Genomic DNA, 114,205 nt, shown 5'->3' with positions numbered 1-114,205 from the left:
GTGCTGCGCAGCAGCCTGCCGGTGCCCTGGGCGAGCAGCAGCGCGGCGTGCGTGGCCGCCACCGACAGGAAACCGTTGCCGCCCCGGGCTTCCACCGCGCGCTGGCGTGCCGACGCGAGGGGGTCGTCCGGGCGGGGGAACGGGATGCGGTCGACGATCACCAGCTGCAGCGACGGGCCCGGCACGTCGACGCCCTGCCACAGGGACAGCGTGCCGAACAGGCAGCTGACCTCGTCCTCGGCGAACTTCCTGACCAGCAGCGCCGTCGAGTCCTCGCCCTGGCACAGGATCGGCAGGTCCGTGCGTTTGCGGAGCTCCTCGGTCGCCTGCTTCGCCGCCCGCATCGACGAGAACAGCCCGAGCGTGCGGCCGCCCGCCGCGGTCATCAGGTCGTTGATCTCGTCCAGGTAGGACGGTGGCAGGCCGTCGCGTCCCGGCGGCGGCATGTGCTTGGCCAGGTACAGGATCCCGCGCCGCGCGTGGTCGAACGGGGAGCCGACGTCCAGTGCCGTCCAGCGCGGGCCCTCGACCGACTTCTCCGTCGCCGCGCCCTCGGTCGGCGTGCTCGCACCCTCCTTCTCGGGCGGCAGGCCCCACGAGCGCGCCATCGAGTCGAAGTTCCCGCCCAGCGTGAGCGTCGCCGACGTCAGCACCGTGGTCGTCTGGCCGAACAGCCGCTCCCGCAGCAACCCGGCCACGCCGAGGGGCGCGACGCTGATCGTCGGCGGGCGGTTGCCGTTCGGGTCCGTGCGCCACACGACGTCGCGGCGGTGCGCGTCGTCGGCGTCCCACGCACCCAGCAGCCGCACCGCCGTGTCGTGGACCTCCTCCAGCTGCGACAGCGCGAGCTTGCGTGCCGTCTGGACGTCCACGTCCCCGGACTTCTCCGACCCGAGGCCCGTGATGCACGCGTGCGCGGCGTCGCGGATCGCGGTGAGCGTGCCGCCGAGCGGCTTGGGCATCTCGTCGAGCCTGCCGGTCGGCAGGTCCTCCATGACCAGCGCGAGCCCGTCCCCGGCCTCCAGCAGCTGGTCGGCCACCTCCTGGTCGACGACCCGGCCCGCGCGCCTGGCGGCCATGGTGATCATCCCGGACGTCAGCTCGGACGTCGCAACCGACGTCACGCGGTCGACCAGGTCGTGTGCCTCGTCGACGATCACCAGGTCGTGCTCCGGCAGCACCTGGTAGCCCTGCATGGCGTCGATGGCCAGCAGCGCGTGGTTGGTGACCACGAGGTCCGCGCGGCCCGCCTCCTCGCGTGCCTTCTCGGCGAAGCAGTCCGAACCCACCGGGCAGCGGGCCTTGCCGAGGCACTCCCGCGCCGACACCGACACCTGCCGCCACGCCTGCTCGCTGACGCCGGGCACGACCTCGTCCCGGTCACCCGTCTCGGTGTCCGACACCCACTCGCGCAGCCGCGTCACCTCGCGGCCGATCCTGGAGACGGCGAACGGGTCGAACAGCGCGGCGTCCTCCGGCTCGTCCTCGAAGCCGCTGTCGATCTTGTGCAGGCACAGGTAGTTGCGGCGGCCCTTGAGGATCGCGAACGTCGGCTTGCGGCCCAGCGGCTTCGCGAGCGCCTTCTCCAGCCGGGGCAGGTCGCGGTCGATGAGCTGGCGCTGCAGCGCGATCGTCGCCGTCGACACCACCACCGTGGCCTCTCTGGCGACCGCGTGCCGCAGGGCAGGCACGAGGTAGGCGAGCGACTTGCCGGTGCCGGTGCCCGCCTGCACCGCGAGGTGGTCGCCGGTGCGGACGGCACGCGCGACAGCCTCCGCCATGGCCACCTGACCAGGGCGTTCCGCGCCACCGACCGCGTCGACGGCGGTCGTCAGCAGCTCGTTGACGCCAGGGAGGTCGGAGGAGGACGGCACAGGCAGACGGTACCTCCGACCACCGACACAGCCCGACGGGGCTCGCCGCCGCCACGGTGTCCCATCCCGACTGTCCAGGTGTGCCGCCCAGGCACACGGACGGTGGAACACCCGGCGTGGGGCCGGTCGTGCGGCCGCGGGTAGCCGGTAGTGTCCGCCCGCATGCAGGTGGTGTACGCGCCGGAACGTGACGGCGACCCGGACCCGGGTGAAGTGGTGTGGGGCTGGGTGCCCTACGAGGATGACCCATCCCAGGGCAAGGACCGGCCGGTCCTGGTCATCGGCTACGCGGACAGCGACGGCTCCCGGCTGCTCGCGGTGCCGCTGAGCAGCAAGAACCCCGAGCACAAGCGGGACGCCGACGAGTGGGTCGCGGTGGGCACCGGCGACTGGGACCGCGACGAGCGCGAGAGCTACGCCAACGCCGACCGCCTCCTGCGCTACGACCCGGCCGACGTCCGCCGCGAGGGCGCCGCGCTGCCCCGCCACCGCTTCGACGCGGTGGTGGCCAAGGCCCGAGAGCTGGGCAACCTGCCCTGAATGCTCTGAAGGACGCCTTCCTGACGCTCGGTGTCAGGAAGGCGTCCTTCAGGGCATCGGTCAGTGGTCCAGGGCCAGCCGGGTCTCGGCGTTCCTGCGGGTCTTGGTCCAACCGTTCCGCTTGCGGATCAGGCGGTACAGCGCTCGCCACGACGTGATGTAGAAGGTGTAGATGTACACCGCGTAGGCGAAGCCGTACATGACTCCCCGGAACGCGCTCACCGTCGGCTCGCACCGTGACCGGTAGACCGGGCCCCACACGAGGAACGGCAGCAGCCCGAACGCGCCGTACACCGCGAACAGCACCCAGGCGCCGTCGGCGAACCACGCCCACACCTGTGTCGGGTCGGCCGAGGCGCGAAATCCCAGCAGCAGGAACGGAATCGGGTACACCAGCGTGCCGAGCAGCTGCATCCACGGCTGGGCAAGGTAGTACAGCATCTCCGCGGCGCCCAGGGTGCTGAGGTGCCCTGAGGACCAGATCTGCCGCATGTACCGCGCGCACTGCATCGTCCCCTGACCCCAGCGCGTGCGTTGCGACAGGAACCGCCGCAGGCTGTACAGGCCCTCCTGCGCGACGTGCGTGTCGCGCGTGAACCCGGTTCGCCAGCCCGACGTCAGCAGGTGCACGCCAAGCTCGAAGTCCTCGAGCAGCGCGCCACGCCACGGCCCGGACTCGTCCGAGATCGACTCCAGTGCGGCCACGCGGGTGAACTGTCCGTTGCCGCCCATCGAGATCGTGCCGGTGATGCCGCGTGAGGTCTGGATCGCGGCAATGGCCGTGCGGAACTCCAGGTCCTGCATGCGCACGAGCCCCGCGCCGAACCGGCGGCCGAACCACCTGCCCTCGGCGGGCAGCGCGCCCCGGTTGCTCATCCACACGTCGACCTGTACGGCGCCGACGGTCTCGTCGCCGAAGAGGTGGTCGGCCACGCAGGCCGCGAAGCAGTCCGGCGCGGGCCGCCCGTCCGCGTCCACGACGACCACGATCGTCCGCATCAGATCGGCGTCGGGCCGCAACGACGCCACCAGCTCCAGGTAGGCGGCGTTGAGTGCGTTCCCCTTGCCGGTGCGGGCGTCCGGCCGCTGCCTGCGTACCAGGTGGACACGCGTGTCGGTGAAGGACGAGACGACCGCGGCGGTGTCGTCGTCCGAGGCGTCGTCGATGACCCACACGTTCGCCGACGCGAACGTGTCGAGCAGGTACCGGATCGTGCTCCCGACCACGGCCTCCTCGTCCCGGCACGGCACGAGGAAGTGCCAGTCGAACCCCGACGGGTCGCCGGGCTCCGCCGGACGGTGTCGCAGGTACGGCACGACGATCAGGCAGACGTAGGTCAGGAACGCGACGCTCATCGTCAGGGCGAGTGCCTGGGTGAGCCCCAGGATGACCGGCAGGCTCATGCGGCGACCTTGCGGCGGGACCTGGTGGCGAGCCACACGAACAGCACGAGCGCGGCGGCGCCACCGAAGACGGAGACGAACGAGCCGAACAGGGTGTGCCCGAGGTAGTAGCCCTGGTCGGTGCCGAGCCAGTTGATCAGGCCGACCAGCATCAGCAGCCGCAGCTGGTTCACCACGATCAGCACCACCGTCGCGATGCCGAGTGCGCCGAGGACCTGCTTGGCGATGTGCGGTCGCAGCAGGATCATCACGGCACCGATCAGCAACAGCGGCAACAGAAGGAACGCCGACGTGCACTCAGGGGACATCCGCAGTCCGAAAGGATGTTCTCCGATCAGTCCGAAGTAGACTGTCTGGCGCGCCGCGGCGACGTACACACCGTCCGAGGTGAACAGCTTGATGAGCCCGCCGGCCAGCTGCATCTCGACTGTGCGGTACACGCGGTGCCACGCCACCAGCGCGCCCGCGGCCAGCAACAGCAGCGCGGCCAGCGGGTAGTGCCACCGCAGTGGTGGGGAAAGTGCCACCGTCACGCCGAATCTCCTCTCCGTTGGCCAACGCTTGATCTTGCATCCAAGTACCGGGTGAGGGACATCCCTTGATCAGGTAGTCGTCGACGGTCGGAAGTAGCGGAGCGTTGATCACTTTGGGTCCGAACTGGATACCGGGGGGTGGATGTGCCCCACTATCCGGTCGATGCGCGCGAAAGATCTTCCCTGACGGCACCGGTTCTGCGATGAGTAGTCGAACGGCGCAGCAGTGCCGGCATTCACCAATCGGAGGAACGAATATGCGCGAACGAATTGTGCGCCGCGGTGCCGTCGCGGGGGTGGTCGTCGCGGCGTCGCTCGTGTTCGGAGCGATGCCGGCATCGGCGGACCCCGGCGATGGCTCGGCGTACGTGGCCATGGTCGCCGTGACGATGCGCGGCGAGCACGCCGTGGACACCGGCGTGCTCGCACCGTCCAGCACCGCGGGACCCAACACGGCCGACGTCGCGAGCGTCGAGGCGGCGAAGCTCGTGACCGCGGGAACGTCGAGCAGCTCCGCGAACCTCGACCAGGAGACGGGCCTCGTCAGCTCGGCGGCGGACGTCTCAGACGTCGGCCTCGGTCTCGCCTCGCTGAACGGCAGGATCGGTGCCGTCAAGGGCCACTGCGAGGGTGACCAGGGCGGCGTCAAGGGTGCCACCACGCTCTCGGACGTGCAGATCCCCGGTGCGAACGTCCCGGCGAACCCCGAGCCGAACACCGCGGTCGACACGCTGGCCGCGCGGCTCGTCTTCAACGAGCAGGTCAGGGCCGACGACGGCAGCCTCACCGTCAACGCCCTCCACGTCTACATGAACCCGACGGCCGGCTCCGGTGACGTCGTGCTGGCGCAGGCGAAGTGCGGTCCGCCATCGCCGCCGGTGCCGCTGGCCTCCGGCCTCGGCCTGTGGCTGAGCGTCGGCCTGCTCGGCCTCGCGGCGATCCCGGGTGGCCTGGCGATCCGCAGGCGCCGCACCGAGTTCGCCTGAGAAGCGGAGAGGGACCGTGTACCGAGCTCCGACCGGAGGTGTCATCGGTGGCGCCGGAGGCCTCGCGATGACTGGTAGCGACATCACCTGGTGGATCGCACTCGGCGTCGTACTGCTGGTCTCCGGCCTGTTGCTGGCGCGCTCGGGACGCCGGCGCATCGACTAGAGCGGCGGTGGCCCCCGCCGCGCGCGGGGGCCACCGTCCTGACCGAGGGAACCGATGGACGAAGTCCTGCTCCTCGTCGGCACCAGGCCGGAGGCGGTCAAGGCCGCACCGGTCGCGCTGTGCCTCGCGGAGCATCCCCACCTCACACCCGCGATAGTCCACAGTGGACAGCACGTCGCCGTGGTCGAACAGGCCCTCGCCTCGTTCGGTCTGCGGCCGGACGAGGCACTGTGCTACCGGCGGGAGACGGGTGGCCAGGCCGAGCTCTTCGCGCACCTGCTGCCCGCACTGGACGAGGTGCTCGCCCGTCGCAGGCCCAGGGCGGTGCTCGTCCAGGGCGACACGGCCACCGCCCTGGCCGGCGCGCTGGCCGCGTTCTGGCGGCGCATTCCCGTGGTGCACCTGGAAGCGGGTCTGCGCACCGGCGACCTCACCGCGCCGTTCCCCGAGGAGGCCAACCGGCAGCTCGTCGCCCGCGTCGCCGCGCTGCACCTCGCACCGACCGCCGACGCCGCGGCGGCACTGTCCGGCGAGCACCTCTGCGGCGGTCCTGTCGTGGTCACCGGCAACACGGTCGTGGACGCGGCGTTGCGGATCGCGGCACTGGAGACACCGGCGGCCAGCCCCGACCTCGTGGCCGTCGAGCACGACCTCGAGACCCACGGCGGCAGGCTCGTACTGGTCACCGCGCACCGCCGCGAGTCGTGGGGCGCGCCGTTGAACGAGGTGCTCGGCGCGGTCGCCACGCTCGCCGAGTCCCATCCGGACATCCGCGTCCTCCTGCCGACGCACCCGAACCCGTCGGTGCGCGCGCAGGTCGCGGCCGTGCTCGGGGACAACCCCAGGGTGACCCTGACCGACCCGCTGTCCTATCCGGACCTCGTACGGGTGCTGCGCAGAGCCGCCCTGGTGCTCACGGACTCCGGTGGCATCCAGGAGGAGGCGCCGAGCTTCGGCGTGCCCGTGCTGGTGCTCCGCGAGGTGACCGAGCGGATGGAGGCCGTGCACGCGGGCTGCGCGTGGCTCGTCGGCACCGACCGCGCCAGGATTCTGCTGGCGGCGGACGAGATGCTGCGCACCCGGCTGCGGATTCCGGTCAACAGCAACCCGTTCGGCGACGGCAACGCCGCGAACCGGGTCTGCGCGGCCATTGCCGAACTGCTCGCGGGCACCACGACACCCGTGGTCCTGGAACCGGCGTCCTGACGGCGGCTCAGCCGAGGTGCGGCGTGCCGGTGACGGACACGCCCGCCTCGGCGAGCCTGCCGAGCGCGCTGTCGACCGTCGCCTGCGAGACGGCCGCCGTGTGGTCGAGCAGAACCCTCGTGGTGAAACCGTTGGCGGCCGCGTCGATGGCCGTCGCGCGCACGCAGTGGTCGGTCGCGATGCCGACGACGTCCACTTCGGACACGTCGTGGGCACGCAGCCAGTCGGCCAGCGTCGTGCCGTCCGCCGCGAAACCCTCGAACCCCGAGTAGGCCGCCTCGTAGGCACCCTTGGAGAAGACCGCCTCGATGCCGCCGACGTCCAGGTACGGGTGGAACGACGCCCCCGGTGTGCCCGCGCGGCAGTGGACCGGCCACGAGTCGACGAAGTCCGGTGTCTCGGAGAAGTGCGCGCCGGGATCGATGTGGTAGTCCCGCGTCGCCACCACGTGGTCGTACGAGCCGTAGAGCCCGGAGACGGCCTCGGCGACCGCCGCGCCGCCCGTCACGGGGACCGACCCGCCCTCGCAGAAGTCGTTCTGCACGTCCACCACGATGAGTGCCTTCATCACTTCTCCACGTTTACGGTCGAGATCGCCGGTTCGCCGTGTGACAGTTTCAGACCTTCCCACGGAAGGCTCACGAGTGCCTCCCGAACGCGCTGCCTGCTCTCCTCCAGGGTGGGCAGGTCGTCGACCGGTTGTCCACCCCGCATCAGCGGCACCTGCAGCTGACGGTCGTGCGGGCCGGCGGGCACTTGCGCGCCGACCACGTACACGACCTCCTCCAGCGCCGTCCCGGTCGGCTTGTACCTGCGCAGCGCCGCCTTCCGCCCGGCCTTGGACTCCTTGTGCGAGCTGCGTTTCGCCACCGGACGGCCGTCGACCTCGACCAGCTTGTAGACCATCCCGGCGGTGGGCGACCCCGAGCCGGTGACCAGTGACGTGCCCACCCCGTACGCGTCCACCGGCTCGGCCCGCAGCGCCGCGATGGCGTACTCGTCGAGGTCGCCGGACACGACGATCCGCGTGTTGCGCGCGCCGAGCGCGTCGAGCTGCGCTCGTGCCTGCCGCGCCAGGACGCCCACGTCGCCGGAGTCGATGCGGATGGCGCCCAGTGACGTGCCGGCCACCTCGATGGCCGTCTCGATGCCCGAGGTGATGTCGTAGGTGTCGACCAGCAGCGTGGTGTCCGGTCCCACGGCGTTGACCTGTGCCGTGAACGCCGCGTGCTCGCTGTCGTGGAGCAGGGTGAACGCGTGTGCGGACGTGCCGCCGGTCGGGATGCCGTAGCGGCGGCCCGCCTCCAGGTTCGACGTCGTGGCGAAGCCTGCGAGGTAAGCGGCCCGCGCGGCCGCCACCGCGGCCTCCTCGTGCGTGCGCCTGCCGCCCATCTCGATGATCGGCCTGCCGTTCGCGGCACTGGCCATCCTGGCGCCGGCGGACACGATCGCGCTGTCGTGGTTGAGGATCGACAGCACGAGCGTCTCGAGCACCACCGCCTCGGCGAAGGTGCCGCGCACCGTGAACAGAGGCGACCCGGGGAAGTACAGCTCGCCCTCGGCGTAGCCGTCGACGTCGCCACTGAACCGGTAGTCGGCCAACCACTCGACAGTGGCCGGATCGAGTACTCCGGAGAGCGTGGCGAGCTCCTCGTCACCGAACGTGAACCGACTGATGGCGTCGATCACCCGGCCGGTGCCGCCGACGACGCCGTAGCGCCGCCCGTTCGGCAGCCGCCTTGCGAACGTCTCGAACACGCACTGCCGCGACGCGGTGCCGTCGGCGAGTGCCGCGGCGACCATCGTGAGCTCGTAGTGGTCCGTGAGCAGCGCGGTGCTGGTACCGGTCATGACCGGTGAGCCTAGACATGCCACCATGGGTTTATGTCGGTTTCCATGGCGACGCCCCTCGAGCGGGTAGAACCGGTCACCACGGAGGTCACAGCCGAGGACAAGCCGTGGCAGACGATAGTGTGGAACGACCCAGTGAACCTGATGTCGTACGTGACCTACGTGTTCCAGAAGCTCTTCGGGTACTCCCGCGAGCAGGCCACGAAGCTCATGCTCGACGTACACCACAAGGGCAGGGCGATCGTGTCTTCGGGCTCCAAGGAGAAAGTGGAGGGTGACGTCGCGAAACTGCACGCGGCCGGCCTCTGGGCGACCATGCAGCACGAGTCGTGATCCCCTGGGAGCGCGTCGGGGACACGGTCTCCACGAAGATCGACCGGCAGGAAGCCGCGGTGCTGCGCGGCCTGGTCACGCAGATCGGCGACATGATCGAGTCCAGGCAGGCACAGGCGCCGCAGGACGAGCTCGCCGAGCTGACCGGCATGCGCACCGGCCCGTCGACCGCGCCGGACGACCCGATCCTGGCCAGGCTGCTGCCCGACTTCCACCGCCTCGACAGCGACGAGCCGGTGTCCAAGGCGGACCTGGACTCGGCCGCCGCGCTGCGGTCACTGCACGAGCCTGAGCTGCTCGACCACAAGTCCGGTGTGGTCGCCGTCGTGCTCGACACGTGCCCACCCGGCGGCGGCCTGGTGAAGCTCTCCGCAGAGCAGGCCGACGCCTGGCTCTCCGCGCTGAACGACGTGCGCCTCGCGCTTGGCACGACCCTCGGGGTGACCGAGGAGATGCCGGACGAGCTGCCGGACGACGACCCGCGCGCCCCCCACCTCGGCGTCTACCACTGGCTGACCTGGATGCAGGAGAGCCTGGTCAGCGCGCTGGCCGAGGATGGGTAACGCGATCACCGACGTCGAGGGGGTGCTCGTCGGGCACCACCAGCGCGTCGGCGACGGCTGGGCGACCGGGACCACGGTCGTCCTCGTCCCACCCGGCTCGGCCGGCGCGGTCGACGGCCGGGGCGGCGCGCCGGGCACCCGCGAGACGGACCTGCTCCTGCCCGAGAACCTGGTCCAGCAGGTTGACGCGATCTGCCTGTCCGGCGGGTCCGCGTACGGGCTGGCCGCCGCGGACGGCGTGATGCGGTGGCTCTCGGAGCGCCACCTCGGCATGCGGGTCGGTGCGGGCGAGCACGAGGTCGTGCCGATCGTGCCGGGCGCGGTGATCTTCGACCTGCCGCGTGGTGCGTGGGGCAACCGGCCGGACTCCTCCTTCGGGTACGCGGCCTGCGAGACCGCCTCGGCCGACTTCGCGGTCGGCACGGTCGGTGCGGGCACCGGCGCCAAGGTGGGCAGGCTCAAGGGCGGTGTCGGCACGGCGTCGGCTCGGGTGGACGGCTTCACGGTCGGCGCGCTCGCGGTCGTGAACGCGGCCGGGGAGGCCGTCGACGCGGCCACCGGCGTGCCCTACGCGGCCGACCACGAGGCGGCGGGCGAGTTCGGCCGGACCTGGCCGAACGTGCCGGGGGCGTTCCCCGAGGCGGCGCCGACCGACCTGAACACCACGATCGGCGTCGTGGCCGTCGACGCCGACCTGTCCAAGGCCGAGTGCCGCCGCATCGCCGTGGCCGCGCAGGACGGCCTGGCCAGGGCGATCCGGCCCGCGCACACCATGTTCGACGGCGACACGGTCTTCGCCGTGGCGACAAGGGCGCGCGAGCTGGTCGCCTCCGACGCGCCGTTCGGCCTGGCGGCCCGTGCGGCGGCGCTGGACCGGCTCTGCACGGCCGCGGCGGAGACGTTCGCGCGGGCGGTGGTGCACGGTGTCGTGCGGGCCTCGTCCCTCGCTGGTCTCCCGGCGTACTCGGACGTGTGGCCCGTCTCAAGGAGTGGGCGCGACGCGTCCGGCCAGTAAGATCGGGGCGTGCTTCGGATACGTCGTGACCTGGTGGACGCGATGGTCGCGCATGCCCGCCGGGACCACCCGGACGAGGCGTGCGGCGTCATCGCCGGACCGGAGGGCTCGGACCGGCCGGAGCGGTTCATCCCGATGCTGAACGCGGCCCGCTCGCCGACGTTCTACGAGTTCGACTCGGCCGACCTGCTGAAGCTCTACCGCGACATGGACGCGCGCGACGAGGTCCCTGTCGTGGTCTACCACTCGCACACGGCCACCGAGGCCTACCCGTCCCGCACCGACGTGTCCTACGCGTCGGAGCCCGACGCCCACTACGTGCTGGTCTCCACCCGCGATCCAGCGGCCGACGAGCTGCGGTCGTTCCGCATCGTGGACGGTGAGATCACCGAGGAACCGGTCGACGTCGTGCCGGAATACGACTCAGCGGCACCGTCGTTGTCCGAATAGCAGTCCCATCCCAAGCGGAGGTTTTCCATGGCGGTCACCGTCTCCATCCCGACCATCCTGCGCACCCACACGGGTGGCCAGAAGACGGTCGAGGCGAGCGGCACCACGCTGGCCGAGGTGATCGACAACCTCGAGGCGACCCACGGCGGCATCAAGGGCCGCCTGGTCAAGGAGGGGTCGCTGCACCGCTTCGTGAACGTCTACGTGAACGACGAGGACGTGCGCTTCGCCGGTGGCCTGGAGGCGAGCGTTGCCGACGGCGACAACGTGACGATCCTCCCGGCGGTCGCCGGAGGCTGACGTTGGCCCGCTACGACTCACTTCTCGACGCGCTCGGCGACACGCCGCTCGTCGGCCTGCCGCGCCTGTCGCCGTCGGCCGACGTGCGGCTGTGGGCCAAGCTCGAGGACCGCAACCCGACCGGCTCGGTGAAGGACCGCGTCGCGCTGCGGATGATCGAGAAGGCCGAGGAGGACGGCACCCTGCGACCAGGCGCCACGATCCTCGAGCCGACGTCCGGCAACACCGGCATCTCGCTGGCCATGGCCGCGAAGCTCAAGGGCTACGGCCTGGTGTGCGTCATGCCGGAGAACACGTCGGAGGAACGGCGTCAGCTGCTGCAGGCCTACGGCGCGCGGATCGTGAACTCGCCCGCGGCGGGCGGTTCGAACGAGGCCGTCCGGCGGGCCAAGGAGCTGGCGAAGAAGAACCCGGACTGGGTCATGCTCTACCAGTACGGGAACCCGAACAACGCCGGCGCGCACTACCACGGCACCGGTCCGGAGGTCCTGCGTGACCTGCCGTCGGTCACCCACTTCGTGGCGGGCCTCGGCACGACCGGGACGCTCGTGGGCGCGGGCCGGTACCTGCGGGAGCACAAGCCGGACGTGCAGATCATCGCGGCGGAGCCCCGCTACGGCGAGCTGGTCTACGGCCTGCGCAACCTCGACGAGGGGTTCGTGCCGGAGCTGTACGACCCGGAAGTCCTGACCGGCCGCTACTCGGTCGGCTCCTACGACGCGCTGCGCAGGACCCGCGAGCTGCTGGAGACCGAGGGCATCTTCGCGGGCATCTCGACGGGGGCCATCCTGCACGCCGCGCTCGCCGCCGCGGACAAGGCCGTACGCGCGGGCAAGAAGGCCGACGTCGTGTTCATCGTCGCGGACGGCGGCTGGAAGTACCTGTCCACCGGTGCGTACAGCGGCTCGGTCGACGAGGCCGCCGCACGTCTCGACGGGCACCTCTGGGCGTGAAGGTCATCGGCCTGCTCGGCGGGATGTCCTGGGAGTCCACCGCCGAGTACTACAGGTACCTCAACGAGCGTGTCCGGGAGCGGCTCGGCGGCTACCACTCCGCGCACTGCGTCCTGTACTCGGTGGACTTCGCCGAGATCGAGGCACTCCAGGGGGCGGGCCGTTGGGCCGAGGCGGGGGAGGTGCTCAACCAGGCCGCGGCGTCGCTTCGGGAGGCGGGGGCGGACTTCCTGGTCCTGTGCACGAACACCATGCACCGGGTCGCCGACCAGCTCACCGCGCTACCGCTGCTGCACCTCGGCGACGTCACCGCGCAGGCCGTCCTCGGCGAGGGCATCGGGACCGTCGGCCTGCTCGGCACGGACTTCACCATGTCGCAGGACTTCTACACGGGCCGCCTCGCCGGTCACGGCCTGGACGTGCTGGTCCCGGAGGCCGACGACCGGGCCGAGGTCCACCGGGTCATCTACGAGGAACTGGTCATGGGCGTGGTCCGCGAGGAGTCCCGCCAGGCCTACCGCGACGTCATCGCCCGCCTGGTCGACAGGGGCGCCCAGGGCGTGATCCTGGGCTGCACGGAGATCGAGCTGCTCGTCATGCGGGAGGACAGCCCGGTCCCGGTCTTCCCGACCACGCGCCTGCACGCCGAGCTGGCCGTCGACTACGCCCTGGGTATCACCGGAATGCCAGGGACATCTCAGGGTTCGACCGGACGCGACCCCGGGAAAAGCCACGTAACCTCGACTGTGTGAGCACTCTGCCAGTCACGACGACGCAGAAGAAGAACCCGGTCAACCGCATCCTGCCCCCCAAGCCGGTGCAGGCCCTGATCGTGATCGGCTCGTTCACCGTGTTGCTGTACCTCATCGAGGTCGTTGACGCGGCCATGTCCGGGCGACTCGACCAGTTCGGCATCCAGCCACGCACGCTCGGCGGCCTCGACGGTGTCCTCTGGGCCCCGCTGCTGCACCACGGCTGGGCGCACCTGTTCGCCAACACCCTGCCGGTCCTGCTGTTCGGCTTCCTGGCCATGTCCAACGGCGTCGGCCAGTGGGTCGCCGTGACCGTCACCGTCTGGCTCTTCAGCGGCCTCGGCGTGTGGCTGGTCGGCGACGCCGGCACCACCGTCGGCGCGTCCGGCATCGCGTTCGGCTGGCTCGCGTTCCTGCTGGTCCGAGGCATCTTCAACCGTGCGTTCGGACAGATCCTGGTCGCTGTCGTGCTCTTCCTGTACTGGGGCAGCACGCTGCTCGGGGTCCTGCCCGGCAATCCGGGAGTGTCGTGGCAGGGTCACCTGTTCGGCGCGATCGGCGGCATACTCGCGGCATGGCTGGTGTCCATGGCGAACCGAACAACCCGATCGGCATCTTCGACTCCGGCGTCGGCGGACTGACCGTCGCCCGCGCCATCGCCGACCAACTGCCCCACGAACGGCTCAGGTACGTCGGCGACACCGCCAACAGCCCGTACGGCCCGCTGCCCATCGCCGAGGTCCGCCGCCACGCACTGGCAGTCGCGGACGACCTCGTCGAGAGCGGCGTGAAACTGCTGGTCATCGCGTGCAACACCGCGTCGGCGGCGTGTCTCGGCGACGCACGCGAGCGCTACGACGTGCCGGTGGTCGAGGTCGTCGTGCCTGCCGTGCGCCGCGCGGTCGCGAGCACCCGCAGCGGCCGCGTCGGCGTCATCGGCACCGAGGGCACGGTGCGTTCCCGCGCCTACCACGACGCGTTCGCCGCGGCACCCGCCCTGATGGTCACCAGCGTGCCGTGTCCCCGCTTCGTGGACTTCGTGGAGCGCGGCATCACCTCCGGCCGCCAGGTGCTGGGGTTGGCGCAGGCCTACCTCGAGCCGCTCCAGCAGGCGGACGTGGACACGGTCGTGCTCGGCTGCACGCACTACCCGCTGCTCACGGGCGTGCTGCAGATCGTCATGGGCCCGTCCGTGACGCTGGTGTCCAGTGCGGAGGAGACCGCCAAGGACGTCGTGCGGGTACTGACCGAACGGGACATGTTCGCCGACCACGAAGAGCCGCGCCACGAGCTGCTGGCCACCGGTGACCCGGTTTCCTTCGCCCGTCTGGCCAGGCGTTTCCTCGGGCCGGACCTGGGCGCGTTCGCAGTCGCTCCTCTGGGGTGATCACTTGTGAAAGGCTGTCGCGCGTGCGTGTGACCGTGCTCGGCTGTTCCGGCAGCACATCCGGACCCCACCAGCCGTCGTCCGGCTACCTCATCGAGGCCGACGGCTTCGCCCTCGGTCTGGAACTGGGCAACGGGACCCTCGCGGAGCTCGCCGCGGTGCGTGACCCGCTCACGCTGGACGCCCTGGTGTTCTCCCACCTCCACCCCGACCACTGCGCCGACTTCAGCGCGCTCACGGTCCTGCGCCGCTGGCACCCCGAACCGCCGGTCGACACCAGGGCGCGGCGCCTGCCCGTCCACGCCCCCGAGGAGGCGCCGACGAGGTTCGCCGCGGCGGACGCCCCCGACCGGGCCGCGCTGGCGGAGACGGACCTGACGGACATCTACGACTTCCGCCCGCTCACGCCGACGGTCCAGTCGATCGGCCCGTTCAGGGTCCAGGCCTTCGAGGTGGACCACCCCTGCGAGACCTACGGGTTCCGGTTCACCCACGACGGCCGGACCCTGGCGTACACGGCCGACACGGGCACGTGCCTCGTCCTGGACGACCTGGCCGCCGACGCGGACACCCTCCTCGGCGAGGCGTCGTGGACCCACAGCGAGGACCGCCCACCCGGTGTCCACCTCTCCGGTCGGCAGCTGGGCGAGCTGGCCACCCGGGCCAGGGTGAAGCGCCTGCTGATCACCCACGTGGCCCCGTGGACGGACCCCCAGGCCGTTCTGGCCGAGGCCACCGAGGTCTACGACGGCGAGGTCGTCCTGGTCGAGAAGCGCATGACCTACCGCGTCTAGCGCTGCTCCAGTGGGCAGTTGCCGTCCGAGAGGGCGCGAATTCCCCAAACTCGCGCAGATTGGTTGCACGAGCGACCGGATCACCGGCAATTGCCCGGTATGCTGACCTACGGCCCGCAGAGCGCGGGTCGGGGGAGGCTGACGCCGAAGGACCGCCGTGTCCACCAAGGTCGCCGAGCACAAGCAGGTCGTCCGCCGCAGGAAGATCGACCAGCTCAGCAAGATCGACAAGTTCGCCCAGCGCCGGGCACAGCTAGCCAACTCCGCGTTGCGCACGCTCGCCGAGCTCGGCTACGCGCGTACGAGCCTGCGTGAGATCGCGCAGAACTCCGAGTTCTCACACGGCGTGCTGCACTACTACTTCCGTGACAAGGTCGACCTGATCACCTACTGCGTCCGTCAGTACAAGGCGACGACCATCACCCGCTACGACCAGATCCTCACCGAGACGGATGACGTGCGGGAACGGTTCGTCACCGGCATGTCCACGTCGCTGACGCAGGACACCGACATGCACCGCCTCTGGTACGACCTGCGTGGCCAGACGATGTTCGAGGAGTCGTTCCGCGACGATGTCCGCGACATCGACCACAGCATCGAACGCATGATCGGCCGGATCGTCAGCCAGTGCGCCGAACGCGCCGGCCTACGGTTGGCGGTGCCGTCTGGCCTCGTCTACGCCCTGGTGGACGGCGTGTTCCAGCACGCGCTGCTCGGTCACCTGGCCGGCGACGAGCGCGCCGCCGTCGAGTTCCCCGACCAGCTCGGTGCTCTCCTCGACCGGCTGCTCGTGTGACGGCCTGCGCAGCGCCAGCCAGCACAGGAACCCGACCGGGATGATCAGCCAGCAGGACAGGAGCCGGTAGACCAACACCGTCGCCGCGGCCTCGGCGTTTCCCGCGCCCGCGGATACGAGGCCGGCGAGCAGGCTGACCTCGATGACGCCGATGCCGCCGGGGGTGAGCGGTACCTGCCGGACGACCTGGACGGTGAGGTACACCGCGCCGATCGCGGCGAGGCTCACGGTCAGGTGGAACGCGCGGGCGGCCGAGTACAGGCAGAGCAGGTCGGTCAGCCAGTTCGCGCACGCGGCGCAGAGCGCGAGCGTCCAGTGCCTGCCGCCGACCTCGCGGGAGCTGGTGATCGCTTCGGACAGCGGCGCGACCAGCCTGCCCAGCCTCGGCCAGCGCGTGGCGACCGGCCGGTGCGCGCGGTGGTGGCGCGGCTGGAGGTGCCACCCGGACTGCCACGCGAACAACCCGACGATCACGACCAGCGCGACCGCGAGGATCAGTGACACGTGCGTGGTGCTCGTCTGGCGTTGCCACACCGTGCCGACGTGCACTGCGGCCGCCGCGAGCGCACCCGTGGCGTAGAGGAGGAACAGGGCCGCGAAGGACAGCAGCCCGGACAGCACCATGACCGTCGCGGCCGTCGTCCGGCTCGCGCCGCCGGTCCGGAACTGCCGGAACGCGTACGCCGCCGAGATCGCCGACCCCGCAGGCAGGCTGATGGCGATGGCGGAGCGGCTGTAGGACAGGGCGAGCGCGCGGTGGCGCGTCATGCGGACGCCGAACGCCGTGAGCAGCCTGCGCTGCTGCCTGGCGAACATGGCCATCGAGAGCGCCTCGGCGACCACGGCCACGGCGAACCAGCTGGTGTCCGCGTCGATGATCGCGTGCCTGATCGCTGTGACGCTCGGCAACTTGCCGCGCAGGGAGAGGACGGCGACGATGAGAAGTACCAGCACGGCCGCCGCCTTCAGGGCGTTGACGAGTACCGGGTGCTTCTTCCTGGCCTGTTGGTCCCCCTCGGACATGGCCGCCTCCGCTTTTCAACCTACGTTGAATGTTCCTCCGTGTTGGCCGTTCGGTCAATCGACGGGGAGGTAACCTCTGCCACAGTGGTAACGCGGTGGACTCGAACCGCGGTCAACGCTCGGTCGCGTGGGGCCTAGAGTTCACGCCGTGGCACGTAGTGATGGCAGGAACGACGACCAGCTCCGGGAGATCAAGCTCACCCGAGGTTTCCAGGTCTGGCCGGCAGGCTCGGTACTGGTCGAGTTCGGCAAGACCAGGGTCCTGTGCGCGGCGAGCGTGACCGAGGGCGTGCCCCGCTGGCGCAAGGGCTCCGGCCTCGGCTGGGTCACCGCCGAGTACGCGATGCTGCCGTCGGCCACCAACACCAGAAGCGACCGTGAGTCGATCAAGGGCCGAGTCGGTGGCCGCACCCACGAGATCAGCCGCCTGATCGGCCGCTCGCTGCGTGCCTGCATCGACCTGGCGGCCCTCGGCGAGAACACGATCGTGATCGACTGTGACGTGCTGCAGGCCGACGGCGGCACCCGCACCGCGGCCATCACCGGCGGTTACGTCGCACTGGCCGACGCGATCACCTGGTTGGGTGCCGCGGGCAGGCTGGCCGACCCGCAACCGCTGTCCTGCTCTGTGCAGGCGGTGAGCGTCGGCGTCGTGGACGGCCGCATCCGCCTCGACCTCCCGTACGAGGAGGACGCGAGGGCGGAGGTGGACATGAACGTGGTCGCCACCGACGCGGGCACGATCATCGAGGTGCAGGGCACCGGTGAGGGCGCCACGTTCACCCGCAGCACGCTGGACCGCATGCTCGACCTGGCGATGGCGGGGTGCGCTGACATCAACGCACTGCAGTTGGCCGCGCTGGCGCAGCCCTACCCAGGTGAACTCCCTACCCCGAAGGTGGCCCGCCCGTGACCCAGCTGCTCGTGGCGTCCAGAAACGTCAAGAAGCTGCAGGAAATGCACAGAATCATCGAACGTGCCGGGATCGAGGGCGTGACGGTGGTCGGCCTGGACGAGGTCCCGGAGTTCGAGGAGGCCCCGGAGACCGGCGCGACCTTCGAGGACAACGCGGTGGCCAAGGCCCGGGACGCGGTGGCCGCGACAGGCCTGCCGACGGTGGCCGACGACTCTGGCATCGCGGTCGACGCGTTGAACGGCATGCCCGGGGTGCTGTCCGCGCGCTGGGCCGGGACTGCGAGGGACGACCGCAGGAACCTGGAGCTGGTGCTGGAGCAGGTGACCGACATCCCGGACGACCGCCTGGGTGCACAGTTCGTGTGCGCGACGGCGCTGGTGCTGACGAACGGCACGGAGATCGTGGTGCGGGGTGTCTGGCCGGGGACGCTGGTGCGGAAGCCCAGGGGCACCAACGGTTTCGGCTACGACCCGATCTTCGTCCCCGAGGGCGAGACCAGGACCTCGGCCGAACTGTTGACCGAGGAGAAGGACGCGATCTCCCACCGTGGCCGCGCGCTCTCGCTGCTGCTGCCGCACCTGAGGAGTCTCGGCGACCGCTGAGGCGCTCACGCTCCGGGCAGCTGCCCGTCCAACGCGCCGGCCGCCGCCGTGACCGACTGCGAGCACGTCCGCCACCCCGAACCGAGCGGGTGCTCGGTCAGCAACACCACGACGTAGCGCCACTTCGCGCCGACGAGCCCCGTGCTGTGCAGGACCATCGAGTGGTCGTTGTTGCCCCAGCCCTGCTTGATCGCCCACTGTGCGTTCAGACCGTCGGGAATCCCGAAGTACTGGCGGAAGTCGTCCGCCGCGTGCTCTGGCGCCTGGCCCAGCGCGTCGACGATCAGCGTGTGGTCCTCCGGCGGCAGGGCGGTCATGACGTACTGGTAGACGCGCACCATGTCGTGGGCGGTCACCTTGGTCTCGCCCCAGCGGCCGTACTTCTCGGGCGGTTCGGTGTTCTGCAACCCGATGAGGGTGGCCGCGCGAGTGACCAGCTCGGGGCCACCGTGGCGAACCCACAGCTGGCTGGCGATCGCGTCGTCGGAGAGCGACAACATCCGCCAGATCAACTTCCGCTCGTCGGACCCGACCCCCTGGTCGAGAGCGTCGATCGCGATAAGGAGCTTCACCAGCGACGCCGACCGAAACTGCCGGTCAGGCTCGATGACGAGCAGCTCCTTGTTCGTGACCGTGTCGAACACCACCGCACCGAGCGTGGTGTTCGGCTCGACCTGCACGGCCGCGGCCAGGACGTTCTGAGGGTCGAGCGGCGACCCCGAGTCCTTGGGGGAGTTCACTGGCGGCGCGTCCTTGGGGTCCGGCTTCGGCTGAGGCGCGGGAACGCTGACACTGGTGGTCGCGGTCGCCTGCGGCACGATGACGGGCTCACCGATCGTTGCCGTCGGCCGTGCGCCACAAGCACCGGTCAGGGCCGCGACACCGATGACGACAGCCGCCGAGGCACCGAGGAGAGCGGCGCGGCGAGCGGAGGAGTTGAGCATGCCGTGAATACGCCGCGTGGATTCGCGAAGTTGACCCGGTCGAGTGACAACTTTCCGCGTGTCGGCGACGTACGCGCGACAATCCCATCAGGTTGCCCGCAATTTAGTTTCAGTTGCGTGTCAGGCCCGTCATACCTTCAGGTCCTTTCGCAACTTCGCAACGTGACCAGTCGCACGCACGTTGTACATGGCCTTGAGGATCTTGCCATCCGGGTCGACGACGAAGGTGGAGCGGATCACGCCCATGATCGTGCGCCCGTAGTTCTGCTTCTCGCCGAATGCGCCCCAGGCGTCGAGAACCTTCCGGTCGGGGTCGGAGAGAAGCGGAAAGGTGAGCCCTTCGTCAGCGACGAACTTGGCAAGCTTGGCAGGCTTGTCAGGAGAGATGCCGACGACGGCGAACCCGGCATCGTTGAGTTCGGCGAGGTTGTCCCGGAAGTCACATGCCTGCTTGGTGCAGCCAGGGGTGCCCGCGGCGGGATAGAAGTAGACGAGGACGTGCCGTCCGCGAAAGTCGGACAGGGAGACGTCGTTGCCGTCGGAGTCCGGCAGTCGGAAGTCAGGGGCGGTGTCGCCCTCGGAGAGTCGAGTCATGGCGAGGACGTTATCCGGTGGGACCGACAGCCATCAGATCGTGCCGTCGAAGATGGGGATGGCACTGGCCGCGGCCGACTCCGGCCGAACCGCCACCCGAACCGCGCACGGCTGCTCGTGCACCCCGAAGGCGACCGAGAACCGCAAAGTCTGGCTGGGCAGAACCTCATCGTCGGTCCCCATGACACCGCTGTAACCCTGCGTTGTGTCGATGACCTGATCAGTGGTCGTCCCGTCGACGGTGGCAACAAACGACAACTGGGCCGGCCGATACACGGTGTCACTCTGGTTGTCGATCACCAACTCGAACGCCACAGCCCGAGCCGCCCGCGGATAAGCCTCCTCGGTAGGCGTGAAGGACGTGGGCTTGGACACGAGCAAGGTGACGTCCCGACTGATCGACCGGGTGACGGCGTCCGCAGCCGTGTACTCGGACCGCTCCGCAGCAGCCACAGAAGGCGCCGGAGTCCGAAGCGACTGGTGAACAGAGCTGGTGGGGGCCAGGCTGACGCCACAGGCCGAGAGAACCAGGAGAAGGCATGCCGCGACCGCAAGTCTGATCACTGGCACGAAGGACCCCTTCCCGGGCGATGACGGATGCGTCTGAACGCACTATGCCGGTGAGGCAGGTGGTTGTAGTGGGCCATGCCGGACCTGGTGTCATGCCGTGGCCGAGCTGTGACCAGAGAGCCACCAGCAGTGACCGCCGACACGTTTCAGGCAGCAAGTGCAAAGAGCAGAACGAAGACCGCCGTGGCGATCAGGAAGCCCGCGAAGAGCCACCCGAAGTCCCGCCACGGAGAGATCGACTTGTTGTCCTCACCAGGCACGTAGATCCCACTAGCCTCGAACCGGTCAACCAGATGGAGAACGGCCATCAACGCACGGGGTGCGCGCATGTCCGGCCTCCAGTTGCGTGATGGTGCCGACAGCGTAGTAGGCCCGCCGTCCCCACCAACCGAAGTCCAACCCGATCTCGAACACAGCTGGATCACAGTCCTGTGAGCCACCACCCAACACCAACCCAGACGGCGTGACCAACCCGCGAACCACCCGGGCTACGCTGTCCAGGCAACACCGGGGCCGTAGCCCAACAGGCAGAGGCACTGGATTTAGGTTCCAGCCAGTGAGGGTTCGACTCCCTTCGGCCCCACCACCTCTGACCAGCACCAACGAACTAAACAAGATTGCAAAACTCGATCATTGGGTGCGGGTTGCGATGCGTCGGTCATGGCGACGTCAGTCGTCGCACGGCGTCGGGCTGATCGCGGCGCTCGGCGAGTTCGGGCGATGGTGAGAGCCACGACCGAGTTCGTGAACCGATCCTGCGCTTGCTGTGACATGCGGGGCACGACTTGCCTGGTTACGGGGCGGCCGGACCCTGGCCTGGCGTCCGGACGCTACTTCAAGTGTAGGGCGCGGACGAGCCTCGGCCAGGATCTGCACACTTACACGGATGAAATTTCTATTTCACGATGTGCAATTGGGGTCGGGAGTCGGCGTCGCCGAGAACCTCGCTTAGATGTTGGGTGGACCAACACAATTCGGAGGCGAGTTGAGCACGGGTCAGCCCGTGTTGTTCGGCGAGACTCAACGCGTCCTTGAGTAGAGATGGAACTTCCCCTCGATATGTCGCGATCGGCTCGTCCCGACGGAAAGCTGCCATGTTGTTGAGCCGCTGGTATGCGCGACGGACCGATACGTCGGACACGATTCGAAGCTCACCCATTCGTCTGATCAGCGACTCGATAGAGACACCCCAAGACGTGCTAAGCCGATCCAGCGCAGCCATTCGAATCGTTCGCGGCAAAAGGGCCTCGATCTGGGTATGTGGGGTCAACAACTCGGCCGCGAACTCATCGGCTTCCCGTTCCTGTTGGCGGTCTCCAGGCAAAGGGTTCGAATGCAATAGCAGGTGGCCAAGTTCATGTGCGCAGGTGAACCGATACCGATAGATTGAGGCGGCGCGCTCCGGGGTTGCGATAATCAGCGGTCTGCCCAGAGCGCTTGTTGAGTATGCGCTTACCCGGGTGATCGCTTTGTTCGTCAGCGGAATGAGCGTCACAACAATGCCGTGTGCCTCGATTGTTGCCGCGAGGTGGGCAAGTGGGCCAGGTTCGATCCGCCACACTTCACGTGTTATTCGTGCAGCTTCGGATGGAGATGCGCCTTCTGGAACGGTCGGCAAGCTCACGTCCGGTAGCCGCACACGCTTCTCAAGTGCGTATGTAAGTTCCCAAACTTGCTCTGCGTGAGTCGCTGCTTTGGCTCGGTCCTTGGCCCGGGTCGACCTCAGGCTTCTGAAGTGTGCCTCTGCTGCGTCTAGCCGTCCCAACGGTCGCCCGGTCGCGAAGAACTCGACCGGCACCTTCAATACTCTCGCCAACACCGGCAGGATCTCGGGCCTGGGAGTCGTGGCTCCCGCTTCATACTGACCAATCGCCGCTGCGGAGACGTGGACGGCCTCAGCCAATTCGGCCTTCGTGAATTCTGCGAGGATGCGAGCTTGTGTGAGACGAGCAGGTTCGAAGGCCCTCGCAACATCATGGCAGCTACGCCTTCGCTCACTCGAGAAAAGCTCGAACTCGCCCTGATAGTCGTCAGACATCGCTCGGATCGTCGCCCGAAGCTTCGTCCACGCCGTGGACCCCGAGCTCCCTAGCCGGCGGCTCGCCACTGGTGAAAGTCTTGCCCGTGTCCGGAACGGCGAACAGCTTCGAGGGCTTCAGGCTCATAAGGCTCTCGCTGAACCCAAAATCGAGGTACCCGTCGTCACTGAGCGTGACATCGCCCCAAATTATGTCGTGCAGGGCGATGGCAGAACTCGAGACCGCTACGACCACGAGCTTATTGGAACTCACCTTCGCATCGGCCATCGCAGCCTCGACAACCTCTGTCAGCTGCTGCTCCTCCTCTGTGAGTTCCGGTCGCGGCAGGCCAAGATTCAGCTCCGGCTGAGTTGCGACACGAAGGTCAAGCATCGCGGTGCGTGCCTCCGACGTCACGAACGGCGTCGTGGTCAGGTCACGGTCACGGCTACGCCCATAGCGCCACGGGAACAGCGCTACTCCATTGATGACAGGAATGTTGTACGGTGCCCGACCCGGACGGATGAGCGCAGCCCCAGGAAGCTTGCCGAACTCCTCGAACCTTTCGAGAATTCCGCGCCAGAACTCCCCGTACACGCTCTTGCTACGGTGCCCGGATGCGTCCTGCGCATCAGCCGAGGCCGTGTGCTCGTCTCGAACCAGCAGAGACACCTGGTTGCGGATGTGGACACCATGCGCTCCGAACGTCTCGATCGACCAGCGACGGCCATCTTCCATGACTACCCTCCCGAAGGCGAATGCCGCGAGTCTACCAGATCACTTTAGATGTTCGCAGGATTCGATCGTCATGCTTTAGTGGCGTGTCGCTCATGCTCAAGCTATCGCATCAGGGCAGCAGGGCAGGCGAGGGCCCTGCCCTGGGAAGCTTCATCGAGGTGGCATCTACTGGGGAAGTGATGCCGCACCGTCCGGGCGTCTTGACTCGCTGCGATCAGGCCGGCCGCGTCGCCCAGAGTTGATAGCCAGCGATCAGCGCGTCCACAGCACCAGCGGAGTCCCTCTCGCTGATGCCATGCCTGATGACACCCAATTGCTGACCTGCCGCTAGCCAAGGTGATGGGCCCTTACGTACGCGTCCTCATGGATCACTCGTCATCTGTGCAGCTCAGACCAGGTTTCATCCGCACGAAGCGGGCAACTAGGTGATGACCACTGGCACTAGTGTAGCGACTCCGCTAGTCTTGTGTCATGACCGAGGTCAGTGTAGCTATGGCTGCTGAGCGTCTGGGAGTGCGCACCAGTCGTGTCCGAAGCTTGCTCGCGTCCGGTCGACTGGCAGGGCGTCGAGTTGGTTCGCTATGGCTGGTTGACGACTCTGACCTCGAACGTCGTCGTATCGCGGTAGAAGGGGTGCGCGGACGGCCCTTGGCGACGCGAGTTGCATGGGCATCTGCAGCACTGTTTGACGGTATCGATGTTGGGTGGTTGACATCGGCTGAGCGTGCCCGTCTACGCGCACGATGGGTGAACAACAACGGCGATGCCCAGGTTTGCCGGTGGTGGATGCAATCCCGCGCCTCGGTGAGCAGGTACAGGATCGGGTCAGGCGACATTGAGGAATTGCTGGCATCCAAGGGCACGATTGCGGGCGGGATCAGTGCAGCTAGTAGCTATGGGACCGGGTTGGGTCATGGTGCAGAGGCTGAGATTTACGCTGATCAGATGACTGTTCGACGCCTGGTTGACGAGTTCTTCCTTCTGCCCCACCCTCAAGGCAACTTGACGGTGCATGAGGTGCGTTCAGAGGCTGGCTGGCATCATGAGACATCGCGGGTCGTAAATGGCCTGCAGGTTGTCCCTCGGTTGATAGTTGTTGCTGATCTGCTGGACAGTGATGACACCCGTAGCCGAAGCGCAGGAGCTTCGCTGCTGGCGGACGTTCTCGGCGGCCTTGGGCAGCATGAGAGGCAACTCGTTGCCAGCTGAATCTGATCGGCACGTGATTGCAGCTGCGCTGGCGGCCTACGCTGGTTGCGAAATCGCAGACATACTGCAGCTCCACGATGAGGCGATGGCGTCTAGCGATGGCGCCATCGCCTCGCAAAGTTGTGAACCTGCCGAGGCGATTGCGACTGTCGAACGGCGGCTTAAGATGGCGCCGCTTGGTGGACCGATTAAGAGCATGCATTTGGAGCGAGTAACGCCCTTGCCGACCACTCCCAGTCAGATGACGGCCGTGAAGCAGCTGCCTGGCAAGCCGTCGCGCGGGGCCTGATGCCTTTTGTCACGACGCTGGATCAGCCAGTGATTCAGCTGCCGGGCATGCCTAGACCGCAAGAGATCGCATGGGGTGCCGTTCTTGATCTGGACGAAAATCTCGCCGCACCGTGGGTTCTCATGGGGGGACAGATGGTGGCTCTTTGATGCGCTGAGGCCAACATCGACTTGATTCGCCCTACGGAAGACGCAGATGTCGTTCTCGATGTCTGGCTGCGTCGCGGCGCCCTCAAGGATGCCACACGCCTGCTTCGTGACCGCGGATTCAGCGAAGCCGAGACGAGTGATGGCTACGGCTATCGATACCGGTGCGACGACGCTTGTGTCGACCTCATGGTTCTGATCACATTGAGCGGCAGAACCGTCAGCCAACCACTGCGACCGGCCGAGTTGGGTTGCCAGCCGCCGGTGGCAACCAGGCGCTAATTAGAGCTGAACGCGTGCAGGTGAAAGTCGGTGACAGGGTTGGCTATGCCCGGCGACCTAACATCCTCGGTGCCTTGGTAGGCAAGTCGGCAGCTGCAGTGACAGACACCCGCGACACCGACCGGCACCGAGACGACCTCGCTGTCCTAGGGCAGATCGCCTTGAACAGGTCTGCCTACCGGGCAATGCAGGTCTCAACCACCGTCCACGACCGTCAACGTCTTCGCGGAGCTCTTGGCGACATGCCTAGCAGCCACGGCGCATGGCAACGAATTCCGGAGCCGGAGCTCGTCCGACTGGCACTGCTACGCCTCGCCCGCGACTCTGGCGTAGACATCTAACCCTTCCTCTTTGCGAGCACGCAAAGCTCGACTTCCTGTGACGGCCGAACTGGGCAGCAGTGTACTGGGCGAGGTCCCGTCATGCCCCTTCTTGGTGGTCACCTACGTTCATTATGTCGATGACACCCGCTCGGTTAGCGAGCGTGTAAGTACAAGGGGCGAGGTCGGACGTCAGGGCGCGTGACCGTGTTGGGTGCGAAATTGGGTGCGAACGTCCGGTCACTCGTGCCTCTGGATCTACAGACTAGTCCTCTGGATGCGGTGTTCTCCCAGGTCGCCACGGGTGCTGCGGCTTGTAGTCGATTTAGGTTCCAGCCAGTGAGGGTTCGACTCCCTTCGGCCCCACGGCATCTGACCAGCCAAAACAGTCAGAACAAGATCGTCACTTGATCGTTGGGTGCGGCGTGGGTGCGAATGCGGTCGCGGTCGCGGCTGGGCGGCCACCTGCTGGGCGAGTTTCTGTCAGGTCAAAGATCGTTGGCGATGCATTGACCCAGGTGGCGGATCTGGGAGAGGAGGTCGCGTCGAGAAGTGTGTAAGTTTAGCCCGTGTTGGACGATTTCGATGCCGGCGCCTCGGATTCTGTGCCGGGTCTCGTGTCCTGACTTCCTTGCATAGACGAGATGGCCGCGGTTCGCGTTGAGAACCGTGCAGTATGTGAGCATCTGCTTGAGGTGGTCGTTGTCCATGTCGAGGTAGTATTTGGCGTCCACCACCGCCAACGCCCGCTCCGGGCCGGCGTGCCAAACCAGGTCAGGGTGATTGTCACCTGGTTTCCCTCATCGAGATAGATGTCGCGCTGTATATCTGTATAGCCGCGATATTTTGTCAGTTCTTCGGTGAGTGTAGCGCAGATGAAGTCCTCAAAGATCCGGTGCATGGTTAGGAGGAATCCGCTGACCGAGACATCGGTTTCACCAAGCTCGGCCGAGCTTCCGTGCAGGATAAGTCTGGCGAGGTGAAGCGCGTACTGGTATCGCTCGTTGAGCCTGGTGGGCGGGCATTGCGGTATCGGCTCCTGTGGTTTGAGCAGGCGTACACCGACCAGTTGTTCGACGATTCGCCGTAGCTGTCGACAGACTTCCTCTGGGAGGCGGCGCAATCGCAACAGTCGTACGGTCGCTGCCAGCAGGAGTTGGTTCTCAGGAATGTCGAACGTGAACTCGTCGTAAGTGACCTCCAGTGGCATTGTGCATCCGTAGTGTCTGCGCACCTGTTCGGGCAGGCGAAGCTTTCCCCGCATCACTGCCGAGGTGCTGTCGATCGCGTTGTAGCCCTGCAACGCGCCGAGACTCAGTGCTCGGGCAGCCTGTCTTTCGAACACCACGGCCATGGTGGCGACCAGGTCTTCCGCTTGCCCCACCGCGACGTCCTCGTCGCGCCAGTTGATCGTCTTGGTATAGTAACCCATCATGAAGAACAGCCTCGATATATCCAACTTGGGGCTAATGCGAATCTCGATTCCTGCGACTCGCGCCACGCTGACTTTCTGGTTCGCCCGTACCTCCCATTGGCCGTTGTGAAGTTTTCTGAGCTTCACCAACTTGCTGTCCGACAATGCGGCGGCTGATGCATCGTCGAGGTCGCAGGTCGTCGCGCCGATCTCTCCTCCAGCAGCGGTATGATCGACGATCGCCAGGCGCGTTCGAGCCCACCCACAGTGTGAACTTCGGGTCTCATCAGATAGGGCGGGCCGAGTTGCAGTTCCCGCCCAGGTATCTGTCGGTTGAGCCCGTCCAGAAGAGCCGCTATCTCGGTGTCATGACCCTCGCGTTCGAGCCATCTGTGCAACAGGTCCTTGACGGGGGGTTCGTTCGGGTGGAGTTCGACGAACGCAAAGCGGCGCCGAATCGCGGCGTCCATTGACGCGATCGAGCGGTCGGTCGTGTTCATCGTGCCGATGAAGAACACGTTGTCGGGCAGGTAGAATTCGGCATTCGCGTCGGCCGCGTAAAGTGGCGTGATTCGTGCCTGCCGGTACTCGAGTAGAAAGTACAACTCACCAAATACTTTTGACAGGTTTGCCCGATTGATCTCGTCGATGATCAGGATATGTGGCGTGTCATTGTTGCTCTCGGCCGCGTCGACGAGTCGACGAAGTGGACCGGGTGTGAGCGCGAACCCCGCGGACTCCTCGCCGTCGGCGGATGAGACCTTCGGTCGGATGCCTTCGAAGAAGTCCTCGTAGGAGTAGGCGGGGTGGAACTGGACCAGCTTGACGCTCTGAGTTCGACGCTCCGATGTGGCCAGCTCGCACGGCGACGAAGTCCTTGCTGGTCGAGCATTGGCGACTCACTGGTCACCTCGCCAGACCAGGTCGGGGCCGAAGATGACGCCGTCCCCGGTCGTATTCGGAGCCCTGGGCGGTATAGATGCAGCTGATCTGCTCGAACCCAGCGGGCTCGGTGGCCCAGAGTTGGGAGGGCAGCGCTCCATTGACACCGCGGCCGCCCTTGACGTTCCACGGCAACGCCAGTCTCCGATGACTACATCGTCGACGATTCCGCGGTGAGGATTCGCATCGCTCCAGGGCCAGAGAACCCGGTGGTCATCCGTGCCTTGCAGCTCTGGTCGGCCTTTGACCGCGATAGTAGTTCTGCACCCACGATCTGCCGCAGCGTCTGGACCCGGGCACCGAACGCATGGCTGCCCGTGCGTGTGGAGATGTTCCAGTAGTCGTAAGACGTCCTCGCCGGTCTTGGTGATCCTGGTCTTGGCTCGGGTGGGATTGCGGCTCCGCCGGACCGGACGGCCGTAGCGAAGTCCCCACGGTTCATCCGGCTCTGGCGCACTTTCGGTGGTTGCGGAGCGTGACAGCAAGATCAGCTTCTGTGTACGGCCACGATTCTGCCCGCCTGTGTACTCGGAGAGTGTTGCCGCAGGTGATCGCATCTATCGACGTTGACGGTGAGCGGCCGGCGGTGCGGGCGAGGACGATCGATCACCCAACGTCTCGCATGCCATTGCGGGGATCGGGTGCCCAGGTGCGTCAGCCATCACCTGCGGGCAGGCGTTGATCTACCTGACGATGGACGCCTGTGCAGCGCTGGCTCCGGCGAGGTGGCCTCCTTCGCTACCGCATCCTCCCCGACTGAACACAGCACGTCACCACCGAAAGTGCGCCAGAGCCGATCTTGGAACAGTCTCGGTGAACCACTCCGGTCACAGCAACAGGCATGTCGTACTACGACCAGAAGCCCCCATCGAGCGTGAAGTCGTTGGACGGTCGCCCGCACTGCGGCATGACAGGAAGTTGGGTGCGACGAGCAGGACTGTCGTGGTGATCGTGGCTTGCCTTTGACGCGTGGGTCAGGGCGTCGCGCCGGACCGTTCGAGAGGCGTCGTGGTGGAGGTGCCCGTGGCCCCACGTGGAATCCTCGGAGACGCCGCGGACGCCATATCGGCCCCGGTCCAGCGGGCACGATATGAGGAGATCGGGAACATCGACTGTCAGCGGGCCTAGGTGAGACATCCGTCCTGTTGCGCGACGCGGCATTTCATGGCCTGGGCGGGGTGGAGTGGACTTGCTGTCAGCGCTGCGACCTGCGGTGGGCCACCTTCGACAGTGAAACGAGTGCACGATTTCGCCGACGAAGGTGACCCGTTCGGTTCTCCCGTTGCGCGAGTCGGAATTTCGTGCCCTCTGTGGCAGGTCGATAGCGTCGGATTCGTGAAATGGAGTTTTCAGACGGCCGAAGTACTCGCGGCCGCCTTGCGTGCTGGTGACGTGACCTCGGTGGAACTGACCAACGAGGCGATCGCCCGTATCGAGTGTGACGACAAAGTGATCAACGCGATCTGCGTGCCGGACTTCGCCCGTGCACGGGCGGCCGCACATCGTGCCGACCAGGCACGCGCTCGCGGTGAGGACCGACCGCTGCTCGGCATCCCGGTGACAGTCAAGGAGTCCTATGACATGGCCGGGTTGCCCACGACCTGGGGCATGCCGCAACACCGGAACTATGTCCCGGCCGAGGACGCGGTACAGGTGCCACGGCTCAAGGCCGCCGGGGCAGTCGTGCTTGGCAAGACCAATGTGCCGTTGGGGCTGCAAGATATCCAGACCTTCAACGAGATCTACGGCACCACCACCAACCCGTGGCACCACGGTCGCACATCGGGTGGTTCCTCCGGCGGGTCGGCGGCAGCTCTGGCGTCCGGGTTCGGCGCGCTGTCCATCGGCTCCGACCTGGCAGGTTCGCTGCGCACCCCCGCATTTCTGCGGAATCTACGCGCACAAACCGACGCTCGGACTTGCGGCAACCCGCGGTATGACCCAGCCGTCCGAGCCGGCATTGCCGGTCGACCTCGACCTCGCTGTCGTCGGCCCGATGGCCCGTAGCGCCCGCGACCTCTCGCTCCTGCTCGACGTCATGGCCGGACCGGACCCGCTGACGCTCGGCGTGGCGCACAAGGTAACGCTGCCGCCCGCGCGCCACGAGCGACTCGCCGACTTCCGGGTCCTCGTCGTTGACGAGCATCCGCTCATTCCAACCGGGTCCGCCGTGCGAGCAGCCGTGAACCAGGTGGCCGACGCACTGGTCGACGGTGGCGTCCGCGTCGAACGGCGCAGTCCACTACTGCCCGATCTGACCGAGGCCGCGGAGCTCTACATGCGGTTGCTGATTTCGGGCTCCGTCGCGCGTTTTCCCATCGAATCGCTCAAGCACCTGCGCACCCGCGCCGCTGGACTGAGCGCGGACGACCAGAGTCTCGACGCCGTGCGGCTGCGCGCCATGGTGTGCAGCCACCGCGACTGGCTCGAGGCGAACAACCGCCGCGAGGTCCACCGCCACGGCTGGCGGCAGCTGTTCGCGGAGTTCGACGCCGTCGTGTGCCCGATCACACCCACTCCCGCGTTCCCCCACGACCACAACCCCAATCCCCTGACACGCCGGATCGACATCGACGGTGTCGAATACCCCTACTTCGACCAGCTCGTCTGGGCAGGCTTGGCCACCATGCCCGGTCTGCCCGCCACCGCCATACCCGCGGGCCGGTCCCCAGAAGGCCTGCCCGTCGGAGTGCAGCTCATCGGCCCGATGTTCGAGGACCACACCCTGCTCGGGCTGGCCGAACTGCTCGAGCACAGGACCGGCGGCTTCCAGGCACCGGAATAGCGCGCACCAGCCAGCTGGCACGGTACGGCAGGGACAGGCGTTGGCGAGAACTCCCATCTCTACCGACACGCACTCGTCGGCATGTGCGTGTGGTGAGGTATCAGGTGGCGCTGGCAATGTAGGCGGCGAGGGGTGGCGGCCGAGGTTCTTGCGTGCTCGGTCATAGCGCATGGTCGTGCGTGGGTCGGCGTGTCGGACGGCGATTTGGAACGTCGCGGAGGTCGACGCCGGCGTCGAGCATGGTGGTGACGTAGGTGTGCCGGAGCAGGTGTGGATGCAGTCGCGGTAGCCGCACGATCGCGGTTCGGGCGGGGTTGTGCAGTCGTTGGGTGGCGCAGTGCCGGTCCATGCGCCTGTCGCGCCGGTTGAGCAGGATCGGCCCTGTCGAACGGTCGTCGACCGCCTGATCGAGGGCTGGGCCGTCGGCTGGGGTACTAGCTGTTCGTTGACTCGCGGGCCGCAGCCAGGACGTCTTGCTGGCGAAGCTCGACCCACCTCCCAGACACACATGACAAAAAGGTGCCAATGCAGTGAAGCTCATCTGCTCGTCGCATGGTGGGTGGGGGGAGCGTCACCTCGTCGGCGTGCGGCGGCGGGGGTTGACCGCACGCTGTCGGCGCTACGCCGAAGCGGAGTGTTCGCCGCCGCTTGTCCAGGTCAAACCGATGATCCACAGTGCGGAGATCGAACCGGGAAGCCGTCCGCAGCCTGTCCCGACGCAGGTCGGTCTCCAGTACCACCATCGTGTCGCAACTGTCGTTGTCGCTGTCCGCGCACACCTGTCAAATGCCGCCGGCTACACCGTTCGTACCAAAATTTTGGTATTAACCACTTGTGCGCTCCTGAGGGTGGGCGATCACTGATGGTTGGCGTGGTCGGCGAGTCCGGCGCCCCGGTGGTGGGGAGGGATGAGTTCGTGCCGCAACTGCCCCCGACACAGCATCGAACGATCGTCGTCGTCGATGTGGCTGGCTTTACCGATCCGTCGCGGACCGTGACCCACCTCCTTGCCGTCCAGGAAGGTTTGTATGACGTACTGGGTACCGCCTTCTCCGAGGCTGGTATCGATCTTGGGGAGTGCGATGTCGAGGACCGCGGTGACGGTGCGCTGATCCTCCTCCCGCCGACGATCTCCAAGAGCCGTGTCGCGGACGAGTTACCCGCCCGGCTGGTTGCTGGTCTGCACCGCTACAACGTCGTTCACGCCGACGAGGCCAAGGTCAAGCTGCGTGTTGGTATGCATTTCGGCGAGATCCGTCGCAACGACCATGGCTTCGTCGGCCACGCCGTGAATCATGCTTTCCGCATCCTGGACGCGGCGGAGGCCAAGTCGGCGTTGGCCACGTCACGGGGCGTGCTCGCGCTGATAGCGTCGCGGTACTTCTACGAGGAAGTGATATCGCAGGACGCCGGCGCCGTTCCTGGGGCCTACCGGCAAATTCCGGTCGAAGTCAAGAAAACCTCCACCGCGGCATGGCTTCGCCTGCCGGATGACTGGGCCTCGCCGGTGCCCCAGCCTTCCGGAGAAGCCGAGATGCACGAGGACGACCGCCCTTGGGAGGTGGTCTCCGAACCGGATCTCAACCGGCTGCGGGATCTGCTTGCCGATCTTTCTGTTCCGCATTTGCCCACCCTCGTGCGGCGTGCCGCGGGACCGACGGTGCCCATCCCGCCTGCCGGTACCGCGTGGGAGGTGTTCGCCTACCTGTCGGATTTCAACGCGGGGCCGGACGGACTGCCACCCAATCTCGCGTTCGTCGACCTCCTCGCCATGGAGGTGGACGACCAGGTCGGCGAGCGACTCGCGGAGTGGGCGAACCACCAGGCAGTCCGCTTACGCCGCGGTGACGCGGTTCGCCTGCGTCGAGAAGGTTGGACGGAGATCCCTGCCGAACCCCGTCTCTACCTTGTGTTCGCGGTCGAGCCGGATGCGATCGACGAGAGGATCTGCCGGTTGAGCTACTGGCGGCAGGACGATCCTCTGGACTGGCCACCTCAGCTTGGTGGATCTTTCGACGTCATGGTGGATGACCTCGAGTTCCGTACCGACGACCTGATCAAGGAAACGGAACTGGTATGGGCGGGTGAGAGCGTCAGCGCAGCGCTTGAATTCGTCCTGCCGCGCAGCTTGTTCCATCTGCCCGTGCATTTGTGGCAGAAGGAGCATGATTCCGGTGATCCACGCCCGCTGTGTCTCGACTACGAGATAGCTATACGTTCTCTAGAACGGATGCGCGCCGCGCACTGGCACCGCATGTGGCGGGTACGATGGTCCTCCATGCTCCGGGATCCCTCGTCGTCGAGGGTTTTTCTCCCGCTGGCTTCCGCCGCCAAGTACCATCGCATGGATGCCGTTCTCAGCGACCTCGAATGGGTGGGCCTGGTGATGACAGAAGCCCCGGCTCCTCACCCGAAGCCGGGCGCGGGCCCCGACGAGCTGACTGCCGCGCTCCGGTCAGGCATCCCGGTGCTCTGCTGGCACCCCACAGCGTCCCGGCAGGAGCTGCAGGAAATGGTCAACCGGCTCCTCGACAACGGCGGACTGAAGAGCCTGCCGAGTCGGACCCAGAGCTCCAGAAAATCCATGTATTCGGTTGCCGAGTCCACGCAGTCCAACCTGATCGGTGGCTTCATACTGTTATGGGATGATCCGGACAGGTTGTTGTCGCTTGGTCAACCGACAGTTACGTCCCCATCGTAAGGATATCTGCGATGAGCGCGAATGAAGTAGACCCTGGAGCGCCGCGGCGGACGCCACGGTTCGAGGCGCCGGATTGGTGGATCTACCGCGGTACTGGTCGACCCATCCACGACATCGATCTGGCCGAGATACTTCCCGACCCGCCGCCGTGGCGCACATTCCACGGTGGTCCGGTGCAGGAGAACGCCGCGCCTCCCGAGGATGACGGCGAAGCGCAACGCAGACTCGGTTCGGCGGGCTACCTCACGGAGCAGCACGTCGATCCTCATGAGCTCGATATGGTCAACGCCGCGCTCTATCTGCGTCGACCTCTGCTGGTCACCGGCAATCCAGGATCCGGCAAGTCCGCGCTCGCCTATCGAATCGCACAGGAGCTGCGGCTGGGTGCGGTTCTACGCTGGGGAATCACCAGCCAGACCGAACTGCGATCCGGCCTGTACAGCTACGACGCGATCGGGCGTGTGCAGGCTGCCGCGACGAGCAGCGTGGGGACCACGGCGGGCCCCCACGACGAACCGCCGGTTGGCGACTTCGTGAGACTCGGGCCACTGGGCACCGCCTTCCTGCCTGCGCGCTTGCCGCGTGTCCTGTTGATCGACGAGATGGACAAGAGCGAGGCCGACCTTCCCAATGATCTGCTGAGTATATTCGAAGAAGGCGAGTTCACCATTCCCGAGCTTGCCAGAACGTGGCAGCGTGCGCCGGAGGTCACGGTGCATGCCGCCGATCCGAACCGAATGGTGACCGTTGTCGGCGGTCGAGTAGCGTGCCATGCCTTCCCGGTCGTGGTGATAACCAGCAATGGTGAGCGTGAGTTTCCGCCTGCGTTCCTGAGGCGTTGTCTGCAGTTGGACATACCGGACCCGAATGTCGAAAAACTCGCCGCCATGGTGGCCAACCATCTGCGTGATTCCCACGGTAACGACCATGACCATCTGATCAGGGAATTCGTCGCCAAGCGAACCGAGTATGGGTCCCTCCCGACCGACCGGCTCCTCGAGGCCGTGTACCTGGCTACCTCCGGGGCTTACCAGGCGGATGATGTTGCTTGGCCGCGTCTCGTCGACTCCTTGTGGCGCCGCCTGTCGACGGTGAACTGACGTGGGTAGCTCGGCCGGTGTGCCCGAACCACGTCACACGCCCCAGCCGGGACCATCGAACGCCGCACCCACGTACAGGCTCACCTGGCACGAGCTTGGCGACGCGCTCTACCTCACGTCCGTGCGGCAACGGGGTGAATCGATCACACCGCGTACAGAACGCGAGCGGGATGAGACGCCACCGGCGACACCTCCGGCCGTCAGCCCTTCCACGCCGCATGAGTTCGGCCCGGTCGACGAGCAGGACAGCCACTCCGTCGCGCCTCCCCCCGAAGGGCCACCTCTTGCACCCGAACTTGTACCGTCCCGGCTGGTCCACGTACCCCACTCGCCGGGCGTGTCGGGTGAACGTTCGCAGCCTGCCGCCCAGTCGGCGCTTCCGGGGACGCTGGACTATTTCCGGGCACTGCGTCCACTCAAGCGCAGGGTGCCATCGCGGCGCGACCACGACACCGTCCTCGACGAGGAAGCGACCGCTGAACAGGCAGCACAGATCGGGGCATGGTGGCCGATCACCCGGAAGAAGGAGCAACGCTGCCTCGACCTGACACTTGTGGTGGACTGCAGCCCATCACTGGTGCTGTGGAAATCACACGTTCGGGCGTTCATCGCCATGGCCGAGCGTCTAGGAGCATTCCGCTCCGTGCAGGTTCGCCTCCTGGATGTCGACCAGAACTCGAAACCAGTTCTCCGCGGGAGCAATCGGGAAGGGGTCGCACGGGATCCCGGCGAGGTACTGGACCCCTACGGGCGACGCATCCTCCTGGTGCTGACCGACGGCGTGAGCGCTGCCTGGCGGAAGGACCTCTATGGGCCGGTCCTGATGCGCTGGGCACGCACCATGCCGGTGACCCTCGTGAACGTGTTGCCTCAGTGGCTGTGGAGTCGCGCGGGACTCGCCGTCCAGCGGGCGCACCTTTCCGTGCCCGCGGCATTGAAGCCGAACTGCTACTGGCAGTACGAGCTGCTCGACGCTTGGCTGGAGCCGGACGAAAACGAGGACGCCAATGCGGTGCCCGTTCCGGTCGTGGAGCTCCAACCCCGGTGGCTGGGTTGGTGGAGCCGGCTCGTCACCGGTGTGTCCCGACGGCCCACGAGCGCCAGCGTTCTGTTGACCTCGGGACAACCACGGCCGTCGGTCACCGAAGAGATGACTGACGTGACGTCGTCGGCCACGCAGATAGTGCGAGCGTTCCAGAGTGTGGCCTCACCTCCGGCACTGCGGCTGGCGACGTTGCTCGCCGCACTACCGGTTAAGAATCCTGTCCTCGACTTGCTGCGAGAGCGGTTCGTCCCCGAAGCTGGGTTGGCGCATGTCAGCGAACTGCTCGTCAGCGGATTGCTGCGAGCCGACCCGAACGAAGGGAGCGCTTCTTGGGACGCGGAGTCGATCACCTTTGCCACGGGCGTCCGTGAGCTACTCCTGCGCGGGGCACGAAGATCGGAAACCGCTATGGTCGTGCGCGCAGCTGCCACCCAGCTCAACGACAGATTTCGCGTGCTCGGCCACCTCCGGGACGCGATCGCGGACCCGCACAGCACGCCAGACCCCGAGCTGACACTCGCGACGATGGCTGACGTCGAGCTGGAAAGCACGGTCATGCGCGCCCTCAGCGGCCCCTATCTCTCCCGTGCCGACCGACTCAGACATGCGATACAGCATGACACTGGACCGAGTGCGAATTCCGTTGCCACCGCCCCAGCCAGTAAACTTGCGAGTGACGATATGCCCGATTCGGCTAGTGATGCTGCCACCACGAGTCCTGTCCGCTCGGCGCCGGTGAAGTCCGGTCAGCACGAGGATACGTACGAAGCCGAGTCGGCTGCACCGATGGCGTATCCGTCGACCGCGTCGAGCCTGCGAGTTCACGAGCGGCAACCAGACGATCCACCGTCTGTCTGGGGCAACGTACCGCCTCGCAACCCCAACTTCACCGGCAGAAGAGAACTGCTCGAGCAGTTGGGCAAGCGCTTGACGGCGGGTGGCACGACCGCGGTCCTGCCTTCTGCCCTGCACGGCATGGGCGGTATCGGGAAGACCCAGATCGCGACCGAATATATTTATCGACATCTCCAGGACTACGACCTGATCTGGTGGATCGACGCGGCGCGTCCGACCCAGATCCGCTCCAGTCTGACGGATCTGGCCAAACAGCTCGGTCTTCCGGGCAGCAGCGAAGCCCACACGGCAGTGGCAGCCGTCCGGGAGTCTTTGCGGACCGGACGCCCGTACCGTCGCTGGTTGCTTGTCTTCGACGCTGCCGAAACGCCGGAGTCGGTGCGCCCCTTCTTCCCGACGAACGGTCCAGGTGAAATTCTGATTACTTCCAGGAACGCCGACTGGGCAGGTGTGGCAAGACCACTTGAACTCGCGGTGTTCGAACGACATGAGAGCATCGAGCTGCTTGGGCGTCGCGGTCCGACGATCGACAATGTCGAAGCGGACAAACTGGCCGAGAAGCTGGGTGACCTACCCCTGGCGATCGAGCAGGCCGCTGCCTGGCGAGCTGTCACCGGAATGCCGGTGAGCGAGTATTTGAGGCTTTTCGACGAATCAGTCGCCGAAATCCTCGACACCTCCGCGCCATCTGATTACGAGCTGTCAGTCGCTGCCGCGTGGAACGTATCCTTCGATGAGCTCAGGACCCGCAACCCCGCAGCACATCAGATCCTACATATTTGTGCGTTCTTCTCGCCGGAACCGATATCCCGTGACCTGTTCACCGGAGTCAGCAGGGTGTCGATCTCACCCGAGCTGGACGAGGCGCTGCGCAACCCGATCACACTGGCGCGCGCGGTCCGTGACATCAACCGGTACGGGTTGGCGAAGATCGATCACGGGAACAACACCATCCAACTTCACCGCCTGGTACAGCTGGTCCTTCGTAGCAGGGTGATGGCACCTGCCGTCCAGGCACAGATGTTGCACGGCGCTCACCAACTGCTGGCCAGCCTGGATCCGAACGATCCAGAATCGGCCAGGAACTGGCCGCGATACCGTGAGCTGCTGCCACACGCCTACGCCGCGGAGCTGATCAACTGCGACGACAGCTGGGTTCGCCAGCTCGTGATCAACCTCATGCGCTTCCTTTCCGTATCAGGTGACCACGAAGAGGCGATGCAGCTCGCGAAACGCGCGCACGAACACTTCACGGAAAAGCTGGGGCCTGCCGATCCGCAGACCCTCGAAGTGTCCACGCGGCTGGGTTTCTACCTCTGGGGCCTTGGCCAGTTCACCGAGGCGGCGCAACTCAACCAGCGCACGCTCGCACTCCGCCTGGAGGTCTCCGGCGAGAACGCGGAGGAGACGTTCAACCTCCAGACGAACATCGTCATCGACCACAGGGCAAGGGGTGACTTCGCCGCCGGGAGCGAGCTCAGCGCCGACATCTACCAGCGGTCCAGCCGTCTGTTCGGCGACGACGACCCCGAGGCGCTCAACGCGGCCTTCCAGCACGCCCTCAGCTTGAGGCTGTCCGGCCACTACCAGGCCGCCGCGGTGCTGGACGAGGACACGCATCGGCGTCGGGTCGAGGTACTCGGACCGGACCATCCGAAGACCCTCAGCACCAACACCGCCCTGATCGTCGACCGACGCGAGGCCGGGCAGTACATGAAGGCGCGGATCGAGCAGGAGCGTCTCACCGAGCTGTATCGGCAGCGGTTGGGGGTGGACAGCCCCGAGACGGTCACTGTCACCTTCATGTTGGCCATCGCCCGACGCAAGGATGGCGATCACAACAGCGCGTTGCCACTCTCTACCGAGGCATTCAACACCTTCCAGCTCATCTACGGTTCGACACACCCCACCGCCATGGCCTGTGCGCTGGCGTATTCAATCGACCTTCGCCATTCCGGAGACCTCGCTGCGGCCAAGAAGCTCGGCGAGGAGACGTTCGACCTGTATCGTCGCATCTACGGCGAGGTCCACCCCCACACGCTCGGTGCGACGGTGGACCTGGCGGTGACTCTGCGGCTTCAGGGTGACGTTGCCGGAGCGCGTGAACTGAACGAACGTGCACTCGAGAAGTTCCGCAGTGGTATAGGTCTTGACCACCCGTACACGCTCATCTCGACCATCAACCTCGCCAGTGATCTCTCCCAGCTGGGTAATCACGATCGAGCGGTGGAACTCGGGGCGGATGCGCTGGAACGTGGCCGGGCGACATTGGGGGCAGACCACCCCACTGTGCTCGCCGCCGCCGTCAACCTCTCCTTCGACCTGAGGGCTCTCGGCCGCACCGACGAGGCCGAGCAGTACTACGAGCCGACTCTGACCCACTACCGGAGGGTCCTGGGTGAGTCCCATCCTGGCACGATTGCCGCAACGGAGGGCGCCCGTGCGGACTGCGACATCGACCCGATGCTGATGTAAGTCACTACTCCGCGACGTTCTGGCCGATCCAGGAGGCAACCTGCTCCGGGGTCGGTACCTGGCCAGCGGTGTGTCGTAGGCGACGGTGCACCGCACGCACGGTCTCAGGACGGTGTAGCAGGGCGCGGGCAGCAGGATCCGCGCCCTGGGCGGCCAGTGCGAGACCGAGCCCGACCAGCGACGCCGGACGGTCGGGATCGTCCGCCAGTTCAGCGCGAAAACCACAGGCGGCCTCCGTGAAGCGACCAGTCGTGTAGGCGAAGTCGGCCGCGGTGGCCTCCGGTACTACACACCAGGAGTTGGGCAGACGCCCCCACGCCGGATCACTCACCCGCAGCCGGATTAGTTCGGGCCGAGCATGCGACCACCTGCCGTCTGGTACGGGTGTCGGCTGAAGCGTAGATGTGTGTGCGTTAACCGGCGGTCGGCTGTGCCCGGCGAGCCACGCATTCGTCAGGTCGACCACCATTGCCGGATCGGGTCTCAGATGGCGTAGCCGCCAGCCGGCCCAGTGGTCCGCGGCGGCTGCTGCGGCCAACTCGCCCGACTCCCGAGGAACAGGCTCGTGTTGCCACGCACCAAGCCGCTCGGCAACACCGTCGAGAAACCGCTGGCCTGCCTCGGTGAGGACTGGTTCCGCACGGAGAACCTCAAGTGTTCGCCAACTCTGTCGGCGCCAGTAGGCGAACTCGAAGGCGGCCCGGTTCGCCATGACTGCAGAATCGCTGTGCCTCAGGGCGCGCCAGAACATCGTGGCGCCGAAAAATGCGTAAACACCCTGCAATGCACCACTCACAGGCCGCGGGTCATCTCGCCATGCGACGTAGATTCGTTCGCTCGGGTCGTGGTCGACCAGCTGGGTGAGGTGCAATATGCCACCGAGGACGATGTGTTGGAATTCGTGGATCAGCGTGGCGGCCAAGGAAGCACCGTCGGTCGGACGGCAGACGACCGCACTGCCGAACGCTTCCCCGGTGGAAGCGCTGGGGTTCTGAAAGAGCACCTGTGGTTTGGGCACCAGTGAAGTCAGTCCGACAGGCATGCTCTCAGCGAGCCCTGGCAGGTGAGCCGCGACCAGCTGGCAGGCATCGGCTATCAGGCGCTCCCAGTCGTTGATCTCGTCGTCTGCTGTCCGTTGCGGAAGTATCGGTTCGTACAGCCCGCGATACGGATCGAGATCATCCAGATGCAGTGAGAACCGTTTGTTACCAATATGAATCCGGGCTCGGCGAACCGCCCACCACGTGTCGGTCGTCGATTCGAGCGGCTGGGGCAAGTACGTCACGCTGATCCCGTTGGTCACCGCGTAGTGGCCTTTCCTGCCCACTACGGTGGCCACCTCGAATGGTTCGGACGCTGCTAGCCGTGCCACTCCGAGCGATGGCAACGCGGCGTTTCCCTCCCACACCGGCACGTCGATGTCGAAGTCGAGACCAGCACGAATAGCGGCCGCTGCGGCCAGAGCGTGAGCTTGACCCACATGGACCCAGAGGGGGCACACGCCGTCTATCCGGTTACGTAACAATCGTGTCGTATATCCAATCCAGCTGCCGGTGTACGGATGAGAGAGAAGCCAGTGGATGGCCTTGGGTGAGATGTCCTCGACTCTGGCGAGTAGCTCCCACACTGCGTCGAGAGGCGGGAGGGGACCGCACAGCCCCTCTGCCTTCGCGGAATTCTCCATCAAGGCGCGCAACAACAGCTTCCGCCGGCTTCGTTCGGCTCGACGGAGTCGCTGCACCATGGCAGCGTCGCCCTCGATACGAGCGAAGGCGTCGAAGTCATGCCAGGACATTCGGTGAAAGAAGGGCGGATCATCTGACGGCTGGTTCATCAGTCGATCCGCTCACCACCTCCAGAACTGGTGGACCTGTGCAGTACTCGCAAACGCCTCGTTCGTTCAACCACATGACCCAACGAGCAGCGCAGCGCCGCACTGTCAAGCTGGCGCAGGCTGGCGAAGGCGACACCATCAAGGTCGATCAGCTTGGACTCGAAGCCTGGTTCGGCATCCGGCGATATCGAAATCATGCTGCGTTCCCCTCCGCCCAGGGCTTGGCATGAGCGAGTATTTCCATGATGGCTCATCACCCTGTGTTGTGGAAGGGCTTGACGACCCCACACTCATCACGCCTCGGCCGTCGACCCGCCACCACGCCGAAGTTTGTTGGTTCCGCTCATGTCGTTCGTTGATGTGTGATCGTCGTCGCGAGCAGTGCCGCGGTTTTCTCGTCCGCCGGGAGGAATGCCTCCAGTTTCAACTCTGCCACCGTGACGTCGAGGGCCGTGCCGAAGTGGCTCAGGGTCGTCATCAGGTGTAACTCGCCCCTCCGGGCGTGCAGGCGCAGGGGGACGGCGAAGCCCAGATGTTCCGGGCCCGGTTTCTTCGGACGGTTCGGGACAAGGGCCACCAACTCGTCGATCAGCGTCGTCAGCTGTGGGTTGGGATTGCGAGCCGTCTGAAGCCGCAGGCCGTCCAGGACATGCCACGCCCACTCGTCCAGGTTTGCGATCCTGGGGGCCAGGCCCTCCGGATGCAGGAACAACCTCGCCACGTTGATCGGCGGGACTCGTAGGTCTGGCGCCACGTCCTCGGTCAGGGTGTGGAACGCGTTGTTCGCCGCTACCAGATTGCCTCGGCGGTCCACCAGGATCGCCGGGTATGGCTCGTGGCCGCGCAGCACGCTCTCCAGTGCCCTGCGCACGGGCGTTATCGACTCGTCGTTCCAGTCGCTCTCCTGGTACGCCGGGGCATAGCCCGCTGACAGCAGCAGCGTGTTGCGTTCGCGCAGCGGCACCTCCAGTGACTCCGCCAGGCGGATCACCATCGGGCGGCCTGGCGTCGAGCGGCCGCTCTCCATGAAGCTCACGTGCCGCTGTGTCGTACCGGCACGTAACGCCAGCTCTATCTGGCTCACCCCTCTGCGTTGCCGCCAACCCCGCAGCTCCTTCGCGAACGTCACTCGTGGTGTCTAACGCACGGCACCGACAGTCGGCTATTCCCCGCAGGGAATTGCCCAGGTCACGGCGTGCGGGCAGCGTGACCGCCGTAACCCACGAGGAGGTAGTCGTGCTTGACCCGATCGAGTTGGCCGACCGCTATGTCGCGGTCTGGAACGAGCCGTCGTCCGAGGTGCGGCGGGCCACTGTCGGCGCGTTGTGGGCCGACGACGGAATGCATTTCCTACAACCACCGGACGAGGCCGCGAAGGCCGCCGAGCGGCTCAGCCTCGTCGCCGTCTTCCAGGCGCGGGGGCACGACCAGCTCACCGCCCGGGTCGAGCGGGCCTACGACGAGTTCGTCGCCCCCGGGACGATGACCTTTCGGCGGCATGGCGACGTCGCCCGCGTGCACGACGTCGTCCGGCTCGGCTGGGAGGCCGTTTCCGGCGACGCCGTTGTCGGATGGGGTACCGACGTCCTCCTGCTCGACGCGGACGGGCGGATCCGGGCCGACTACCAGTTCATCGAGGCATGACCGAGTTCGGGTACCTGCTGCCCACCTTCGACGTCGGTGACATGGTCGAGCTCGGTGTTCTTGCCGAGCAGGCAGGGTTTGACTCCGTGTGGGTGCCGGACAGCCCGTTCATGTACGGGTTGCCCGATCCGGTGACGTTGCTTGCCGGGCTGGCGACGGCCACGCGGCGGGTCACCCTCGCCACTGGCGTGCTGCTCGCCGCCATGCACCAGCCGGTCCTGCTGGCGCACCGGCTCGCCACCCTGGATCAGCTTTCCGGGGGTCGCCTGATCGTGGGGCTCGGTTACGGGTTCGACTCACCGGACACCGAGCGGCAGTTCGCGGCGGCCGGCGTGCCCTTCGCCGGGCGAATCGGGCGGTTGACCGAGACGGTCGCCGTGTTGCGGGCGTTGTGGTCCGGCAAGCCGGTCAGTCATGCCGGCACCCACTTCGCCTTCGACGAGATGACCCTCGCCCCGGCTCCCACCGCGCCGCCACCGATCTGGCTCGCCGGCGCAGGCGCCAGCGCGGAGCGTCGTGCGGGCCGGCTCGCCGACGGCTGGTTGCCCTACCTGCCGACACCGGAGCTGTACGCGGACGGGTTGCGTCGCGTTCGGGAGGAAGGGCGCGAGGTGACGCCTGCGCTCTACGTCACCGTCGCGCTGGACCCCTCGGTCGACACCGCGCAAGAGCGGCTGCGCACCACTGTCGAGCGGTGGTACGGCAGGCCTTTCGACGTGATCTCCACTCGGCAGGCCACTTTCGGCGGTACGCCTGCCGGGCTGCGGGAGTTTCTCGCGCCTTACCTGGCGGCGGGTGTGCGGCACGTCGTGCTCCGCGTCGCGGCAGAGGAGCCGCGGCGCGGACTGGACACGATAAGTCAGTCGATCAGCGCGCTGTAACCGTTCAGTGCGGGCTGGCCGCCCAGGTGGGCGTACAGGACCGTGGAGTCCTTGGCGATCTCACCGCGGGTGACGAGGTCGATGAGACCTGCCATCGACTTCCCCTCGTAGACCGGGTCGGTGATCATGCCCTCGGTCCGGGCGGCCAGCCGCATCGCGTCCATCGTGGACTCGTCCGGGATGCCGTACGTGCCTGCGTGGTACCGCTCGTCCAGCAGGATCTCGTCGTCGGTCAGATCTCGTTCGAGCCCGATCAGCTTCGCCGTGGCGCGCGCGATTCTCCCGACCTGGTCCCGGGTCTCCCTCGGCTTCGCCGAGCCGTCGATGCCCAGGATCCGTCGTTCGCCCCCCAACGCGGCGAAACCGGCGATCATGCCGGCCTGAGTACTGCCGGTGACCGAACAGACCACGATGGTGTCGAAGAAAACACCCAACTGGCGTTCCTGTTCGGCCACCTCGAACGCCCAGTTCGCGAAGCCGAGGCCGCCGAGACGGTGGTCGGAGGCGCCTGCGGGGATCGGGTATGGCTTGCCACCCGCTGCCTCGATCTCCGCCAGCGCCTGCTGCCAGCTCTCCTTGAACCCGATGCCGAACCCGGACCGCACCAGCCGCACGTCCGCGCCTGCCAGCCTGGACAGCAGGATGTTGCCGACCTTGTCGTACACCGCGTCGGGCCAGTCGACCCAGCTTTCCTGTACCAGCACGCACTTCAGCCCCACCCTGGCCGCGACGGCCGCAACCTGCCTCGTGTGGTTGGACTGCACACCGCCGATCGACACGAGGGTGTCGCACCCCTTGGCCAGCGCGTCGGAGACGAGGTACTCCAGCTTCCTGGTCTTGTTGCCGCCGTAGGCGATGCCCGAGTTGCAGTCCTCGCGCTTGGCCCAGATGTCCGCGCCGCCGAGGTGTGCGGACAGGCGTTCGAGCCGGTGGGTCGGCGAGGGGCCGAACAGCAGTGGGAAACGGTCGAAGTCGTCGATGGGCATGGTCCCATCAAAGCGCCTGACCGGCGGGTTCGCACTGGTCATCTCACTTTGTCGGTGGGTGGGTCTACCGTCGTCGGCGTGAGAGTCGCCACCTGGAACGTGAACTCCGTCAAGCAGCGGGTGCCCCGGCTGCTGCCCTGGCTCGACCAGCGGCAGCCCGATGTCGTGTGCCTGCAGGAGACCAAGCTGACCGACGTCGCTTTCACCGAGTTACTCGGCGCCCAGCTCGCCGAGCGTGGCTACGAGGTCGCGCTGGCGGGGCAGGCGCAGTGGAACGGTGTCGCGATCCTGTCGCGGGTCGGGCTCGACGACGTGGTCGTCGGGGTCGAGGGCGCGCCCGGCTTCCCCGATCCCGAGGCTCGCGCGGTCGCCGCGACCTGCGGCGGTGTGCGGGTGCACTCGCTGTACGTGCCGAACGGCCGGGAACCGGACTCCGACCACTACCGGTACAAACTGTCCTGGCTGGCCGCGTTGCGTGATGTCGTCAAGGCCGGTCCGGGTGAGGCGATGCTGTGCGGTGACATGAACATCGCGCCCACGGACGCTGACGTGTTCGACCCGGCCGCGTACGTCGGGCAGACGCACGTCACGGCACCGGAGCGGGCCGCCCTGACCGAGTTGCAGGCGTTGGGGCTGCACGACGTGGTTCGGGAGCGGTGGCCGTCGGAGCGGGTCTTCACCTACTGGGACTACCGCGCGGGGATGTTCCACCAGGACCTCGGGATGCGGATCGACCTGATGCTCGCGTCAGCGCCGGTCGCCGGGCGGGTCGCCGCCGCCTGGGTGGACCGGCACGCCCGCAAGGGGACCGGGCCCAGTGACCACGCCCCGGTGATCGTGGACCTCGACGAGGCGCCGGACGGGGACATCGGGCCGGTCGTGCCGCCGCCGTCCTCTCGCGGGCCTCGGAAGGGGGTCAAGTTACCGCAGGCCAAGTAGGTTCCCGGGTCAGTCGCCGACCGCGTCGGCGATCGCCAGGAGCGCCTTTCGCAGGTCTCGGCCGGACGGGGTGCTCTCGGGGTCCACAAGCCACTGTGCGGCCAGGCCGCCCACGAGTGCCTGGAACACGGCGCCGACCGTCTCGCCTGTGACGCCGAACAGGTCCGCCAGGCCCTGGCGTCCCTGGCGGTTCGCCGCGGCGAAGGCCGCCTTCAGGTCCGGCTTCTGGCCCAGGAACGCCAGCAGCTCGAACTGGACTGCCCACAGGCGCTCGTTCGCGGCGAAGGTCCTCAGTACCTGCGTCCACGTCTCCTCGAACTGTTCGGCCGGGGTGGCGTCCGGGCGGGTCGCGGCGGCCAGGGCCTTGCCCAGGTCGTCGCCCCATTCGGCCAGTGCCTGGTAGAGCGCCGCGTTCAGCAGGTCTTCCTTGGTGCCGTAGTGGTAGCCGATCGCGGCCAGGCTCACGCCCGCCGCCGACGCGATGTCGCGCGCCGTGGTGCGGGCATAGCCCTTCTCGAACAGACAACGCATGGCACCGACCAGGAGGTCTTCTCGGTTTCCCATAGCACAACCGTACAACACAATCGTCTTGCACATCTGTCTGACACGGGTGTACCGTCTGCGTCAGTCGAAGGGAGCAAGTCGATGAAGAACACGACCGTCCTCGTCTCCGGTGCCGGTGTCGCAGGGATCACCCTCGCGTACTGGCTGCGCCGCAACGGGTTCGTGCCCACCGTCGTCGAGAGGGCCCGCGGTATCCGGGACGGCGGGTACAAGATCGACATCCGGGGCGCCGCCCTGCGGGTGGTCGAGCGCATGGGGCTGATGGACGAGATCCGTGCCCGGGTCACCGAGGTGCGGGCCGGCTCCGTCGTCGATGGCAGGGGCCGGCGGGTCGCGAGTATGGACGGGGACACCTTCGGTGGCCGTGAGCACGGCGACGCCGAGATCCTCCGCGGGGACCTGCACAGGCTCCTGTTCGAGGCCACTCAGGGCGTCGAGTACCTCTGGGATGACTCGATCGCCGATCTCCGGCAGGCCGACGACCACGTCGAGGTCACCTTCGCCAGTGGTGCCACTCGCACGTTCGACCTGGTCGTGGGCGCCGACGGGCTGCACTCGGTGACCAGGTCGAAGGTCTTCGGCGACGGTCACGTCCGCGACCTCGGCTACCGCGTGTCGATCTCGAGCGTGCCCAACCACCTCGACCTGGACCGGGAGGAGCTCACCTACGTCAGCCCGAACCGGACCGTGCTCGTGTACTCGACCGCCCAGGACGCCGGCGCCAAGGCCATGTTCCTGTTCGCCGACAACGCCCCGGTACCCGCCGACCAGCGGCAGTACCTCGCCGATCGCTACCGCGACGAGAGCTGGGAGGTGCCGACGCTGCTGGAGAACCTGGGCGCCGACTTCTACCTCGACGAGCTCAGCCAGGTCCACCTGGACAGCTGGTCGGACGGCCGGATCGCGCTGGTCGGCGATGCCGCCTACTGCGCTTCGGCCGCGTCCGGGCAGGGCACCAGCCTTGCCCTGGTCGGCGCGTACGTCCTCGCTGGCGAACTGGCCGCCGCGTGCGGTGACCACGTCGCGGGCTTCGCCGGGTACGAGGCGGCACTGCGCGAGTTCGTCGACGTCAACCAGAAGCTCGGGCCCGCCAACATCAAGCGGATGGTCCTGGCCACCAAGGCGCAGGTCAGGATGTCGATGGTCTTCCTGTCACTGCTGTCGAGGCTGCCGGGCAAGGACAGGATGATCGCGAAGGCCATGGCGCCGCTCCACCGCGCCGCGAACGCGATCACACTGAAGGACTACGTCGTGCGATGCTCTGCCGCATGACCGATCCCCGCAGCCGGTGGTCCATGATCGCGGTGTTCGCACTGCTCGGGGCCGTCACACAGGTCCTCTGGGTCACCTACGCGCCCGTCACCGACGCGGCAGGCCGTTACTACCACGTCGGAGACGGGGCCATTGGCTGGCTGGCCAACGTGTTTCCCCTGCTCTACGTCCTGCTCGCGATCCCGGCGGGCATCGTGCTCGACCGCTGGTTCCGCGGCGGACTGGCCGCGGGGGCGGTGCTCGTCGCGGCCGGTGCGCTCATCCGGCTCGGTGGTGACGGCTACGCGGTCGCGCTCGCCGGCCAGCTGGTCGTCGCCGTCGCGCAGCCGTTGGTACTCAACGCGATCACCGCCGTCGCGGGGCGGTACCTGGCCGAGCGGGACCGGCCGACCGGCATCGCGATCGGGTCGGCCAGCACGTTCGCCGGGCTGATCATCGGCTTCGGGCTCGGGACCGTGTTCACCGACGACTTACCCACGTTGCTGCTGGTCCAGGCCGCGCTGGCGGTCGTCGCCGCGCTCGCCGTCATGGCGGTGCTGCGGACACCCGCCGAGCACAAGGTCGAGACCCCGCCCGCCGGACTCGGCGCGTTGCGGGTGGCGTGGAGCGACCCGTTCATCCGATGGCTGTGCGCGCTCGTGTTCGTCCCGTTCGGGGTTTTCGTCACGCTGTCGACGTACGCGCAGCCGCTGCTCGAGCCGGCGGGCGTGTCCGAGGAGACCGCGGGGCTGATCCTCATCGCGAACGTCGTGGCCGGGGTGGTCGGGTGCGCCGTGGTGCCGATCTGGGCGAACCGCCGTGGTCGGGAGCTTCCGGTGCTGACCACGTCGTTGCTGGTCACGACCGTCGCATGTGTGACGTTGGCGCTGGCGCCGGGCGTCGTCACCGGCTTCGTCGCGCTCACACTGATCGGGTTCGGTCTGCTGCCCGCGCTGCCGATCGTGCTGGAGCTGACCGAACGGCGGGCGGGCAGCAGCGAGAGCACGGCCGCCGGGTTGATGTGGCTCACCGGCAACCTCGGCGGGCTGGTCGTCGCTGCTGTGGTCGGCGTGCTGGTCGACGACCCGACGCCCGCGTTCCTGCTGCTCGCGGTGCTGAGCCTGCTGACGCTGCCACTGCTGCGCCTGTTCAGTCGGGTGAGTACGTCCGAGCCAGTGCCGCCACGGACGCCGTGATCCGCTGACGCAGCCAGTCCGGCGCCAGGACCTCGATGTCCGCGCCGAAGCCGAGGAACAGCCGCAAGGCGTGGTCCGGCTGCTCGATCGGCACGACCGCGGTCACCCACCCGTCGTCGTCCGGTGCCGACGCCGTCTCCTCGACCGCGCGGTGGATGCTCGGCTCCACCGTCTCCACCAGGCGTTTTCGCAGTTCGGGGGAGATGCGGACGGTCGAGGTGTCGGTGTGCCGCCTGGCGTCGAAGTCGGCGAGGTAGGACTCCCAGTACGCGCCGAGGTCGAAGCCTGCCGGGCGTTGGAAGCCCTCGTCGAGGACGGTCAGCGTTCGGATCTGCGAGACCCGGTAGGTGCTGATCCGCCTGCTCGCGCCCACGAGATACCAGCGTCCGGCCTTGAGAACCAGGCCGTACGGGTCGACCGTTCGGGTTACCTCGGACGGGGCACGCCACCGGTGGTACTCGATGTGGATGCGGCGTTCTCGCCAGACGGCGTCCGCAGCCGCCACCAGAGCCGGGGTGTCGTCTGGCTCGGCGTACCAGCCCGGCGCGTCGAGGTGGAAGCGCTGCTGGATGCGGGTGGCGCGGTCGCGCAGCTCGGGCGGCAGTGACGCGGTGAGCTTGAGCCAGGCGGCGGCCACCTCCGCGCCGAGGCCGAGGTCGTGCGCCGGCCCCGGCAGTCCGGTGAGGAAGAGCGAGTCGGCCTCGTTCTCCGTGAGCCCGGTGAGCCTGGTGCGGTAGCCCTCGACGAGCCGGTAGCCGCCCGCGTGCCCGGCCTCGCCGTAGAGCGGGACGCCCGCCGCGTGCAGCGCGTCGACGTCGCGGTACACCGTGCGGACGGAAACCTCCAGCTCAGCGGCCAGTTGTGCGGCCGTGAGGCGGCCCCTGGTCTGGAGCAGGAGCAGCAGTTGGACGATCCGGGAAGCACGCACGAGCAATACTGACATTGGATGTCAGTGGATGGCCAATAGCTTGCCGGCATGAACAACTTCGACTGGCTTCACGGCACCTGGCAGACCACGCAGCGGAAGACGAAGCCACTCAGCGGGAGCGACGAATGGGAGACCTCGGACGGGACACTGACGTGCCACAACCTGTTCGAGGGTGCCGCCAACGTGGACGAGGTGGATCTGCCCGGGTTCGGATTCCGGGGAGTTTCGCTACGGCTGCTCGACCCAGTAACTCAGGAGTGGTCGATCTACTGGGTGAACTCCCGTGACGGAAAGCTCATGCTGCCGCCGGTCGTCGGTCATTTCGAGGACGGTGTCGGCGAGTTCTTCAGCGACGAGGAGTGGGAGGGGCAGCAGATCCGCGTGCGGTACCGGTGGTCGAACATCACTGCGACGACCGCGCGTTGGGAGCAGGCGTTCTCCACGGACAAGGGCGAAACGTGGGAGACCAACTGGACGAGCGAGTTCACTCGGTGAACGCAGTCTCCGGCGTCTCCCGGCCTTTCGGATAGTACGGTTTACCCCACCTGAACATTACGGTTTACCGCATGTTGCCCCACTCCCCGAACGTCGATAGTGGACCTAGTTCATTCCACACACAGGGGAGAAGTCAGTCATGCGGATACTCGTCGGGGTGATGTCGGCCGCGGTTCTGGCCACGGGGGTTGGTGCACCGGCCGTCGGCGACGTACTCGACGACACAGTCGAGTCGATGGTGGCGGCCGGTGCGCCGGGAGCGGTCGGTTACACGAGGACGGGTGACGAACGGCGCCATGCCGCGGCGGGCTATGCGGACGTGGCGCGCCGTGAGCGGGCCGACGTCCGGCAGCGGTTCCGGATCGCCAGCAATACCAAGGCGTTCACGGCTGCCGTGGTGTTGCAGCTGGTCGGGGAGAAGCGGTTGGCCCTGGACGCCCCGGTGTCGCGCTGGTTACCGGAGGTGCCGGGCGACATCACGGTGCGCGGGCTGCTCAACCACACGAGCGGTCTCTGGGATCCGACGACCGAGAAGGAGTTCTGGGCTTCCTACCTGGCCGGTGACCGAGGGTATGTGTACCGGCCGGCGGACCTCGTGGCGCGGGCGTTGGCGCATGCTCGTGTGCCCGGATACTCCAACACCAACTACCTGGTAGCTGGTCAGCTCATCGAGAAGATGACCGGTCGGAGCGCGGTGTCGGAGGTGTACCGGCGGATCCTGGTGCCTTTGCGTCTTGCGGACACGTCGTTCCCGACCGTGGATCCTCAGCTGCACGGTCGACACCTCCACGGGTACGCACTGGACGGTCGAACGGACATGACGGTGTTCAGCCCTTCCTATGACTGGACCGCCGGGGCGATGGTGTCCACTCTGGATGATCTGGCGAGGTTCTACCGGGCGTTGTTCGACGGGACGTTGTTACGACCGGCCGAGCTGGCGCAGCTCAGGACGACCGTCGACGTGAAAGGGGTGGCGATGGGGCTGGGGATCGATCGTCTGGAGGTGCCCTGCGCGGATGGCGCGGATCGGGTGCTGTGGGCGAACTCGGGTGGCGGCCCGGGGTTCGGGAGCTACGCCTTCATCTCCGGCGACGCTTCTCGGCAGTTGGTGGTCGCCATGAACGTGTACGACATCGAGGAGGAGCTGTCAGGGCGCTCGCCGGTACCCGAGGGGGTGAGCGTGGCGCGGGCGCTCCGTGAGGTGTTCTGCTGACCCGGGTCACAGATCGTTGAAGGGTGGGGCGTAGGCGAAGGCGCCCTTGATCGAAGTGTCGTAGGTGGACAGTGGGCGTGCCTGGAAGTGGGCTGCCCAGGAAGGGTCTGGTGGTGTTATGTCGTAGGTGCTCGCGGGGCGGAAGCCGAACCTCGGGTAGTAGTCGGTGTGGCCCAGTAGGACGACCACTGGTTCGTTCAGTGCGTCGGCTGCCGCCAGCACAGCGTGCATCAGGGCGGTTCCCACACCTTGGTTCTGGTTGCCTGGCTGTACACCCAGCGGGCCGAGGCCCAGTGTGGGCTTGTTCGCGATGTGTGCTCGGGTGCAGACCACGTGGCCGACCACCTCGCCGTCCTTCTCGGTTACCAGGGACAAGGGTGGGAGCCATGCTGTCGAGGCCCTCAGGGCGGTGACCAGGGTTGCTTCCATCTCCGTGGGGAAAGCCGCGCGGTGGACCTTGGTGATGGCTTCTACGTCTGCTGCATGTTCACGTCTGATCAGCACAGGAGGTACTTTCGCACGGTAGGGCAACTTCATCACTCAGGTTTCGCTTCCTGAGCCAGCCAGGCGGCCAATAGTGTTGGCGTTGGCGGAGGGGCGTCGGCGAAGTTGGGCTTGGGCGCTGGAGCTGGGCGTGGGCGTGGAGCTGGGCCTGGGGCTGAGGCTGAGTCTGGAGCTGGGTCTGGGTTCCTGAGGCTGGAGCTGGGTTCCCGGGTTGCGCGCAGCTGGTTCGCCAGATGGGTGAGCATGTGGCTTCTCATGGTCGTGACAGCTGTTCGGAACCGGCGTTGGGCACTTGTCGTCTCGCGGATGGTTGCTAGGGCAACGATTTCCGCCCCGGGGGTGTCTCTGTGCGGTTGTCAAGCCACAGCTGTGGTCGGGGCAGCCTCGGAGTGCCGGTAGCGGGTCTTGCTGCGGAGCATGGTGAAACAGGACGTCGCAGCGGCGTCGGGCCGGGCGGCTCAGGGCAGCGTTGTACTTCTTCCTTCGGCGTGCTTGTGGTCGAGGCGGCCATGCCGGTGGGGGTCGGACAGGGCGGCGAGCTTGGCCAGGGAAACGCTCGGCTGAGTTTCGGTTGCCAGTGCGGACGGGGTGCTCGCCCTTGGTCGAGGTCCCGGAACTGCGCGTGACCGGAGCGATGCCGGCTTACGCGGCCCAGGTGGCCGCTGGACTCGAACGTCGAGGCGTCACCGATCTCGGGCGGGATGGGGGCTGCGGTCCTGATCCCGGTGCGTGGCGTCGAGATTGGGACCCTGGGAAGAGGGTGCTTGGCGAGTATCCCTTGACCTCGGTTGCGCCCTGTTTGCCTTGCTGGAGAACGGTCTTCAGGTTGTCCGCGAGTCGAGGCAGCACGGTGTCCGCTGCCGCGGTCTCGGGGGCGATCACGGTCTGTTCGGCGAGTGCGGCCAGTATCGCGGTGACGAGTTTGTCGCCCGTGTGGGGCGCATGCGCGGTGGCGATCGAGACCAGTGTGTGGTGTCCTCGGCAGGCTCGTCGGCGCGATCTGGCTGCGGCTTTGGCGGTGTCGGTGGCGATGTCGGTGGAGCTGCCATAGCGGGACAGGATCTCCGATGCCGCCGGGTGGCTGATCTTGGGGCCGATCGGGCGTTGGGGGGCGGGGTGGGTGCCGGGAGCAGGCTGCGGACGTGGATGGCGATCCGAGTGGCCTCGCCGGGCGGGTTGTCGTCGAAGCCGACCTGCCGTCCCGCTCGGCCGGGGTGTCGTCGGCGACGTCGACCGGGCGCACGGTGTGGAGTAGCTAGCGGGCCGTCGGCCATGGTGAACGCGTCTCTCGCGTTGGTCTTCGCGTGGCCTGGGTGGGGGTCGCGGTACGGCGCATGGGCAGGCCGGGCGGGTAGGCCACGTGGTCGTCGTTGCTGCGTAACCCCCTGGTGACCGGTCGCGCCGGCCGCCGCCGTCGGCAGCGGGCCGGTCGTGGCGGATTGATCGGCCACCAGCATGCCGCTACGGGAGTGGGCCGAGTCGGGGGGCCGCTTCTCGGATCAGGGTCAGCAGGGTGGTGCTCAGTAGGAGCTTTACCTGTGCGCGGCTCAGTTCCTTGCGGACCAGCCACTCGCGGCACGCCGACTTCACCATGCCGCCGTACGAGCGGACCATGGCTCGTAGCTCCACGCGTTCCGCGGACAGGCCGGTCGCCGCCAGGACCCGGTCCGCCGCTGTCTCGTCCGCCGCTGCCAGGATGTGTTCCACGTCCGGGTCCCAGCCGCCGGTTGCGGCCAGCCATGCCTTGCTGTTGCGGGAGACGCCGTCCAGGAACCAGTCGACCGCCGCGTCGACGCGGACCTCCAGCGGGCCCACCGGGAGCTGGTCCACGGCGAACCTCGGGATCGTCACCAGGCGGCGGACCACCTCCAGGTACAGGTCCCGCTTGGTGCCGAAGTAGTGGTTGATCAGGCCTCGTGCCACGCCTGCCTGCCTTGCCAGCTCCGTGGTCGACACCGTGGCGTAGCCGTGTTCGCCGAAGAGCTGGATCGCGCAGGCCAGGATCTGTTCCCTGCGCTCGTCCGGTTCCAGACGGCGGCGGCGCGGGGCGGCGGTCACGAGGTCACCACGTAGTCGGACGGGGACAGGGTCCTGGTGCGGCGGTCGTACTCCGAGACCATGCCCGGCCAGTTGTTCGTCACCCTGCCGGACTCGGTGCGGTACCAGCTCCTGCAGCCCGCCCATGCCGAGTCTGCCAGCCGCTGGCGCATCTCTCGGTCGAAGGCGGTCGCCATCTCGGGGCGTACGTCCAGTGTGGACTTTCCCTCGGCCAACAGGGCCACCGCCTGGCGGAGGTAGCGTGCCTGGCGTTCCAGCATGTACACGATCGAGCCGGAGCCGAGGTTCGTGTTCGGGCCGTACATCAGGAACATGTTCGGGAAGCCGGGGACCGTCATGCCCAGGTACGCCGTCGCCCCGTCGGACCATGTTTGCGACAGGTCGGCCTCGCGGCCTCGGACCGTCAGTGTGGACAGGAAGTCCGTGGTTCTGAAGCCTGTGCCGTAGATCAGGACGTCCGCTTCGTGTTCGGTGCCTGCCCTGGTTCGGACGCCTTTCGGGGTCAGTGTCGCTATGCCGTCTGTGGACAGGCGGACATGCGCCTGCGTCAGCGCTGGGTAGTAGTCGTTGGCGAAGAGGACGCGTTTGCAGCCGATGGGGTAGTCCGGGGTCAACGCTCTACGCAGTCTCGGGTCCGCTACCTGTCTGCGCAGGTGGTGGCGGGCCAGCGCGGCCACCGCCTTGGCCACCGGTCGGTTTCCCTGGATGCCCAGCGCCGCTACCTCTCCAACGCCCCAGAACAACGCTCGTTCCAGCGGGAACATGTGGTGCTGCCACCGGCGGTACTCGACGTCCGGTTTCGGCAGCACGTACGGCGCCGAGCGTTGGAAAACCGTCACCTCTGCTGCCTGTCTCACCACGTGTGGTACGAACTGCGCGGCCGACGCCCCGGTGCCGATCACCGCGACCCGGCGACCGGTCAGCGGCACCGAGTGGTCCCAGCGGGCCGAGTGGAAGGCCGGGCCTTCGAACGTGCCCGGGAGGGTCGGCAAATGAGGCTCTGACAGCTGGCCTACGGCCGGGACCAGGACGTCCGCCACGTGCGACCCCTGCGACGTCGAGACGTGCCACTGGCCCGCGCGGAACTCCGCACCCGTTACCGTCACCCCGTACCGCGGGGCCACGCCGTACTTCTTCGCTGTCCTCGCCAGGTACGTCATGATCTCCGGGCCCAGGGAGAACCTCAGCGGCCAGGCGTCGTTCGGCTCGAACGAGAACGAGTAGTACGGCGACGGGATGTCGCAGCCCGCGCCGGGGTACGTGTTGTCCCGCCACACCCCGCCCAGCGTGCTGCTCCGCTCCAGGACCGTCACGTCCGTCAGGCCTGCCCGTCGCAGCTCCACGGCCGCGGCGATGCCGCCGAAGCCGGCGCCCACGATCAGGACGGACGGCATCCCCAGCCTCCGGGCAGTTGGCAGACGGTCAACAGCCGGAATTATATGAGCTGAACATTGGGCCAGCCGGGTGAAAAATCGCTGATCAGTCCCGGGTACTGCCCACCAGCGACCGCAGTTGGGACAGCAGCTCACTGCGGCTGGACGCCCCCAACCGCTGCCGCATCCGCGCCACGTGGTGCTCGACCGTCTTCGCCGAGATGAACAGGCGGTCCCCGACGTCCTTGTACGTCAGGCCCGACACCACCAGCTCCGCCACCTGCAGCTCCCGGTCCGACAGCGCGACGGAGGACACCGACGCCTTCTCGTCCGGGAGGTCGGGCACCCGCCGCGCCGCCACCGGCTTGCCCTGCAGGAGCCTCGCGCAGTCCAGCAGCCGGACCATGGCCTTGCGGTCCGCCGTCCTCGTCGCCGCCCGGCCCGCGAGCCGTGCCCCGTCCCACGTGAAGCCGGCCGCGTGCAGGTTGCGGGCGGCGTCCTCGACGGCGTCCGCGTCGACCTTGCCCGCCATCAGCTCCGCCCAGCACCTGCCCGCGTTCGCCAGGATGCCGAACTGCTCGTCCTTCGCCGCCGCCCGGTCCATGGCCTCTACCTGCGCCTCGGCGTCCTCCCGCTGGTCGGCGAGCACTGCGGCCTGCAGGCCGCCCCACCACAGCGGCGTCGCCCACAGCGGCGGATCACCGAGGCCGGTCAGCAGTGTCCTGGCCTGCGAGAGGTGCGCGGACAGCCGGGACTCGTCCCGCAGTCTCGCCGCGGCCACGGTCAGCTCGCCCAGCGGCAGGATCGTGAACAGGTCCATCGGGTGGCGCAGCAACGCCTCACCCGCCTGCACCCACGCGCGCCCCAGCGTGTTCGTGTCCCCGGCGCGCCTGGCCACACCCAGCTCGACGGCCACGGCGAACAGCCAGTCCCTGGGCTCGAGGTGCGTGCCGCGCAGTGCCCGCAGCTGCTCGGCCGCCGCGGGCAGGTTGCCCCGCACCATCGTGATCCACGTCCGCAGCAGCTGGTGGCGGGTCACCAGCGGCGCCCCGCCCGTCCTCGCCTCGGCCGCGCGGTCCAGCAGCGAGGACGCGGTCGTCAGCTCCCCGTAGTGCAGCGCCAACAACGCGCCGAGCGCCGCGGGGCTGTCCGGCAGCAGCACGCCGCGCCCGACCGGCTCCAGCAACCCGGCCGCACGCACCATCATCGACAACGCGGTCGTCGGCGTGCCCGTCACCGACTCGTGCAAGCCGCCTGCCATCAGCGCGATCGCACTGGACAGCGACGTCGGCGGCCCGTCGGCGGACACCGTCGCCCGCAGCTCCCGCGCGTCGGCCAGGTCGCCGATGCCGAGCAGCCCCAGCGTGGCGAGCTGCTTGCCCTCCTCGGTGCCCGACCAGCGGTACAGCTGCGCGCTGCGCAGCAGCTGACCCCGGTGCGCGAGTGCCGCCGCGGCCACCCCGGCCGCGTGCCGCCGCCCGGTCGCCGCCTCTGTCGTGATCACCTCGTCGGCCAGCCGCAGGGCGCCGTCGAGGTCACCGGTCAGCGCCAGCGCCTCCGCCCGCCGCGCCCCGACCTGCAGTGGGGGCCTGCCAGCGGTCACCGCCGCCTCGTACAGCCTCGCCGCCAGCGCCGGGTCGACCGGGAGCGCCTCGGCGGCAGCGGCCTCGAACGCGGTCGCCGCGGCGGCTCCGCCGATGCCGGTGCCGAGCAGCGGCCGGACCAGCGCCAATACCTGACCGCCCCGCGCCAGCTGCAGCTCGGCGAGCCGCTGCCGCATCCACGCGCGCCTCTCCACCGGCACGATCGCGCGAAGCGCCCGCCGCGCGATCGGCAGCAGGGCACCCGCGGTGCCGACGAGCCCGGTCGCGCGGGCCGCCGCCACGATGTCACTCACCGCCGCGGCGTCCTTGCCGAGCAGTTCGACCAGCAGCTCGAGGTGCAGGCCGATGCCCGCGTCCGCGGCGAGCACGAACGTCAGCACGCTGTCGTCGAGCCGGCCGAACTCGGCGCGGAACTCGGCGAGCGCGGCCACCGGCACCTCGGGCCTGGTGTCGGGCAGCGCGCGGACCAGCCGGTCCACGAACGCGGGCACCCCGCCGGTCTCGCCGTGCACGAACTCCGCGAGCGCGTCCGTGCGCCGGCCCGGCGGCAGGTATGCCTTCACCTGCGCCTTGTCGAACGGCACGGGCAGCACCTGCTCCGGCGCCAGCTCCAGCAGCTCGGCCAGCGCCGCGGAGCGCGGCCACGGCCGGGCCGTGACCACCACCCTGACCCTGGCCGCGAGCTCACGCAGCCGCACGAGGTCGGCGTCGTCGAGCAGGTGCGCGTCGTCGACGAGCAGCACGCCGTCGGCCGCGTCGTCGGCCCGCGTGTGGACGGGGGTGCCGGTCGCGCCGATCGTCGCGCCGATGTGGTGCAGCAGCGTGGTCTTCCCGTACCCGCCCGGCGCGACGACTGCCACGTGCGCGCGGGGGTCGGCGGCCAACGCGTCGAGGTGTCGCGCTGACGCGTCGTCCAGGATCGGCCTCACTCGTCGTCCTCGCTGTCGGGGGCTCGGCGTCGTCTGCGTGGCGGCTCGTCGACGTCGTCGACGTCCCACGACCGTTCGTCGCGGTCCAGCTCGTCCACCTCGGCGCCGCTGCGGGACCGGCGGGTCAGCCGGGCGAGACCACGGGCGGGCGGGTCGAGTGGCGCGATCTCGACCGGTGGCCGAGGCGGTGGGGGGCCGATGTCGGCGAGGTCGGGCCCCATCTCGTCGAACCGCATCAGGTCCGTGTGCGCGGTGAGGGTCTCCGAGGGCGTGACCGTCGAGGTCATGGGCAGCGGCTCGGCCCGCACGGTCGGCTTCGCCACCCGGCCGCCCGCGAGTGCCGCGCCTCGGGCGATGGCCGTGGTCGGGTCCTCCGCCGCGGCCACCCGCACCCGCACGGCCGCCGTGACCAGCTCGGCGATGAGGGGGACGTGTGCGCAGCCGCCGACCAGGACGACCGCGCGCAACGCGTCCGCCTCGGTGCCCGACGCCTGGATCGCCCGCTGCAGTATCCCGACCGTGTGCTCGACGACCGGGCGGATCAGACCGTCGAAGTCGCTGCGGTTCAACAGGATCGTGGCCTTCTTCGACCCGGGTGGCGTGGGGATCGTCACGGCGACGGCCGTCGAGAGCCGCTCCTTGGCATCCACGCACGCGGCCCGCAGCTCGGCGAGGCTGTCCGGGCCGTCGGGCAGCTCGCCGAGGTCGGCGGCGGCGTGCTCGGCGACGAGGTCGTCGAACAGCGTGCCGCCCAACACCTCCGCGCTGTCGGCGTGTGCCAGCAGCTCGAACCCGAACGAGCCGCGCCGCAGCACGCCGGTCTCGAACCTGCTCGCGCCGAGGGAGTAGACGGCGATCTCCTGGCCGACCTCGAGCCGCTCGGTCGAGGCGTGGACCTCCGCCGCGGCGACGGCACGGGGGAGCAGGGTCAGCTCGGGCAGGTTGAGGTCCCTGAGCGCGGACTGGAGGACGGACCGGCGGTACACCCCCCAACCCACCGGGTGGGTGACCACCAGTTGGCTGGCGGGACTGCCCTCTTGTTCCTCTACGCGATCGACGACCCATGCCACGAGCGCGGCCGCGAGGGTCTCCGCCGGGTACTGCCGGTCGCCGAGCGCCAGCGGTACCTCGTCGCCGATCCTGTCGAGGAAGTCCCGCGCCACTCGGTCCGGGGCACCGGCGCCGCTGCGTTCGGCTGCGTCGCCGACCTCGACGGCGTCGTCGTCGGTCAGATACAGCACCGAGGCGACTCCGGGCAGGTCAGACGCCACATCCAGGGGCACGACCTCGGGCTCGCCCCAGCTGTCGCGACGATTGCGGCTGACCGCGGCGACGGTGCGCGCGGTGCCGAGGTCGATCCCGAGTGCGTAGGGCATTGCGGGCGTTACCTCCGTCCGTGCGAGCCGAGCTAGTCGTACCAGGGAGCTGGCCCCGTAGGGCACCCCCGGTTTGCGCCCCGGGCAAGCCCCTAACCCCCTAATGAGTGATTCATTGTTAGCCCTAAGGGGGGAATCGACAACTCGGAGTGATCCCCGATGTACCCCACGCCCGGTTCTCCATACGTTGGTCACCGCACAGCGCCGCGGCGTTCGGCCCACGCGCTCAACCCCGGACCGCCGCCGAGTGCTCGAACTGAATCCGCTAGGAGAATTCGTTGTCCTTCTCTATCGACACCCTGCAGGACTTCGTCATGAACATCATCAGTGACGAAGCCGCGAAGGCCGCCTACACGGCAGACCCGCTGGGCGCGCTCAAGGACGCCGGCCTTGGCGACCTCACGCCTGCCGACGTCCAGGAGGTCCTGCCGCTGGTCGCGGACAGCCTGCCCGCCGGCCTGCCGACGGACCTGTCCGAGCTGCCGCTCCTCGGTGACCTCCCCCTCGGCGACCTGCCCGTCGCCCTGCCCGTCGACGGCCTGCCCTCCCTCGGTGACCTGCCGGTGGACCTGCCGACCGGTGGTCTGCCCTCGCTCGGCGACCTGCCCGTCACGCTCCCGACCGACGGTCTCCCCGCGCTGGGTGACCTGCCCGTCGTCGGCAGCCTGCCGGTGGACCTCCCCGGCGTCGAGCTGCCGAACCTCCCGAACCTCGAGACCCCGCTCGGCGACGTGACCTCGGTCGTCATCGACGGCGTGTCCGGTGTGGCCACCGCGGGTCTCGACACCGACGTGCTGGACAGCGCGGTGGGTGGCCTGCTGAGCAACCCCGCCGAGGGCGGTGCGCCGACCGTGTCGACGCACGTCGAGTCGCTGCTCGGTGACGTCGCCGCAGGCGCGAAGCTGGCGCCGGAGGAGTTCGGCGGTTCCATCGCCGGCTCGTCCCCGGCGGCGGACCTCGGCGCGGGCCTGGTCGGCCACGTCGGTGGCGACCTGGGTGCCTGGGCCGCGACGGACACCGTCGCTGGTGACCTCGGTGCCGGCGTGCTTGCCGGCCCGGACGGCGTCTCGCTGGCCGCGGAGTCCCCGCTGGGCAACCTCGCCGCGAACTCCCACGGCGACTTCTCGATCCAGCCGGTCGACACGGCCGACCTGCTGGACGTCGACCACCTCGGCACGACCGGTGACGCCGTCGCCGGCACCGTGGCGCACTACGTCTCCGCAGGCGCCGGTGCGCTGGCCGGTGGCATCGGCGCGGGCGAGGACCTCCTCGGTGGCTACCTGACCGGCTCGCTCGCGCCGGTCGGCGACACGCTGGACAGCACCACCAGCACCGTCACCGACGGCATCGAGCAGGGCGGCGACCTGGTCTCCGAGCACCTGACCAACCTGCCGACGACCGACGACCTCCCGCTCGACCAGCTCCCCGAGCTGCCGCAGCTCCCGGACCTGCCGGACATCGACTCCGGCGACCTCCCCAGGCTCGGCGACGTGACCAGCCACCTGCCGGTCTCGCTGCCTGACCTTCCCGACACGAGTGCCGTCACCGACCTCGTGTCACACAATCCGGTGACCGACGCCGTGCACGCGAGCCCTGTGGGTGGGCTCGTCGACGGTGTCACCAGTCACCTTCCCCAGGTCGGCGACCACCTGCCCGTCGACCTGGACCTGGGTCTGTAACGCGCCTTTCAGCCCAGAAAAATGGGGTTTGCCCCAACCCCAGGAGGCCGGGGTCCGCAGCGTCGCGGACCCCGGCCCCCTTTCACCCAGATGGGCGAGCACGGCACACTCTTCCGGGTGAGGACTCCGCCCTGGCTCACCGTTCTCGACGACACCATCGCGGCCTGCATCACCCATCATCGGTCTGACCTGGCCGGGAAGCTGGAGAAGCGACGCTCGTCGTTGCTCGAGCCGAAGCTGCGGGTCCCGGTGATCGGCGAACCGAACCAGGGCAAAAGTCAGCTCGTCAACGCCCTGGTGAACGCCGAAGTGTGTGCGGTCGGTGACGATGTGACCACAATCACGCCGACGACGGTAACGCATTCACCGACTCCCGTGGCGGCCCTGGTCACGGAGATTTCCACTTCGGGACGCCGTGCGATCGGGCCCTCGAGCGAGCCGGCCCGGATCCCCGTTCCGGTGGACGAGGTGGCACGCCGAGCACTGGCCGCCGGGCCCGCGGAAGCGGGCGGCGAGGTCTACGCCGAGGTAGGGCTTCCCCGCGAGCTGCTCGCCGCCGGTCTCGTGCTCATCGACACGCCCCCCGTCAACAGCACCGGCCCGCAGCGCACCGCGACCACGTTCGCCGCGCTGGCCAGCGCGGACGCCGTGCTCATGATCTCCGACGCCACGGGCGAGCTGCGCAGCTCGGAGCTGGACCTGCTCAAGGAGGTCTCCTCGCTCTGCCCGGTCGTCACCGTCGTGCTCACGAAGATCGACATCGTGCCCCGCTGGCGTGCGGTCGCCGAGCGCAACCGCGCCCGGCTCGCGGCGGCGGGGCTGGTCAGGGTCAAGGTCGTGCCGGTGTCCGCGACCGTGCGACTGGCCGCGGCCAGGGCCGGTGACAAGCAGCTCAACGAGGAGTCCGGGTTCGGCGAGCTCGTGCGGACGCTGTCGAAGGACGTGCTCGCCAACAGTGACGCCATCAACCGGGGCGCGACGGCCGTGCTGGCCGCACAGGCGACCAAGCAGCTGATGGTGCCGCTCACCGAGGCGCTGACCGAGGTCCGCACCGGTGAGCAGGGCCGCGCGCAGGTGCTCTACCGGGCCGCGCAGCACCGGCTGGACGAGCTGCGCAGGCGCACGACCCGCTGGCAGACGATGCTGGCCGACGAGGTCGCCGACCTGATCTCCGACGTCGAGTACGACCTGCGCGACCGCACGCGCAAGATCATCCGCTCCGCCGACGAGTTCTTCGACGTGGCCGACCCCGCCAGGACGTGGGACGAGTTCGCCGAGTGGCTGCGTGAGGCGCTCGTGGAGACCGCCGATGTGAACTTCGCGTGGCTGGTCGAGCGGTTCCAGTGGGTTGCCGAGAAGATCGCCAGGCAGGTCGCGCTCGAGGAGGCCGTGCCGGAGGACGTCGCGACCGACGGCCTGCTCGACCACGTCGGCGGCCTGGAGCCGCCCAGGATCGAGAAGTTCACCATCGGCCAGCAGGTGTTCGTCGGCCTGCGCGGCTCCTACGGCGGCCTGCTCATGTTCGGCCTCGCCACGACGATCGCGGGCCTGCCGCTGATCAACCCGATCTCCCTCGGCGCAGGCGCGGCGTTCGGCGCGAAGAGCATCTGGGACGAGCGGACCGGCCGGCTCAAGCGGCGCCAGGCGGTGGCCAAGCAGGCCGCACAGCGCCACGTCGACGACTTCTTCCTGTCCTACGGCAAGGCGAGCAAGGACACCGCGCGCCAGGTGCAGCGCAAGCTCCGCGACCACTTCCAGGGGGTGGTGGAGCGGCTGCAGACCGGCGTCGCCGAGCAGGCGACCGCGGCCAAGCGCGCGGCGGACGCGGAGCTGGCCGAGCGGCGTCGCCGCAGCCAGGAGATCGCCGCCGAGGTGGACCGGCTCGTCGGGCTGCACAAGCGGATCCAGGCTCTGGTGGGCCAGTCACCGTCGCCGAAGGAGCTGACCGCGTGAACCTTGCGGACAGGGCGCACTCGATGCTGCGCGACGCGATCGAGGTCTACCGGGACAGCCCCCGCGCCACGAACTGGCTGCGCCGCCACGTGGACCGGCTGGCCGAGCCGTTGCGGCTCGCGGTGGCCGGGCAGCCGCACGTCGGCAAGTCCACGCTGGTGAACTCGCTGGTCGGCGAGGAGGTCGCGCCGCTGTCCGTCGAGGAGGGCAGCCAGGTCCTCGCCTGGTACCGGGGCGGGGCGAACCCGAGGGCGCAGGTGTACCCGACACAGGCGCCGCCTCGGGACGTGCCCGCCGCACGCATGGGCGGGCAGCTGCACATCGACCTGGAGGGGTGGCGGTCCGACGAGATCGACCGCGTGGTCGTCGACTGGCCCTCCCGCACGCTGCGTGGCCTGACCCTCATCGACACGCCGGGCGTCGACCCCTCGGACGCGGGCACCAGGACCTCCCTCGACGCCGACGCGGTCCTGTACCTGATGCGCCAGCTCCACTCGACCGACGTGGGGTTCCTCCAGTCGCTGCAGGACCACCCGATCGCCCGCGAGACGCCCGTGAACTCGATCGTGGTGCTGTCGCGGGCCGACGAGGTCGGTGGCGGCCGGATCGACGCGTTGACCTCGGCGAAGCGGCTCGCCAGGAAGTACCGGACGGACGTGGGGCTGACCGGCCTGTGCCAGAACGCGATCGCCGTCTCCGGGCTGCTCGCGCAGGCAGGCAGGACGCTGACCGCCGAGGAGCTGGCGTCGCTGCAGATCCTCGCCGTGGCCGCCCGCCGCGAGCTGGAGATCGCGCTGGTGTCGGCGGACCGGTTCGTCGGCGAGGGCGTGCCGCTGCGGTTGGACGCCCGCACCAGGACGGCGTTGCTGGACCGCTTCGGCATGTTCGGCATCCGCCTGGTCACGACGTTGATCCGGCAGGGCTTCACCACGGTCGAGGCGCTCTCGCAGGAGCTGGTCGCACGCAGCGGGCTCACCGAACTGCGGGCGGCCGTCCGGCAGTGCTTCACCGACCGCCACGACGTGCTGAAGGCCAGGTCGGCACTGCTCGCGCTGGAGGTCGTGCTGCGGATGGAGCCGCGGCCGGCCGCGAGGCGGCTCGTCACCGCGCTGGAGGCACTGGTGGTCAGCGCCCACGACTTCCGCGAGCTGCGGTTGCTCGCGGCACTCGACGGTGGCCGCACCGCGCTGCCCGACCCCCTCGGTGACGAGGCACGCAGGCTGGTCGGCGGGGTCGGCACCGCCCTGCCCGCGCGGCTCGGCTTCGGCAGGGACGCGTCCGGCCACGAGCTGGTCGGCGCCGTGTCCGACGCGCTGCGGCGCTGGCAGGAGCAGGCCGAGAACCAGGCACTCGGCTCGGGTCAGCGTCGCGCGGCACGGGTCGTGGTCCGCAGCTGCGAGGGCATGGTGGCCCAACTGACGCGCTACTGAGGACTTACCGATAGGTTGGCTCTCTCAGATCGTTGTCCGAGGGAGGAACCGTGGCGCGCGACCCCGACACCATCCAGCGGGAGATCGAACAGGCGCGGGACGCGCTCGCGTCCACGCTCGACCAGCTGAGCACGAAGGCGAACCCGAAGAAGCTCGTCGACGACGCCAAGGCGGGCGCGGCGAGCACCTTCTCGTCGCCCAAGGTCAAGTACCCGCTGATCGGCGTCGGCGTCCTGATCGTGCTGCTGATCCTTCGCAAGCTCTTCCGCTAGTTGCCGGAGGAGGCCGGTTCCTCCTCGGGCGCGGGGGTCGGCCTGGGACGTGGCGTTGGCGTCGGCCTTGCCGCGCGTGCCGGGCCATCGGCCGTGGTCGCCGGGGCGGGTGGCTGCTTCTCGTCGGCCGCCTCCGGCTCGACCGGTGGCTCCTCGGTCCTGGACAGGCGGGCGGTCAGGTAGGCGGTCGTGAAGTCGACCGCGTCCCCGTTCAGCAGGTGCACCACCGTCCGGCGGCCGGTCTCCTCGGGCGCCAGCTGCTCGACCAGCTGGTCGGCCCTGTCGCGTGCCGCGATGAGGCCCGGCGCGCGACCCGTCAGGGTCTGCCCCCGCCCCTTGACCGTCACCGCCCAGTCGTCGCCGTCCGGCGTGTAGTGCGCCTCGATCGGGTCAGCCATCTCAGTCTCCCGCCCTCTGTCGGCCTCCCAGCCCCCCGGCGGAAAAGCCCCGTTCGCTGACCATAATCGATCAGCGGTGACAGTGCGTGGTTAGAGCGGCCGAAGCCCGAACCACACCATCCGCATCAGGATCTCCGCCGCGCCTGCCGCGTCGACGTCGTCGCGCTGCACGTACCACAGGGACAGTCGCTCACACGCGCCGACGACGATCTCGGCGTACGCCTCCAGCTCGTTGTGGGGCACATCCGGCAGAAACGACTCGAACAACGTGGTGTTCACCGCCGTCTGCTGCCTGCGGACCGCCTCGATCTCGGCCACCGCCTCGGGACCCGCGACGGCCGCCTCGGCCTGCAGCAGCTTCCACGAGCGCCGGTGCGAGTCGGTGAACGCGAAGAACGCCGTGAGCCCCCGGCGCAGTGCCTCCTCTGCCGAGTTAACCCCTACGACAGACGCGAGCGTCACGTTGAGTAACTCCGCGCGCGCCGCCCGGATGCACGCGACGAACAGGCCCTCCTTCGAGCCGAAGTACTCGTAGATCATCGGCTTGGAGACCCCGACCCCTTCGGCCACGTCGTCCATCGACGTCGCGAGGAACCCGCGGTCGGCGAAGATCTCCTCCGCCACCTCGACCATCTGCTGTTCGCGCTCGGCGCGCGGCATGCGCTTCCTGCGCTCCTGTGACGAACGGGTGGGACTCACGCCACAACTCTACCGGAGGTAACTTACTCGTAGTAAGTTAGGGCGTCATGGAGTTCCACACCGTGGTGATCGGCACCGGTTTCTCCGGACTCGGCATGGCCATCCAGCTCAGGCGGGACGGCCGGCGCGACTTCGTCGTCCTCGAGAAGGCGCACGACGTCGGCGGCACCTGGCGGGACAACACCTACCCGGGCTGCGCGTGTGACATCCAGTCGCACATGTACTCGTTCTCCTTCGCGCAGAACCCCGACTGGACCAGGTCGTTCTCGCCGCAGCCGGAGATCCTCGGCTACCTGCGCGGGGTGGCCGACCGGTACGGCCTGCGTGAGCACATCCGCTTCGGCGTCGAGGTCGCGGGCGCGAGGTGGGACGCGGACGAGCGCCGCTGGCACGTCGCCACCAGCGACGGCGAGTACGTCGCCCGCTTCCTCGTGGCGGGCATCGGCGCACTGCACCTCCCCAACATCCCGAAGCTCCCCGGCGTCGAGCGCTTCGACGGCGAGACGTTCCACTCCGCGCGGTGGAACCACGACTACGACCTCGCGGGCAAGCGGGTCGCCGTCGTCGGCACGGGGGCGAGCGCGATCCAGTTCGTCCCCAGGATCGCACCCGAGGTGGCGAAGCTGACGCTCTTCCAGCGGACGCCGCCGTGGATCATGCCCAAGCCGGACCACGAGATGCCGGGCTGGGCGAAGACGCTGTTCCGCAGGGTGCCCGGGGCGCAGCGGCTGTACCGGGACGTCATCTACTGGCTGCTCGAGGCGCGTGCTGCGGGCTTCAACGGCCATCCCGTGCTGATGAGGCTGGCGTCGAGGATCGCGCTCGCGCACCTGCACCGCCAGGTCGAGGACCCCGGTCTGCGCCGTGCGCTGACGCCCGACTACGTCATGGGCTGCAAGCGCGTGCTCGTCGCCAACGACTACTACCCGGCGCTGACCAGGGACAACGTCGAGGTCGACACCTCCGGGATCCGGGAGGTGACCGAGCGCGGCGTCGTCGACGGGAACGGCGTCGAGCACGAGGTCGACGTGATCATCTACGGCACGGGCTTCCACGTCACCGACGCGTACGACTACCTGGAGGTGACCGGCGTCGACGGCCGCGACCTGGCGAAGGAGTGGCGCGACAGCGGCATCCAGACCCACCTCGGCATCACCGTGTCCGGCTTCCCGAACCTCTTCTTCCTGCTCGGCCCCAACACCGGGCTCGGCCACAACTCGGTCGTGTTCATGATCGAGTCGCAGATCAGGTACGTGTCGCAGGCGATGGCGCTGGCCGAGCACACGGGTGCCGCCGCGCTCGACATCAAGGAGAGCGCGCAGGCGGGGTTCCAGTCGGACATCCAGCGCAAGCTGGCAGGCGGCGTGTGGACGAGGGGCGGCTGCGACAGCTGGTACCTGGACTCACGCGGCGTCAACCGGACGATCTGGCCCGGCTTCACCTGGCGGTACTGGCAGCGGACCCGCAGGTTGGACCCCACCGAGTTCGACCTCGTCCGGTGAGACGCCCAGCACATCGCCGTGGGACACGCCACGCCGTCCAACCGTGAGTTCGGCGGCGATCACGCCGTGGGGCGCCGGTCTGGTGCGCAACCGGTTTCGCCGACGTCGGGTCTCAGCGCTCGTGATCATGTGAAAACCGTCGCTACCAGGGCCGATGCACTTGCCGTCACGGTGTCACATACCGCGGGCGGTCGCCGTTGGCACGAACGTGTCACGACGTCCAACCTCCTCTTTGCGCTACGCGGCGTACCCGAAGTTCGGTCAGGCGGTAAATAAACCACCCGATCGGTTTGGATACCCCCTCCGACCTGCGTAAACTGATGCTCGAAAAGACCGAGAGGTGGTTATCTGGCATCTGGGAACAGTCTGGGACCAACCGTCCGATGCACACGGTTCTGACCGAGCCCGGTACTCTGAGCGACGTGGTGATGACCGAACAGCATCGACCACAAGGGCGATAAGGATAGTTGACCGGGCACCGCGAGTGTCGAATTCGCCTTGCGGACGGCGGATGGCGAGGCAGCGTGATTCGTCGCTGACCAGAGCTGGATCTGCCACACAAGGTCGACACGGGGGTTGACGTTGAGCCGAGGAACGCCGGGGTTTTCCGCCGTGTTGGCGGTGACCGAGTTCCGCGCGCTCTGGTTCGCCGAGGCGCAGTCGGTCCTCGGTGATCAGCTCGCCAAGGTCGCCCTGACCATCCTCGTCTACGACCGCACGGGCTCCGCTCTCCTCGCCGCGCTGATGTACGCGCTGACGTTCCTGTCCGCGCTCGTCGGCGGTCTCGGTCTCTCGCAGCTCGCCGACCGGTTCCCCCGCCGGGGGCTCATGGTCGTGAGCGCGCTGGTGCAGGCCGCGCTCGTCGGGCTCATGGCCATCCCCGGCATGCCGATCGCGGTGCTGTGCGTGCTCGTGCTCGCCGTCGGTCTCGTGCAGTCCCCGTCCGCGGCCGCGCAGAACGCGATGACGCGGGAGATCTTCACCGACGACGAGCTGTACCTGCGCAGTCAGGACCTGCGCGGCATCAGCACCAACACGATCATGCTGCTCGGCCTCGCGGGCGGTGGTCTGCTGGTCGTCGGCATCGGCGCGAGCCTCGCGCTCGCCGTCAACGCGGTGACCTTCGTGGTCAGCGCGGCCCTGATCGCCAGGTTCGTCAAGGAGCGGAAGATCGCGGGCGGCAGGGAGGACGGCTGGTTCGGTGCCGCCAGGTGGGTGTTCGGGCGCAGCCGGATGCGCGTGCTGCTGACCCTCTCCTGGCTCGTCGGTCTCGTCGTCATCCCGGAGGGTCTGGTCGCGCCACTGGCGGGCGAGCTCGGGGAGTCCGACGCCGCGGTCGGTTGGCTGCTCGCCGCCGACCCGCTCGGCTTCGTCGTCGGCGTCTATCTGCTGTCACGCTTCGTGGCCGCGCAACATCGCGTTCGGGTGATGGGCCTGCTCGCGGCGGGCGCGTCCGCCACGCTCATCGCGTTCGTCCTCCGTCCGAACCTCGTGTTCGCGCTGGCACTCCTCGCGATCGCCGGAATGTTCGGTGCATATCAGATCACTGTCAGTGCAACGTTCAATTCCCTCGTACCGAATGATATTCGTGGCGGCGCGTTCGGCATCATCCGAACGGGCCTCCGGGTATCCCAGGGAATCGGCGTGGCGATTGGCGGAGCGGTTGCACAGGGTATTGGTTCGGCTACCAACACGATTGCCCTCGCCGGCGTCGTCGGCGTGTTGATCGCGGTTCCGGCCGCGGTTGCCTGGGCACGGCTCAATCGGGCCGAACCGGAGACCGCAGGTCTCACGCGACTGAACACTCTTCCTTCTTGAGGATTGCGTCAACGTGTTACGCAGGAACGACTGGCCTGGTGAGCGCTATCCGAGGGCGGTCACAGATCACGGTCCATCATCAGCGGTTCACCTCCTGGCGGGGAAGACCAGAGCTGAACTGGTCATACCTAACATGAGATTGTGGCAGAACGTCACAGGTCGCGATCTGACATCACACTTCACCTCCCGCGGGGACGGGGTAGGTACTGAATGGCTTCACCGGGCGACAAACCGCCGAACGAGCAGTGGCATGCTAGCGCTAGACACTGTCCGTTCGTTTTCGGCTGGCTCGGATCACACTTGCGTGTGACACCGATGGAGGACGTTTGCCCATGAGTTTCACCGCTCACGATGGGTCCGGGCAAGCGTCGCCTGCCGGAAAAAGCCAAGCAGCCGGTGCGGAACGCGCGGGGGACACGTCGACCGGTCGGACACAGGCCCGAGCTCCTGCGTCACCCACAAGTGTGAACGATCAGCGCGATGAGCGACAGCGCAGACCCCTTTTTGTAGTACACCCCAGGCACTGGGCGTTCTGGCAGCAGCGGCCGAGGCTGATCGCGTACATGCTGTTCTGCGACCTGCTGGCGGTCGGGTTCATCGTGTTCGCGACGGTGACCGCGCCGGGGCCGATCCGGTCGGACTGGTTCCGCTTCGCGATGCTCGCCATCTGTGCGACAGTCCACTTGCAACTGTCACGGCGGCAGGAGGAACGCAGGCGCAGCAGGAAACACACGGTCCAGATCGACCTCGTGGGCATCTGGTCCTTCGCAGGCGTCGTGGTGCTGCCGATTCACCTGGCACTGCTGGCCATCATCCTCTCCAGGACGCAGCGTTGGTTCGTCGCTCGCAGGCCGCTGTACCGGTTCACGTTCTCCACGTCGAGCGTGCTGCTCGCCGCCGTCGCCACGCACCAGACGGTGACGAGCTTCGGCGCGAACGACTGGTCACGGCTCGACGTCGGCCAGTCGTTCACCGCGCTCGGCGTCCTGCTGCTCGGCGGGCTCGTGTACTTCGCGTCGCAGGCTGCCGTCATCGGCGCGGGCGCGATCCTGCTGTCCACGACACGCCCGACGCTGCGTTCCGTCCTCGGCACGCGCGAGGACAACGAGCTGGAGGTCGTCACCATCGCACTCGGGACGGTGGCGGCGATCCTGCTGGTCAACGTCCCCGCCGCGCTCGTGATCATGGTCGCGGTCGGCGTCATCGCCAACCGCATCGCGGAGGTCAGACAACTGCAGGAGGACGTCCGCACCGACCCGAAGACCGGCCTGCTGAACATGCGCGGCTGGCGCGAGGTCGCCGAGCGCGAGATGAACAGGGCCAACCGCGACGAGCAGCCGTGCGCGCTGCTGATGGTCGACCTCGACCACTTCAAGAACATCAACGACACCTGGGGACACCCGGCGGGTGACGACGTGCTCGAGTACGTGGCACACGCGTTGCGCAGCGCGACGCGCCCGAGTGACGTGATCGGCCGGTTCGGCGGCGAGGAGTTCGTCCTGCTGCTCCCCGACGCCGACTCGACGGAGGCGGAGGCGGCGGGCGAGCGGATCCGCCAGACCATCTCGGAGCTGCACGTCCCGACCACCGACAAGCGCGGCGGCCCGGTCGCGATCTCCGAGCGCACGACCTCCATCGGCGTCGCCGTCTACCCGGAGCACGCGTCCGCGCTCGACCAGCTGCTGCAGGCCGCCGACGCGGCGGTGTACGAGGCCAAGGAAGGCGGCCGCAACCAGGTTCGCCTGGCCACGCTGTAACCCCCTGGAGCCACCCGCGACCCCGATGTCACCCCTGGGTATGACAGCAAAGATCAGGGTTGCGCCGGATGGCCGTCGTGATCTCGCCGGGTAGCCTTCGGAGCCATGGGGAAACCAGGACGGTTGCCCCGGTTCAGCGCTCTAGTGGGGATCGTGCTGGCTGCGGCGGCGTTCGCGGTCATCGCCTCGCGGCCTGACCCGCCGCAGTCCCGGCCGCCGACGGGGGACGTCGCGAAGGCGGAGCGGGCGATCGAGGACCAGCTCGATCCCAGGTCCGGGCGGGATCCGATCAGGGACCTGCCCAAGGACTTCACGAAGATCAGTGGGCGTGAACCGGTGCACATGAGAGCACCGGACGGCACCGTGCGTGCCGTCCATCCTGGCGGGGGCTGCTCGTCACCGTGGGGGGCCACACGCTGGGACTACAGCGTCGGCTGCAAGGCCCACGACCTCGGCTACGACCTGTTGAGATACGCGGCCGCCAAGGGCCAGCCACTGTCGCCGGACATGCGTGAGCGGCTGGACGACCGGCTGTCCCAGGACATGCACGCGCAGTGCCACTACAACCCGCGTGGCTCGGCCAAGGCGTGCGAGGTCGTCGCGGACATCTACACCGCGGGCCTGGTCGTCAACTCGTGGCACCAGCGGTGGGGACCGCCACGCAACGAGCCGGTCGGTCCGTGGTCGATCGCCATGATCGTGATCATGGTGCTGATCGTGGCGCGTGCGCCGGGCATCGCACGGCGTGACATCCGGGCCGCCACGCCCAAGCCGGTGCCGAGACCGGTGCTGAACGAGACCGAGCAGGCGCAGGCACACAGCATGAGCTACCTGCGCATACTCAGCCTGACCGGCATCGTGCTCGGTGAGTCCCTGCTGGCGTTCGCCATGCGGGACGACATGGAGCCTGCCTGGACGTGGCCGTTCACGTGGCTGCTCCAGCTGGTCCCGCTGTTCTTCCTGGCCGGAGGGCACTCCAACCTGCTCGCGTGGCGCGCGATGGAGGGGCACTACGTCACGTTCCTCGTGAGCCGGGTGGGCTGGCTGATCCGTCCGGTCCTTGCGTTCGTGATCGCCTGGCTGGTCATCCCGCTGTCGCTGGAGATGCTCCAGGCGCAGCCGAGCGCGGTGGCGGCGTTCAGCAGGCTCATCGTCCAGCCGCTGTGGTTGCTCGGGCTCTATCTGCTGGTCGTGGCCGTCACCCCGGTCATGCACCGGCTGCACAGAGACTTACCCAGGCTCACCCCGCTCGTGCTGACGGCCGGGGTGGTGGGGTTGAGCTTCGCCGGTGGCGCCATCGCCGCGCACGCGGGTGGGGTGCTGGTGGCGCTGCTGTTCGCGCAGCTGGCGTTCCACTACGTCGACGGCACGCTGTGGCGGGTGCCGCGCGGCGTGCTGGTCGGGATCGCGGTCGCCGCGTTCGCCGGGCTGGCCCTGCTCACGACGGCCGGGGTGCAGCCGAAGCTGCAGCTCGCCGAGCCGACCGGGTACGCAGCGTTCGCGCCGTCGCTCGGTGGGGTGTTGCTGATCGGGATCGTGCAGGTCGCGTTGCTGGCGCTGCCTCGGGAGCGTGGCCTGAACAGGCTGGTGAACAGTGCGCCCGCACGCACGCTCGGCCTGGTCCGGGCAGCGCCCATGACGGTCTACCTGGTCTACCTGAGCGCGATGCTCGTCCTCGAGGGACTGCTCGGCGTGGCGGGTGGCGTCGGCTGGCTGACCGAGCCGAGGACGATCTTCGCGTTGGGGTTGATCGCGCTGCCGACGCTGCTGGCGTTCCTGTGGTTCGAGCGGCGCACGCCGGAGCCGCCCGAGTCGTCGCTGGAGTCACTGCCGGAGCCCCTGCGCCGAAGGCACTGGACGGACACGCTGGCCGCGATCCTGGGGGTCGCGTACGGCGGGCTCGGCGTGGTGGGTTTCGCGGTGGCCGGGCTGTCGGGGTGGAGCGACGCGGCGAGCGTGCTCGGCCTTCCCATCGACCCCATGGCCAACCTGATCCACCTGCTGCTGGGCTGGTACCTCGTGCACTGTGTCCACCTGCACACGTGCAAGCGACCGGGGCCGTGGCTGGTGACCGCGATCGCGTGCGTGCCGCCCATGCTGACGACGGTCAGCGGCGCCGGCACGGTGGTACACAGCGTGACGATGGCCGTCGCGCTCGTGGTCTCCATCGCGTGCATGCCCGCGCTGACCCGCACAAGTACTCCACGAGCTGTGACCGCGGGCCGCTGACGGGAGGTGAGATCCCCGCGCCGGTTCATTCACACTCCGCGATGTATGCCACCCTGTGAGACAACCAAGCGGGGCTTGGGGACGTCTCTAGCTACTGGTGGGTGTTCTTCGCGCGGGAGGAGCGGGAGGGAGTCGGGGTGGACTATCGGTCGTCCAGGTCGGACGAGCCAGGCGGGGAACGTGGTCGGTCGCAGGCGCCGCGTGCTGGTGGGCGGGTACCGCCGGCCAACGCCGGCCGGGTTGTCGGCCGCGCCGGTGCGGGCCAGGACCGCCAACGCGGCGACCGCGCGAGAGACCGCCACGGACGCCCCATCCCCGACAGAGACCGCCACAGCACCGGCTCTGACAGCCGGGCCAGGGACCGGCTCGCCCAGGAACGCCGCGGCTCGGACGAGCGCGTACCGGAACGACGCGGTGCCGACCGGCGCGGTGCCGACCGCAACGGCGTCGACCGCAAGGCTGCCGACCGGAACGGCGCGGCTCGGCCGGGGACACCTCGGTCCGCCTCGGATCGCCACGACGCGGACCGGAACGGCTCGGATCGGAGCGGCTTGGACCGGAACAGCCCGGAGCGGCTCGGTGCGGAGCGGCCGAGTCCGCGCGGGCGGCCCACGCCGCGCACGTCCGACGCCCGGTGGCAGCCGCATCCCGAGACCGCGGCACCCGCGCGACGGCCGTCGCGCCCCGGCGTGGTCGGTGGCAAGGTCGCGGTCGCGGCGCTCTCGGCGGTGGTGCTGATCGGCACGGGCTACTACGCGAACCGCATCGACAGCTTCACCGACAGCCTGACCACCGCGGACGTCATCGACGCACCGCCGGTGGAGAAGCCGGCCGACGGCGCGAACGACATCCTGATGGTCGGCATGGACAGCCGCACCGACGCGCAGGGCCACCCGCTGTCCAAGGAACAGCTCGCGATGCTGAGCGCGGGTGTGTCCAACGGCGAGCTGAACACCGACACGCTGATCCTCATCCGCATCCCGAACGACGGCAGTCCCGTGGTCGGCATCTCGGTACCGCGCGACTCCTACGTGGACATCCCGGGCTACGGCCAGCACAAGATCAACTCAGCCTACCTCCGGGCGAAGAACGACGCGTACAAGCAGCTGAAGAACGACGGCGTCACCGACGAGGCGGAGCTGCAGGTCCGGTCCAACCAGGAGGGCGCGAAGAACCTGATCGCGACCATGCAGGACCTGACGGGCGCCACGATCGACCACTACGCCGAGGTCAACCTGCTCGGGTTCTACGACATCACGAACGCCATCGGCGGCATCGACGTCTGTCTCAAGGCGGCGGTCAAGGACAGGTACTCGGGAGCGAACTTCCCGGCTGGTCCGCAGACGCTCGCGGGCACGCAGGCGCTCGCGTTCGTCCGCCAGCGCCACGGACTGCCCAACGGCGACCTGGACCGCATCCAGCGGCAGCAGACGTTCATGTCGGGCATGGCCAAGAAGGTGTTCTCCGGGGACATGCTGACGCCCGGTTCGGACACGCTGGACGCCCTGCAGGCCGCGATCCAGAAGTCGGTCGTGCTCGACAAGGGCTGGAACGTCATGCAGTTCGCCCAGCAGATGATGGGCATCACGGGCGGTAAGGTCGGTTTCCAGACCATTCCCCACGGGACGATCGACCTGAAGACCGAAAGCGACGGCTCGGCGATCGAGATCGACCCGACCGCGGTCAAGGACTTCGTGTCCAGCCTGCTCGGCACCAAGGACAAGGGCAAGAAGGACACGAAGGACCCGAAGGAGCCCGCAGGCCAGGACGACGCCTCGGGCAACGAGAAGATCACGGTGAATGTGCGTAACGCGACCGGGTTGAGTGGTCTCGCCGGTTCCGTGGCCGACGCACTGGCCGCGAAGGGGTTCAAGCAGGGGGACGTCGGCAACGCCGCCTCCCGCCAGTCGACCGTGGTCCGGTACGCGACCGGCGAGCAGGACAGCGGTAACCGGGTGGCCGGCGCGTTGGGTGGAAACATGCAGGTCGAAGAGGATGCCAACCTGCCCCCTGGATCGGTCACCGTGCTGCTCGGCGGGGACTACGGCGGCCCCGGCGCGTCCGGTTCGGACGGTGGCGCCTCGAGCGGCGACGGCCTCACGGGCAGGCCGGTGCTGAACCTGTCCGGTGCCAGGGCCGCGCAGCCGGCCGCACCGGGACCGGACCAGTCCGGCTGTATCAACTGACGTAACGAAAAGTGCCGTCCGTCCCATCTCTGTCACCCGAACGGGCTACTTGCGAAAGCAAAGTCTGAAAACCCGCGTAATCACTCCGCACTTAGCCACTTCCTCTTATGTCGGTGTCCCGGTCTGGGGACCGGGTGCCACGAGGAGAGGGGCCGAACGTGCTGCTGGACACAGCGACTTACCAACGCGTTCTTGGTGACGAGCTGCGGCGCCTGCGCAAGCAGCGGGGGTGGACGCGGCGTGACCTGAACCGCCGGTTGCAGAGCGACATCTCCCTGCAGACCCTCGCCACCTACGAGCTCGGCACGAGACAGTGCTCGGTCGTGCGGCTCGTGGAGATCTGCCTCGCGCTCGACGAGGTGCCACACGAGCTGATGGCCCGCGTGCACCAGCGCGTGTTCAGCGACTCGCCCGTCGGCCGCATTCGCGTGGACCTGCGCAAGGTCGTCCAGGACCTGCAGCCAGAGCTGCTCCCGCTGCGCCGCTGGGCGACGGGCAAGCTGGCGGAGGCCAACGGCGGGCAGCACCCCGCCGAGGTGAACCTCGACATCACCGCGCTGGAACGGATGGCCGAACTCTGCGGGCTGGAGACGGTGGAGCTGATCGGCCGCCTGCGTGCCATCTCCGGGGTGGCAGAACCGGTCGAGTGACCGGGCCGACTGTCGGTGCTCCGGGTTAGCCTCCTGGCCATGGTTGCACCTGAGGACGCCGTGTCGGCCGCCGCCGAGCGGCCGATGCTCGAGACGTGGCTGGACGTCCAGCGCGACAGCGTCGTGGCGAAGATCGACGGACTGTCCGAGGAAGCGATCCGGCGCAGGCTCGTGCCGTCGCTCACGACCGTCGGCTCGCTGGTCAAGCACCTGCGCTGGGTGGAGACCGGCTGGTTCCACCAGCTGCTCGGCGAGCGTTCGGACGACTCCCGGCGCACGCATCCCCGGGACTGGGAGTTCACCGTCCAGCCCGAGGACACCGGTGCGTCGCTCGTCGCGGAGTACCGGGCCGCGTGCGCCCGCTCGCGGGAGGCGGCCGCCGGCTACTCGCTCGACGACGTGGTGCCCCACCGCGCTCTGGGCGAGGTGTCCGTCCGGTGGCTCTACGTCCACCTCATCGAGGAGACCGCGCGCCACGCCGGCCACCTGGACATCCTGCGCGAACAGCTCGACGCGTCGTGATGTTTCCAGGGGGAACCCCCGGGTAACCGACCCTCGTACCGATCTCAGATCCCGAGGAGGGCGAACAGGATGTCCGACAGGAGTGGCCCTGCCGAGGGCGTCAAGGGCGTCGTCGAGGATGTCAAGGGACGGCTCAAGGAAGCGGTAGGCGCCGTCGCCGGTGACGACTCGAAGGTTCGTGAAGGCCAGGCCCAGCAGGACAAGGCCGCGGCACAGCGCGAGGTCGCCGAGAAGGAGGCCGCCGCGGACCGGGCCAGGACCGAAGCGGATGTCCATGAGGCGCGTGAACGGTCCCACCAGGACAAGTGAGTCCGGCCTGTCCGCACGCCCGGCCGGGCATGTCCGGGGCGGACCAGGCTCATGAACGCGTCATACTCGCGGCGCCGGTGACATGAAGTCCCGGCGCCGCGAATGACGTTCAGGACCCCCGATCAACCCGCGATGGCCGCCACGCCCTCGAGCAGGCGGTCCACGTCGGACTTGTCCGTGTACGGCGCGATGCCGGCGCGGACGGCGCCCGTGTCCTCGATCCCCAGGACGCGGGCACATTCGTAGGCGTAGAAGGTGCCGGCGGGTGCGTTCACACCCCGCTGGCCGAGCGCGCGGTACACCTCTGCAGGCGCGACGCCGTCCACCGTGAACAGCACGGTCGGCGTGCGAGGCCGGTCCGGGTCACCGAAGCGGTTCACGCCAGGCACCTCCGCGAGGCCGTTCTCCAGCTGGGCCAGCAGCACCGACTCGTGCTGCTCGAGCGCCTCGACCGACGCGGCCAGCCGCAGGCGGCGGGAGCCCGTCCCGGGGACGAGGTCGGCGAGGAAGTCGATGGCCGCCGTGGTGCCCGCGAGCGACTCGTAGGGCAGCGTGCCGAACTCGAACCGCTCCGGCACGACGTCGGACGACGGCATGAGCTTGTCCGGGTGCAGCTCCTCCAGCAATGCCGGCGACGCGGCCAGCATGCCGAGGTGCGGCCCGAGGAACTTGTACGGAGAACACGCGTAGAAGTCCGCGCCCAGTGCCGCCATGTCCACGAAAGCGTGCGGCGTCAGGTGCACGCCGTCGACGTAGACGAGCGCCCCCGCCTCGTGCGCGGTCGCCGCCACGGTCGCCACGTCCGGCCGGCTGCCCAGCAGGTTCGACGCGGCGGTCAGCGCCACGAGACGGGTGCGTGCCGACACGACCTGTGCCACGTCGTCGGGGGTCAGCACGCAGGTCGCGGGGTCGAACGAGGCGAACCGCACGGTCGCGCCCACCGCGGTCGCCGCCTGCACCCACGGACGCACGTTCGAGTCGTGGTCGAGGCGGGTCACGACGATCTCGTCGCCGGGGCCCCAGGACTTGGCGAGCGTGCGGGCGAAGTCGTAGGTCAGCTGCGTCATGCTGCGGCCGAACACGATCCCCGCCGGGTCGCCGCCGACCAGGTCCGCTGCCGCGGCACGCGCCGCGTCGACGATGTCGGTCGCGCGCCGTTCGGCCGTGGTCATGACGCCCTTGTTGGCGACGGCCGAGGTCAGCACGCCTGCCACCGCGTCGGCCACCTGCGTCGGCGACTGCGACCCGCCCGGCCCGTCGAAGTGCGCGGCACCTTCCGCCAGCGCCGGGAAGTGCGCCCGCACCGCGGCCACGTTGTAGTTCATCCGGGAACCTCCGACCGTCGACGTCGTTCCCCACCTACATTAGGCAGCAGGCGGGCGAGGTGGCCTGTCTCGCGACGGCGCCGAAGGTGGGACGCATGCTGGTACCGGCCGATGAGCTGCTCGACCTCGCCACCCGGATCCTCGTCACCGCGGGGACACCGCCCGAGCAGGCGGGAGTGGTCGCCGGCTCGCTCGTGGAGACCAACCTCATGGGCCATGACTCCCACGGCGTGCGGCGGCTGGTCCGCTACGTCGCCGAGGTCCACGACGGACGGATCGACCCCACCGCGACGCCCGAGGTCGAGCACGTGCGGCCGGGTGCCGTCGTGGTGCACGGGAAGCGGGCGTTCGGCCGGCTCTCCGCGGGTCGGGCGGTGCGGGCGCTCCAGGACATGGACACCGGCTCGGGGGTCGCGGTCATCCGCGAGTGCAACCACATCGGCCGCGTCGGCGAGTACGTCGCCGCGCTGGCCGAGCGGGACCTCGTCGCCATCGCGTTCGGCAACACGCACCCCGCGGTCGCGCCCCACGGCGGTCGCGAGCGGCGCCTCGGCACCAACCCGCTCGCCTGGGCGGCGCCGAGGGCGCGGGGCCGACCCCCGATCGTCATGGACTGGGCCAGCTCGGTCGTCGCGGAGGGCAAGCTCGGTCACGCCCGCGAGCGGGGCGAGCCCGTCGCGGAGGGGCTCATCCGGGACGCCGAGGGCCGGATGTCCACCAACCCCAACGACTTCTACGCGGGCGGCATGCTGCTGCCGGTCGGCGCCCACAAGGGCTACGGCCTGTCCGTGCTCGTGGAGCTGGTCGGCGGCCTGCTCGGCGGCGTCGGCATCTCCAGCATGCCCGGCTACTCGGGTGACTTCGGCACCGTGCTGCTCGCGTTCGCCATCGACGCGTTCCAGCCGCCCGACGAGTTCCGCGCGCACGCCGAGGAGTTCTGCCGCCACCTCGCCGCGACGAACACCGCGGACGGGCACGACGAGGTGCTCGTGCCGGGTGAGCCGGAGGAGCGGTCGCGTGCCGAGCGGCTGCGCACCGGCGTGCCCGTCCCCGACACGACCTGGCGCGAGCTGAACGCCCTCGCCGAGGTGTGATCAGCGGGCGGGCGGCAGGCCGAAGGTGCCGAACAGCCGGTTGTCGAAGAACGAGACCACGTGTGTGTACAGGGCGCCACGCGCGGTGAACGTCTGGACGCAGAACGGCTTGCCCCACAGGTACATGCCGAGCGCGGGCTCGCCGTTCGCCTCCGTGTGGACGAAGTCGAAGTCGCCCGGCCCGCCGGGACACTGGTGCGCCAGGTGCCGTGCCACCTGCTCGCGGCCGCGGAACCACGTCGTGAACGGCGGCATCTCCCACACCGCGTCCTCGGCGAGCAGAGCCACGATCGCGTCGACGTCCTTGCGTTCGAACGCGGCGACATAGCCCGCCAGCAGTGCCCGCTTGTCCTCGGTGGTCGGTTCCTCGACGTCCTCGAGGGTCGGTGCGACCTCGTTGAGCCGCTCGCGGGCCCGCTGCAACGCGGAGTTGACCGCGGCGACCGTCGTGTCGAGCAGGTCGGCGACCTCCGCCGCCCGCCACGCCAGCACGTCCCGCAGGATCAGCACGGCCCGCTGCCTCGGCGGCAGGTACTGCAGTGCGGCGACGAACGCGAGCCGGGTGCTCTCCCGCGAGGTCACGATCGCCGCGGGATCGTCGGACCCGGTCGGGACCGGCTCGAACCACGGCATGTCCTCACGGGACTCGAGCGGCAGACCGCCCGTGTCGCTCGGACCGCCGAGACCGGCGGGCAGTGGCCGCCGGCCCCGGCTCTCCAGCGCGGTCAGGCACTGGGTCGTCGCGATCCGGTACAGCCAGGTGCGGAGCGTGGAACGGCCCTCGAAGCGGTCGTAGGCCCGCCACGCACGCAGCATCGTCTCCTGGACCAGGTCCTCTGCGTCGTGAACCGAGCCCAGCATGCGGTAGCAGTGGCCGAGCAGCTCGCGGCGGTACGGGCTCAGAACATCCATGACACCGCTATCGAACCACGCGGAAGCGCAGATGGGTGGCTCCCGGGGTGGTCTCGGCGTGCAGACGCTCCAACGTGTACTGGCCGCCGAGGTGCTCGAACAGGCGGATGCCGCCGTCGAGCAGGACGGGGACGATGTGGACGTTGATCTCGTCGAGCAGCCCCAGCGCGAGTGCCTGCTGTGCTGTGGTCGCCCCGTGCAGGTGGACGTTCTTGTCGCCCGCGACGGCCTTGGCCTGCGCGATGGCACTCCTGACACCGTCGGTGACGAAGGTGAACACGGACGGGTAGGACCCCGTCGGCACCTCGTGCGTGACCACGAAGACGGGTGTGTCCCCGACCGGGCCGCCGTCGCCCCAGCCGCCGTCGCCCTCGTTCGTGTCGAACGACCTGCGGCCCATGATGACCGCCCCGGTCCGGTCGACCAGTCCCTGGAGGATCTCCCCGTCCCGGTCGGTCTTCTTCGCGAAGATCCAGTCGTGCAGCACCTCGGCGCCCGTGCCCCACGGGTTTACCCGGCTGTCGCCAGGCCCGTTGACGTACCCGTCGAGTGACATGGACATGTCGGAAATGACCCTGGTCATCGTGGTTCCTCCGTTGGTTCGGTCTTCCGGACACCCACGCGTCGAACGGGCGGCACGCGGATCGACGAACCCTCAGGGCCGTGCCGCCAGCCGGTCGATGGCGGCCGGGTCGAACACCGCCTCGGCGGCCAGCCCTGCCATGCCGACCAGCGGCGCCCGCTCGCCGAGCACCGCGGGGCCGACGTCGAGGCCCTGCGCCGCGACCTCGTGGGCCTGCTGTGTCAGCGTCTCCGCGAGCCCGGCCCGGAACGGGGCGAGCGAACCGATCTCCCCGCCGACGCGGACCAGGTTCGGGTTGAGGATCGTCACCACGGTCGCGAGGACCGTGCCGACCAGGCGCCCCGCGTCCGTGGCCATGGCCACGGCCTGTGGTGCACCGGACTCGACGCGGCGGATCACGTCCGGCAGGGAGCGCACGCCGTCGCCCCGCAGCTGCCGGACCAACGCCTTTCCGCTGGCCAGGGCCGCCACACACCCGCGCCGGCCGCAGCTGCACCGCTCGTCGCGGTCCTCGATGCGGATGTGGCCGATCTCGCCGGCACAGCCCGTCGCGCCGCGGTGCGGGCGCCCGCCGATGACCACCCCCGCGCCGATGCCGGTGCCGACGGCCACGCCGAGCACGGTCGACTGCCTGCTGCCCGCCGCGAGGTACTCGCCGTACGCGAGCGCGTTCGCGTCGTTCTCCAGCAGGACCTCGACGCCGAGCCCGTCCGCCAGGGTGTCGCGGAGCGGTTGGTCACGCCACGCGGGCATCGTCGTCGGCATGATCGAGATGCCGGTGGCCTGGTCGATCTGCCCCGGCACCGCGAGCCCGACCGCGGCGAGGTCGCCACCCCGGCCCGTGGCGGACAGCTGCTGACGGGCCATGTCGACCAGCCACGGCAGCACGTGTGACGGCGTGTGTCCGAGGGGGAGCCGTTCGGTGTGGTCGACCAGGACCTTTCCGGACAGGTCGGAGATGCCGATGGACACGTGGCTCGCGCCGAGCCACCCCACGACGGCGACCCGGCTCGACCGGTCGGCCTCGAGCAGCGCGGCACGCCGGCCGCCGCTCGACGCGTGGTGTCCGACCGTGCGCACCATGCGCATTCGTTGGAGAGTGTCCAACCGTTCGACCAGTGTGGCGCGTGACAACCCGAGCAGCGTCTGCAGCTGTTGACGGGTCAGTGGTCCCGCGTCGCGTAACACGGCGACAACATTTCCGGGTGACGCCGCGCCACCGGTTGGTAAAGGTCTGTTGACGTCGGCCATGGCTCCAGCCTAAATTTGTATGCGCCACTTCTGTCTAACTATTAGACATAAGTCTTAACGGAGGTGCACGGTGGCACCGGTTTCTCGGCGGTCCGTCCTGCACGGACTGCTGGCGACATCGGTCGGGGGCGCGCTCGGTGGTTGCGATGCGCTGACCGGGTTCGCCACGACCGGCGGGTCGGGCACGACATTCTTCTCGACGCAGTTCACGCCCGTCGAGGAGGCCGAGCGTTTCCGGGGGATTCTCAGGTCGCAGGTCGACGGCGACGTCAGCTACGTGACCTCCGACCCTGGTCCGTTCGCCACGCAGATCCGCACCCAGGTGGACGCGGGCTCGGTCCGCGCGTCGGTGCTCGGCGGTGTGCACGGCGACCTCGCGCCGCTCGCCGACGGCTACCTGACCGACCTCACGGACCTGCTCGACGGCCTCGGGGACCTCGGCTGGCCTCCCGAGTTCCTCGAGCTGGCGCGGGCGGGCACGTCGCGGACCTGGTACGTCCCGTGGGCGCAGGCGAGCTACGTGATCTGCGCGCGCAAGGAGACGCTGGAGCACCTGCCCTCCGGCGCGGACGTCAACGCACTGACCTACGACCAGTTCCTCGACTGGGTGACCGCCGCCCGCCGCGCCAACGGGAACCGGCCGGTGCTCGCGCTGCCCGGCGGCCCGAAGGGCCTGCTGCACCGGTTCACCCAGGGCTTCCTGCTGCCGTCGTTCACGGGTGGGCAGATCACCACCTACCGCTCGCGTGACGCGGTCGAGGCCTGGGAGTACTTCCGCGAGCTGTGGCGCAACACCGTGCCGACCTCGACCACGTACGACTTCGTCCAGGAGCCGCTCGCGGCGGGTGAGGCGACGATCGGCTGGGACCACGTCGCGCGGCTCATCAACGCACCGGCGGCCGAGCCTGACCGGTGGGTCATGGCGCCGTCGCCGCGTGGGCCGAAGGGGCTGGGGTACATGGTCATCCTGACCGGCATGGGGATCCCACGCGGGGCGCCGGAGGAGGACGTGGCCAGGAAGGTGATCGCCGCGCTGTCCCGGCCTGCCGCACAGCTCGAGGTGCTGACCGAGAACGCGTTCTTCCCGACGGTCCGGGTCGACCTGCCCGGCGACCTCACGCCGGCGATCTCCATGGAGGCCGACGCCATCGAGCGCCAGCGCACGGCGCCGGACGCGCTCGTCGCCCTGCCGCCCGTGGGGATCGGGACCCGTGAGGGCGAGGTGACCAAGGTCTTCAAGGACACGTTCCAGTCGATCGTCCTCGACGGCGCCGACGTGCGGAACACCCTGGACGCACAGTCGCGGGTGATGAACGGCCTGCTCACCGACATCGGCGTCGCCTGCTGGTCGCCGGACCCGGCAGGTTCGCCGTGTGAGGTGGCCTGATGCGGACGCGCACACCCTGGTTACTTCTCTTGCCCTCGATCGTTTTCATGCTGCTGCTGTTCGGGTGGCCGCTGGTGGCCGGGTTCCTGTCCGCGTTCCGGTCCGGCGGGATGTTCACGCTCGACAGCTGGTCACGCATGTTCGACGACCCGTACTTCGCCAGGGCGCTGCGGAACACGCTGCTGCTGACGGTGATCGTGGTGCCGGTGCAGTTCGTGCTGGCCATGGGGATGGCGTTGCTGCTGCAGGCGCGACCGAGGCTCGTGAGCACGCACTTCTACCTGTGGACGATCCCGCTCGCGATGTCCGAGCTGGCCGCCGGTCTCGTGTGGCTGTCGATCTTCTCGAACCGCGGGTACCTCAACTCCTTCCTGTCCTGGCTGGGGCTCTCGGACGGGGTCGGCTGGCTCGACTACGACAACGGCGCGGGCATGCTGTTCGCGGTCGTGGTGGCGGAGCTGTGGCGGGCGACGTCGCTGGTGTTCGTGATCCTGGTGGCGGGCCTGCAGATGGTGCCGCGTGACTTCGACGAGGCCGCGCAGGTGTTCGGCGCATCGGCGTGGCAGCGGTTGTGGCACGTGACGCTGCCGATGATCAGGCCGAGCCTCCAGGTGGCGCTGATACTCAGGACGATCCTCGCGATCCAGGTCTTCGCGGTCGCGCAGGCGCTGACCGGGCGGAACTTCCCGCTGCTGGTCGGCGAGACGTACCAGTGGTACGTCAGCCTGCAGAACGCGTCGGTGGCGAGCGCGCTGGCACTGGTGGTGCTGGCGATCTCGCTGGTCGTGTCCATCGGTTACCTACGGGCACTCCGGAGGGAGCGGGCATGACGGCCACCAAACCCGTGTCCGCTCCCGCGGAGGAACGGACACTGCCACCGGTCGACCTGGCGCCGCTGCGCCGCAGACGTGTCCGGGCGGCGCTCGTCCAGGTCGCGTGCGTGCTGGTGTCGTTGTTCATGGTGCTGCCGATCGTGCTCGTCGCGTTCGCCGCACTGTCCACACCGGACGAGCTGGCCGAGTTCCCGAAGTCCTTCATCCCGTCGGACCTCACGCTCGACACGCTCCGCGGGTTCGTGACGAGCACGGGGGTGCTGCCCGCGTTCGGCAACTCGGTGCTGACCGGCCTGTACACGGTGGTCCTGTCGCTCGCGATCGGCGCCCCGGCGGGTTACGCGCTGGCCCGGCACGCGTTCCGGGGCCGCGACACCTACCAGGTGTTCATGCTGCTGGTGCGTGCGCTGCCGATCGTCGTGCTGTCCGTGCCGCTGGCCACGATCTTCCTGCGTGGCGGCCTCTACGACACGGTCGCCGCCGTCACGCTGGTGCACACCGCGCTGGCGATGCCGACCACGGTGCTGATTACGGCGAGCATCTTCGTGGCCGTGCCGACGGATCTCGAGGAGGCCGCGCGCGTGTTCGGCTGCACGAGGGCGGAGACCTTCCGCCGGGTCGTGCTGCCGCTGGCGATCCCCGGCCTCGCGGCGTCGGCGGTGTTCACGTTCGTGCTGTCCTGGAACGAGGTGCTCGGTGCGGGCGTGCTGACGATCGGGCACCGCACGCTGCCCGCGCAGGTGCTGGTGGCGCTGGCCGACTCGCCGCAGTCCTACCGGTTCGCGGGCGGGCTGGTGCTGGTGCTACCCGCGCTGCTGTTCATCTTCCTGATGCGTCGTTACCTGCTGAGCATGTGGGGTTCACGTGGCTGAGGTCGAGTTGCGTTCACTGGTCAAGACCTACCCCGGCGCGAAGGCCAGGGCGACCGACGACGTCTCGCTGTCCATCGCGGACGGCGAGTTCATGGTGCTGCTCGGCCCGTCCGGCTGCGGCAAGACCACGTTGCTGCGTGCCGTCGCCGGCCTCGAGTTGCCGGACTCCGGCCAGGTCGTGATCGGCGGCCGGGACGTGACGTACCTGGAGCCCAGGCGGCGCAACCTGTCCATGGTGTTCCAGTCGTACGCGGTGTTCCCGCACAAGAGGGTCCGCGACAACATCGGCTTCGGCCTGAAGGTCCGCGGCGTGGCCGCCGACGAGATCCGCCGCAAGGTCGAGTGGGCGGCGGAGATCCTGGAGCTGACCGACTACCTGGACCGCTACCCGGCGAAGCTCTCCGGCGGGCAGCGCCAGCGCGTCGCGGTCGCGCGGGCGATCGTGGTGGAGTCGGACGTCCTGCTGATGGACGAGCCACTGTCCAACCTGGACGCCCTGCTGCGGCTGTCGTTCCGCGCCGACCTGAAGAAGCTGGTCGGCGAGCTGGGGCTGACCACGATCTACGTGACCCACGACCAGGTCGAGGCGCTGTCGCTCGGCGACCGCGTCGCGGTGATGAGGGAGGGTCGCGTGACCCAATGCGACAGCCCGACGGACGTCTACGACAACCCGGCGACCGAGTTCGTCGGCGGTTTCCTCGGCAGCCCGCCGATGAACTTCCTGTCCGGCACGGTGTCCGCGAACGGCCACGGGCTGGCGTTGGAGCTGGGTGACCAGTGGGTGCCGGTGCCGGAGGCCCTGTCGTCGTACCGGGACCGGTCGCTGAACCTCGGGGTGCGGGCCGAGTCGCTGCGGGTGCTGGGCGCGGACGAGCCGTCCGACGGTGCCCTGACCTGCACGGTGGAGGTGTACGAGCCACTCGGCTCGTCGGTGCTGCTGACCACCGTGCTGAGTGGACAGCGGGTGAAAGTGTCCGCGCCACCAGGTTTCCAGGCGTCACCCGGCGACGAGTTGAGGGTGACGCCGACCCAGACCCGCTGGTACGACCCGGAAACACAGTTGCTGCTGGAGGTCAGGTGAGCGGAGTTCACGGAGCGAACCATCGGTACTCGGGATGGCGCCGAACCCGCGCAGGCCGCCGGTGTAGCGGAGCCTGCGGAGCGTTCCGGCGGCACGGAGCGGGTGAGGAGCCATCGTGAGAACGAGCTTGGGACCTGTCCAGCTGGCGGCGAGCGCGGCGTGGACACTTTCGGGCAACGACATCGGTACGATGATCACGGCCGCACCCCGGCTGTACCCGCACATGTGGAGCTGGGACACGGCGTTCATCTCCATCGGACTCGCGCACCTGTCGGCCGCCCGCGCCGCGCAGGAGCTGCGCACACTGCTGTCGGCGCAGTGGCGCAACGGCATGATCCCCCACATCGTGTTCTCGGAGGGCGCGGGTTACTTCCCCGGCCCGGAGCGGTGGGGCGCCGCCGAGCTGAACCCGGACGCGCCGAACGCACCGCGCACCTCGGGTATCTGCCAGCCACCCGTGCACGCGATCGCGTTGCGCCGCATCGTGGACATCGCCCGCTCGCAGGGTGAGCGCGCGGTCGCCTACGACCTGCTGACGTTCGCGTGGCCGCGGCTGTACCGCTGGCACGAGTGGCTGGTACGCCACCGGGACCCGCTCGCCACCGGCATGCTGGCCATCGTGCACGGCTGGGAGTCCGGCATGGACAACTCGCCGCGCTGGGACCTGCCGTACTCAGAGGTGTTCCCCGGCCCGGACCTCCCGCCGTACGTCCGCCTCGACCGCGGCCTGGTGGCCGAGGACGCGGAACGCCCGAGCGACGTCGAGTACGACCGCTACCTGTGGCTGATCGAGGAGATGCGCAAGGTCCGCTACGACGCGGACGCCGTGGTGCGCGACTCGAGCTTCCTGGTCGGGGACGTGTTCGTGACGGCGCTGTTCGCGCTGGCGAGCGAGGTCCTCGCGACGCTCGGCGAGGAGAGCGACCAGCCCGCGTGGCAGATCAAGCAGCTGCGTGGCTGGGCGCGGCGGTCCCGTGCCGCAGTGGCCACGTCCTACGACCCCCTGACCGGCCTGGCCCGCGACCGGGACCTGCGTGGCGACCGCTGGCTGTCGACCTCGACGATCGCGGGCTTCGCGCCGCTGCTGTGCGGCGGGCTGCCGGTCGGCGAGGAGAAGTCGCAGCTCGCCATGCTGTGCGGCCCCGACTGGGCGGGCCACCCGGGGCTGTTCGCGGCGATCCCGCCGTCGGTGTCCCCCAACGACGTGGGCTTCCGGCCGAGGGAGTACTGGCGTGGCCCGGTGTGGCCGGTGATCGCGTGGCTGTTCGGCTGGGCCTTCGAGGAGCACGGCTGGAAGTCCGAGGCGGAGCACCTGCGCACCGAGTGCCTTCGCCTCGCGGCCGACGGTTCGTTCGCGGAGTACTACCACCCGCTGACGGGCGAGCCGCTCGGTTCACGTCAACAATCCTGGACGGCAACGGTAGTACTGGACTGGTTACACACATCATGACCGCGTTCGACTCCCCCGGCCGCTTCTGGCGCGGCAACCTCCACACCCACACCACGATGTCGGACGGCGCACTGTCCCCTTCGGACACCGTGGACGCCTACCGTGCGGCGGGCTACGACTTCGTCTCGATCACGGACCACTACCGGGCGGAGTACGGCTTCCCGCTGACGGACACGCGTCCGTTGCGCAGCGAGGACTTCACGACGTTGCTCGGCGCGGAGCTGCACGCGCCGAGGGCGTCGTCCTCGTCGGAGTGGCACATCCTGGCCGTCGGCCTCCCTTCGGACTTCCCGCCGTCCGACCGTGGCGAGACCGGTCCGCTGCTCGCCCGCCGGGCCCGTCGCGCGGGTGCCTTCATCGGCATGGCGCACCCGTCCGCGTCGCTGCTGACCCTCGCGGACGCCCAGACCCTCGACGCGGCCCACGCCGTGGAGGTCTACAACGCGGTGTCCGCGTGGGAGGACAGGGGCGACAGCTGGCACCTGTTCGACGTGCTGGTGGCCAGGGGGCACCGCCTGACGGCCTATGCCGCCGACGACGCCCACTTCCAGCCGCAGGACCCGCCGGGCTGCACGGCGTGGGTGCAGGTCCGCGCTCGTTCACTCGAGCCGAGGTCGCTGCTGAAGGCGTTGAAGGCTGGTGACTACTACTCGAGCACCGGCCCGACCCTCTACGACGTCTCGACGATGAACGGTGAGGTCACGGTCCAGTGCTCGCCCGCGACCCGGGTTCTGCTCACGGGCGGCGTTCCCGGCAAGCAGCTCGAGGCGGGGGAGGACCTGACCGAGGTGACCCTGCCGATCACGATGTTCAAGGACAGCTACTTCAGGGTGACGGTCGTCGACAAGGCAGGCGGCCGGGCGTGGAGCAACCCGATCTGGCTGCGCTGACCGGTCAGCGGCGTCGTGCGGCTCTCGTGGCTGCCGCGCCCGCCGCCGTCACGAGCACCAGGATCGTCACGGCCCAGCGGCGTTTCTCCTCGGTCGACTGGCCGGTGCCGACCGGCTCCGCGACCGGCGTGTCGTCGAACCGGATGCGTTTCTTCGTGGTGGTCGTCGTCGGCGGCGGAGGCGTGGGTGCTGCCGGGGGAGGTGGGGGTGGCACCGTCGTCACGACTACCGGGGCGGGGGCCTGGCGGACCGGTGGCTCGGGCCGGGGTGCGAGAGATGTCGGAGGCGCAGCGGGTGGCGGTGGTAGCGGGACCGTCGTCGTCACCGATGGGGCAGGCGGTGGCGGGGCGGGTTCGGGGGACGGGAGGAAGCACATCGTCGCGCTGACGAACATGTTCACCACGTGTACCTCGATGAAGCAGGTCATGTCAGCCGTGCCAGTGCCGCTTCGAAGGCACCGGCATCCACCTGGGCGCCGCCGCCGTAGGGGTTGTGCAGCTGCTGTGTCGCGAACAACAGCAGCGTCATGGTCGCCGCCAGGATCGAGACGATGAAGATGTGCGTGGCCGGTTTCGGTCCGCCGAACAGGATCGGCAGCGCGACCGCCATGACCGCGCCCGCCACCAGCGCGAACCACACCACCGAGTTCACGCCGTCACTGGACGCGGCGTTCAGCCTGTCCTGGCGGGCCTGGTAGACCTGCCACAGCTGGTCGGCCGCCTCGGCCTTCTGGCGGCTCGACCACTCGTCCGCCGCTGGGGAGCTCACCACCTCGGCCCGGAGCTTCTCCAGTGTGTTCCAGCCCTGGTCGTCCACCGGCAGGCCCTGGGCCATCTTCGGCCACTCCTGGTTCACGACCTCGTGTGCGTAGGTCTTCGCCTGTGTCGCCACCGCCGCCGACGTCGGCAGCGCGTCCGCCGCCCACACCGCGGCCACCAGGCTGTCCGCCTCGCGGTAGGAGTCGCTCTCCGCGGTCGAGGTCGCGTCGAACAGCGAGATCAGGACGAACGCGAGCATCACCGCCTGCAGACCGCCCACCAGGGTGAACACCTGGCCCGCCGCGTCGTTGTTCTCGACGGAGCCCCACCGGCGGACCACGTGGGCCAGGAAGCCCGCTGCCACGGCGACGCCGACGACCCACAGCAGGCCCGTGACGTACAGGTTCATTTCCAGTTCCGTTTCATGTCAGTCGATCGGGGACGGTCGCTGTAGGTCAGGACGGTCGTACGGCGGCGGGCAGGGTGAAGCGGATCGACTCCGTCGTGAACTCCCGCTCCAGCACGGTGACCGGACCGAGCGCGGCGACCACCTCGTCGACCAGCCCCGGCGGCGCCGAGGCGCCTGCCGTCAGCCCGACCGTGCGGACCCCGGTCAGCCACTCCGGCCGGATCTCGCTCGCGTCGTCGATCAGGTACGCGGGCGTGCCCGCCCGTTTCGCCAGCTCCACGAGCCGGACCGAGTTGGACGAGTTCGACGAGCCGACCACCAGCACGAGGTCCGCGTCGGTGGCCACAGCGGACAGTGCGTGCTGGCGGTTCGTCGTCGCGTAACAGATGTCGTCGGAGGCCGGGCCTCGCAGCGCGGGGAAACGCGAGCGCAGCACGGCGACGATCTCGGCTGTCTCGTCGACCGCCAGCGTCGTCTGCGTCAGGTAGGACACCCGTTCCGGGTCGGGGATGGTCACGGTCCTCGCCGCCGCGACGTCCTCGACCAGGATGATGTCCTCCGGCGCCTCGCCGAGGGTGCCGTCCACCTCCTCGTGGCCCGCGTGGCCGACGAGGAGGACGGTGTCACCCCTGGCGGCGAAGCGGCGGACCTCCGTGTGCACCTTGGCGACCAGCGGGCACGTCGCGTCGATCACCGACAGCGCCCGCTGGTCGGCCTCGGCGCGAACCGCGGGCGAGACCCCGTGTGCGGAGAACACGACCGTCGCGCCGGACGGCACCTCGTCGAGCTCCTCGACGAACACCGCGCCCTTCGCCTCGAGGTCGGCGACCACGTGTGCGTTGTGCACGATCTGCTTGCGCACGTACACCGGACGCCCACGCTGCTCCAGCGCCTGGTCGACGATCTCGATCGCCCGCTCCACCCCGGCGCAGAACGACCGGGGTGCGGCGAGCAGAACCGTGTGCGGAACCGGGAGGGGCATGGCGTGTGTCCTGTCGAGAGGGGATCGGTCAGTGGTCGCGGCGCGTGAGGCGACGGGCCATGTCGGTCAGCTCGGCCGCCACCGGGTTCGCCTGGCCGAGCTCGTCGAGCCGGGCCACCGCGCGTGCCATGAGGTCGTCGGCCTGCGACCGGCTCCACTCGCGGCCGCCTGCCCGTTCGACCAGGTCGGCCACGTGTGGCAGCTCGTCGTCGGTCAGCGGCGCGGTCCTGGCGTACAGTCCCGCGAGCTCGCGGCCCGCGGGACTGTCCGAGGCGAGTGCCGCCACCACCGGCAGCGACTTCTTGCGGTTGCGGAGGTCCGAGAACACCGGTTTGCCCGTCGTCTCCGGCCTGCCCCAGATGCCGAGCAGATCGTCGACGTGCTGGAACGCGAGACCGAGCTGTTCACCGAACGCCCGGAGGTGCCCGACCCGGTCCTGCGAGGCCTGGCCGAACATGGCGCCGAGCGCACACGACGCGCCGATGAGCGCGGCCGTCTTGCCCGCCACCATGTTCTCGCACTCGAGGATGTCCACAGTGGACCTCTGCTCGAAGTCCATGTCCGTGCACTGGCCCTCGACCAGGTCCTGCACCGCCGCGCTCAGCGTGCGCATCGCCGCGCCCGCCGCCGGATGGCTGCTGGCCGCCAGCACGTCGAGAGCCAGCGTCAGCAACGCGTCGCCCGCCAGGATCGCCGAGCCGATCCCGAAGACGCTCCACGCCGTCGGGCGGTGCCTGCGGGTCAGGTCACCGTCCATGACGTCGTCGTGCAGCAGCGAGAAGTTGTGCACCAGCTCGACCGCGACCGCCGCGGGGACCGCGTCGCGCGGAGTCCCCCCGACGGCCGCCGACGACAGCAGGACCAACGTCGGGCGCAGTGCCTTGCCGCTCCCGCCGCTCGGCACGTGGGTGCCGTGCCGGTCCCACCAGCCGAGGTGGTAGCCGGCGATCCTGCGCATGGACACGGGCAGCGTGCCGACCGCCGTGCGCAGCGCGGGCTCGGCCAGCTCCCTGCTCCACGCGAGCGTCTGTTCGGTGCTGACCACCCGCCCCGGGGCCACCACGTCAGTGCCCGATCTCGACTTGCTCCAGGACACCGAGCGCGTCCGGCACCAGTACGGCCACCGAGAAGTACACGCTGACCAGGTACGACAGGATCGCCTGGTCGTCGATGCCCATGAACCGGACGTTCAGGCTCGGCTGGACCTCGTCGTCGATGTCCAGCGAGTGCAGGCCGATCACGCCCTGGTCCTCGACACCCGTGCGGACCACGATGATCGACGACGTGTTCTGCTCGGTGATCGGGATCTTGTCGCACGGCAGGATCGGCACGCCGCGCCATGTCTGGACGGTCGAGCCCTCGAGCGGCACGTTCGCCGGGTAGAGCGAGCGCTTCGTGCACTCGCGCCGGAACGCGGCGATCGTGCGCGGGTGGGCGAGGAAGAACCGCGACTTGCGCCGCCTGCACAGCAGCTCGTCGAGGTCGTCCGGGGTCGGCGGGCCGGACCTGGTGAAGATCCGCTGCGAGAGGTCGGCGTTGTGCAGCAGGCCGAACGAGGGGTTGTTGATCATCTCGTGCTCCTGGCGTTCGCGCAGGGCCTCGATGGTCAGTCGCAGCTGCTCCTCGGTCTGGTTCATCGGGTGGTTGTAGAGGTCGGCCACCCGCGTGTGCACCCGCAGCAGTGTCTGGGCCACGTCCAGCTCGTACTCGCGCGGCGCGAGCTCGTAGTCGGCGAACGTGCCGGGCAGGTCCGCCTCGCCCGCGTGGCCGGACGCCAGCTCGATGGCCGCCTCCCCGGCCTTGTTCGTCGGCTGCACCGGACGGGCCAGCGCCTGGCGCAGGTGCTCACGCAGCGCGTCGGCCTGGCCGTTCAGCTGCTGGACCGACTGTCCCGGCAGGACCAGCACCGTGCACGGCGTGACGGCCTTGACGGTGAAGTCCCACTCCTCGTCGCCGCCTGCCAGCACCTCGCTGCCGAAGTGGTCACCGTCCGACAGCACCGACAGCACCTGGTCGTCGCCATACCGGCCGGACGCGATCTTGTGCGCCCTGCCGTGTGCCAGCAGGAACAGCTTGTCACGCCGCTGTCCCGACTGGACGATCACGTCACCGGTCGAGAACTTCCGCTGCTCGAAGCGGTTCGCCAGCGCGGTGAGCGCCTCGTCGTCCTCGAAGTCACGCAGCAGCGGCAGCTCCCGCAGCTCCGCGGGCACGACCCGGATGTCGACGCCCTCGCTGACGAACGAGAGCCTGCCGTCGCCGACCGCGTAGGAAAGGCGCCGGTTCACCCGGTACGAGCCGCCCCTGACGTCCACCCACGGCAGCATCTTCAGCAGCCACCGGGTGGTGATGCCGCGCATCTGCGGCTTCGACTTGGTGGTCGTCGTGAGGTTGCGTGCGGCCTCGGTCGACAGGCTCCTGCGCACCGTCGTCTCGACGCTGAGCGTTTCCACTGTGGACACTGGTCAGCCGTCCCGTCCCAGCTCGACGTTCTCCAGGATGGCGAGCGCGTCCGGCACCAGCACCGCACACGAGTAGTACGCGCTGACCAGGTACGACGTGATCGCCTGCTCGTTGATGTTCATGAACCGCACCGAGAGGCCCGGCTGGTACTCGTCGGGGATGCCGGTCTGGTGCAGGCCGATCACGCCCTGGCTCTCCTCGCCGGTACGCATCAGCATGATCGAGCTGGTGCGCTGCTCGGTGACGCCGATCTTGCCGCACGGGAAGATCGGGATGCCGCGCCACGCGGGCACGCGGTTGCCGTTGACGTCGATGGTGTCGGGGTAGACGCCCCGACGGCTGCACTCCCGGCCGAACGCGGCGATCGTGCGGGGGTGGGCGAGGAAGAAGCCCGGGTTCTTCCACACCGTCGCCAGCATGTCGTCGAGGTCGTCCGGCGTCGGCGGACCCGAGCGGGTGTGCAGGCGCTGGGAAAGCTCGGCACTGTGCAGCAACCCGAAGTCCGGGTTGTTGATCATCTCGTGTTCCTGGCGTTCGCGCAGGGCCTCGATGGTCAGCCGCAGCTGCTGCTCGACCTGGTCCATCGGCTCGTTGTAGAGGTCGGACACCCTGGTGTGGACGCGGAGCACCGTCTGCGCGACGGAGAGCTCGTACTCGCGCGGCTCGAGCTCGTAGTCGACGAACGTGCCGGGCAGCTCCGTCTCGCCCACGTGGCCGGAGGCCAGCTGGATGGCCGCCTCACCGTGCGGGTTCTGCTCGGCACCCAGCCCTGCTCGGAAGGCCTCGACCTGCGCCTGCAGCGTCTCCGAGCGGTCGAGCACCGCGTCGAACGCGGGCTGCGGCAGCATCAGGACCGTGCACGCCGTGGTCGCCTTGACCGAGTACTCCCACATGCTCTGCGGGTCGATCAGGGTCTCGTCGCCGAAGTGGTCGCCGTTGGCCAGTGTGTCCAGCACGGACTCGTCGCCGTACGGGCCGGGGCCGATCTTCTGGACCTTGCCGTGCGCGATGAGGAACGCCTCGTTGGACTGGTGTCCGAACTCGACGATCGTGTCCCCCGCGGAGAACTCGCGCTGCTCGAAGCCCGCGGCCAGTGCGTCGAGCACCTCGTCGTCCACGTAGCCGCGCAGCAGTGGCAGCTCACCGAGCTCGGCGGGAATCACCCGGATCCCACTGCCGGTGCCGGTGAAGGTGACCCGTCCGTCGCCGACGGAGTAGGTCAGGCGGCGGTTCACGCGGTAGGTGCCGCCGGAGACCTCCACCCACGGCAGCATCTTCAGGAGCCACCGTGACGACACGCCCTGCATCTGGGGGACGGACTTCTTCGTCGTGGCCAGGTTCCGCGCGGCAGCCGTATTAAGGCTCCGCTGCGGACGCTCACCGTTGGCCTCGACACCGGGCGCCACCGGTTCCGTCACCGTCACAACGCACACCACCAATCACGCACTCAAGCGGGAGAAATTGATCTTTTCTGGGACCTCTCATTCGTAGCACCCGATGGGGAAAGTCCATAGTCGACCAAGAGGGTGACCACTGGTGTGGGACGGAAAACGTCCAAAAACTGAGATCGTTTCACTCGAACACATGGATACAACCATCGATCCAACCGTCAGAGTGGACCGGAATGCACCGAACGGGCGACTTGATAGGGCGATCGTGTAGCGGTGCGCCTCAACCGGATGATGGGCGATCACGACTCGTTCACCACAATGGTCTAACTCGTTCGGTTGCATATGCACGGGCGAACGACACCGCGTGGTCGTGGAGAATTATCCGGATATGCGTCCGGCACGGTTGAGGTGACATACCGTCAACCGTGCCGGAATCTTCTGAGGACAAATCAGGCGCCTGCCTGGTCCAGTCGGGCCACGTGGTCGGCGGAGAGTTTGATGTCGGCGGCCGCCATCGCGGTCTCGAGTTGCTCCGGAGTACGCGGTCCGGTAAGGGTGATCGGCGTCGGCGAGGTCACCCCGGCGGGCGAGGTGTTCCTTGCGGGTGCGCGGGACCTGGTGCGCAGGGCCGACGAGGTGGCCGCCGCCGCCCGCCGGGCCCACCGGGGCGAACTGGGGGTGCTGCGTGTCGGCTTCGTCCAGTCGGCCACGTTCGCCGCGCTGCCGGGGCTGATCCGCACCTTCCGCGCCGAGGCGCCCGAGGTGCGGGTGGAGGTCACGGCCATGACGACGTTGCGGCAGCTCGACGCGCTCGCCGACGACCGCATCGACGCGGCCCTGCTGAGACCGCCGGTCCACACGCCGGACCTGCGACTGCGCACGGTCTCCCACGACCGGCTCTTCGCCGCGCTGCCGGGCGGCCACCCGCTGGCCGACCGTGCGCGGGTGTCCCTCGCGGACCTGGCGGACGAGTCGTTCGTGTTCTACGAACGGGACGCGGGCCCGGCCGTGCACGACACGATCGTCGGGTACTGCCGGGCGGCCGGGTTCAGCCCGCGCATCGTGCAGGAGGCCGTCGACGTGCAGACGATCGCGGCGCTGGTGGCCGCGAACCTGGGCGTGTCGCTGCTGATCGCGCCGACCCCGCACACCGACGAGGCCGCTGTCGTGTACCGCCCGCTCGTCGAGGACCTGCCGCCGTGGGAGATGGCGCTCGCGTGGTCGGTGCGCAACCATTCCCCCGTGCTGGCAAGACTTCTGGCTACCCTGGAAGAATGATCGTCGTCGTGCCTGCCAACGAGGCCTCGTGGACGGACCTGACGGCAGTGCTCGGTTCGGCGCGGTGCCACGGCGCGCCGTGCTACTGCCAGAGGTTCAAGCTCCCCGGCCGCCGCTGGGCCGAGGTGGGCGACGGGGAACGGGCCGACCGGCTGCGTGAGCAGACCGCCTGTGAGCAGCCGGGCGACCGGCCGACCAGTGGGTTGGTCGCCTACCTGGACGGCGAGCCCGTCGGTTGGTGCTCGGTCGAGCCGAGGACCGCCTTCCCGGGGCTGCTGAACAGCCGCCTGCCGTGGGCGGGCCGTACCGAGGACAAGGCGGACGACGGGGTGTGGGTCATCGCATGCCTGATCACCCGCGTCGGCTACCGGCGGCGCGGGGTCTCCGGCGTACTGGCCGCCGCCGCGGTCGGGTTCGCACGCGAACGAGGGGCGAGGGCACTCGAGGCGTACGGGATGATCACCAATCCGGCGCGGGAGATCACCTGGGGTGAGCTGCATGTCGGGTCGGCCAACGCCCTCGCGGATGCCGGGTTCACCGAGGTCAGCAGGCCGAGCAAACGCCGGGTCGTGATGCGGGTGGAGCTGTAGCGCGGCGTTGTCCGTGTGCTTGTGGGTGCACTGACGGGGCCCTTCGTGACGCTGGGCTTGGGTCCGCCGAGGGGTGTGTGCGGTGGTGGCGCGTGCAGGTTGCGTTCGGGGAGGTGGCGCCCGCTGCGCGGGTGCCGGGCGCGCAGTGCCCGGCATCACCTGCGGAGGTAGGCCGAGGATCAGGTGCGGTCGGGCAGGTGCCGCGGCGAGGCGCGGGTTTCAACTGTCGAAGCACCCTCAGTGCGGTGAGCAGGCCGGCACGGAGGGTGGCATCTTGGCCGCCGGTCGCGAAATTACCTATGCTGACCGCGATGAGCCACGTACCGAGCCGGGTCCTGGTCACCGGGGCGGCTGGCCGGCTCGGCAGTGCTGTGCTGCGCGTTCTCGCGGCACGGGGCGTTGCCGTGGTCGGGCTTGACCGCCGCGACCCAGGCGGCATTGAAACGTTCTTCACCGGCGGCGCCGACGACGTCGACCTGGTCGCGCAGGCCATGGTCGGCGTCGACACCGTCATCCACCTCGCCGCTATCCCGCAGCCCGGGCTCGACGCACCCGAGAAGGTGTTCGTCGGCAACGCGGCCTCGACGTTCGTCGTCCTCGACCAGGCGGCGCGGGCCGGCGTGCGGCGGGCGGTGATCGCGAGCAGCCTCTCGATCACCGGGCTGCCGTTCTCACCCAAGCCCGCGGTGCCCGACTACGTGCCGGTCGACGAGGCCATGCCACTGCAGGTCGCCGACCCGTACGCGCTGTCCAAACAGGCCGACGAGGCGACCGCCGAGATGGTCGCGCGCCGTGACGGTATGGCCGTCGTCGCGTTTCGGTTCCCCATGCTCGGCACGCCGGAGTTCTTCGAGGCCGAGCCGATCGCGGACTACCGCGACGACCCGGGCTCCGGCGCGAGCGTGCTGTGGGCCTACCTCGACTACCGCGACGCCGCATTGGCGTGCTGGCTCGGCGTCACCGAGGACGTCACGGGCGCGCACGCGGTCTACGTCGCCGCACCCGAGACGCTCTCGCCGTTCCCCACCGAGGACCTCCTCGCCCGCTACCTGCCCGGCGTGCCGGTGCGTGCGTCGCTGCCGGGGCGGGCGGTGCCGATCGACACGTCCTCGGCCGACGCGTTGCTCGGATTCTCGCCAGAGCACCTCGTCGACATCAAGCCGGGAGCGCTGTGAGCTACTACGACGACTTCGCGCCGCACGAAGGGATTCGCGCGCCGAGGGCGCTCCTGCACACGTCGGCGCCCCGGCTGTCCCTCGACGGTGACTGGCGGTTCCGACTGTCACCCGTCGCGGACGTCCCGGCGGACTTCGTGGACCCCGAGTTCGACGACAGTGCGTGGGGCACGCTCGCCGTGCCCGCGCACTGGCCCCGGCACGGGCACGGCACTCCCTGGTACACCAACGTGGTCTACCCGTTCCCGGTCGACCCGCCGCACCCGCCGGAGGAGAACCCGACCGGTGACTACCGGATCGGGTTCGACCTGCCCGCGGAGTTCACCGGTCGGCACGTGGTGCTGCGCTTCGAGGGCGTCGAGTCGTGTGCCAGAGTCTGGCTCAACGGCACCGAGTTGGGCTTCTTCACCGGCTCGCGGCTGCCCGCGGAGTTCGACGTCACCCCGGCGCGGGGGCGCAACGTGCTGGCCGTGCGGGTGCACCAGTGGTCGGCGGCGAGCTACCTCGAGGACCAGGACCAGTGGTGGCTGCCCGGCATCTTCCGGTCGGTGACGCTGGAGGTACGCGGCGACCTCGACGACGTGTTCGTCCACGCGTCCTATTCGGACGGTCAGGGGACGCTGCTGGTCGACGCGTCGGCACGTGCCGCGGTGTCGGTACCCGAGTTGGGGATCACGGCGTTCACCGGTGACGCGGTCACCGTGCCGGTCGAGCCGTGGAGTGCCGAGCGGCCGAGGCTGTACGACGCGGTCGTGGCGACCGACTCGGAGAGCGTGCGATTACGCGTCGGGTTCCGCACGGTGTCCATCGCGGACGGGGTGCTGCTCGTCAACGGCGAACCCGTGGCGTTGCGCGGGGTCAACCGGCACGAGTTCCACCCTGACCACGGCCGGGCCGTGCCACGCGAGACCATGATCGAGGACGTGCTGCTCATGAAGCGGCACAACGTCAACGCCGTCCGCACGAGCCACTACCCGCCGCACCCCGCGTTCCTCGACCTGTGCGACGAGTACGGGCTGTGGGTGATCGACGAGTGCGATCTGGAGACCCACGGGTTCACGTTCTCCGGCTGGGAGAAGAACCCGTCGGACGTCGCGGAGTGGCGTGGGTCCTATGTGGACCGGATGCGCAGGACCGTCGAGCGCGACAAGAACCACCCGAGCATCATCCTGTGGTCGCTCGGCAACGAGAGCCACACCGGCGCGAACCTCGCGGCGATGGCCGAGTGGACCCGCGAACGCGACCCGTCGCGGCCGATCCACTACGAGGGCGACGCGGCGTGCGAGTACGTCGACGTGTACAGCCGGATGTACGCGCCGCACGCGGAGGTCGACAGGATCGGGCAGGAGCCGGGAATCCCGTTCCTGCAGTGCGAGTACGCCCACGCCATGGGCAACGGGCCGGGCGGCCTCGCCGAGTACGTCGCCTTGTTCGACAGGCATCCGCGCATCGCGGGCGGGTTCGTGTGGGAGTGGATCGACCACGGCCTGCGCCATCCCGTGCACGAGTACGCGTACGGCGGCGACTACGGCGAGCCGATCCACGACGGGAACTTCGTCGTCGACGGGCTGTTGTTCCCCGATCGCACGCCGTCGCCGGGGCTGCTGGACCTGAAGAAGGCGTACGAGCCGGTCCGGTTGTCCTTTGTGGATGATCGACTCGTGGTCGACGAGCTGCGGCCGGTGCCGCCGCTGCGCTTCGAGTGGACCGCCGGTGACCGGTCGGGTGTGCTCGACTCGGCGGAGCTGCCCCCGGTCGACGGCGAGACATGGCTGACCGTGCGTGCCGTGCTGGCCGAGGACCAGCCGTGGGCGCCGGCCGGACACGAGGTCGCGTGGGCGCAACGCAGGCCCTCGGAAGCTCCCTTCGTGGTTCCCGCGGGCATCGACCGTCCACAACAGACTGATCACGGATTCTCCTTCGGTCCGGGGGAGTTCGACCGCTTCGGCCGGTTGCGTTCGTTCGGCGGTCTCGCGATCGGCCCGCCACACCTGGCGTTGTGGCGGGCGCCGACCGACAACGACCGGGGCGAGGGCGCCCGGCTGCACGACACGTGGCAGGCGCTCGGCCTGCACCGGCTGACGCACCGGCTCGACGAGGTGTCGGCCGCCGGCACGCTCGTGGTGCGGGAGCGGACCGCCGCCCCGGCGTGGCAACGCGGCGCCCGCGTGACCTGCGAGTGGGCGTCGGCCGGTGACGGGCTCGCGCTGACCGTGCACGTCGAGCCGGACGGCGAGTGGCCGGAACCCATCGCGAAGCTCGCGGTCACCCTGCCGCTGCCTGCCGAACTGGACCAGGTCACGTGGTTCGGCCGGGGGCCGGGTGAGGCGTACCCGGACACCGGCCTCGCGACGTGGGTAGGCCGGTTCGAGTCCACTGTGGATGGTATGCAGACGCCGTACGTCCGCCCGCAGGAGAACGGCAGGCGCGCGGACGTCCGCTGGGCGACACTCACGGACACCCTCGGGCGCGGGCTGCGGGTCGACGGCCAGTTCGGCCTGACCGTCCGCCGGTGGACGGACGCCGACCTCGCCGCGGCGACGCACCGCAACGAGCTGGTCCCCGGTGACGGTCTGTGGCTGACCATCGACGTGGGTCACCAGGGAATCGGCACCGGTTCGTGTGGTCCGGGTGCGTTGCCCGAATACACGCTCACGCTGAGGAAGACCTCGTTCACGGTCGTGTTGACCCCGTTGTCGTGACCCGGTTGATCTGCGAGTATCCCGGGTCATGGCATCGAGGCTCAACCCGTACATCAGCTTTGCCGGCAACGCACGGCAGGCCATGGAGTTCTACGAGCAGGTGTTCGGCGGCACGCTGGCGCTGAACACGTTCGGCGAGTTCGGCGGGGAGGAACAGGCCGACAAGATCATGCACGGCATGCTCGAGACGCCGGGCGGCTACACGATCATGGGCGCCGACAACCCACCAGGCCAGCCGCACCAGCCGGGCAACAACATCGCGGTGTCGCTGAGCGGCGACGACGCGGACGAGCTGCGTGGCCACTGGAACAGGCTCTCCGAGGGCGCGACGGTGACCGTGCCACTGGAGAAGCAGATGTGGGGCGACGAGTTCGGCATGTTGACCGACAAGTTCGGCATCAGCTGGATGGTCAACATCGCCCAGGGCTGAGTTCCCTACTCGACGTAGTCGTCCGGCAGGACAGGGCTGCTCCTGCTGATCGTCCGGACGGCTGCGTCGAGGTCGTCGACGATCGACCGCATGAGCGCGTCCACCTCCCGCGACCAGGCGACGTCGGGCTCGAACGTCTCCGGCCACAGTGCGAAGGCATCCCGCAGCAGCTCGGCGCTGTGCATGGGCGTGTGGTGCTTCGACTGCCGATACATGGCCTTGGCCTGGCAGTAGTCGATCAGTCCCTCGTTGACGGAGAGCCGGTAGCCGCCACTCTGCGGTCGCAACCGGGTCGTGCCGGGCAACCCGTCGACGAGGGCCTCGAGGCGACCGACGCTTTCCCGCACACTGGCGGCCAGGTCGGCCTCCTCGTCCCACACGCTCCCGACGATCTCGACCGGATCGACGGCCGTGTTGGCGTTGACCAGCAGCCCCATCAACAGGATCCGGTCGACCGCGCCTGTCACCGGCACGTCCCGCCCGTCGACCACCACCCGCAACCGACCGAGGACCTTGAACTCCAGCACGCACCCAGCGTAACGGCTACGGGGCCTCCAGCCCGCCGTCCGGGCGGCGCACCCGCGCGGCCCAGCGCTCGTGGAGGTGGGTCTCCGGCGGGTACTTCGCCGCTTCCTCCTCGGCGACGTCGACGCCCCAGCCGGGCGCGTCCGACGGGTACAGGTAGCCGTTCACCGCGATCGGGGTGCCGGGGAAGACCTCGTGGGTCGCGTCGTTGTAGACGTGGCCCTCCTGGATGCCGAACGCGGACGTCGTCACGTCGAGGGCGATGTTCGCCGCCACCCCCACCGGGGACACGTCACCTGGGCCGTGCCACGCCGTGCGAACGCCGTTCAGCTCGCACAACGCCACCAGCTTCCGGCACGCGGACAGGCCGCCGACCGTCGAGACGTGTACGCGCAGCAGGTCGGTCCCGTGGGTCTGCACCAGCCGGGCCGCGTCCGTCAGCGAGGAAAGCTGTTCCCCGACGGCGATCGGGACCGGGGACTCGGACACCACCCACGGCAGCCGGTCGTAGTGCTCCGGCGCGACCACGTCCTCAAGGAAGAACAGCCGGTACGGCTCCAGCGCCCGCGCCAGCACCACCGCCTGCTTCGGCGTCAGCCTGGAGTGGACGTCGTGCAGCAGCTCGACCTCGTCGCCGAGTACCGAACGGGCCTGCTCGAACAGGCGTGGGGTCACCGCGAGGTACCGGTTCACGTCCCAGCCGTCCGGGTACGGGGACAGCGGATAGCCGCCCGGGGTGCCTGGGGCGCCGTAGGTGCCGAGACCCGGGCCGCCCGTCTGCAGGCGTACGTGCCGGTAGCCGTCCTCGATCAGGGACGACGCGTGTTCCAGTGTTTCGGGGATCGTCGGTCCCGCCGCGTGGAGATAGGTGTCCGCCGCGGCGCGGACCCGGCCGCCGAGCAGCTCGTACACGGGCATGCCCGCGCGCTTGCCCGCGATGTCCCAGAGCGCCTGGTCCACACCGGACAGTGCGTTGTTCAGGACGGGACCGTTGCGCCAGTACGACGACAGGTGCACGAGGCGGTTGATGTCCTCGATGTCGGCGGGGTGGCGGCCGATCAGCATGGGCCCCACGTGCCGGTCGACGGCCGCCGCCACCGCGTGGAACCGCTGGGTGAATGTCGCGCAGCCCAGGCCGTAGAGGCCCGGTTCCGACGTGTCCACCCGCACCACGACCAGCGGGGTGCCCTCCGGCGCGGTGACGATCGCCCGCACCGACGTGATCGACAGCTTCTCCCGCGCCTGCCAGGGCGCCTGCGTCTCCTCCATCATGGAGGAGAGCCTAGGGCTTCCGGGGCGGTCTCCTGGAGCGGCGACGGGTGCCGCCATGCCGGTGCAGCACCCGTCGCCGTGTCTACAAGGGTCTCAGCCCACGGTCCACTTCTGGCTCGCCGCACCTGTGCAGGTCCAGATCTGCAGGCGTGTGCCGTTGGCCGAGCTGCCGCCGGTCGCGTCGAGGCACTTGTTGGCCCCGACGTTCGCGATGTCCTTGGCCGCCTCGACGCGCCACTTCTGTGCGTTGGAGCCGTTGCAGTCGTACAGCTGGATCTTCGTGCCGTCGGCAGTGCCCGCGGCGGTGACGTCCAGGCACTTGCCCAGTGCGCGGATCGTGCCGTCGGAGTTCACGGACCACTGCTGCGCGGCGGTGCCGTTGCAGTCGTAGAGCTGCACCGCCGTGCCGTTGGCACTGGACGCGCCGGCCACGTCGACGCACTTGCCGCCGATGCCGGTGATCCGGCCGCCACCGCCGCCGCCGCCGGACTGGTCGTTGGTGACACGCACGTAGTCGACCGTCAGCGTGTTCGGCATCGGGGTGCTCGAGTTGGGGTCACCCGGCCAGTAGCCGCCGACCGCCAGGTTCAGGATCAGGAAGAACCCATGGTCGAACACCCACCGGTCGCCGCCGAGGTCCGACGGAGTCCTTGTCTGGTAGGTGTTTCCGTCGACCTTCCAGACGATCTTGTTCGGCGACCACTCGATGCGGAAGGTGTGGAAGCCGTCCGCGAACGGCGAGCCGATCGAGTAGCCGGCGCCGATGCCCTCGCCGCCGGAGTACCCGGGGCCGTGGATCGTGCCGTGCACGGTGTTCGGCTCGAAGCCGACGTTCTCCATGACGTCGATCTCGCCGTCGTTCGGCCAGTTGCCGCCGCCCAGCAGCCAGAACGCGGGCCACATGCCCTGGCCGCGCGACATCTTGAGCCGGGTCTCGAAGGTGCCGTAGGCCTGGCTGAACTTGCCGGACGTGTTGAGCCGGGCGGAGGTGTACTCGCACCGGCCGTACCAGCAGTTGTAGTTGCCGGGGTTCTCGCGCCGCGCGGTGATGACCAGGTTGCCCTGGCCGTCGTGCACGGCGTTGCTTGTCGAGTTCGTGTAGTACTGCCGCTCGTGGTTGTTGACGTTGTCGCCGGTCTCCATGTTCCACTTGGAGCCGTCGACCGGCGTGCCTGCCGGAGCGTTGAACTCGTCGGCGAACGTGGTCGCCGCGATGCCGACGTCGTTCGCGCTGTTGTCGGCTCCCGCCGCCAGCGCGGTGTTGGTCCCCGCCGGGCTCAGCACGGCTGCCATCGTGGTGAGTCCGGCCGCGAGGGAGAGAGCGAAACGTGATCGTCGAGAGGGGTGCGTGGACATCCTTGTCACCGCCGACGCTCGTGTTTGTTGTGTATGACAACAAAGAGTGCCATGGTCCAGACCACTCGACAAGAGGTCTGACCCTAAATTTGGAACCGGTTCCGGCGAGCTGATAATAAGCGATCGATTAACGGACGGGTGACCGGCGGTCACCCTCCGCCTAGCCTGGTGGGATGACTGGAGCACGCGACGAGGCGCTTTCGGTGCTGCGGGACATCTGGCATGCCCGCGAGCAGACCGCTGCTGAGCTGCCACAACACGGGCACGGCAAGGCGTGCAAGGCGATGAGACACGTCGGCTTCGACGAAGTCGACGACGACCTGCGTGCCGCGTGGCGCTCGAAGCTCGAACGCGAGGGCAAGCTGGGTGGGAACACCGTCGCCGACCTGCTCGCCGAGCAACGCTCGGGAGCGGAGTGAAGGAGCCCTCCGCCGGACTGACCAGGGAGCGTGCTCGGGAGCGAGGAACGAGTGACGAGCACGCGACGCCGGAAGGAGGCGGTCGGCGGATGAGCGATGCGACCCATCCGACACCGACTGGAGCCGTTGTCTCGCTGACCGAGACACTGCGGCAGGGCGGCTACCTGGCCGAACGCGGTCTTGCGACGGCCGTGCACGTGGCGCTGTCGCTGGAGCGGCCGCTGCTCCTCGAGGGCGAGGTCGGGGTCGGCAAGACCGAGATCGCGAAGGTACTGGCCTCGGTGCTGGGCCGCGAGCTGATCCGGCTCCAGTGCTACGAGGGCATCGACACGAACCAGGCGCTCTACGAGTGGGACTACTCGCGCCAGCTGCTGCACCTGCGTGCGTCCGACGCCACCGACCTGTTCGGCCCCGAGTTCCTGCTGGAACGGCCGCTCCTGCGAGCCGTGCGTGCCGGCGACCGGGCGGTGCTGCTGATCGACGAGATCGACCGGGCGGACGACGAGTTCGAGGCGTTCCTGCTGGAGGTGCTGTCCGACTTCCAGATCAGCATCCCCGAGGTCGGTACGGTCTCGTGTGAACGGCCACCGCTGGTGTTGCTGACGTCGAACCGGACCCGTGAGCTGCACGACGCACTGAAGCGGCGCTGCATGTACCACTGGATCGACTACCCGTCCTTCGACCGCGAGGTCGAGATCGTCCTGCTGCGGTCGCCGTCGGTTTCCGACGCACTGGCGCGCTCGGTGGTGTCGGCCGTGACCCGGCTGCGGGAGATGGACCTGGTCAAACCACCGGGTGTCGCCGAGACCATCGACTGGGCGCGGACGCTCGAGTTCCTCGGCGCACCGACGCTCTCGCGCGGCATCGCGGCGGACACCATCGGCGCCGTGGTGAAGGAGCACGACGACCTGGCGCTGGTGCGGGAGTCCCTCGGCGAGATCGTCTCCGATGCCTGACTTCGTCGGGCTGCTGGTGGGGTTCGCCCGGGCGCTGCGGTCGGCGGGGATCGTGGTCGGGACCGGCGACGCCGACGTCTTCTGCGCGGCCGCCGCGTGCCTCGACCCGACCGACCTCGTCGACCTGTACTGGGGTGGCCGGTGCACGCTCGTGAGCAGGCACGCGGACCTCCCCGTGTACGACGAGGTGTTCCGGCAGTACTTCCTCGACTTCCCCGCCGCGCCCACGGTCGTCACGCTGCGACAGGTGCCCGCTGGGGTGTTCGGGACGTTCGTGGTGCCGTCGGTGGAACCCGGTGCCGACGAGGTCGAGCAGGAGTCGCTGGGACTCGCGGCGTCCGCGGTGCACGTCTCGCGGCAGCGGTCGTTCTCCGCGTGCACGCCGGAGGAACTCGCCGAGCTGCGCCGGATCCTCGCGCGGTTGCGGCTGACCCCGCCGCGCCGCCGAACCCGCAGGCTGGGGCCGTCGTCGTCGGGCCGCGTGCTGGACCTGCGCCGGATGGTGCGGGCTTCGCTTCGGACACAGGGTGAGCCGGTGTCGCTGCGGTGGCGGGAGCGGCGGGTGCGCCCACGCCGGTTGGTGCTGCTGCTGGACGTGTCGGGCTCGATGGCGTCGTACTCGCGGACGTTGCTGCAGTTCGCGCACACGACGGGCCGCTCGACGCGGCGGGTCGAGGTGTTCTGCTTCGGCACGCGGCTGACGTACCTGACGCGGGTGCTGCGGTCCCGGTCGGTGGACGAGGCGTTGCGGCTGGCCGGTGGCACGGTCGCCGACTGGGAGGGTGGCACGCGGATCGGCGCGTCGGTCGACGCGTTCGTCCGCGGCTGGGCCCGCCGGGGCATGTCGCGGGGTGCGACCGTCCTCATCTGCTCCGACGGCCTGGACCGCGGCGAGCCGTCGTTGCTGGTGTCGGCGCTGGACCGGCTTTCCCGGCTGAGCCACCGCATCGTCTGGGTCAACCCGCACGGCACCGGCCGCTCGGTGGCGATGATGGCGGCGGACCCGTACGTCGATGCCGTACTGCCCGCCGCCGACCTGCCTGACTTCCTTCGCCTGCTACCGGTTCTGGCCTGACCACTCGCGCTGGAGCATGGCGAAGACCAGCTCCTCGCGCCACTGGCCGTTGACCATGCGACACTCGACGAAATGGGCTTCCTGCCGCATTCCCAGACGTCGCAGCAGGTTGGCTGAGGAGACGTTGCGTGCCGAGCAGCGGCCGATGATCCGGTGCATGTTCATCTCGGTGAACCCGAGCCGGACCATCTCGCGGCCGGCCTCGGTGGCGTACCCGCGTCCCTGGTGTTCCGGGTGGAGTACGTACCCGATCTCACCCTGGCGGTGCTCCGCGCTGACGAGCCCCAGCTCCGCGTGGCCGATGACCACGCCGTCCACGGTGACGGCGAGGGTGAGGTAGTCGCCGTCCTTCTCGAGCCCGGTCTCGGCGACCATCCGGTCGAGCGCCTCGCTGCTCTGCTCCCGGTCGCGGGCCGACCACAACATGTACTGTCCCACCTCGGGTAACCGCATGTAGGCCCACACGGATTCGATGTCCGTCAGGGAGAAGGTGCGCAGTACGAGCCGGTCAGTCACGATGGGGAGGTCGGGACACCACATCAGCCGACCCTATCCACTCCGGGCGCCACGTGTTGTCGAAACGTTCCGAGTTGCAGTGGGGGCTGTACATGGTGATCAGCTCGGCGACGACCTGTTCGCGGTGGGGGCGGGTGTCGCCGGGGATCTCGAACCAGGCGACGTGGATCTGCCACTTGTCGCCCGCACGCCTTGTCCAGCACGGGCTTTTGGGGTGGCGGAAGGGGAAACCCGCCTTCGACAGGTCGTCGGCCTGCCCGGCGTAGACCACCGCGTAGCGCGACGAGGACGGCAGCCGGTACATGATCACGTAGACACCCGGCCTGCTCGGCGGGGTCCAGCCGCCGAGCAGACGCGGGCCTTCGAAGAGGTAGCCCGCCGCCGAGCCGAGTCTGATCACCTCGACCGGTAGCCGACTGTCTCATGTAGACGCGAGCGCCTCGTGCCCGACGCCGGACGGGCCGGTCCCCGTGTCGGGGTGGTCGACGCACCAGCCACGATCCGCTCCGCGAAGCCGTACAGGAGCGGCAGTGCGCTCGCCACGACCTTGCCCGTGCGGTTGATGTGTTCCACGCCTGGCACGATGTCGCCCGCGTGGCCGCGGATCTGGCGCACCGACTCCTCTGCGGCCTCCAGGTTCTCCGCGATCCTCGTCAGCAGCGAGCCGAGCCAGAACAGGAAGAACGCGAGACCCGCGATCAGCACCACGATCTCCAGCACCGTCAGGAAGACCATCACGCACCGCCCACCGCTCGGCCCAGGAACAGGTGGTGCTGCAGGCCTTCCGCCAGCACGGCGTCCACCTTGTCGGCCGTCGCCGGGATCAGCGCGGCCTTCTCCGTGTTCTCCGCCACGGACTCCAGCGTGTACCTGACCTCCGCCACCCGTGTGTCGACGAGCTTCACGAAGTACACCAGGAGGCTCAGCAACGCGACGACGGCCACGATCACGACCGCGCCCAGTATCAGTACCAACGCCCAGTACTCGTTGTCCGTCATCTCACCCTCCGAGCCGTGCCCGGCCGCGCGCCAGACCGGCGACGATGGTCTCCGCGTGGTCGATCGTCGTCGTCAGCGCACCCAGCGGCGCGGTGTTGACCTCCGCCTTCATCAGTGCCGCGTTGATGCGTGGTGCCTGTCCGGCGATCCGCCGCGCCAGCAGGATGATCGGCGTCACCAGCGCGGCGACCGCCACCACGACGACCAGGCCGATGACGATGCCGAGAACCCAACCCGACATGTCACACCCCCTCGCACCAGTCGCGGACCGGTTTCAGGTTGGCGTTGACCGAGGTCAGCCGGGCAGGCACCGTGCTGGTGCGTGCCGCGATCGACTCGACGCCGCCGATCACCGCGTCGAGCGTCCCGGCGACGTGTCGCAGGTGGACGATCACGCGCAGCAGCGCGACCGCGGTCAGTCCGATGATCAGTGCGGCGGCCACGAGCGTGACCCACGCTACGGCAGGCATTACCCCTCCAAGAGCTTCTGCACGCTGCCGGCGTAGCGCACCGCGCCGACCTGGACTTCCTTGATCGTCTCGTCGGTCGTCGCCAGCAGCGCGGGCACCGGCTCGAGACCGTCGTCCAACGCGACGCCGTCGGCGAGGATGTCGTCGGCCGCGTCCCGGATGCGTTCCACCGCCGCGAGGATCCGGTTCAGCAACGCGATCACGACCGGCAGCACGACGACCAGCAACACGATCGCACCTACCCACCACAGAGCCATGTCATGCTCCCTTGGTCGCCCGGCGACGGGCGTTCGACCCGAAGAACCGCCAGAACACCCGTCTCAGCGCGGTCATCGTCGCGGCGACGCCGATCGCGAGACCGCTCACCGAGCCTGCCGAGCCCGTGCGTTCCTCGCCACGGGCCCAGCGCGGGATGTCCTCGGCGATGTTGCTCGCGAACCGTCCCAACAGGACGTTGGTCACGTCGGTGATCATGCCTCGGCCGTACTGCGCGGCGGCGCCCGCGATCGTGAGGTCCTGCTCGACCGCGATCCGCGTGCCGCTGCCCGCCTTCACGAGCGTCGCCGTCAGCCGCATCGACGCCTGGCCCTTGCCGCGTTCCTCGGCGCCCGACGCGTTCAGCACGACCCGCCTGCCGGCCTCGTCGCGTTCGGCGATCTGTGCCGTGCCTGCGAACCGCAGCGACACCGGGCCCATCTTCACGCTGACCCGGCCCTTGAAGTTGTCCTCGTCCACGACCTCGGTCAGTTCGGTACCCGGCAGGTTCGGCGCCATGCGCGGCACGTCGAGCAGGTAGTCCCACACGCGCTCGACCGGTTGCGGCACCTCGAAGTCACTGGTGATCAGCATGTCAGTCGTTCCTCACCGGCGGTGCACCCGAGACGTCCTGTCCGGTGGCGATCGCCTCCCACACGCGGTCGGGCAGCACCGGCATGTCGATGTTGCGGACCCCGGTGTCGGACAGGGCGTCCATGACGGCGTTCACGAACGCGGCCGGGCCGCCGACCGCCGCGCACTCGCCGACACCCTTGGCGCCGAGCGGGTGGTGCGGACACGGCGTCGTGACCTCGTGCAGCTCGAAACCCGGTGTCTCCCAGGCGGTCGGCAGCAGGTAGTCCATGTAGTTCGAGCCGACGCAGTTGCCGTCCGCGTCGAACGTGATGAACTGCATGTTCGACATCGCGTACGCCTCGGTGAGGCCGCCCATGATCTGCCCCTCGACGATCATGGGGTTGATGCGGACCCCGCAGTCGTCGACCGCGACCACGCGCAGCACGTCCCACACGCCGCTCTCCGGGTCGACCTCGACGGTCACGATGTAGCACGCGAACGGCCAGGTCAGGTTGGGCGGGTCGTAGTAGGCGTTGTTCTCCAGGCCCGGTTCCATGCCGTCTGGCATGTTGCCGTACGCGGCGGCCGCGCACTCCTGGATGGACACCCCGCGTGCCGGAGCGCTGCGGACGTAGAACCGGCCCAGCTCCCACTCTATGTCCTCTTCGGACACTTCGAGCAGGTGTGCGGCGAGCTTCCGTGCCTTGGCGCGGATCTTGCGGGACACCATCGCGACGGCGGCACCGGCCACCGGTGTCGACCGGGACGCGTAGGTGCCCATGCCGAACGGCGCGGTGTCCGTGTCGCCCTCCTCGACGAGCACGTCCGCGGCCGGGATGCCCAGCTCGTGCGCGACGATCTGCGCCCACGTCGTCTCGTGGCCCTGGCCCTGTGTCTTCGCGCCGGTCCGCAGGATGGCCTTGCCCGTCGGGTGAACGCGCAGCTCGGCGGAGTCGAACATCTTGATGCCGAGGATGTCGTACTCGCGGCTGTTCCCGGCGCCGAGCGGCTCGGTCATCGTGGAGATCCCGATGCCGAGTCTCCTGCCCCGCTTGGCGGCCTCTTCCTTGTCCTCCAGGAACTGGTCGTAGCCGATGGCCTCCAGCCCGAGGTCGAGGCACTTCTGGTACTGGCCGGAGTCGGTGAGGAAGCCGAACGGGGTTCGGTACGGGAACTGGTCGTCCCGCACGAGGTTGCGGCGCCGGAACTCGGCCGGGTCGAGACCGACGTCGACCGCCGCCGCGGCCATCAGCCGTTCCTGGAAGAACATCGCCTCGGTGACCCGGAACGAGCACCGGTAGGCGACACCACCCGGCGCCTTGTTCGTGTACGCGCCGCGTGCGGTGATGTGCCCGGTTGGCACGTCGTAGCAGGCGAACGCCGAGTGCACGAGCCCGATCTTGAACTTGCTCGGCTGGGCGTCGGAGAAGAACGCGCCCTGGTCGGTGTCCGCGTGGAACCGCACGCCGAGGATCCTGCCGTCGGAGCGCAGCGCCAGCTCGCCGTCGAAGTACATGTCCCGCGCGAACCCGGTCGAGATCAGGTTTCCCGACTTGTCCTCGATCCACTTGACCGGCTTGCCGAGCAGGATCGAGCAGAGGATCGCGCAGACGTAACCGGGGTAGACCGGCACCTTGTTGCCGAAACCGCCGCCGATGTCCGGCGAGATGATGCGGATCATGTGTTCCGGCAGCTCCGCGACCAGTGCGACCGCCGCGCGGATGATGTGTGGTGCCTGCGTGGTCATGTAGACCGTGAGGTTCTCGGTCGCCTGGTCGAAGCTCGCCACCGCACCGCAGTTCTCGATGGGGGACGGGTGCGAGCGCGGGTAGTGCAGCGACAGCCTGGAGATCACGTCCGCCTGCTCGAACGCGCGGTCCGTGGCCTCCTTGTCACCCACCTCCCAGCTGTAGCAGAGGTTGTCGGTCTGGCCCTCCTTGTCGTCCCGGATGACCGGGGCGTCCTCCGCCATCGCCTGTCGCGGGTTCACGACCGCGGGCAGCGGCTCGTACTCGACGACGATGGCCTCGCAGCCGTCCTTGGCGATGTAGGGGTCGTCGGCGACGACGCACGCGACCTCCTGGCCCTGGAAGCGAACCTTGTCGGTCGCGAGTACTGCCTGCGTGTCGTAGGACAGGGTCGGCATCCACGCCAGGTTGCGCTGTGCGGCCATCTCACCGGTCAGCACCAGGCGCACACCGGGGATCTCCCACGCCTTGCTGGTGTCGATCGACTTGATGCGTGCGTGTGCGACCGGGCTGCGCAGGATCTCCATGTGCAGCATGCCGGGCAGCGTGATGTCGTCGACGTAGCTGCCCCGACCGCGGATGAACCGCGCGTCCTCGACCCGCTTGCGGCTGGCGCCGATCCCGCCGATGCGTACCTCATCCAGCTGCGTTGAATTGGTCGCTTCGCTCATCCGCGGCCGCCTCCTTCCTTCGTCCCGCGCTCGACGCTCGTTCCTCGCTCCCGAGCCCACTCCTCAGTCAGTCCGGCGGCGGCTCCTGCGCTTCGCTCCCGTGTCACGTCACGCCTCCACTGGCCGCATCCTGGCGGCCGCCCACAGGACGGCCTTGACGATGTTCTGGTAACCCGTGCAGCGGCACAGGTTTCCCGACAGCGCCCAGCGGACGTCCTCCTCGGTCGGGTCGGGATTCCGTTGCAGCAGGGCCATCGCGCTCATCATCATGCCGGGGGTGCAGTAGCCGCACTGGAGCCCGTGCTCCTCGCGGAACCCCTCCTGGATGGGGTGCAGCTGGTTGGTCTGTGCCATGCCCTCGACCGTGCGCACCTCGTGCCCGTCGGTCTGCACCGCGAGCATCGTGCAGGACTTGACCGCGGCGCCGTCCACGAGGACCGTGCACGCGCCGCAGTTCGTCGTGTCGCAACCGATGTGGGTGCCGGTCAAACCGAGCCCCTGGCGCAGCAGGTGCGCGAGCAGCAGCCTTGGCTCGACCTCGACCACCCGCTCCTCGCCGTTGACCGTCACCGTCATGCGTCGCTTCTCCATGGCCTCCCCTTATGCCGCAACGGTGACGCTCGACCCGAGCGCGCGGGACACGAACGTCTCGACGACGTGGCGCTTGTAGTCCGCGCTGCCCCGGTGGTCGGTCCTGGGCCTCGCGGCCTCGGCGGCGAGCCGCGCGGCCTCCGCGACGACGTCCGGTTCCAGCGGGTGCCCGGTCAGCACCCGCTCGGCGGCCGTCGCCTTGATGTTGTTGGCACCCACCCCGGTCAGCGCGATGCCCGCCGACGTGACCGTGCCGCCGGTGGTCTGCAATGCCACCGCCACACCGACCGTCGCGAAGTCACCGACCCGCCGCTCCAGCTTGAGGTAGCGGCCGTACGGCGTGCCGGTCGGCGCCGGGACGCGTGCCGCTACCGCGACCTCACCCGGCAGCAGGGCGTTCTGGAACGGCCCGGTGACGAACTCGCTCATCGGGACGGTCCGCCGTCCGGTCGCGCTCGCCGCCACGACCTCGCCGTTCAGTGCGAGCAGCACCGAGGCCCAGTCGCCCTGCGGGTCCGCGTGGCACAGGGAACCGACGAGCGTGCCCCGGTTGCGCACGATCGGGTCGGCGATGAGCGGTGCCGCCGACTCCATGAGCGGCCAGGACCCGAGCCCGGTTGAGAACTCGAGGTCGACGTGCCTGCACAGTGCGCCGACCTCGAGCGCGCCGTCACGCACGTCGTGATAGCCGAGGTCCGGCAGGTTGTTGATGTCGACGAGCAGCTCGGGCGTCGCGAACCGCAGCTTCACCATGGGGATGAGGCTCTGCCCACCAGCGAGGACCTTGGCCTCGTCGCCGTAGGTGCGCAGCAGGTCCAGCGCGTCGGGGAGGCTTTTCGGCGCCTCGTACCGGAACCGTGCCGGGTACATCAGGACTGCTCCGGCTCTCGGCGCTGCTCCGGCTCGCGGACGGCCACGGGGAGTGACTCGTCGTCGGGGTCGGGCCGCGGCTCCTGGTGGGGTGGCCACGGTCCGGCGACCGGCTGGCCCGCCACCTTCAGCCAGCCGAGTACCGCGGGAAACGCCCATATGGTGGGGCTTTTCCCGGTCTTCGGCGCGTCCTCGAACAGCTCGTACATGCGTGGGTTGCCGCCGTCCATACCTCGATCGTCGTGACAGCGGTCAGCCACCCGCAAGCGGACCGTAACCGATTGCTTAATGCCGCACGGTGACCGAGGGCCGCGGGGACCCGCGCACGGGCTGTCGATGACGACTGTCACGTTCGGTCACCCGGCTCGGTCAATCGGTGGAAATCGGTAACAAATCCCATTTGTCGTTGACTTCTATTCCATACAAGTCTTCTGGGAGGAGCACGGACATGCTCGGCTACCGCACGTTCTTCCACGTCCGGGATCCACGCGAGAAAGTCATCCCGCTGGCGACCGGGCAGCTCCACGCCTGGTTGCGTGAGAGGGGGTATCGGGCGGACGAGCTGCGCACCGGCGAAACCGTCCGGCTCGCCGATGGCGTGGAGGCCCTGCTGTTGGAGTTCGACCAACAGGACGGCACGCGGTCACTCCGGGCGCGGATAACGGAGAACCGGCGTGGCGACAAATGGGTCAGCCAGCTGACGGTGCACGTCCCCCGGCGTCAGGACAATTCGTGGATCTGGCTCGACGTCGAGTCACCGGACTCCGTTAAATGGACGGATACTCCCGGCCTGGCGAGGAATCTGCTGGAGGCATTCCCGGTCGCCTTCGACGGCGAGGCCGAACTGGGCCCGGTGCCGTCCCGCACGACGGAGGAGGACGCCGAGGCGCTGCTGGACGCCGTGTGCGACCCGGACCGGCGAGGGCTGGTGATCCTCGCGGGCGGCAACGACGACATCCCCGTCACCAGGTGGCACGACCTCGTCCAGGACCTCGTCAGGGACACCGTGGGGCTCGCGGCGACCTACGTCCTCGACGGCCCGACCACCGCGTGCTTCACCGAGCTCATCGGCCCGGACCACGCCGTCGCTCCCGGCACCGTGCGCACCTTCCTGCCCGCGGTGGATCCGGCGGACCCGCAGGACGCGCTGCGGCACCGCGTGCTCGGCACGCGGCGGATCGTCGGCGACGACCACCAGGACCTGACCAGGCTGCTCGGTTGGAAGGCGCGGGAACGCGCACTCGAGGCCCCGCTGCCGAAGGCCGCAGTCCGGCTCGCGAAGCTCTTCGACCAGCGCGCCGACGAGCTTCTGCTGGCCCGGCTCGCGAGTGCCTCCTCGGTCGTCGTCGAACGGCGGCCCGCGGCCCGCGCCGAGGAGAGCAAGGCCGCGGTCGAGGACCGCATCCACGAGCTGCTGGACCGCATCGAGAAGCTCCAGGGCGACAACCAGGACCTGGCGAGCAGGTTGGAGGACGAGCAGCTGGAACACGCGGCCGAGGTCGAGGACCGCATGAAGGTCGATCGCACCGTCACCTACCTGCGCAGGGAGCTGACCTCACTCGGGCGGGGCGCCGCCGCGTGGTCCATGCCGGCCGACGAGGAGGAGGGAAGGTGGCCGGGGGAGTTCGGCGAGCTGGTCGGCCGGCTCGACGAGCTCAAGTTCGTGGAGTTCACCGGTGATCCAGGAAACGCCCGCGAGCTGGACCAGCACGAGCAGATCGGCACCTGGGCAAGGAAGACGTGGGCCGCACTGCTCGTGCTCGACGACTACGCGCGGCTGACCAGCGAGGGAGTCTGTTCTCGCGGCGTACACGGCTACCTCGAGAACCCGCCGGATGGCGGGCACACGTACCCGCTGAACAAACACGCACGCGACGAGAGCATCGACGTCCACAACAACGACAAGTTCCGCGCCGCGCGTGTCTTCCCGGTACCGTTCGCCGTCAACCCCGCCCGCGAGGAGTTCATGGGCGCGCATTTCCGCATCGCCAGGTCGGGCAT

The 114,205-nt window shown here is 68.7% G+C and carries 108 protein-coding genes, 1 tRNA gene and 2 pseudogenes (2 of these 111 running past the window's edge); 59 read left to right on the top strand and 52 right to left on the bottom strand.

Annotated elements, in window-relative coordinates; all coding sequences use genetic code 11:
* On the bottom strand, window positions 1-1,874 hold the 5' portion of the coding sequence (locus CLV71_RS16480) for an ATP-dependent DNA helicase (protein WP_133903627.1). 169 nt of this gene lie to the left of the window's left edge; only the first 1,874 of its 2,043 coding nucleotides appear in the window; it begins with the start codon at window positions 1,872-1,874; its stop codon lies off the left edge, out of view.
* A 162-nt stretch (window positions 1,875-2,036) separates the two neighbouring features.
* Here CLV71_RS16480 and CLV71_RS16475 point away from each other — a divergent pair, with 162 nt between their 5' ends.
* Window positions 2,037-2,414, top strand: a complete 378-nt coding sequence (locus tag CLV71_RS16475; protein ID WP_133903626.1) for a type II toxin-antitoxin system PemK/MazF family toxin — start codon at window positions 2,037-2,039, stop codon at window positions 2,412-2,414.
* Between the two features lie 60 nt (window positions 2,415-2,474).
* On the opposite strand, the gene CLV71_RS16470 is transcribed toward CLV71_RS16475, so the two are convergent.
* Both CLV71_RS16470 and xrtP read right to left on the bottom strand, forming a co-directional pair.
* The gene (locus CLV71_RS16470) at window positions 2,475-3,818 is read right to left on the bottom strand and encodes an XrtP-associated glycosyltransferase (protein WP_133903625.1); all 1,344 of its coding nucleotides are present in this window, start codon (window positions 3,816-3,818) and stop codon (window positions 2,475-2,477) included.
* Window positions 3,815-4,351, bottom strand: a complete 537-nt coding sequence (gene xrtP / locus CLV71_RS16465) for an exosortase P (protein WP_243866509.1) — start codon at window positions 4,349-4,351, stop codon at window positions 3,815-3,817. The genes CLV71_RS16470 and xrtP overlap by 4 nt, the downstream gene beginning before the upstream one ends.
* A gap of 257 nt (window positions 4,352-4,608) precedes the next feature.
* On the opposite strand from xrtP, the gene CLV71_RS16460 reads away from it, so the two are divergent.
* From CLV71_RS16460 to wecB, 3 genes are all read left to right on the top strand, one after another.
* The gene (locus CLV71_RS16460) at window positions 4,609-5,337 is read left to right on the top strand and encodes a choice-of-anchor protein CoaP (RefSeq protein WP_133903624.1); all 729 of its coding nucleotides are present in this window, start codon (window positions 4,609-4,611) and stop codon (window positions 5,335-5,337) included.
* Between the two features lie 67 nt (window positions 5,338-5,404).
* Complete coding sequence (locus CLV71_RS16455) at window positions 5,405-5,503, top strand: LPXTG cell wall anchor domain-containing protein (RefSeq protein ID WP_133903623.1); 99 nt, start codon at window positions 5,405-5,407, stop codon at window positions 5,501-5,503.
* A gap of 54 nt (window positions 5,504-5,557) precedes the next feature.
* Entirely contained in the window at window positions 5,558-6,709 is a 1,152-nt protein-coding gene (wecB, locus tag CLV71_RS16450; protein ID WP_133903622.1) for a non-hydrolyzing UDP-N-acetylglucosamine 2-epimerase, read from the top strand.
* Window positions 6,710-6,716: 7 nt separating this feature from the next.
* On the opposite strand, the gene CLV71_RS16445 is transcribed toward wecB, so the two are convergent.
* Both CLV71_RS16445 and CLV71_RS16440 read right to left on the bottom strand, forming a co-directional pair.
* Entirely contained in the window at window positions 6,717-7,280 is a 564-nt protein-coding gene (locus CLV71_RS16445) for an isochorismatase family protein (protein WP_279588735.1), read from the bottom strand.
* Window positions 7,277-8,560 carry a nicotinate phosphoribosyltransferase gene (locus CLV71_RS16440; RefSeq protein ID WP_133903620.1) on the bottom strand — a complete coding sequence of 428 codons (1,284 nt, stop codon included), beginning with the start codon at window positions 8,558-8,560 and terminating at the stop codon, window positions 7,277-7,279. The genes CLV71_RS16445 and CLV71_RS16440 overlap by 4 nt, the downstream gene beginning before the upstream one ends.
* A 45-nt stretch (window positions 8,561-8,605) precedes the next feature.
* On the opposite strand from CLV71_RS16440, the gene clpS reads away from it, so the two are divergent.
* The 11 genes from clpS to CLV71_RS16385 all read left to right on the top strand — a co-directional run bounded on the left by clpS (window position 8,606) and on the right by CLV71_RS16385 (window position 15,903).
* Window positions 8,606-8,893, top strand: a complete 288-nt coding sequence (clpS, locus tag CLV71_RS16435; RefSeq protein ID WP_133903891.1) for an ATP-dependent Clp protease adapter ClpS — start codon at window positions 8,606-8,608, stop codon at window positions 8,891-8,893.
* Window positions 8,890-9,456: a DUF2017 domain-containing protein gene (locus CLV71_RS16430; protein ID WP_133903619.1), complete on the top strand. Its 567-nt coding sequence runs from the start codon at window positions 8,890-8,892 to the stop codon at window positions 9,454-9,456. Before clpS ends, CLV71_RS16430 begins: the two co-directional genes overlap by 4 nt.
* Entirely contained in the window at window positions 9,449-10,471 is a 1,023-nt protein-coding gene (locus tag CLV71_RS16425) for a P1 family peptidase (protein ID WP_133903618.1), read from the top strand. Before CLV71_RS16430 ends, CLV71_RS16425 begins: the two co-directional genes overlap by 8 nt.
* Before the next feature lie 9 nt (window positions 10,472-10,480).
* On the top strand, window positions 10,481-10,921 hold the full coding sequence (locus CLV71_RS16420; protein WP_279588734.1) for a M67 family metallopeptidase: 441 nt from the start codon (window positions 10,481-10,483) through the stop codon (window positions 10,919-10,921).
* Window positions 10,922-10,948: 27 nt separating this feature from the next.
* The gene (locus tag CLV71_RS16415; protein WP_133903617.1) at window positions 10,949-11,221 is read left to right on the top strand and encodes a MoaD/ThiS family protein; all 273 of its coding nucleotides are present in this window, start codon (window positions 10,949-10,951) and stop codon (window positions 11,219-11,221) included.
* Between the two features lie 2 nt (window positions 11,222-11,223).
* Complete coding sequence (locus CLV71_RS16410) at window positions 11,224-12,174, top strand: PLP-dependent cysteine synthase family protein (RefSeq protein ID WP_133903616.1); 951 nt, start codon at window positions 11,224-11,226, stop codon at window positions 12,172-12,174.
* Window positions 12,171-12,926, top strand: coding sequence for an aspartate/glutamate racemase family protein (locus CLV71_RS16405; RefSeq protein WP_133903615.1), 756 nt, complete (start codon window positions 12,171-12,173; stop codon window positions 12,924-12,926). Before CLV71_RS16410 ends, CLV71_RS16405 begins: the two co-directional genes overlap by 4 nt.
* A complete protein-coding gene (locus CLV71_RS16400) occupies window positions 12,923-13,567 on the top strand; it encodes a rhomboid family intramembrane serine protease (RefSeq protein ID WP_243866508.1) in 645 nt (214 codons plus the stop codon). The genes CLV71_RS16405 and CLV71_RS16400 overlap by 4 nt, the downstream gene beginning before the upstream one ends.
* Window positions 13,501-14,313: a glutamate racemase gene (gene murI, locus CLV71_RS16395; RefSeq protein WP_133903614.1), complete on the top strand. Its 813-nt coding sequence runs from the start codon at window positions 13,501-13,503 to the stop codon at window positions 14,311-14,313. The genes CLV71_RS16400 and murI overlap by 67 nt, the downstream gene beginning before the upstream one ends.
* A gap of 23 nt (window positions 14,314-14,336) precedes the next feature.
* Window positions 14,337-15,107 (top strand): MBL fold metallo-hydrolase, encoded by a 771-nt coding sequence (locus CLV71_RS16390; protein WP_133903613.1) that lies wholly within the window; start codon window positions 14,337-14,339, stop codon window positions 15,105-15,107.
* 157 nt (window positions 15,108-15,264) lie between these two features.
* Window positions 15,265-15,903, top strand: coding sequence for a TetR/AcrR family transcriptional regulator (locus CLV71_RS16385; protein WP_243866506.1), 639 nt, complete (start codon window positions 15,265-15,267; stop codon window positions 15,901-15,903).
* Between the two features lie 24 nt (window positions 15,904-15,927).
* Here the strand turns inward: CLV71_RS16385 and CLV71_RS49320 are convergent.
* Window positions 15,928-16,926: pseudogene (locus CLV71_RS49320) on the bottom strand (lysylphosphatidylglycerol synthase transmembrane domain-containing protein); the annotation flags it as partial.
* Window positions 16,927-17,074: 148 nt separating this feature from the next.
* Here CLV71_RS49320 and rph point away from each other — a divergent pair.
* Together rph and rdgB are read left to right on the top strand one after the other, a co-directional pair.
* Window positions 17,075-17,839 (top strand): ribonuclease PH, encoded by a 765-nt coding sequence (gene rph, locus CLV71_RS16375; RefSeq protein WP_133903611.1) that lies wholly within the window; start codon window positions 17,075-17,077, stop codon window positions 17,837-17,839.
* Entirely contained in the window at window positions 17,836-18,444 is a 609-nt protein-coding gene (gene rdgB / locus CLV71_RS16370) for an RdgB/HAM1 family non-canonical purine NTP pyrophosphatase (RefSeq protein WP_133903610.1), read from the top strand. Before rph ends, rdgB begins: the two co-directional genes overlap by 4 nt.
* 5 nt (window positions 18,445-18,449) lie before the next feature.
* On the opposite strand, the gene CLV71_RS16365 is transcribed toward rdgB, so the two are convergent.
* The 4 genes from CLV71_RS16365 to CLV71_RS16350 form a co-directional block, all read right to left on the bottom strand.
* The gene (locus CLV71_RS16365; RefSeq protein ID WP_133903609.1) at window positions 18,450-19,388 is read right to left on the bottom strand and encodes a serine hydrolase; all 939 of its coding nucleotides are present in this window, start codon (window positions 19,386-19,388) and stop codon (window positions 18,450-18,452) included.
* A 129-nt stretch (window positions 19,389-19,517) separates the two neighbouring features.
* On the bottom strand, window positions 19,518-19,982 hold the full coding sequence (gene bcp / locus CLV71_RS16360) for a thioredoxin-dependent thiol peroxidase (protein ID WP_133903608.1): 465 nt from the start codon (window positions 19,980-19,982) through the stop codon (window positions 19,518-19,520).
* A 33-nt stretch (window positions 19,983-20,015) separates the two neighbouring features.
* Window positions 20,016-20,435, bottom strand: coding sequence for a hypothetical protein (locus CLV71_RS16355; RefSeq protein ID WP_133903607.1), 420 nt, complete (start codon window positions 20,433-20,435; stop codon window positions 20,016-20,018).
* A 263-nt stretch (window positions 20,436-20,698) separates the two neighbouring features.
* Complete coding sequence (locus CLV71_RS16350) at window positions 20,699-20,881, bottom strand: hypothetical protein (protein ID WP_133903606.1); 183 nt, start codon at window positions 20,879-20,881, stop codon at window positions 20,699-20,701.
* A 180-nt stretch (window positions 20,882-21,061) separates the two neighbouring features.
* Between CLV71_RS16350 and CLV71_RS16345 the strand changes: the two genes are divergently transcribed.
* Window positions 21,062-21,138: transfer RNA gene (locus tag CLV71_RS16345), tRNA-Leu, on the top strand.
* 309 nt (window positions 21,139-21,447) lie between these two features.
* Here CLV71_RS16345 and CLV71_RS16340 read toward each other — a convergent pair.
* Both CLV71_RS16340 and CLV71_RS16335 read right to left on the bottom strand, forming a co-directional pair.
* Entirely contained in the window at window positions 21,448-22,590 is a 1,143-nt protein-coding gene (locus CLV71_RS16340; protein WP_133903605.1) for an ImmA/IrrE family metallo-endopeptidase, read from the bottom strand.
* Complete coding sequence (locus tag CLV71_RS16335; RefSeq protein WP_133903604.1) at window positions 22,583-23,308, bottom strand: hypothetical protein; 726 nt, start codon at window positions 23,306-23,308, stop codon at window positions 22,583-22,585. The genes CLV71_RS16340 and CLV71_RS16335 overlap by 8 nt, the downstream gene beginning before the upstream one ends.
* Before the next feature lie 471 nt (window positions 23,309-23,779).
* On the opposite strand from CLV71_RS16335, the gene CLV71_RS16330 reads away from it, so the two are divergent.
* Window positions 23,780-24,517: a type IV toxin-antitoxin system AbiEi family antitoxin gene (locus CLV71_RS16330; protein ID WP_133903603.1), complete on the top strand. Its 738-nt coding sequence runs from the start codon at window positions 23,780-23,782 to the stop codon at window positions 24,515-24,517.
* A gap of 1,599 nt (window positions 24,518-26,116) precedes the next feature.
* Here CLV71_RS16330 and CLV71_RS16325 read toward each other — a convergent pair.
* The gene (locus tag CLV71_RS16325; protein ID WP_166664121.1) at window positions 26,117-27,115 is read right to left on the bottom strand and encodes an McrC family protein; all 999 of its coding nucleotides are present in this window, start codon (window positions 27,113-27,115) and stop codon (window positions 26,117-26,119) included.
* A complete protein-coding gene (locus CLV71_RS16320; protein ID WP_133903601.1) occupies window positions 27,112-27,825 on the bottom strand; it encodes an McrB family protein in 714 nt (237 codons plus the stop codon). The genes CLV71_RS16325 and CLV71_RS16320 overlap by 4 nt, the downstream gene beginning before the upstream one ends.
* 1,420 nt (window positions 27,826-29,245) lie before the next feature.
* On the opposite strand from CLV71_RS16320, the pseudogene CLV71_RS16310 reads away from it, so the two are divergent.
* Window positions 29,246-30,695: pseudogene (locus tag CLV71_RS16310) on the top strand (amidase).
* A gap of 160 nt (window positions 30,696-30,855) precedes the next feature.
* Here CLV71_RS16310 and CLV71_RS50655 read toward each other — a convergent pair.
* Complete coding sequence (locus tag CLV71_RS50655; protein ID WP_424923885.1) at window positions 30,856-31,044, bottom strand: hypothetical protein; 189 nt, start codon at window positions 31,042-31,044, stop codon at window positions 30,856-30,858.
* Between the two features lie 513 nt (window positions 31,045-31,557).
* Here CLV71_RS50655 and CLV71_RS16300 point away from each other — a divergent pair.
* Genes CLV71_RS16300 through fxsT form a run of 3 tightly spaced genes read left to right on the top strand, consistent with a single transcriptional unit; the run spans window position 31,558 to window position 38,871 of the window.
* Window positions 31,558-33,396, top strand: a complete 1,839-nt coding sequence (locus tag CLV71_RS16300; RefSeq protein ID WP_133903600.1) for a VMAP-C domain-containing protein — start codon at window positions 31,558-31,560, stop codon at window positions 33,394-33,396.
* A gap of 11 nt (window positions 33,397-33,407) precedes the next feature.
* Entirely contained in the window at window positions 33,408-34,496 is a 1,089-nt protein-coding gene (locus tag CLV71_RS16295) for an AAA family ATPase (RefSeq protein WP_133903599.1), read from the top strand.
* 1 nt (window position 34,497) lies between these two features.
* Window positions 34,498-38,871 (top strand): FxSxx-COOH system tetratricopeptide repeat protein, encoded by a 4,374-nt coding sequence (fxsT, locus tag CLV71_RS16290; protein WP_424923880.1) that lies wholly within the window; start codon window positions 34,498-34,500, stop codon window positions 38,869-38,871.
* Between the two features lie 4 nt (window positions 38,872-38,875).
* On the opposite strand, the gene CLV71_RS16285 is transcribed toward fxsT, so the two are convergent.
* Window positions 38,876-40,705, bottom strand: a complete 1,830-nt coding sequence (locus CLV71_RS16285; protein ID WP_133903598.1) for an HEXXH motif domain-containing protein — start codon at window positions 40,703-40,705, stop codon at window positions 38,876-38,878.
* Window positions 40,706-40,779: 74 nt separating this feature from the next.
* Between CLV71_RS16285 and CLV71_RS47675 the strand changes: the two genes are divergently transcribed.
* The gene (locus CLV71_RS47675) at window positions 40,780-40,935 is read left to right on the top strand and encodes a hypothetical protein (protein ID WP_166664120.1); all 156 of its coding nucleotides are present in this window, start codon (window positions 40,780-40,782) and stop codon (window positions 40,933-40,935) included.
* A 113-nt stretch (window positions 40,936-41,048) separates the two neighbouring features.
* On the opposite strand, the gene CLV71_RS16275 is transcribed toward CLV71_RS47675, so the two are convergent.
* Window positions 41,049-41,834, bottom strand: a complete 786-nt coding sequence (locus CLV71_RS16275) for a helix-turn-helix domain-containing protein (protein WP_133903596.1) — start codon at window positions 41,832-41,834, stop codon at window positions 41,049-41,051.
* A gap of 107 nt (window positions 41,835-41,941) precedes the next feature.
* Here CLV71_RS16275 and CLV71_RS16270 point away from each other — a divergent pair, with 107 nt between their 5' ends.
* Together CLV71_RS16270 and CLV71_RS16265 are read left to right on the top strand one after the other, a co-directional pair.
* Complete coding sequence (locus tag CLV71_RS16270; RefSeq protein ID WP_133903595.1) at window positions 41,942-42,349, top strand: hypothetical protein; 408 nt, start codon at window positions 41,942-41,944, stop codon at window positions 42,347-42,349.
* Entirely contained in the window at window positions 42,346-43,230 is an 885-nt protein-coding gene (locus CLV71_RS16265; RefSeq protein WP_133903594.1) for an LLM class flavin-dependent oxidoreductase, read from the top strand. Before CLV71_RS16270 ends, CLV71_RS16265 begins: the two co-directional genes overlap by 4 nt.
* On the opposite strand, the gene CLV71_RS16260 is transcribed toward CLV71_RS16265, so the two are convergent.
* Window positions 43,209-44,216 (bottom strand): 1-aminocyclopropane-1-carboxylate deaminase, encoded by a 1,008-nt coding sequence (locus CLV71_RS16260; protein WP_133903593.1) that lies wholly within the window; start codon window positions 44,214-44,216, stop codon window positions 43,209-43,211. The two genes, CLV71_RS16265 and CLV71_RS16260, sit on opposite strands and share 22 nt — an antisense overlap.
* Window positions 44,217-44,294: 78 nt before the next feature.
* Here CLV71_RS16260 and CLV71_RS16255 point away from each other — a divergent pair, with 78 nt between their 5' ends.
* Window positions 44,295-45,155: an exodeoxyribonuclease III gene (locus tag CLV71_RS16255; RefSeq protein WP_133903592.1), complete on the top strand. Its 861-nt coding sequence runs from the start codon at window positions 44,295-44,297 to the stop codon at window positions 45,153-45,155.
* A 9-nt stretch (window positions 45,156-45,164) separates the two neighbouring features.
* Here CLV71_RS16255 and CLV71_RS16250 read toward each other — a convergent pair whose 3' ends face one another.
* On the bottom strand, window positions 45,165-45,719 hold the full coding sequence (locus tag CLV71_RS16250) for a TetR/AcrR family transcriptional regulator (RefSeq protein WP_133903591.1): 555 nt from the start codon (window positions 45,717-45,719) through the stop codon (window positions 45,165-45,167).
* Between the two features lie 81 nt (window positions 45,720-45,800).
* Between CLV71_RS16250 and CLV71_RS16245 the strand changes: the two genes are divergently transcribed.
* Window positions 45,801-46,991 carry an FAD-dependent monooxygenase gene (locus CLV71_RS16245; protein WP_133903590.1) on the top strand — a complete coding sequence of 397 codons (1,191 nt, stop codon included), beginning with the start codon at window positions 45,801-45,803 and terminating at the stop codon, window positions 46,989-46,991.
* Entirely contained in the window at window positions 46,988-48,166 is a 1,179-nt protein-coding gene (locus CLV71_RS16240) for an MFS transporter (RefSeq protein ID WP_133903589.1), read from the top strand. Before CLV71_RS16245 ends, CLV71_RS16240 begins: the two co-directional genes overlap by 4 nt.
* On the opposite strand, the gene CLV71_RS16235 is transcribed toward CLV71_RS16240, so the two are convergent.
* Window positions 48,120-49,109 carry a helix-turn-helix transcriptional regulator gene (locus CLV71_RS16235; protein ID WP_243866505.1) on the bottom strand — a complete coding sequence of 330 codons (990 nt, stop codon included), beginning with the start codon at window positions 49,107-49,109 and terminating at the stop codon, window positions 48,120-48,122. The genes CLV71_RS16240 and CLV71_RS16235 overlap by 47 nt on opposite strands.
* A 33-nt stretch (window positions 49,110-49,142) precedes the next feature.
* Between CLV71_RS16235 and CLV71_RS16230 the strand changes: the two genes are divergently transcribed.
* On the top strand, window positions 49,143-49,589 hold the full coding sequence (locus CLV71_RS16230) for a hypothetical protein (RefSeq protein WP_133903588.1): 447 nt from the start codon (window positions 49,143-49,145) through the stop codon (window positions 49,587-49,589).
* A 139-nt stretch (window positions 49,590-49,728) separates the two neighbouring features.
* Complete coding sequence (locus CLV71_RS16225; RefSeq protein WP_133903587.1) at window positions 49,729-50,802, top strand: serine hydrolase domain-containing protein; 1,074 nt, start codon at window positions 49,729-49,731, stop codon at window positions 50,800-50,802.
* Between the two features lie 6 nt (window positions 50,803-50,808).
* Here the strand turns inward: CLV71_RS16225 and CLV71_RS16220 are convergent, their stop codons facing one another.
* From CLV71_RS16220 to CLV71_RS16200, 5 genes are all read right to left on the bottom strand, one after another.
* Complete coding sequence (locus tag CLV71_RS16220) at window positions 50,809-51,306, bottom strand: GNAT family N-acetyltransferase (protein WP_133903586.1); 498 nt, start codon at window positions 51,304-51,306, stop codon at window positions 50,809-50,811.
* A 1,461-nt stretch (window positions 51,307-52,767) separates the two neighbouring features.
* Window positions 52,768-53,364: a TetR/AcrR family transcriptional regulator gene (locus tag CLV71_RS16215; RefSeq protein ID WP_133903585.1), complete on the bottom strand. Its 597-nt coding sequence runs from the start codon at window positions 53,362-53,364 to the stop codon at window positions 52,768-52,770.
* Window positions 53,361-54,758, bottom strand: a complete 1,398-nt coding sequence (locus CLV71_RS16210) for a flavin-containing monooxygenase (RefSeq protein ID WP_133903584.1) — start codon at window positions 54,756-54,758, stop codon at window positions 53,361-53,363. Before CLV71_RS16210 ends, CLV71_RS16215 begins: the two co-directional genes overlap by 4 nt.
* Window positions 54,759-54,843: 85 nt before the next feature.
* Entirely contained in the window at window positions 54,844-57,270 is a 2,427-nt protein-coding gene (locus tag CLV71_RS16205) for a helix-turn-helix domain-containing protein (protein ID WP_133903583.1), read from the bottom strand.
* Entirely contained in the window at window positions 57,267-58,646 is a 1,380-nt protein-coding gene (locus tag CLV71_RS16200) for an Hsp70 family protein (RefSeq protein ID WP_133903582.1), read from the bottom strand. Before CLV71_RS16200 ends, CLV71_RS16205 begins: the two co-directional genes overlap by 4 nt.
* Window positions 58,647-58,924: 278 nt before the next feature.
* Between CLV71_RS16200 and CLV71_RS16195 the strand changes: the two genes are divergently transcribed.
* From CLV71_RS16195 to CLV71_RS16180, 4 genes are all read left to right on the top strand, one after another.
* The gene (locus CLV71_RS16195; RefSeq protein ID WP_208297583.1) at window positions 58,925-60,325 is read left to right on the top strand and encodes an IniB N-terminal domain-containing protein; all 1,401 of its coding nucleotides are present in this window, start codon (window positions 58,925-58,927) and stop codon (window positions 60,323-60,325) included.
* A gap of 117 nt (window positions 60,326-60,442) precedes the next feature.
* Window positions 60,443-62,278 carry a dynamin family protein gene (locus CLV71_RS16190; protein ID WP_133903580.1) on the top strand — a complete coding sequence of 612 codons (1,836 nt, stop codon included), beginning with the start codon at window positions 60,443-60,445 and terminating at the stop codon, window positions 62,276-62,278.
* Window positions 62,275-63,708 carry a P-loop NTPase family protein gene (locus CLV71_RS16185; protein WP_133903579.1) on the top strand — a complete coding sequence of 478 codons (1,434 nt, stop codon included), beginning with the start codon at window positions 62,275-62,277 and terminating at the stop codon, window positions 63,706-63,708. Before CLV71_RS16190 ends, CLV71_RS16185 begins: the two co-directional genes overlap by 4 nt.
* A gap of 50 nt (window positions 63,709-63,758) precedes the next feature.
* Complete coding sequence (locus CLV71_RS16180; RefSeq protein ID WP_133903578.1) at window positions 63,759-63,980, top strand: DUF3618 domain-containing protein; 222 nt, start codon at window positions 63,759-63,761, stop codon at window positions 63,978-63,980.
* On the opposite strand, the gene CLV71_RS16175 is transcribed toward CLV71_RS16180, so the two are convergent.
* A complete protein-coding gene (locus tag CLV71_RS16175; protein WP_133903577.1) occupies window positions 63,977-64,378 on the bottom strand; it encodes a hypothetical protein in 402 nt (133 codons plus the stop codon). The two genes, CLV71_RS16180 and CLV71_RS16175, sit on opposite strands and share 4 nt — an antisense overlap.
* Before the next feature lie 90 nt (window positions 64,379-64,468).
* Window positions 64,469-65,077, bottom strand: a complete 609-nt coding sequence (locus tag CLV71_RS16170; RefSeq protein ID WP_243866503.1) for a TetR/AcrR family transcriptional regulator — start codon at window positions 65,075-65,077, stop codon at window positions 64,469-64,471.
* 47 nt (window positions 65,078-65,124) lie between these two features.
* Between CLV71_RS16170 and CLV71_RS16165 the strand changes: the two genes are divergently transcribed.
* From CLV71_RS16165 to mbp1, 8 genes are all read left to right on the top strand, one after another.
* On the top strand, window positions 65,125-66,579 hold the full coding sequence (locus tag CLV71_RS16165) for a flavin-containing monooxygenase (RefSeq protein WP_133903576.1): 1,455 nt from the start codon (window positions 65,125-65,127) through the stop codon (window positions 66,577-66,579).
* A gap of 612 nt (window positions 66,580-67,191) precedes the next feature.
* Entirely contained in the window at window positions 67,192-68,397 is a 1,206-nt protein-coding gene (locus CLV71_RS16160; RefSeq protein WP_243866501.1) for an MFS transporter, read from the top strand.
* 563 nt (window positions 68,398-68,960) lie between these two features.
* The gene (locus CLV71_RS16155; RefSeq protein WP_133903574.1) at window positions 68,961-70,154 is read left to right on the top strand and encodes a GGDEF domain-containing protein; all 1,194 of its coding nucleotides are present in this window, start codon (window positions 68,961-68,963) and stop codon (window positions 70,152-70,154) included.
* Between the two features lie 153 nt (window positions 70,155-70,307).
* Window positions 70,308-72,383: a phospholipase A2 gene (locus CLV71_RS16150; protein ID WP_208297582.1), complete on the top strand. Its 2,076-nt coding sequence runs from the start codon at window positions 70,308-70,310 to the stop codon at window positions 72,381-72,383.
* 137 nt (window positions 72,384-72,520) lie between these two features.
* Window positions 72,521-74,569 carry an LCP family protein gene (locus CLV71_RS16145; RefSeq protein ID WP_133903572.1) on the top strand — a complete coding sequence of 683 codons (2,049 nt, stop codon included), beginning with the start codon at window positions 72,521-72,523 and terminating at the stop codon, window positions 74,567-74,569.
* A gap of 158 nt (window positions 74,570-74,727) precedes the next feature.
* A complete protein-coding gene (locus CLV71_RS16140) occupies window positions 74,728-75,219 on the top strand; it encodes a helix-turn-helix domain-containing protein (protein WP_133903571.1) in 492 nt (163 codons plus the stop codon).
* Between the two features lie 39 nt (window positions 75,220-75,258).
* Complete coding sequence (locus tag CLV71_RS16135) at window positions 75,259-75,741, top strand: DinB family protein (RefSeq protein WP_133903570.1); 483 nt, start codon at window positions 75,259-75,261, stop codon at window positions 75,739-75,741.
* Between the two features lie 69 nt (window positions 75,742-75,810).
* Window positions 75,811-76,050, top strand: a complete 240-nt coding sequence (gene mbp1 / locus CLV71_RS16130; protein WP_133903569.1) for a microaggregate-binding protein 1 — start codon at window positions 75,811-75,813, stop codon at window positions 76,048-76,050.
* Window positions 76,051-76,172: 122 nt separating this feature from the next.
* Here mbp1 and CLV71_RS16125 read toward each other — a convergent pair whose 3' ends face one another.
* Window positions 76,173-77,375, bottom strand: coding sequence for a cysteine desulfurase-like protein (locus CLV71_RS16125; protein ID WP_133903568.1), 1,203 nt, complete (start codon window positions 77,373-77,375; stop codon window positions 76,173-76,175).
* A 95-nt stretch (window positions 77,376-77,470) separates the two neighbouring features.
* Between CLV71_RS16125 and CLV71_RS16120 the strand changes: the two genes are divergently transcribed.
* Window positions 77,471-78,469, top strand: coding sequence for an Ldh family oxidoreductase (locus tag CLV71_RS16120; RefSeq protein WP_133903567.1), 999 nt, complete (start codon window positions 77,471-77,473; stop codon window positions 78,467-78,469).
* Here the strand turns inward: CLV71_RS16120 and CLV71_RS16115 are convergent, their stop codons facing one another.
* From CLV71_RS16115 to CLV71_RS16105, 3 genes are all read right to left on the bottom strand, one after another.
* Window positions 78,470-79,381, bottom strand: coding sequence for a sigma-70 family RNA polymerase sigma factor (locus CLV71_RS16115; RefSeq protein WP_133903566.1), 912 nt, complete (start codon window positions 79,379-79,381; stop codon window positions 78,470-78,472).
* A 7-nt stretch (window positions 79,382-79,388) separates the two neighbouring features.
* Entirely contained in the window at window positions 79,389-79,964 is a 576-nt protein-coding gene (locus tag CLV71_RS16110) for a dihydrofolate reductase family protein (RefSeq protein WP_133903565.1), read from the bottom strand.
* Between the two features lie 72 nt (window positions 79,965-80,036).
* Window positions 80,037-81,053, bottom strand: a complete 1,017-nt coding sequence (locus tag CLV71_RS16105) for an ROK family protein (RefSeq protein ID WP_243866500.1) — start codon at window positions 81,051-81,053, stop codon at window positions 80,037-80,039.
* Between the two features lie 232 nt (window positions 81,054-81,285).
* Here CLV71_RS16105 and CLV71_RS16100 point away from each other — a divergent pair, with 232 nt between their 5' ends.
* The 6 genes from CLV71_RS16100 to CLV71_RS16075 all read left to right on the top strand — a co-directional run bounded on the left by CLV71_RS16100 (window position 81,286) and on the right by CLV71_RS16075 (window position 87,728).
* Window positions 81,286-82,602, top strand: a complete 1,317-nt coding sequence (locus CLV71_RS16100; protein WP_133903563.1) for an ABC transporter substrate-binding protein — start codon at window positions 81,286-81,288, stop codon at window positions 82,600-82,602.
* Between the two features lie 29 nt (window positions 82,603-82,631).
* Window positions 82,632-83,432: a carbohydrate ABC transporter permease gene (locus CLV71_RS16095; RefSeq protein ID WP_243866498.1), complete on the top strand. Its 801-nt coding sequence runs from the start codon at window positions 82,632-82,634 to the stop codon at window positions 83,430-83,432.
* Complete coding sequence (locus CLV71_RS16090) at window positions 83,429-84,307, top strand: carbohydrate ABC transporter permease (protein ID WP_133903561.1); 879 nt, start codon at window positions 83,429-83,431, stop codon at window positions 84,305-84,307. The genes CLV71_RS16095 and CLV71_RS16090 overlap by 4 nt, the downstream gene beginning before the upstream one ends.
* Window positions 84,300-85,388 carry an ABC transporter ATP-binding protein gene (locus CLV71_RS16085; protein ID WP_133903560.1) on the top strand — a complete coding sequence of 363 codons (1,089 nt, stop codon included), beginning with the start codon at window positions 84,300-84,302 and terminating at the stop codon, window positions 85,386-85,388. The genes CLV71_RS16090 and CLV71_RS16085 overlap by 8 nt, the downstream gene beginning before the upstream one ends.
* Before the next feature lie 115 nt (window positions 85,389-85,503).
* Window positions 85,504-86,838 carry a glucosylglycerate hydrolase gene (gene ggh, locus CLV71_RS16080; protein ID WP_243866496.1) on the top strand — a complete coding sequence of 445 codons (1,335 nt, stop codon included), beginning with the start codon at window positions 85,504-85,506 and terminating at the stop codon, window positions 86,836-86,838.
* The gene (locus CLV71_RS16075; RefSeq protein ID WP_166664119.1) at window positions 86,835-87,728 is read left to right on the top strand and encodes a CehA/McbA family metallohydrolase; all 894 of its coding nucleotides are present in this window, start codon (window positions 86,835-86,837) and stop codon (window positions 87,726-87,728) included. The genes ggh and CLV71_RS16075 overlap by 4 nt, the downstream gene beginning before the upstream one ends.
* A 4-nt stretch (window positions 87,729-87,732) precedes the next feature.
* Here CLV71_RS16075 and CLV71_RS16070 read toward each other — a convergent pair whose 3' ends face one another.
* The 6 genes from CLV71_RS16070 to CLV71_RS16045 all read right to left on the bottom strand — a co-directional run bounded on the left by CLV71_RS16070 (window position 87,733) and on the right by CLV71_RS16045 (window position 93,764).
* On the bottom strand, window positions 87,733-87,942 hold the full coding sequence (locus CLV71_RS16070; RefSeq protein ID WP_133903558.1) for a hypothetical protein: 210 nt from the start codon (window positions 87,940-87,942) through the stop codon (window positions 87,733-87,735).
* A 209-nt stretch (window positions 87,943-88,151) separates the two neighbouring features.
* Complete coding sequence (locus CLV71_RS16065; RefSeq protein ID WP_133903557.1) at window positions 88,152-88,895, bottom strand: bestrophin-like domain; 744 nt, start codon at window positions 88,893-88,895, stop codon at window positions 88,152-88,154.
* Window positions 88,896-88,941: 46 nt separating this feature from the next.
* Window positions 88,942-89,877, bottom strand: coding sequence for a 4-hydroxy-3-methylbut-2-enyl diphosphate reductase (gene ispH, locus CLV71_RS16060; protein WP_133903556.1), 936 nt, complete (start codon window positions 89,875-89,877; stop codon window positions 88,942-88,944).
* A gap of 28 nt (window positions 89,878-89,905) precedes the next feature.
* Complete coding sequence (locus CLV71_RS16055; RefSeq protein ID WP_243866494.1) at window positions 89,906-90,922, bottom strand: family 2 encapsulin nanocompartment cargo protein polyprenyl transferase; 1,017 nt, start codon at window positions 90,920-90,922, stop codon at window positions 89,906-89,908.
* Window positions 90,923-90,941: 19 nt separating this feature from the next.
* Complete coding sequence (locus CLV71_RS16050) at window positions 90,942-92,330, bottom strand: family 2B encapsulin nanocompartment shell protein (RefSeq protein WP_424923884.1); 1,389 nt, start codon at window positions 92,328-92,330, stop codon at window positions 90,942-90,944.
* A gap of 12 nt (window positions 92,331-92,342) precedes the next feature.
* Window positions 92,343-93,764: a family 2B encapsulin nanocompartment shell protein gene (locus CLV71_RS16045; protein ID WP_208297581.1), complete on the bottom strand. Its 1,422-nt coding sequence runs from the start codon at window positions 93,762-93,764 to the stop codon at window positions 92,343-92,345.
* 465 nt (window positions 93,765-94,229) lie between these two features.
* On the opposite strand from CLV71_RS16045, the gene CLV71_RS16040 reads away from it, so the two are divergent.
* From CLV71_RS16040 to CLV71_RS16020, 5 genes are all read left to right on the top strand, one after another.
* On the top strand, window positions 94,230-95,009 hold the full coding sequence (locus CLV71_RS16040; RefSeq protein WP_166664118.1) for a LysR family substrate-binding domain-containing protein: 780 nt from the start codon (window positions 94,230-94,232) through the stop codon (window positions 95,007-95,009).
* A complete protein-coding gene (locus tag CLV71_RS16035) occupies window positions 95,006-95,599 on the top strand; it encodes a GNAT family N-acetyltransferase (RefSeq protein WP_133903554.1) in 594 nt (197 codons plus the stop codon). The genes CLV71_RS16040 and CLV71_RS16035 overlap by 4 nt, the downstream gene beginning before the upstream one ends.
* A 311-nt stretch (window positions 95,600-95,910) precedes the next feature.
* Window positions 95,911-96,774: an NAD-dependent epimerase/dehydratase family protein gene (locus CLV71_RS16030; RefSeq protein ID WP_208297580.1), complete on the top strand. Its 864-nt coding sequence runs from the start codon at window positions 95,911-95,913 to the stop codon at window positions 96,772-96,774.
* Window positions 96,771-99,476 carry a glycoside hydrolase family 2 TIM barrel-domain containing protein gene (locus CLV71_RS16025; protein ID WP_133903552.1) on the top strand — a complete coding sequence of 902 codons (2,706 nt, stop codon included), beginning with the start codon at window positions 96,771-96,773 and terminating at the stop codon, window positions 99,474-99,476. The genes CLV71_RS16030 and CLV71_RS16025 overlap by 4 nt, the downstream gene beginning before the upstream one ends.
* 28 nt (window positions 99,477-99,504) lie before the next feature.
* Window positions 99,505-99,906, top strand: coding sequence for a VOC family protein (locus CLV71_RS16020; protein WP_133903551.1), 402 nt, complete (start codon window positions 99,505-99,507; stop codon window positions 99,904-99,906).
* 5 nt (window positions 99,907-99,911) lie between these two features.
* Here the strand turns inward: CLV71_RS16020 and CLV71_RS16015 are convergent, their stop codons facing one another.
* The 3 genes from CLV71_RS16015 to CLV71_RS16005 form a co-directional block, all read right to left on the bottom strand.
* Window positions 99,912-100,433, bottom strand: coding sequence for an AfsR/SARP family transcriptional regulator (locus CLV71_RS16015; protein ID WP_133903550.1), 522 nt, complete (start codon window positions 100,431-100,433; stop codon window positions 99,912-99,914).
* Window positions 100,434-100,449: 16 nt separating this feature from the next.
* The gene (locus CLV71_RS16010; RefSeq protein WP_166664117.1) at window positions 100,450-101,703 is read right to left on the bottom strand and encodes an enolase C-terminal domain-like protein; all 1,254 of its coding nucleotides are present in this window, start codon (window positions 101,701-101,703) and stop codon (window positions 100,450-100,452) included.
* Between the two features lie 93 nt (window positions 101,704-101,796).
* Window positions 101,797-103,059 (bottom strand): glycoside hydrolase family 16 protein, encoded by a 1,263-nt coding sequence (locus CLV71_RS16005; RefSeq protein WP_166664116.1) that lies wholly within the window; start codon window positions 103,057-103,059, stop codon window positions 101,797-101,799.
* 173 nt (window positions 103,060-103,232) lie between these two features.
* On the opposite strand from CLV71_RS16005, the gene CLV71_RS16000 reads away from it, so the two are divergent.
* The 3 genes from CLV71_RS16000 to CLV71_RS15990 all read left to right on the top strand — a co-directional run bounded on the left by CLV71_RS16000 (window position 103,233) and on the right by CLV71_RS15990 (window position 105,509).
* Window positions 103,233-103,478, top strand: a complete 246-nt coding sequence (locus CLV71_RS16000; RefSeq protein WP_133903548.1) for a hypothetical protein — start codon at window positions 103,233-103,235, stop codon at window positions 103,476-103,478.
* Window positions 103,479-103,567: 89 nt separating this feature from the next.
* Window positions 103,568-104,434: an AAA family ATPase gene (locus CLV71_RS15995; RefSeq protein ID WP_133903547.1), complete on the top strand. Its 867-nt coding sequence runs from the start codon at window positions 103,568-103,570 to the stop codon at window positions 104,432-104,434.
* On the top strand, window positions 104,427-105,509 hold the full coding sequence (locus CLV71_RS15990) for a vWA domain-containing protein (RefSeq protein ID WP_133903546.1): 1,083 nt from the start codon (window positions 104,427-104,429) through the stop codon (window positions 105,507-105,509). The genes CLV71_RS15995 and CLV71_RS15990 overlap by 8 nt, the downstream gene beginning before the upstream one ends.
* Here CLV71_RS15990 and CLV71_RS15985 read toward each other — a convergent pair.
* From CLV71_RS15985 to CLV71_RS15930, 12 genes are all read right to left on the bottom strand, one after another.
* Window positions 105,492-106,025, bottom strand: a complete 534-nt coding sequence (locus tag CLV71_RS15985) for a GNAT family N-acetyltransferase (protein WP_243866491.1) — start codon at window positions 106,023-106,025, stop codon at window positions 105,492-105,494. The two genes, CLV71_RS15990 and CLV71_RS15985, sit on opposite strands and share 18 nt — an antisense overlap.
* The gene (locus CLV71_RS15980) at window positions 106,018-106,425 is read right to left on the bottom strand and encodes a GIY-YIG nuclease family protein (protein WP_133903544.1); all 408 of its coding nucleotides are present in this window, start codon (window positions 106,423-106,425) and stop codon (window positions 106,018-106,020) included. Before CLV71_RS15980 ends, CLV71_RS15985 begins: the two co-directional genes overlap by 8 nt.
* Window positions 106,422-106,760, bottom strand: coding sequence for a hypothetical protein (locus CLV71_RS15975; protein ID WP_133903879.1), 339 nt, complete (start codon window positions 106,758-106,760; stop codon window positions 106,422-106,424). The genes CLV71_RS15980 and CLV71_RS15975 overlap by 4 nt, the downstream gene beginning before the upstream one ends.
* Complete coding sequence (locus CLV71_RS15970) at window positions 106,760-107,023, bottom strand: hypothetical protein (RefSeq protein ID WP_133903543.1); 264 nt, start codon at window positions 107,021-107,023, stop codon at window positions 106,760-106,762. Before CLV71_RS15970 ends, CLV71_RS15975 begins: the two co-directional genes overlap by 1 nt.
* Window position 107,024: 1 nt before the next feature.
* Window positions 107,025-107,264 carry a hypothetical protein gene (locus CLV71_RS15965; protein ID WP_133903542.1) on the bottom strand — a complete coding sequence of 80 codons (240 nt, stop codon included), beginning with the start codon at window positions 107,262-107,264 and terminating at the stop codon, window positions 107,025-107,027.
* A gap of 1 nt (window position 107,265) precedes the next feature.
* On the bottom strand, window positions 107,266-107,493 hold the full coding sequence (locus tag CLV71_RS15960) for a hypothetical protein (protein ID WP_133903541.1): 228 nt from the start codon (window positions 107,491-107,493) through the stop codon (window positions 107,266-107,268).
* The gene (locus CLV71_RS15955; protein WP_133903540.1) at window positions 107,493-107,750 is read right to left on the bottom strand and encodes a hypothetical protein; all 258 of its coding nucleotides are present in this window, start codon (window positions 107,748-107,750) and stop codon (window positions 107,493-107,495) included. Before CLV71_RS15955 ends, CLV71_RS15960 begins: the two co-directional genes overlap by 1 nt.
* 1 nt (window position 107,751) lies before the next feature.
* Window positions 107,752-108,342, bottom strand: coding sequence for an SRPBCC family protein (locus tag CLV71_RS15950; protein ID WP_133903539.1), 591 nt, complete (start codon window positions 108,340-108,342; stop codon window positions 107,752-107,754).
* A gap of 1 nt (window position 108,343) precedes the next feature.
* Window positions 108,344-110,743 (bottom strand): aerobic carbon-monoxide dehydrogenase large subunit, encoded by a 2,400-nt coding sequence (locus CLV71_RS15945; protein ID WP_133903538.1) that lies wholly within the window; start codon window positions 110,741-110,743, stop codon window positions 108,344-108,346.
* 108 nt (window positions 110,744-110,851) lie between these two features.
* Complete coding sequence (locus CLV71_RS15940; RefSeq protein WP_133903537.1) at window positions 110,852-111,334, bottom strand: (2Fe-2S)-binding protein; 483 nt, start codon at window positions 111,332-111,334, stop codon at window positions 110,852-110,854.
* A 9-nt stretch (window positions 111,335-111,343) separates the two neighbouring features.
* Window positions 111,344-112,204: an FAD binding domain-containing protein gene (locus tag CLV71_RS15935; protein WP_133903536.1), complete on the bottom strand. Its 861-nt coding sequence runs from the start codon at window positions 112,202-112,204 to the stop codon at window positions 111,344-111,346.
* Window positions 112,204-112,434 (bottom strand): hypothetical protein, encoded by a 231-nt coding sequence (locus tag CLV71_RS15930; protein ID WP_133903535.1) that lies wholly within the window; start codon window positions 112,432-112,434, stop codon window positions 112,204-112,206. The genes CLV71_RS15935 and CLV71_RS15930 overlap by 1 nt, the downstream gene beginning before the upstream one ends.
* A gap of 218 nt (window positions 112,435-112,652) precedes the next feature.
* Between CLV71_RS15930 and CLV71_RS15925 the strand changes: the two genes are divergently transcribed.
* Window positions 112,653-114,205 carry the 5' portion of a hypothetical protein gene (locus tag CLV71_RS15925; RefSeq protein WP_133903534.1) on the top strand. The gene runs 100 nt beyond the window's last position, so the window shows 1,553 of its 1,653 coding nt (coding positions 1-1,553); its start codon is at window positions 112,653-112,655; the stop codon falls past the right edge of the window.

The organism is Actinophytocola oryzae (genome assembly GCF_004364325.1).
GTDB classification, from domain to species: Bacteria; Actinomycetota; Actinomycetes; order Mycobacteriales; family Pseudonocardiaceae; genus Actinophytocola; species Actinophytocola oryzae.
Note: the sequence above shows the minus strand (reverse complement) of the source record. Positions and strands in the feature narration are given on the sequence as shown.

Coding starts and splice junctions, on each gene's coding strand:
- CLV71_RS16475 (WP_133903626.1), top strand. CDS start 2,037: ATGCAGGTGGTGTACGCGCCGGAACGTGACGGCGACCCGGACCCGGGT.
- CLV71_RS16470 (WP_133903625.1), bottom strand. CDS start 3,818: ATGAGCCTGCCGGTCATCCTGGGGCTCACCCAGGCACTCGCCCTGACG.
- CLV71_RS16460 (WP_133903624.1), top strand. CDS start 4,609: ATGCGCGAACGAATTGTGCGCCGCGGTGCCGTCGCGGGGGTGGTCGTC.
- CLV71_RS16455 (WP_133903623.1), top strand. CDS start 5,405: ATGACTGGTAGCGACATCACCTGGTGGATCGCACTCGGCGTCGTACTG.
- wecB (WP_133903622.1), top strand. CDS start 5,558: ATGGACGAAGTCCTGCTCCTCGTCGGCACCAGGCCGGAGGCGGTCAAG.
- CLV71_RS16440 (WP_133903620.1), bottom strand. CDS start 8,560: ATGACCGGTACCAGCACCGCGCTGCTCACGGACCACTACGAGCTCACG.
- clpS (WP_133903891.1), top strand. CDS start 8,606: ATGGCGACGCCCCTCGAGCGGGTAGAACCGGTCACCACGGAGGTCACA.
- CLV71_RS16425 (WP_133903618.1), top strand. CDS start 9,449: ATGGGTAACGCGATCACCGACGTCGAGGGGGTGCTCGTCGGGCACCAC.
- CLV71_RS16415 (WP_133903617.1), top strand. CDS start 10,949: ATGGCGGTCACCGTCTCCATCCCGACCATCCTGCGCACCCACACGGGT.
- murI (WP_133903614.1), top strand. CDS start 13,501: ATGGCTGGTGTCCATGGCGAACCGAACAACCCGATCGGCATCTTCGAC.
- CLV71_RS16365 (WP_133903609.1), bottom strand. CDS start 19,388: ATGCTCAACTCCTCCGCTCGCCGCGCCGCTCTCCTCGGTGCCTCGGCG.
- bcp (WP_133903608.1), bottom strand. CDS start 19,982: ATGACTCGACTCTCCGAGGGCGACACCGCCCCTGACTTCCGACTGCCG.
- CLV71_RS16350 (WP_133903606.1), bottom strand. CDS start 20,881: ATGCGCGCACCCCGTGCGTTGATGGCCGTTCTCCATCTGGTTGACCGG.
- CLV71_RS16340 (WP_133903605.1), bottom strand. CDS start 22,590: ATGTCTGACGACTATCAGGGCGAGTTCGAGCTTTTCTCGAGTGAGCGA.
- CLV71_RS16335 (WP_133903604.1), bottom strand. CDS start 23,308: ATGGAAGATGGCCGTCGCTGGTCGATCGAGACGTTCGGAGCGCATGGT.
- CLV71_RS16330 (WP_133903603.1), top strand. CDS start 23,780: ATGACCGAGGTCAGTGTAGCTATGGCTGCTGAGCGTCTGGGAGTGCGC.
- CLV71_RS50655 (WP_424923885.1), bottom strand. CDS start 31,044: ATGGACCGGCACTGCGCCACCCAACGACTGCACAACCCCGCCCGAACC.
- CLV71_RS16300 (WP_133903600.1), top strand. CDS start 31,558: ATGGTTGGCGTGGTCGGCGAGTCCGGCGCCCCGGTGGTGGGGAGGGAT.
- CLV71_RS16295 (WP_133903599.1), top strand. CDS start 33,408: ATGAGCGCGAATGAAGTAGACCCTGGAGCGCCGCGGCGGACGCCACGG.
- CLV71_RS16285 (WP_133903598.1), bottom strand. CDS start 40,705: ATGAACCAGCCGTCAGATGATCCGCCCTTCTTTCACCGAATGTCCTGG.
- CLV71_RS47675 (WP_166664120.1), top strand. CDS start 40,780: ATGACCCAACGAGCAGCGCAGCGCCGCACTGTCAAGCTGGCGCAGGCT.
- CLV71_RS16265 (WP_133903594.1), top strand. CDS start 42,346: ATGACCGAGTTCGGGTACCTGCTGCCCACCTTCGACGTCGGTGACATG.
- CLV71_RS16260 (WP_133903593.1), bottom strand. CDS start 44,216: ATGCCCATCGACGACTTCGACCGTTTCCCACTGCTGTTCGGCCCCTCG.
- CLV71_RS16250 (WP_133903591.1), bottom strand. CDS start 45,719: ATGGGAAACCGAGAAGACCTCCTGGTCGGTGCCATGCGTTGTCTGTTC.
- CLV71_RS16245 (WP_133903590.1), top strand. CDS start 45,801: ATGAAGAACACGACCGTCCTCGTCTCCGGTGCCGGTGTCGCAGGGATC.
- CLV71_RS16240 (WP_133903589.1), top strand. CDS start 46,988: ATGACCGATCCCCGCAGCCGGTGGTCCATGATCGCGGTGTTCGCACTG.
- CLV71_RS16235 (WP_243866505.1), bottom strand. CDS start 49,109: ATGTCAGTATTGCTCGTGCGTGCTTCCCGGATCGTCCAACTGCTGCTC.
- CLV71_RS16230 (WP_133903588.1), top strand. CDS start 49,143: ATGAACAACTTCGACTGGCTTCACGGCACCTGGCAGACCACGCAGCGG.
- CLV71_RS16225 (WP_133903587.1), top strand. CDS start 49,729: ATGCGGATACTCGTCGGGGTGATGTCGGCCGCGGTTCTGGCCACGGGG.
- CLV71_RS16210 (WP_133903584.1), bottom strand. CDS start 54,758: ATGCCGTCCGTCCTGATCGTGGGCGCCGGCTTCGGCGGCATCGCCGCG.
- CLV71_RS16200 (WP_133903582.1), bottom strand. CDS start 58,646: ATGCCCTACGCACTCGGGATCGACCTCGGCACCGCGCGCACCGTCGCC.
- CLV71_RS16175 (WP_133903577.1), bottom strand. CDS start 64,378: ATGGCTGACCCGATCGAGGCGCACTACACGCCGGACGGCGACGACTGG.
- CLV71_RS16165 (WP_133903576.1), top strand. CDS start 65,125: ATGGAGTTCCACACCGTGGTGATCGGCACCGGTTTCTCCGGACTCGGC.
- CLV71_RS16155 (WP_133903574.1), top strand. CDS start 68,961: ATGCTGTTCTGCGACCTGCTGGCGGTCGGGTTCATCGTGTTCGCGACG.
- CLV71_RS16135 (WP_133903570.1), top strand. CDS start 75,259: ATGGTTGCACCTGAGGACGCCGTGTCGGCCGCCGCCGAGCGGCCGATG.
- mbp1 (WP_133903569.1), top strand. CDS start 75,811: ATGTCCGACAGGAGTGGCCCTGCCGAGGGCGTCAAGGGCGTCGTCGAG.
- CLV71_RS16125 (WP_133903568.1), bottom strand. CDS start 77,375: ATGAACTACAACGTGGCCGCGGTGCGGGCGCACTTCCCGGCGCTGGCG.
- CLV71_RS16120 (WP_133903567.1), top strand. CDS start 77,471: ATGCTGGTACCGGCCGATGAGCTGCTCGACCTCGCCACCCGGATCCTC.
- CLV71_RS16115 (WP_133903566.1), bottom strand. CDS start 79,381: ATGGATGTTCTGAGCCCGTACCGCCGCGAGCTGCTCGGCCACTGCTAC.
- CLV71_RS16110 (WP_133903565.1), bottom strand. CDS start 79,964: ATGACCAGGGTCATTTCCGACATGTCCATGTCACTCGACGGGTACGTC.
- CLV71_RS16105 (WP_243866500.1), bottom strand. CDS start 81,053: ATGCGCATGGTGCGCACGGTCGGACACCACGCGTCGAGCGGCGGCCGG.
- CLV71_RS16090 (WP_133903561.1), top strand. CDS start 83,429: ATGACGGCCACCAAACCCGTGTCCGCTCCCGCGGAGGAACGGACACTG.
- CLV71_RS16075 (WP_166664119.1), top strand. CDS start 86,835: ATGACCGCGTTCGACTCCCCCGGCCGCTTCTGGCGCGGCAACCTCCAC.
- CLV71_RS16065 (WP_133903557.1), bottom strand. CDS start 88,895: ATGAACCTGTACGTCACGGGCCTGCTGTGGGTCGTCGGCGTCGCCGTG.
- ispH (WP_133903556.1), bottom strand. CDS start 89,877: ATGCCCCTCCCGGTTCCGCACACGGTTCTGCTCGCCGCACCCCGGTCG.
- CLV71_RS16040 (WP_166664118.1), top strand. CDS start 94,230: ATGTCGGCGGCCGCCATCGCGGTCTCGAGTTGCTCCGGAGTACGCGGT.
- CLV71_RS16035 (WP_133903554.1), top strand. CDS start 95,006: ATGATCGTCGTCGTGCCTGCCAACGAGGCCTCGTGGACGGACCTGACG.
- CLV71_RS16030 (WP_208297580.1), top strand. CDS start 95,911: ATGAGCCACGTACCGAGCCGGGTCCTGGTCACCGGGGCGGCTGGCCGG.
- CLV71_RS16020 (WP_133903551.1), top strand. CDS start 99,505: ATGGCATCGAGGCTCAACCCGTACATCAGCTTTGCCGGCAACGCACGG.
- CLV71_RS16010 (WP_166664117.1), bottom strand. CDS start 101,703: ATGATGGAGGAGACGCAGGCGCCCTGGCAGGCGCGGGAGAAGCTGTCG.
- CLV71_RS16005 (WP_166664116.1), bottom strand. CDS start 103,059: ATGTCCACGCACCCCTCTCGACGATCACGTTTCGCTCTCTCCCTCGCG.
- CLV71_RS16000 (WP_133903548.1), top strand. CDS start 103,233: ATGACTGGAGCACGCGACGAGGCGCTTTCGGTGCTGCGGGACATCTGG.
- CLV71_RS15995 (WP_133903547.1), top strand. CDS start 103,568: ATGAGCGATGCGACCCATCCGACACCGACTGGAGCCGTTGTCTCGCTG.
- CLV71_RS15990 (WP_133903546.1), top strand. CDS start 104,427: ATGCCTGACTTCGTCGGGCTGCTGGTGGGGTTCGCCCGGGCGCTGCGG.
- CLV71_RS15975 (WP_133903879.1), bottom strand. CDS start 106,760: ATGGTCTTCCTGACGGTGCTGGAGATCGTGGTGCTGATCGCGGGTCTC.
- CLV71_RS15970 (WP_133903543.1), bottom strand. CDS start 107,023: ATGACGGACAACGAGTACTGGGCGTTGGTACTGATACTGGGCGCGGTC.
- CLV71_RS15965 (WP_133903542.1), bottom strand. CDS start 107,264: ATGTCGGGTTGGGTTCTCGGCATCGTCATCGGCCTGGTCGTCGTGGTG.
- CLV71_RS15960 (WP_133903541.1), bottom strand. CDS start 107,493: ATGCCTGCCGTAGCGTGGGTCACGCTCGTGGCCGCCGCACTGATCATC.
- CLV71_RS15955 (WP_133903540.1), bottom strand. CDS start 107,750: ATGGCTCTGTGGTGGGTAGGTGCGATCGTGTTGCTGGTCGTCGTGCTG.
- CLV71_RS15950 (WP_133903539.1), bottom strand. CDS start 108,342: ATGCTGATCACCAGTGACTTCGAGGTGCCGCAACCGGTCGAGCGCGTG.
- CLV71_RS15945 (WP_133903538.1), bottom strand. CDS start 110,743: ATGAGCGAAGCGACCAATTCAACGCAGCTGGATGAGGTACGCATCGGC.
- CLV71_RS15940 (WP_133903537.1), bottom strand. CDS start 111,334: ATGGAGAAGCGACGCATGACGGTGACGGTCAACGGCGAGGAGCGGGTG.
- CLV71_RS15935 (WP_133903536.1), bottom strand. CDS start 112,204: ATGTACCCGGCACGGTTCCGGTACGAGGCGCCGAAAAGCCTCCCCGAC.
- CLV71_RS15930 (WP_133903535.1), bottom strand. CDS start 112,434: ATGGACGGCGGCAACCCACGCATGTACGAGCTGTTCGAGGACGCGCCG.